112 protein-coding genes, 1 tRNA gene, 2 pseudogenes and 1 riboswitch are annotated in these 110,287 nt (G+C 67.2%); of the genes and pseudogenes, 52 read left to right on the top strand and 63 right to left on the bottom strand.

The window, feature by feature from the left end; genetic code table 11:
- The first annotated feature begins 249 nt into the window (after positions 1-249).
- Entirely contained in the window at positions 250-657 is a 408-nt protein-coding gene (locus J2739_RS04380) for a hypothetical protein (protein ID WP_309898946.1), read from the top strand.
- Between the two features lie 15 nt (positions 658-672).
- Here the strand turns inward: J2739_RS04380 and J2739_RS04375 are convergent, their stop codons facing one another.
- The 3 genes from J2739_RS04375 to phbB all read right to left on the bottom strand — a co-directional run bounded on the left by J2739_RS04375 (position 673) and on the right by phbB (position 4,612).
- Positions 673-2,367 carry a cation:proton antiporter domain-containing protein gene (locus J2739_RS04375; protein ID WP_309898944.1) on the bottom strand — a complete coding sequence of 565 codons (1,695 nt, stop codon included), beginning with the start codon at positions 2,365-2,367 and terminating at the stop codon, positions 673-675.
- 37 nt (positions 2,368-2,404) lie between these two features.
- On the bottom strand, positions 2,405-3,760 hold the full coding sequence (locus J2739_RS04370) for a dicarboxylate/amino acid:cation symporter (protein WP_309898942.1): 1,356 nt from the start codon (positions 3,758-3,760) through the stop codon (positions 2,405-2,407).
- A gap of 114 nt (positions 3,761-3,874) precedes the next feature.
- Entirely contained in the window at positions 3,875-4,612 is a 738-nt protein-coding gene (gene phbB / locus J2739_RS04365; protein WP_309898940.1) for an acetoacetyl-CoA reductase, read from the bottom strand.
- Between the two features lie 156 nt (positions 4,613-4,768).
- On the opposite strand from phbB, the gene J2739_RS04360 reads away from it, so the two are divergent.
- On the top strand, positions 4,769-5,644 hold the full coding sequence (locus J2739_RS04360) for an endonuclease/exonuclease/phosphatase family protein (RefSeq protein ID WP_309898938.1): 876 nt from the start codon (positions 4,769-4,771) through the stop codon (positions 5,642-5,644).
- A 113-nt stretch (positions 5,645-5,757) separates the two neighbouring features.
- On the opposite strand, the pseudogene J2739_RS04355 reads toward J2739_RS04360, so the two are convergent.
- The 5 genes and pseudogenes from J2739_RS04355 to J2739_RS04335 all read right to left on the bottom strand — a co-directional run.
- Positions 5,758-6,617: pseudogene (locus J2739_RS04355) on the bottom strand (HpcH/HpaI aldolase/citrate lyase family protein).
- Positions 6,614-7,984, bottom strand: a complete 1,371-nt coding sequence (locus J2739_RS04350) for an MmgE/PrpD family protein (protein WP_309898936.1) — start codon at positions 7,982-7,984, stop codon at positions 6,614-6,616. The pseudogene J2739_RS04355 and the gene J2739_RS04350 overlap by 4 nt, the downstream one beginning before the upstream one ends.
- Complete coding sequence (locus J2739_RS04345; RefSeq protein ID WP_309898934.1) at positions 7,984-9,165, bottom strand: CaiB/BaiF CoA transferase family protein; 1,182 nt, start codon at positions 9,163-9,165, stop codon at positions 7,984-7,986. Before J2739_RS04345 ends, J2739_RS04350 begins: the two co-directional genes overlap by 1 nt.
- Positions 9,166-9,175: 10 nt before the next feature.
- Positions 9,176-10,423: an acyl-CoA dehydrogenase family protein gene (locus J2739_RS04340; protein ID WP_309898932.1), complete on the bottom strand. Its 1,248-nt coding sequence runs from the start codon at positions 10,421-10,423 to the stop codon at positions 9,176-9,178.
- A 6-nt stretch (positions 10,424-10,429) separates the two neighbouring features.
- A pseudogene (locus tag J2739_RS04335) lies at positions 10,430-10,831 on the bottom strand (HTD2 family dehydratase); the annotation flags it as partial.
- Between the two features lie 286 nt (positions 10,832-11,117).
- Here J2739_RS04335 and J2739_RS04330 point away from each other — a divergent pair.
- On the top strand, positions 11,118-12,029 hold the full coding sequence (locus J2739_RS04330; RefSeq protein ID WP_309898928.1) for a LysR family transcriptional regulator: 912 nt from the start codon (positions 11,118-11,120) through the stop codon (positions 12,027-12,029).
- A 192-nt stretch (positions 12,030-12,221) separates the two neighbouring features.
- Here the strand turns inward: J2739_RS04330 and J2739_RS04325 are convergent, their stop codons facing one another.
- Positions 12,222-13,400, bottom strand: a complete 1,179-nt coding sequence (locus J2739_RS04325) for an acetyl-CoA C-acetyltransferase (protein WP_309898925.1) — start codon at positions 13,398-13,400, stop codon at positions 12,222-12,224.
- 54 nt (positions 13,401-13,454) lie between these two features.
- On the bottom strand, positions 13,455-15,179 hold the full coding sequence (gene phaC, locus J2739_RS04320) for a class I poly(R)-hydroxyalkanoic acid synthase (protein ID WP_309898924.1): 1,725 nt from the start codon (positions 15,177-15,179) through the stop codon (positions 13,455-13,457).
- A 105-nt stretch (positions 15,180-15,284) separates the two neighbouring features.
- Between phaC and J2739_RS04315 the strand changes: the two genes are divergently transcribed.
- Complete coding sequence (locus J2739_RS04315; protein ID WP_309898922.1) at positions 15,285-15,581, top strand: hypothetical protein; 297 nt, start codon at positions 15,285-15,287, stop codon at positions 15,579-15,581.
- Here J2739_RS04315 and pgeF read toward each other — a convergent pair.
- Both pgeF and maiA read right to left on the bottom strand, forming a co-directional pair.
- The gene (gene pgeF / locus J2739_RS04310; protein ID WP_309898920.1) at positions 15,513-16,262 is read right to left on the bottom strand and encodes a peptidoglycan editing factor PgeF; all 750 of its coding nucleotides are present in this window, start codon (positions 16,260-16,262) and stop codon (positions 15,513-15,515) included. The two genes, J2739_RS04315 and pgeF, sit on opposite strands and share 69 nt — an antisense overlap.
- Positions 16,263-16,270: 8 nt before the next feature.
- Positions 16,271-16,912, bottom strand: coding sequence for a maleylacetoacetate isomerase (gene maiA, locus J2739_RS04305; RefSeq protein ID WP_309899922.1), 642 nt, complete (start codon positions 16,910-16,912; stop codon positions 16,271-16,273).
- 105 nt (positions 16,913-17,017) lie between these two features.
- Between maiA and J2739_RS04300 the strand changes: the two genes are divergently transcribed.
- The 4 genes from J2739_RS04300 (at position 17,018) to J2739_RS04285 (ending at position 19,407) form a co-directional block, all read left to right on the top strand.
- A complete protein-coding gene (locus tag J2739_RS04300; protein WP_309898918.1) occupies positions 17,018-17,719 on the top strand; it encodes a fumarylacetoacetate hydrolase family protein in 702 nt (233 codons plus the stop codon).
- Between the two features lie 23 nt (positions 17,720-17,742).
- Positions 17,743-18,294, top strand: a complete 552-nt coding sequence (locus J2739_RS04295) for an NUDIX hydrolase (protein ID WP_309898916.1) — start codon at positions 17,743-17,745, stop codon at positions 18,292-18,294.
- Positions 18,291-18,761 (top strand): CreA family protein, encoded by a 471-nt coding sequence (locus J2739_RS04290; protein WP_309898914.1) that lies wholly within the window; start codon positions 18,291-18,293, stop codon positions 18,759-18,761. Before J2739_RS04295 ends, J2739_RS04290 begins: the two co-directional genes overlap by 4 nt.
- A 130-nt stretch (positions 18,762-18,891) precedes the next feature.
- The gene (locus J2739_RS04285; protein WP_309898912.1) at positions 18,892-19,407 is read left to right on the top strand and encodes a murein hydrolase activator EnvC family protein; all 516 of its coding nucleotides are present in this window, start codon (positions 18,892-18,894) and stop codon (positions 19,405-19,407) included.
- A gap of 27 nt (positions 19,408-19,434) precedes the next feature.
- Here the strand turns inward: J2739_RS04285 and J2739_RS04280 are convergent, their stop codons facing one another.
- Complete coding sequence (locus tag J2739_RS04280) at positions 19,435-19,872, bottom strand: DUF1810 domain-containing protein (RefSeq protein ID WP_309898910.1); 438 nt, start codon at positions 19,870-19,872, stop codon at positions 19,435-19,437.
- Positions 19,873-19,992: 120 nt separating this feature from the next.
- Between J2739_RS04280 and J2739_RS04275 the strand changes: the two genes are divergently transcribed.
- Positions 19,993-20,268 carry a hypothetical protein gene (locus J2739_RS04275; protein ID WP_309898908.1) on the top strand — a complete coding sequence of 92 codons (276 nt, stop codon included), beginning with the start codon at positions 19,993-19,995 and terminating at the stop codon, positions 20,266-20,268.
- A 13-nt stretch (positions 20,269-20,281) separates the two neighbouring features.
- Here the strand turns inward: J2739_RS04275 and J2739_RS04270 are convergent, their stop codons facing one another.
- Entirely contained in the window at positions 20,282-21,145 is an 864-nt protein-coding gene (locus J2739_RS04270; RefSeq protein ID WP_309898906.1) for an intradiol ring-cleavage dioxygenase, read from the bottom strand.
- A 139-nt stretch (positions 21,146-21,284) separates the two neighbouring features.
- Between J2739_RS04270 and J2739_RS04265 the strand changes: the two genes are divergently transcribed.
- Positions 21,285-22,358: a maleylacetate reductase gene (locus J2739_RS04265; RefSeq protein ID WP_309898904.1), complete on the top strand. Its 1,074-nt coding sequence runs from the start codon at positions 21,285-21,287 to the stop codon at positions 22,356-22,358.
- On the opposite strand, the gene J2739_RS04260 is transcribed toward J2739_RS04265, so the two are convergent.
- The 4 genes from J2739_RS04260 to J2739_RS04245 form a co-directional block, all read right to left on the bottom strand.
- Positions 22,334-23,305 (bottom strand): LysR family transcriptional regulator, encoded by a 972-nt coding sequence (locus J2739_RS04260; RefSeq protein ID WP_309898903.1) that lies wholly within the window; start codon positions 23,303-23,305, stop codon positions 22,334-22,336. The genes J2739_RS04265 and J2739_RS04260 overlap by 25 nt on opposite strands.
- A gap of 122 nt (positions 23,306-23,427) precedes the next feature.
- Complete coding sequence (locus tag J2739_RS04255; RefSeq protein ID WP_309898902.1) at positions 23,428-23,769, bottom strand: NIPSNAP family protein; 342 nt, start codon at positions 23,767-23,769, stop codon at positions 23,428-23,430.
- Entirely contained in the window at positions 23,753-25,522 is a 1,770-nt protein-coding gene (locus tag J2739_RS04250; protein ID WP_405053822.1) for an FAD-dependent oxidoreductase, read from the bottom strand. The genes J2739_RS04255 and J2739_RS04250 overlap by 17 nt, the downstream gene beginning before the upstream one ends.
- Positions 25,519-26,478 carry a flavin reductase gene (locus J2739_RS04245; protein ID WP_309898900.1) on the bottom strand — a complete coding sequence of 320 codons (960 nt, stop codon included), beginning with the start codon at positions 26,476-26,478 and terminating at the stop codon, positions 25,519-25,521. The genes J2739_RS04250 and J2739_RS04245 overlap by 4 nt, the downstream gene beginning before the upstream one ends.
- Positions 26,479-26,553: 75 nt before the next feature.
- Between J2739_RS04245 and J2739_RS04240 the strand changes: the two genes are divergently transcribed.
- From J2739_RS04240 to J2739_RS04225, 4 genes are read left to right on the top strand one after another with little or no spacing between them, the layout of a single operon-like run.
- Entirely contained in the window at positions 26,554-27,747 is a 1,194-nt protein-coding gene (locus J2739_RS04240) for a thiolase family protein (protein WP_309898899.1), read from the top strand.
- Complete coding sequence (locus J2739_RS04235) at positions 27,744-28,166, top strand: Zn-ribbon domain-containing OB-fold protein (protein WP_309898898.1); 423 nt, start codon at positions 27,744-27,746, stop codon at positions 28,164-28,166. The genes J2739_RS04240 and J2739_RS04235 overlap by 4 nt, the downstream gene beginning before the upstream one ends.
- 16 nt (positions 28,167-28,182) lie before the next feature.
- Positions 28,183-28,509 carry an NIPSNAP family protein gene (locus tag J2739_RS04230; RefSeq protein ID WP_309898896.1) on the top strand — a complete coding sequence of 109 codons (327 nt, stop codon included), beginning with the start codon at positions 28,183-28,185 and terminating at the stop codon, positions 28,507-28,509.
- A 27-nt stretch (positions 28,510-28,536) separates the two neighbouring features.
- On the top strand, positions 28,537-29,295 hold the full coding sequence (locus J2739_RS04225; protein ID WP_309898893.1) for a FadR/GntR family transcriptional regulator: 759 nt from the start codon (positions 28,537-28,539) through the stop codon (positions 29,293-29,295).
- Position 29,296: 1 nt separating this feature from the next.
- On the opposite strand, the gene J2739_RS04220 is transcribed toward J2739_RS04225, so the two are convergent.
- The 4 genes from J2739_RS04220 to J2739_RS04205 form a co-directional block, all read right to left on the bottom strand.
- Positions 29,297-30,772, bottom strand: coding sequence for an FAD-dependent oxidoreductase (locus J2739_RS04220; RefSeq protein ID WP_309898891.1), 1,476 nt, complete (start codon positions 30,770-30,772; stop codon positions 29,297-29,299).
- A 120-nt stretch (positions 30,773-30,892) separates the two neighbouring features.
- Positions 30,893-31,294, bottom strand: a complete 402-nt coding sequence (locus J2739_RS04215) for a cupin domain-containing protein (protein ID WP_309898889.1) — start codon at positions 31,292-31,294, stop codon at positions 30,893-30,895.
- Between the two features lie 6 nt (positions 31,295-31,300).
- Complete coding sequence (locus J2739_RS04210; RefSeq protein WP_309898886.1) at positions 31,301-32,533, bottom strand: amidohydrolase family protein; 1,233 nt, start codon at positions 32,531-32,533, stop codon at positions 31,301-31,303.
- A 126-nt stretch (positions 32,534-32,659) separates the two neighbouring features.
- Positions 32,660-33,400 carry a FadR/GntR family transcriptional regulator gene (locus tag J2739_RS04205; RefSeq protein WP_309898884.1) on the bottom strand — a complete coding sequence of 247 codons (741 nt, stop codon included), beginning with the start codon at positions 33,398-33,400 and terminating at the stop codon, positions 32,660-32,662.
- A 105-nt stretch (positions 33,401-33,505) separates the two neighbouring features.
- Between J2739_RS04205 and J2739_RS04200 the strand changes: the two genes are divergently transcribed.
- The 3 genes from J2739_RS04200 to J2739_RS04190 are packed head-to-tail and all read left to right on the top strand — an operon-like array spanning position 33,506 to position 36,634.
- Entirely contained in the window at positions 33,506-34,345 is an 840-nt protein-coding gene (locus J2739_RS04200) for a hypothetical protein (protein ID WP_309898882.1), read from the top strand.
- Between the two features lie 25 nt (positions 34,346-34,370).
- Positions 34,371-35,468 (top strand): CaiB/BaiF CoA transferase family protein, encoded by a 1,098-nt coding sequence (locus tag J2739_RS04195; protein WP_309898880.1) that lies wholly within the window; start codon positions 34,371-34,373, stop codon positions 35,466-35,468.
- Entirely contained in the window at positions 35,459-36,634 is a 1,176-nt protein-coding gene (locus J2739_RS04190; RefSeq protein ID WP_309899917.1) for an MFS transporter, read from the top strand. The genes J2739_RS04195 and J2739_RS04190 overlap by 10 nt, the downstream gene beginning before the upstream one ends.
- Before the next feature lie 51 nt (positions 36,635-36,685).
- Here the strand turns inward: J2739_RS04190 and J2739_RS04185 are convergent, their stop codons facing one another.
- From J2739_RS04185 to J2739_RS04150, 8 genes are read right to left on the bottom strand one after another with little or no spacing between them, the layout of a single operon-like run.
- On the bottom strand, positions 36,686-37,135 hold the full coding sequence (locus tag J2739_RS04185; RefSeq protein ID WP_309898878.1) for a Zn-ribbon domain-containing OB-fold protein: 450 nt from the start codon (positions 37,133-37,135) through the stop codon (positions 36,686-36,688).
- Positions 37,132-38,313: a thiolase C-terminal domain-containing protein gene (locus J2739_RS04180; RefSeq protein ID WP_309898876.1), complete on the bottom strand. Its 1,182-nt coding sequence runs from the start codon at positions 38,311-38,313 to the stop codon at positions 37,132-37,134. The genes J2739_RS04185 and J2739_RS04180 overlap by 4 nt, the downstream gene beginning before the upstream one ends.
- Positions 38,314-38,337: 24 nt before the next feature.
- Positions 38,338-39,309: a Bug family tripartite tricarboxylate transporter substrate binding protein gene (locus J2739_RS04175; RefSeq protein ID WP_309898874.1), complete on the bottom strand. Its 972-nt coding sequence runs from the start codon at positions 39,307-39,309 to the stop codon at positions 38,338-38,340.
- Positions 39,306-39,896, bottom strand: a complete 591-nt coding sequence (locus J2739_RS04170) for a nuclear transport factor 2 family protein (protein ID WP_309898871.1) — start codon at positions 39,894-39,896, stop codon at positions 39,306-39,308. The genes J2739_RS04175 and J2739_RS04170 overlap by 4 nt, the downstream gene beginning before the upstream one ends.
- Before the next feature lie 2 nt (positions 39,897-39,898).
- Complete coding sequence (locus J2739_RS04165; RefSeq protein WP_309898869.1) at positions 39,899-40,873, bottom strand: Bug family tripartite tricarboxylate transporter substrate binding protein; 975 nt, start codon at positions 40,871-40,873, stop codon at positions 39,899-39,901.
- 48 nt (positions 40,874-40,921) lie between these two features.
- Positions 40,922-41,314, bottom strand: a complete 393-nt coding sequence (locus tag J2739_RS04160) for a Zn-ribbon domain-containing OB-fold protein (protein ID WP_309898867.1) — start codon at positions 41,312-41,314, stop codon at positions 40,922-40,924.
- Positions 41,311-42,492, bottom strand: a complete 1,182-nt coding sequence (locus J2739_RS04155) for a thiolase family protein (RefSeq protein WP_309898864.1) — start codon at positions 42,490-42,492, stop codon at positions 41,311-41,313. Before J2739_RS04155 ends, J2739_RS04160 begins: the two co-directional genes overlap by 4 nt.
- A gap of 4 nt (positions 42,493-42,496) precedes the next feature.
- On the bottom strand, positions 42,497-43,180 hold the full coding sequence (locus J2739_RS04150) for a nitroreductase (protein ID WP_309898862.1): 684 nt from the start codon (positions 43,178-43,180) through the stop codon (positions 42,497-42,499).
- A gap of 133 nt (positions 43,181-43,313) precedes the next feature.
- On the opposite strand from J2739_RS04150, the gene J2739_RS04145 reads away from it, so the two are divergent.
- Positions 43,314-44,300, top strand: a complete 987-nt coding sequence (locus tag J2739_RS04145) for a Bug family tripartite tricarboxylate transporter substrate binding protein (protein WP_309898860.1) — start codon at positions 43,314-43,316, stop codon at positions 44,298-44,300.
- Positions 44,301-44,318: 18 nt separating this feature from the next.
- Here the strand turns inward: J2739_RS04145 and J2739_RS04140 are convergent, their stop codons facing one another.
- The 4 genes from J2739_RS04140 to J2739_RS04125 all read right to left on the bottom strand — a co-directional run bounded on the left by J2739_RS04140 (position 44,319) and on the right by J2739_RS04125 (position 47,817).
- A complete protein-coding gene (locus tag J2739_RS04140; RefSeq protein ID WP_309898858.1) occupies positions 44,319-44,882 on the bottom strand; it encodes a DUF2889 domain-containing protein in 564 nt (187 codons plus the stop codon).
- Positions 44,879-46,189, bottom strand: a complete 1,311-nt coding sequence (locus tag J2739_RS04135; RefSeq protein WP_309898856.1) for a CaiB/BaiF CoA transferase family protein — start codon at positions 46,187-46,189, stop codon at positions 44,879-44,881. The genes J2739_RS04140 and J2739_RS04135 overlap by 4 nt, the downstream gene beginning before the upstream one ends.
- A 180-nt stretch (positions 46,190-46,369) precedes the next feature.
- Positions 46,370-47,518, bottom strand: a complete 1,149-nt coding sequence (locus tag J2739_RS04130) for a CaiB/BaiF CoA transferase family protein (protein ID WP_309898854.1) — start codon at positions 47,516-47,518, stop codon at positions 46,370-46,372.
- Positions 47,518-47,817, bottom strand: coding sequence for a hypothetical protein (locus J2739_RS04125; RefSeq protein WP_309898851.1), 300 nt, complete (start codon positions 47,815-47,817; stop codon positions 47,518-47,520). The genes J2739_RS04130 and J2739_RS04125 overlap by 1 nt, the downstream gene beginning before the upstream one ends.
- A 94-nt stretch (positions 47,818-47,911) precedes the next feature.
- On the opposite strand from J2739_RS04125, the gene J2739_RS04120 reads away from it, so the two are divergent.
- The gene (locus J2739_RS04120) at positions 47,912-48,880 is read left to right on the top strand and encodes a Bug family tripartite tricarboxylate transporter substrate binding protein (RefSeq protein ID WP_309898849.1); all 969 of its coding nucleotides are present in this window, start codon (positions 47,912-47,914) and stop codon (positions 48,878-48,880) included.
- Here J2739_RS04120 and J2739_RS04115 read toward each other — a convergent pair.
- Positions 48,867-50,615: an FAD-dependent oxidoreductase gene (locus J2739_RS04115; RefSeq protein ID WP_309898847.1), complete on the bottom strand. Its 1,749-nt coding sequence runs from the start codon at positions 50,613-50,615 to the stop codon at positions 48,867-48,869. The genes J2739_RS04120 and J2739_RS04115 overlap by 14 nt on opposite strands.
- Positions 50,612-51,283, bottom strand: coding sequence for an EthD domain-containing protein (locus J2739_RS04110; RefSeq protein WP_309898845.1), 672 nt, complete (start codon positions 51,281-51,283; stop codon positions 50,612-50,614). Before J2739_RS04110 ends, J2739_RS04115 begins: the two co-directional genes overlap by 4 nt.
- Positions 51,284-51,347: 64 nt before the next feature.
- Here J2739_RS04110 and J2739_RS04105 point away from each other — a divergent pair, with 64 nt between their 5' ends.
- On the top strand, positions 51,348-52,331 hold the full coding sequence (locus J2739_RS04105) for an NADPH:quinone oxidoreductase family protein (RefSeq protein ID WP_309898842.1): 984 nt from the start codon (positions 51,348-51,350) through the stop codon (positions 52,329-52,331).
- Positions 52,332-52,334: 3 nt separating this feature from the next.
- Here the strand turns inward: J2739_RS04105 and J2739_RS04100 are convergent, their stop codons facing one another.
- Positions 52,335-53,084: a FadR/GntR family transcriptional regulator gene (locus tag J2739_RS04100; RefSeq protein ID WP_309898840.1), complete on the bottom strand. Its 750-nt coding sequence runs from the start codon at positions 53,082-53,084 to the stop codon at positions 52,335-52,337.
- Between the two features lie 66 nt (positions 53,085-53,150).
- Here J2739_RS04100 and J2739_RS04095 point away from each other — a divergent pair, with 66 nt between their 5' ends.
- From J2739_RS04095 to J2739_RS04070, 6 genes are read left to right on the top strand one after another with little or no spacing between them, the layout of a single operon-like run.
- Positions 53,151-54,311: an acyl-CoA dehydrogenase family protein gene (locus J2739_RS04095; RefSeq protein WP_309898838.1), complete on the top strand. Its 1,161-nt coding sequence runs from the start codon at positions 53,151-53,153 to the stop codon at positions 54,309-54,311.
- 9 nt (positions 54,312-54,320) lie between these two features.
- Positions 54,321-55,457 (top strand): acyl-CoA dehydrogenase family protein, encoded by a 1,137-nt coding sequence (locus J2739_RS04090; protein WP_309898836.1) that lies wholly within the window; start codon positions 54,321-54,323, stop codon positions 55,455-55,457.
- 11 nt (positions 55,458-55,468) lie between these two features.
- The gene (locus J2739_RS04085) at positions 55,469-57,001 is read left to right on the top strand and encodes an acyl-CoA synthetase (protein WP_309898834.1); all 1,533 of its coding nucleotides are present in this window, start codon (positions 55,469-55,471) and stop codon (positions 56,999-57,001) included.
- Positions 57,002-57,011: 10 nt separating this feature from the next.
- Positions 57,012-57,890, top strand: coding sequence for a crotonase/enoyl-CoA hydratase family protein (locus tag J2739_RS04080; protein WP_309898832.1), 879 nt, complete (start codon positions 57,012-57,014; stop codon positions 57,888-57,890).
- Between the two features lie 28 nt (positions 57,891-57,918).
- Positions 57,919-58,902 (top strand): Bug family tripartite tricarboxylate transporter substrate binding protein, encoded by a 984-nt coding sequence (locus J2739_RS04075; RefSeq protein WP_309898831.1) that lies wholly within the window; start codon positions 57,919-57,921, stop codon positions 58,900-58,902.
- 7 nt (positions 58,903-58,909) lie between these two features.
- Positions 58,910-59,884: an NAD(P)H-dependent flavin oxidoreductase gene (locus J2739_RS04070; protein WP_309898829.1), complete on the top strand. Its 975-nt coding sequence runs from the start codon at positions 58,910-58,912 to the stop codon at positions 59,882-59,884.
- 116 nt (positions 59,885-60,000) lie between these two features.
- Here the strand turns inward: J2739_RS04070 and J2739_RS04065 are convergent, their stop codons facing one another.
- Genes J2739_RS04065 through J2739_RS04055 form a run of 3 tightly spaced genes read right to left on the bottom strand, consistent with a single transcriptional unit; the run spans position 60,001 to position 62,450 of the window.
- Entirely contained in the window at positions 60,001-60,873 is an 873-nt protein-coding gene (locus tag J2739_RS04065; protein ID WP_309898826.1) for a MaoC/PaaZ C-terminal domain-containing protein, read from the bottom strand.
- 4 nt (positions 60,874-60,877) lie between these two features.
- Entirely contained in the window at positions 60,878-61,675 is a 798-nt protein-coding gene (locus J2739_RS04060; protein ID WP_309898824.1) for an enoyl-CoA hydratase/isomerase family protein, read from the bottom strand.
- A 1-nt stretch (position 61,676) separates the two neighbouring features.
- Positions 61,677-62,450 (bottom strand): SDR family NAD(P)-dependent oxidoreductase, encoded by a 774-nt coding sequence (locus J2739_RS04055; RefSeq protein WP_309898822.1) that lies wholly within the window; start codon positions 62,448-62,450, stop codon positions 61,677-61,679.
- 77 nt (positions 62,451-62,527) lie between these two features.
- Between J2739_RS04055 and J2739_RS04050 the strand changes: the two genes are divergently transcribed.
- From J2739_RS04050 to J2739_RS04040, 3 genes are read left to right on the top strand one after another with little or no spacing between them, the layout of a single operon-like run.
- Positions 62,528-63,697 (top strand): thiolase domain-containing protein, encoded by a 1,170-nt coding sequence (locus tag J2739_RS04050; protein WP_309898819.1) that lies wholly within the window; start codon positions 62,528-62,530, stop codon positions 63,695-63,697.
- A gap of 3 nt (positions 63,698-63,700) precedes the next feature.
- Positions 63,701-64,099, top strand: a complete 399-nt coding sequence (locus J2739_RS04045) for a Zn-ribbon domain-containing OB-fold protein (protein WP_309898816.1) — start codon at positions 63,701-63,703, stop codon at positions 64,097-64,099.
- An 11-nt stretch (positions 64,100-64,110) separates the two neighbouring features.
- On the top strand, positions 64,111-64,908 hold the full coding sequence (locus J2739_RS04040; RefSeq protein WP_309898813.1) for an enoyl-CoA hydratase/isomerase family protein: 798 nt from the start codon (positions 64,111-64,113) through the stop codon (positions 64,906-64,908).
- Between the two features lie 5 nt (positions 64,909-64,913).
- Here J2739_RS04040 and J2739_RS04035 read toward each other — a convergent pair whose 3' ends face one another.
- Genes J2739_RS04035 through J2739_RS04025 form a run of 3 tightly spaced genes read right to left on the bottom strand, consistent with a single transcriptional unit; the run spans position 64,914 to position 67,807 of the window.
- Positions 64,914-65,750, bottom strand: coding sequence for a sugar phosphate isomerase/epimerase family protein (locus J2739_RS04035; protein WP_309898811.1), 837 nt, complete (start codon positions 65,748-65,750; stop codon positions 64,914-64,916).
- Positions 65,747-66,802, bottom strand: a complete 1,056-nt coding sequence (locus tag J2739_RS04030) for an SDR family oxidoreductase (RefSeq protein ID WP_309898809.1) — start codon at positions 66,800-66,802, stop codon at positions 65,747-65,749. Before J2739_RS04030 ends, J2739_RS04035 begins: the two co-directional genes overlap by 4 nt.
- A gap of 9 nt (positions 66,803-66,811) precedes the next feature.
- Complete coding sequence (locus tag J2739_RS04025; RefSeq protein ID WP_309898807.1) at positions 66,812-67,807, bottom strand: Bug family tripartite tricarboxylate transporter substrate binding protein; 996 nt, start codon at positions 67,805-67,807, stop codon at positions 66,812-66,814.
- Between the two features lie 170 nt (positions 67,808-67,977).
- Here J2739_RS04025 and J2739_RS04020 point away from each other — a divergent pair, with 170 nt between their 5' ends.
- Entirely contained in the window at positions 67,978-69,294 is a 1,317-nt protein-coding gene (locus tag J2739_RS04020) for a Rieske 2Fe-2S domain-containing protein (protein WP_309898805.1), read from the top strand.
- Complete coding sequence (locus J2739_RS04015) at positions 69,291-70,241, top strand: PDR/VanB family oxidoreductase (protein ID WP_309898803.1); 951 nt, start codon at positions 69,291-69,293, stop codon at positions 70,239-70,241. Before J2739_RS04020 ends, J2739_RS04015 begins: the two co-directional genes overlap by 4 nt.
- 179 nt (positions 70,242-70,420) lie before the next feature.
- On the opposite strand, the gene J2739_RS04010 is transcribed toward J2739_RS04015, so the two are convergent.
- The 10 genes from J2739_RS04010 to J2739_RS03965 form a co-directional block, all read right to left on the bottom strand.
- A tRNA-Pro gene (locus J2739_RS04010) sits at positions 70,421-70,497 on the bottom strand.
- Between the two features lie 26 nt (positions 70,498-70,523).
- Complete coding sequence (locus J2739_RS04005; protein WP_309898801.1) at positions 70,524-70,988, bottom strand: MerR family transcriptional regulator; 465 nt, start codon at positions 70,986-70,988, stop codon at positions 70,524-70,526.
- A 64-nt stretch (positions 70,989-71,052) separates the two neighbouring features.
- Complete coding sequence (locus J2739_RS04000) at positions 71,053-71,424, bottom strand: integration host factor subunit alpha (RefSeq protein ID WP_309898799.1); 372 nt, start codon at positions 71,422-71,424, stop codon at positions 71,053-71,055.
- Positions 71,421-73,859, bottom strand: coding sequence for a phenylalanine--tRNA ligase subunit beta (gene pheT, locus J2739_RS03995; protein ID WP_309898797.1), 2,439 nt, complete (start codon positions 73,857-73,859; stop codon positions 71,421-71,423). Before pheT ends, J2739_RS04000 begins: the two co-directional genes overlap by 4 nt.
- A gap of 25 nt (positions 73,860-73,884) precedes the next feature.
- Entirely contained in the window at positions 73,885-74,961 is a 1,077-nt protein-coding gene (gene pheS, locus J2739_RS03990; protein WP_309898795.1) for a phenylalanine--tRNA ligase subunit alpha, read from the bottom strand.
- Between the two features lie 130 nt (positions 74,962-75,091).
- Complete coding sequence (gene rplT, locus J2739_RS03985; RefSeq protein WP_028253492.1) at positions 75,092-75,451, bottom strand: 50S ribosomal protein L20; 360 nt, start codon at positions 75,449-75,451, stop codon at positions 75,092-75,094.
- A 24-nt stretch (positions 75,452-75,475) separates the two neighbouring features.
- Complete coding sequence (rpmI, locus tag J2739_RS03980) at positions 75,476-75,679, bottom strand: 50S ribosomal protein L35 (protein ID WP_028253491.1); 204 nt, start codon at positions 75,677-75,679, stop codon at positions 75,476-75,478.
- 151 nt (positions 75,680-75,830) lie between these two features.
- Positions 75,831-76,445, bottom strand: coding sequence for a translation initiation factor IF-3 (gene infC, locus J2739_RS03975; protein WP_309899916.1), 615 nt, complete (start codon positions 76,443-76,445; stop codon positions 75,831-75,833).
- 99 nt (positions 76,446-76,544) lie between these two features.
- A complete protein-coding gene (gene thrS, locus J2739_RS03970; RefSeq protein ID WP_309898793.1) occupies positions 76,545-78,452 on the bottom strand; it encodes a threonine--tRNA ligase in 1,908 nt (635 codons plus the stop codon).
- 219 nt (positions 78,453-78,671) lie between these two features.
- Positions 78,672-78,983 carry a putative quinol monooxygenase gene (locus tag J2739_RS03965; RefSeq protein ID WP_309899914.1) on the bottom strand — a complete coding sequence of 104 codons (312 nt, stop codon included), beginning with the start codon at positions 78,981-78,983 and terminating at the stop codon, positions 78,672-78,674.
- A gap of 115 nt (positions 78,984-79,098) precedes the next feature.
- Between J2739_RS03965 and J2739_RS03960 the strand changes: the two genes are divergently transcribed.
- A complete protein-coding gene (locus tag J2739_RS03960) occupies positions 79,099-80,061 on the top strand; it encodes a GlxA family transcriptional regulator (protein WP_309898791.1) in 963 nt (320 codons plus the stop codon).
- A 59-nt stretch (positions 80,062-80,120) separates the two neighbouring features.
- Here J2739_RS03960 and aceA read toward each other — a convergent pair whose 3' ends face one another.
- Positions 80,121-81,440 (bottom strand): isocitrate lyase, encoded by a 1,320-nt coding sequence (gene aceA / locus J2739_RS03955; protein WP_309898789.1) that lies wholly within the window; start codon positions 81,438-81,440, stop codon positions 80,121-80,123.
- Positions 81,441-81,662: 222 nt separating this feature from the next.
- A complete protein-coding gene (locus J2739_RS03950; RefSeq protein ID WP_309898786.1) occupies positions 81,663-82,070 on the bottom strand; it encodes a gamma-glutamylcyclotransferase family protein in 408 nt (135 codons plus the stop codon).
- Between the two features lie 96 nt (positions 82,071-82,166).
- On the opposite strand from J2739_RS03950, the gene J2739_RS03945 reads away from it, so the two are divergent.
- Both J2739_RS03945 and J2739_RS03940 read left to right on the top strand, forming a co-directional pair.
- Complete coding sequence (locus tag J2739_RS03945) at positions 82,167-83,033, top strand: DMT family transporter (protein WP_309899911.1); 867 nt, start codon at positions 82,167-82,169, stop codon at positions 83,031-83,033.
- Between the two features lie 192 nt (positions 83,034-83,225).
- Positions 83,226-83,648, top strand: a complete 423-nt coding sequence (locus J2739_RS03940; protein WP_309898784.1) for an SWIB/MDM2 domain-containing protein — start codon at positions 83,226-83,228, stop codon at positions 83,646-83,648.
- A gap of 72 nt (positions 83,649-83,720) precedes the next feature.
- Here J2739_RS03940 and J2739_RS03935 read toward each other — a convergent pair whose 3' ends face one another.
- Entirely contained in the window at positions 83,721-85,445 is a 1,725-nt protein-coding gene (locus J2739_RS03935) for a thiamine pyrophosphate-binding protein (protein WP_309898781.1), read from the bottom strand.
- Between the two features lie 96 nt (positions 85,446-85,541).
- Here J2739_RS03935 and J2739_RS03930 point away from each other — a divergent pair, with 96 nt between their 5' ends.
- From J2739_RS03930 to J2739_RS03875, 12 genes are all read left to right on the top strand, one after another.
- Positions 85,542-86,189: a TetR/AcrR family transcriptional regulator gene (locus tag J2739_RS03930; RefSeq protein ID WP_309898779.1), complete on the top strand. Its 648-nt coding sequence runs from the start codon at positions 85,542-85,544 to the stop codon at positions 86,187-86,189.
- 117 nt (positions 86,190-86,306) lie between these two features.
- Entirely contained in the window at positions 86,307-87,281 is a 975-nt protein-coding gene (locus J2739_RS03925) for a tripartite tricarboxylate transporter substrate binding protein (protein WP_405053821.1), read from the top strand.
- A 52-nt stretch (positions 87,282-87,333) separates the two neighbouring features.
- On the top strand, positions 87,334-88,497 hold the full coding sequence (locus J2739_RS03920; protein ID WP_309898777.1) for a Gfo/Idh/MocA family protein: 1,164 nt from the start codon (positions 87,334-87,336) through the stop codon (positions 88,495-88,497).
- Between the two features lie 8 nt (positions 88,498-88,505).
- Positions 88,506-89,693: a dihydrodipicolinate synthase family protein gene (locus tag J2739_RS03915; protein WP_309898774.1), complete on the top strand. Its 1,188-nt coding sequence runs from the start codon at positions 88,506-88,508 to the stop codon at positions 89,691-89,693.
- Between the two features lie 25 nt (positions 89,694-89,718).
- Complete coding sequence (locus J2739_RS03910) at positions 89,719-90,741, top strand: NAD-dependent epimerase/dehydratase family protein (protein ID WP_309898772.1); 1,023 nt, start codon at positions 89,719-89,721, stop codon at positions 90,739-90,741.
- Entirely contained in the window at positions 90,741-91,808 is a 1,068-nt protein-coding gene (locus J2739_RS03905) for a dihydrodipicolinate synthase family protein (protein WP_309898771.1), read from the top strand. The genes J2739_RS03910 and J2739_RS03905 overlap by 1 nt, the downstream gene beginning before the upstream one ends.
- Positions 91,809-91,862: 54 nt before the next feature.
- The gene (locus J2739_RS03900; protein WP_309898768.1) at positions 91,863-92,879 is read left to right on the top strand and encodes a Bug family tripartite tricarboxylate transporter substrate binding protein; all 1,017 of its coding nucleotides are present in this window, start codon (positions 91,863-91,865) and stop codon (positions 92,877-92,879) included.
- On the top strand, positions 92,876-93,448 hold the full coding sequence (locus J2739_RS03895) for a tripartite tricarboxylate transporter TctB family protein (RefSeq protein WP_309898766.1): 573 nt from the start codon (positions 92,876-92,878) through the stop codon (positions 93,446-93,448). Before J2739_RS03900 ends, J2739_RS03895 begins: the two co-directional genes overlap by 4 nt.
- A gap of 9 nt (positions 93,449-93,457) precedes the next feature.
- A complete protein-coding gene (locus J2739_RS03890) occupies positions 93,458-94,990 on the top strand; it encodes a tripartite tricarboxylate transporter permease (protein ID WP_309898764.1) in 1,533 nt (510 codons plus the stop codon).
- Complete coding sequence (locus J2739_RS03885) at positions 94,987-95,835, top strand: sugar phosphate isomerase/epimerase family protein (RefSeq protein ID WP_309898761.1); 849 nt, start codon at positions 94,987-94,989, stop codon at positions 95,833-95,835. Before J2739_RS03890 ends, J2739_RS03885 begins: the two co-directional genes overlap by 4 nt.
- Entirely contained in the window at positions 95,828-97,243 is a 1,416-nt protein-coding gene (locus tag J2739_RS03880) for an enolase C-terminal domain-like protein (protein ID WP_309898759.1), read from the top strand. Before J2739_RS03885 ends, J2739_RS03880 begins: the two co-directional genes overlap by 8 nt.
- Positions 97,244-97,278: 35 nt before the next feature.
- Positions 97,279-98,157 carry a sugar phosphate isomerase/epimerase family protein gene (locus J2739_RS03875; protein ID WP_309898757.1) on the top strand — a complete coding sequence of 293 codons (879 nt, stop codon included), beginning with the start codon at positions 97,279-97,281 and terminating at the stop codon, positions 98,155-98,157.
- Positions 98,158-98,246: 89 nt separating this feature from the next.
- Here the strand turns inward: J2739_RS03875 and J2739_RS03870 are convergent, their stop codons facing one another.
- Both J2739_RS03870 and J2739_RS03865 read right to left on the bottom strand, forming a co-directional pair.
- Positions 98,247-98,597, bottom strand: a complete 351-nt coding sequence (locus tag J2739_RS03870) for an ArsR/SmtB family transcription factor (RefSeq protein WP_309898755.1) — start codon at positions 98,595-98,597, stop codon at positions 98,247-98,249.
- Positions 98,581-99,042 (bottom strand): SRPBCC family protein, encoded by a 462-nt coding sequence (locus tag J2739_RS03865; protein WP_309898752.1) that lies wholly within the window; start codon positions 99,040-99,042, stop codon positions 98,581-98,583. Before J2739_RS03865 ends, J2739_RS03870 begins: the two co-directional genes overlap by 17 nt.
- A 175-nt stretch (positions 99,043-99,217) precedes the next feature.
- Positions 99,218-99,374, top strand: a riboswitch (FMN riboswitch).
- Between the two features lie 88 nt (positions 99,375-99,462).
- On the opposite strand from J2739_RS03865, the gene J2739_RS03860 reads away from it, so the two are divergent.
- Together J2739_RS03860 and J2739_RS03855 are read left to right on the top strand one after the other, a co-directional pair.
- Positions 99,463-99,975 (top strand): 6,7-dimethyl-8-ribityllumazine synthase, encoded by a 513-nt coding sequence (locus tag J2739_RS03860; RefSeq protein ID WP_309898750.1) that lies wholly within the window; start codon positions 99,463-99,465, stop codon positions 99,973-99,975.
- Positions 99,976-100,136: 161 nt separating this feature from the next.
- Entirely contained in the window at positions 100,137-100,595 is a 459-nt protein-coding gene (locus J2739_RS03855; RefSeq protein ID WP_309898748.1) for a hypothetical protein, read from the top strand.
- Between the two features lie 7 nt (positions 100,596-100,602).
- On the opposite strand, the gene J2739_RS03850 is transcribed toward J2739_RS03855, so the two are convergent.
- Positions 100,603-101,361 (bottom strand): sulfite exporter TauE/SafE family protein, encoded by a 759-nt coding sequence (locus tag J2739_RS03850; RefSeq protein WP_309898746.1) that lies wholly within the window; start codon positions 101,359-101,361, stop codon positions 100,603-100,605.
- 91 nt (positions 101,362-101,452) lie between these two features.
- Positions 101,453-102,697, bottom strand: a complete 1,245-nt coding sequence (locus J2739_RS03845) for an MFS transporter (protein WP_309898744.1) — start codon at positions 102,695-102,697, stop codon at positions 101,453-101,455.
- 89 nt (positions 102,698-102,786) lie between these two features.
- Between J2739_RS03845 and J2739_RS03840 the strand changes: the two genes are divergently transcribed.
- Together J2739_RS03840 and J2739_RS03835 are read left to right on the top strand one after the other, a co-directional pair.
- On the top strand, positions 102,787-103,656 hold the full coding sequence (locus J2739_RS03840; RefSeq protein WP_309898742.1) for an AraC family transcriptional regulator: 870 nt from the start codon (positions 102,787-102,789) through the stop codon (positions 103,654-103,656).
- An 84-nt stretch (positions 103,657-103,740) separates the two neighbouring features.
- Complete coding sequence (locus J2739_RS03835) at positions 103,741-105,468, top strand: SulP family inorganic anion transporter (protein WP_309898740.1); 1,728 nt, start codon at positions 103,741-103,743, stop codon at positions 105,466-105,468.
- Here the strand turns inward: J2739_RS03835 and arfB are convergent.
- Positions 105,437-105,850, bottom strand: coding sequence for an alternative ribosome rescue aminoacyl-tRNA hydrolase ArfB (gene arfB / locus J2739_RS03830; RefSeq protein ID WP_309898738.1), 414 nt, complete (start codon positions 105,848-105,850; stop codon positions 105,437-105,439). The genes J2739_RS03835 and arfB overlap by 32 nt on opposite strands.
- An 89-nt stretch (positions 105,851-105,939) precedes the next feature.
- Here arfB and amrB point away from each other — a divergent pair, with 89 nt between their 5' ends.
- Both amrB and amrS read left to right on the top strand, forming a co-directional pair.
- Positions 105,940-106,743, top strand: a complete 804-nt coding sequence (gene amrB / locus J2739_RS03825; protein WP_309898736.1) for an AmmeMemoRadiSam system protein B — start codon at positions 105,940-105,942, stop codon at positions 106,741-106,743.
- A complete protein-coding gene (gene amrS, locus J2739_RS03820; RefSeq protein ID WP_309898734.1) occupies positions 106,740-107,813 on the top strand; it encodes an AmmeMemoRadiSam system radical SAM enzyme in 1,074 nt (357 codons plus the stop codon). The genes amrB and amrS overlap by 4 nt, the downstream gene beginning before the upstream one ends.
- A gap of 3 nt (positions 107,814-107,816) precedes the next feature.
- On the opposite strand, the gene J2739_RS03815 is transcribed toward amrS, so the two are convergent.
- The gene (locus J2739_RS03815; RefSeq protein WP_309898732.1) at positions 107,817-109,595 is read right to left on the bottom strand and encodes an alkaline phosphatase D family protein; all 1,779 of its coding nucleotides are present in this window, start codon (positions 109,593-109,595) and stop codon (positions 107,817-107,819) included.
- Positions 109,596-109,783: 188 nt separating this feature from the next.
- Positions 109,784-110,119, bottom strand: coding sequence for a hypothetical protein (locus J2739_RS03810; protein ID WP_309898730.1), 336 nt, complete (start codon positions 110,117-110,119; stop codon positions 109,784-109,786).
- Positions 110,120-110,287 lie beyond the last annotated feature (168 nt).

The following is a 110,287-nucleotide window of genomic DNA, read 5'->3' as shown; positions in this document are numbered from 1 at the left end:
TGCGACATGGGTTTGGGAAAGATTTTCCAGGTGGTTGTTTCGGATCCTAGGGATCGCGCCTCACCTGGACCAGTCACAATTTCACGCTTTGCGGCAAATGTGACCAAAAGTAGCTAAGCGGCAAGGCCCTCAATAGTCGAAGGCAATCGAATGTGTTCGATTGACACCCACGGGCTTCTCCTACAACAGGCAGATCCAGCGAAGCCTAAGCTGGTTTCTCCAGCAAGAACTGTGATTGAGGAGGCACCCATGAAGCATTTCGTCCTCGACCCTCACATGTGCGCAGCCTTCGGCGGCGCCTTCTACCCCACCGGGCATTCGATGGTGATGTTTCCGAAAGCCGAGGACGCGAGCCGCGTCGGGCATCAGTTGATCGACAAGGGGTTCAGCGGCGATGAGATCTACTTGATCCCACCCAAGACCCTGTTGGACCAGATCTCGCCCACCGTCCGCGACGACGCCGATACCCCGCTGCCTTCCGCCGGCACTGACGGCGCGACTGTGCGGGTCTATACCAAGCTGGCGCAGGAGGGGCACACCGGCTTGCTCGTCAAGACGGAGAACCGGGCCGCGGCCGAGCGCCTGATGGAAGTGGTGCGCACGGTGCCCTACTCGGTGGCCGAGCGGTATTGCCGCCTGGTCATCGAAGACCTCTGACCTCGGGTCAGGCGCTCAGGCCGGCGCAGCGGCGCGGCTGAGCGCGGCGCGTGCCATCGATTGCGCCAGCTCCTGCTCGCCCAGGAACACGGTGGCCGCAGTCTCTTGCTCGAGCAGGCGCGCCTCATCCTCGTTGTGGCTGCGGATCACGGTCTGGATCGCGGGATTGAGGATCCGCGCCGCCTCGATCATCTGGCGCACGTTGATCGCATCGGCGGTGGCAACCACCAGCACGCGTGCCCGCGCGATATGCGCCTGGACCAGCACCGCCGGATCGGCCGCATCGCCCCACACCGCAGCCATGCCTCCGGCCCGCAGCTCCTCGACCAACGCGCGGTTCTGCTCCGCTACCACGAACGGGAGGTCATTGGCCATCAGCTCCGCGGCAATGCGCCGGCCGACGCGGCCATAGCCCACCAGCACCACCTGGCGCGAGAGGAATTTCTCATCCGTGCTCATGGGCAGTTCGGCCAGCGGGTCCTCGCGCTGGGCCAGGCCGCGGGCGAGGCGCGAATGCGCGTGCAGCCACCTTTGCAGGGGCCCGATCAGACTGAACCACAACGGGTTGGTGGCGATGGAGATCAACGCCCCTGCCAGCAGCAGGCTCTGGGCCTCCTCCGGCAGCAGCCCGAGCGAAACCCCCAGCGCCGCCAGGATGAAGGAGAACTCGCCGATCTGCGCCAGGCTCGCGCTCACCGTCAGCGCCGTGCCCAGGGGGTAGCGAAGCAGCAGCACCAGCACGCAGGCGGCGACCGACTTGCCCACCACGATGACCAGTACCACGGCCAGCACCTGCAGCGGCCGCTCGACGAGCACCGCGGGGTTGAACAGCATGCCGACGGACACGAAGAACAGCACTGCGAAGGCGTCGCGCAGGGGCAGCGATTCCTGCGCTGCGCGATGGCTGAACTCGGACTCGCGCATCACCATGCCGGCAAAGAACGCGCCGAGCGCGAATGACACGCCGAACAGCGCCGCAGATGCGAAGGCGATGCTCACTGCCGCGGCCACCACGCACAGGGTGAACAGCTCGCGAGAACCGGTACGCGTGACCTGCCACAGCAGCCACGGGAAGACGCGCCGCCCGACCACCAGCATCAGGACCACGAAGCCGCCGACCTGCAGCAGCGTGAGACCCAACGGCTGCCAGACGGGTGCCGCATCCGCGCGCGGCGCGATGCCGCCGAGCGCCGCGGCCAGCGGCGGCAACAGCACGAGCACCAGCACCATCGCAAGATCTTCCACGACCAGCCAGCCCACGGCAATGCGGCCGGTAAAGGAATCGACCAGGCCCGAGCTTTCGAGCGCCCGCAGCAACACCACTGTGCTCGCCACCGACAGTGCCAGCCCGAAGACCAGCGCGCCGCCGGGACTCCAGCCCCACCAGGTCGCCAGCGCCGCGCCGAGAAGCGTGGCCACGACGATCTGCACCAGGGCGCCGGGCAATGCAATCTTGCGCACTGCGAGCAGGTCCTCGAACGAGAAATGCAGTCCGACGCCGAACATCAGCAGCATCACGCCGATCTCGGCCAGCTGCGCGGCGATGCTCGCGTCGGCCACGAAGCCCGGTGTGAATGGGCCGATGATCACGCCCGCGAGCAGGTAGCCCACCAGCGCCGGCAGGCGCAGCCGCACCGCCAGGAAGCCCAGCACCAGAGCCAGGCCCAGGCCGGCCGCAACGGTGTTGATCAGGGAAACGCTGTGGGGCATCGCCTTGCATTGTGCAAGAGCGAGTCCCCCGGTCGGCTCAATGCCCCGCCATCTTCTCGGTGCGCGCGTTGACCAGCTCCTCGGGTTCCTGCGCCTCGACCCAGGTCTCGTTGTTCAAGCCGGCCGCAAGCCGCGCCTCGTCCAGCTCGCCGGTCCATTTGGCGACGACGATCGTGGCCACGCCGTTACCGACCAGGTTGGTGAGCGCCCTCGCCTCCGACATGAAGCGGTCGATGCCCAGGATCAGCGCCAGCCCCGCCACCGGCACATGCCCCACCGCCGATAGCGTGGCGGCCAGCACGATGAAGCCGCTGCCCGTGATGCCGGCTGCGCCCTTCGAGGTCAGCAGCAACACGGCCAGCAGCGTGATCTCCTGCGTCAGCGTCATCGGCGTGTTCGTCGCCTGGGCGATGAACACGGCCGCCATCGTGAGATAGATGGAAGTGCCATCGAGGTTGAAGGAATAGCCGGTAGGGATCACCAGGCCGACACAGGTCTTCTTCGCGCCGAGGTTCTCCATCTTTTCCATCATGCGCGGGAGCACCGATTCCGACGAGGAGGTGCCCAGCACGATCAGCAGTTCCTCCTTGATGTACTTGATGAACTTCCAGATGCTGAAGCCGTGGAAGCGCGCGATCAGGCCCAGCACCACGAAGATGAACAGCAGGCACGTGAGATAGAACGTGCCCATCAGCTTCCCCAGCGAAAACAGCGAGCCGACGCCGTACTTGCCGATGGTGAAGGCCATCGCGCCGAAGGCGCCGATCGGCGCCAGCTTCATGATGTAGCCGACGATGGTGAAGAGCACGTGCGAGCCCTTCTCGATCACGTCGAACACCAAGGTGCCGCGCCCGCCGAACCTGTGCAGCGCGAAGCCGAACAGCACCGCGATCAGCAGCACCTGCAGGATCTCGCCCTTGGCGAAGGCGTCGACCACCGTGCTCGGGATGATGTTGATCAGGAAATCGACCGTGCCCTGCATCTTCCCCGGCCCGGTGTAGGCCGCGATCGCCTTGGTGTCCAGCGTGGCCGGGTCCACGTTCATGCCGCTGCCGGGCTTGAGCACGTTGACCAGCACCAGCCCGACCAGCAGTGCGATGCTGCTCACGATCTCGAAGTACAGCAGCGCCAGCCCGCCGGTCTTGCCGACCTTCTTCATGTCCTCCATGCCGGCGATGCCGACCACCACCGTGCAGAAGATGATCGGCGCGATGATCATCTTGATCAGCTTGATGAAGCCGTCGCCCAGCGGCTTCATCGATTCTCCGACCGAGGGATAGAAGTGCCCGAGGATGACGCCGATGATCACGGCGCAGATCACCTGCGCGTAGAGCGAACGGTAGATCGGAGGCTTGGTCGCCGATGCGGGTGCGGGAGCGGCTGCGATGGCCATGGAGGTCTCCTTGAGTTTGCGTGTTGTGGAGAGAGAGTTCCAGGCGCCACTGTAGTCCCGCCGCAAAGAAAAAAGACCCGCCTGAGCGGGTCTTTTCGGCGAGCGTCGGAGGCCTCAGTGCATGTGCAGGCCGCCGTTGACCGAGAAATCCGCTCCCGTGGAGTAGCCGCCCTCGTCGGTCGCAAGCCAGGCGATGATCGAGGCGATCTCGCTGGGCTCGCCCAGCCGCTTGACGGGGATGGTGCTCACGATCTTGTCCAGCACTTCCTGCCGGATGGCGCGGACCATGTCGGTGCCGATGTAGCCCGGGCTCACGGTGTTCACCGTCACGCCCTTGGCGGCCAGCTCCTGCGCCAGCGCCATCGTGAAGCCGTGCATGCCGGCCTTGGCGGCCGAGTAATTGGTCTGGCCGGCCTGGCCCTTGGCGCCGTTGACCGAGCTGATGTTGATGATGCGGCCCCAGCCCTTCTCGACCATGTCGCCGACCACCTGCTTGGTGACGTTGAACATGCTGTTGAGGTTGGTCTCGATCACCGCACTCCAGTCCTCGGGGGTCATCTTGAGGAACATCCTGTCCCGCGTGATGCCTGCGTTGTTGACCAGGACGTCGATGCTGCCGTGCTCGGCCTTGGCCTTGGTGAAGGCTTCCACCGTGGACTCCCAGTCGCCGACGTTGCCGACAGAGGCGTGGAAGTCGTAGCCCAGCGCCTTCTGCTCCGCCAACCACTTGGCGTGGTCCCGCGTGGGGCCACAACCGGCGATCACCGTGAAGCCGTCCTTGTGAAGACGCTGGCAGATGGCCGTACCGATGCCTCCCATGCCGCCGGTGACGTATGCAACTTTTTTACTCATGATCTTTCCCTCGATGTTGACGCGCCTGAACAGGCGCGATTCACTGTAGCGAAGTTTCTCACGGCTCCCGGATCAGGAAAACACTGACCCCTCAATGCAACGGGGTGTCACAGGCCGGGCATATACCGAGTTCGAGATCAAGGATCGCAGGCAGCTATGAAACTCGTCACCTGGAACACGCAATGGTGTCGCGGCCTCGATGGCGAGGTGAGTACCCGACGTATCGTCGAAGGCGCGCGCTCCATGGCCGACTTCGATGTGCTGTGCCTGCAGGAGATCGCGTCCGGCTACGATCGAATGCCGGGCGCGCCCGGCGACCAGCCGGCCGAGTTGCGGGCGTTGCTGCCGGGATTTCGGCTCTTCTTCGGTGCGGCGGTCGAGGAATTCGACCGCGAGGGCCGCCGCCAGCGCTTCGGCAACCTGATCGCCACCCGCCTGCCGGTGTCGCTGGTCCGGCACCATCCCCTGCCCTGGCCGCCTGAACCGACCGTGAGCACCATGCCGCGCATGTGCACGGCCGTGACCTTGACCAGCCCCGAGCTGGGCACCGTACGCGTGATGACCACGCACCTCGAGTACTACTCGTCGGTGCAGCGCAGGGCGCAGGCGCAGGCCCTGCGCGCCCTGCACATCGAGGCCTGCGCCCAGGCGGCCGCGCCCCCGGCCGCAGCGTTCGACGACTCGCCGTTCCAGCCGAAGCACCACACGCAGCAGGCGATCCTCTGCGGCGACTTCAACATGGAGGCCAGCGACCCGGCCCATGCAGAGATCCAGCAGCCCTTCACCGCTCCATCGCTGCCGGCCGGCGGCGCGCCCGACCAGCGCCTGCAGGATGCATGGCCGCTTGCGCATCCCGAGCGGCCCCACGACCCCACCTTCAGGCTCTTCGACAAGACCTACGGCAACAACCCCGCCGCATTCGACTTCGTGTTCATCAGCGACACCCTCGCGCCGCGTGTGCGGCGCATGGAGGTCGACCTGCAGACGCGCGCCTCGGACCACCAGCCCGTGCTGATCGAACTGGGCGACTGAACAAGCGGTGTGCGGCCTCGCGCACTACTCTGGCCGCACTTCGGCCGCAGGAGAGCCGCTTCGGCGTGGTCGTCGCAATGGCCGTCGACTGGCTCAATGGAGGATGGAAGACATCAGCCGCGCCCCTGGCCGTCGTGCGCGAGCAGCCGCTGTGCGAGCCGCAGCACCGGCGCATCGACCATGCGTCCGTCCATGTTGATCGCGCCGCCGCCGGCCGCACGCATGGCGGCGTCGACACGCCGCGCCCACGCCAGTTGCTCGGCGCTCGGGGCGAAGGCGGCCTGCACGGGCGAGACCTGATCGGGATGGATGCAGAGCTTGGCGCCGAAACCGCCGCGCCGGGCACGCGCCGCATCGGCGGCCAGGCGGTCCAGGTCGCGCCAGTCCGGCGTCACGCCATCGACCGGCGCGGCAATGCTCGCGCGGCGCGAGGCCAGCACCAGCGACAGCCGCACCGGGATCAGCTCGGGCTCGTCAGCCTCGCAGGCCAGGCCCAGGTCGCTCTGGAAATCGAGATGCCCGAAGGCCAGGCGCAGGACCTGCGGGGCGGCGGCAAGTTCGTCGAGCGCGGCCAGACCTGCAGCCGATTCGATCAGCGGAACCAGCGCGGCCTGCGGTCCGGCAGCCGCTGCGAGCAGCGAGAGCTGCTTCGCCCGCTCGGCCTCGGCAGCATCACGCCCGCCAGCTGCTGCCGCCCCAGGCGCTCGATGAGCGCCACATCTTCGCCGTGCCACGGCGTGCCCTCGGGGTTCACACGCACGAGCAAGCGGCTGCGTTCCGCCGCGCCCAGCGCCGCATGCGCCTGGGCCAGGGCGTCGCGCGCCGCCGCCTTGCGCTCGGGCGCCACGGCGTCCTCCAGGTCGACGATCACCGCGCCCGCCCCAGAACCGAGGGCGCGCGCGTAGCGCTCGGGCCGATCGGCCGGTACGAACAGGAAGGTTCGTGCCGAGGCCAGCACATCCGGTGCGCTCATGGCCCCGGCCCCAGCAGCATGCCGACGGCCGGGACACGCGCAACATGCCACAGCCGCTCCAGGGCCGCCTGCATCTCGGCCTCGCTCGCACCGCCGCTGAAGGCGGCCAGGCGCAAGGCCTTGGCGCCGATTTCCTCGCGGCTCAGCGTGTTGCCCGGGTCACCCTTGGGCTCATCGACGCGGCCCTGCAGCACGCGGCCGTCGCGGGTGCGCACGGTGACCTTGCCGATCCAGCGCTTCGGGTAGGCGGCATCCACCTCCGCATCCAGTTCCATCCGCACGCGGTCGCGCAGGGCCTGCGTTTCCGCATCGCTGAAATGCGCTTCGAACTCGGCGAGGCCCGCCTGGCCGAATCGCGCCGCCAGCGCCAGCACCGTGCCCATCGAGAACTTCGACTGGTGCACCGTGGCGGGATCGACCACCGGCCCCAGCACGTCGATGGCGCCCTGGTGCACATGCGTGGTCACCTGTTCCAGGTCCTCCGCGCGCAGTCCGTGCGCGCGCACCACCTGCAGCAGCGCATCGGCGGCCGGATGCGTGTGGCGGCAGGAGGCATGGAACTTGAACGACGTTTCCGCCAGCGCCCAGCGCGTGCCCAGGCCGTCCACCAGGCGTCGGGGATCGGCGTCGTGCGACATGGCCGCGGCCATACCCTGTGGTCCCTCGAGGATCTGCTGCGCCCCGGTGAAGCCATCGCGCGCCAGCGTTGCGGCCATGAGCCCGGCAGCAGCGGCATGGGCCGTATGCAGTTGCTTCGAATCGGCCGCCGTGCGCAGGAACTCCCACAGGCCCGCCGCCTGCGTGCCGGCCGAGCCGAACGCATGCTGCATGCGTGCCGCATCGAGCCCCAGCAGATGGCCCGCCGTGGCCGCCGCCGCGAGCGTGCCGGCCGTGCCGGTGGTGTGGAACACCTTGTAGTGCGAGCGCCCGAGGAATTCGCCCACGCGGATGCCGACTTCGTAGCCCGCGGCCGCCGCCGCCAGCAGACGCTCCCCGCTCGAACCCAGGGCCTGCGCCAGGGCGAGCGCCACCGGGAACACCACCGTCGCGGGATGGAAGACAGAGCCGTTGTGCACATCGTCCTGCTCGGCCACGTGGGACGCCGCGGCGTTGACCAGCGCGGCGAAGTACGGGCTGCTGCGCGTGCGGCCCACCAGCTCTTCGCTGGGCCCGGTCGCGGGCCCCATTTCGCGCGCGAAGGCGGCGATGGTTTCGACCGGACGCGCGCCATGCCCGGCGATCGCGGAGCCGAACCAGTCGACCAGCAGGTCCTCGGCACGGCGCACCACCGGCGCCGGGAGATCGCCGAAGCGAAGGCCGGCCGCAAAGCGCGCGAGCGTCTCCGTGGGCGAGCGAAGGGTAGTCATCAGATCGCCTCCGTTGCGCGAAGCGCGTCGATGTCGGCCTCATTGCGCCCCAGCGAGCGCAGGATCGACACGGTGTGCGCGCCCAGCGCCGGAATCGGATCCATGCGGTACTCGAAGGCGCTCTGCCGCCCAGGCGGCAGCAGGGCGGGAATCGAACCGGCCGGCGACTCGACTTCGCGCCAGCACCCACGCGCCTTCAGCTGCGGATGTGCCCAAAGCCCTGCCATGTCGTTCATGCGCGCGTTGGCGATCTGCGCGGCATCGAGGCGCTCCTGAACCTGCGGCGTGTCGAGCGCGGCGAAGACCTCGAGGATCAGTGCCTGCAGCGCCCCACGGTTGGCGTTTCGCCTGGCATTCCCGTCGAAGCGCGGATCGCTCGCGAGTTGCGGCTGCTCCAGTACGCGTTCGCAGAACAGCTTCCATTCGCGCTCGTTCTGCAGGCCCAGCATCACCGTGCCGCCGTCGCCCGCAATGAAGGGGCCGTAAGGATAGATGGTCGCATGCGAGGCGGCGCTGCGCGGCGGGGGCGGCGCGCCGTTGTAGGCGTAGTACATCGGGTAGCCCATCCACTCGGCCAGCGACTCCAGCATCGACACGTCGACGTGCGAGCCCTTGCCGGTCTTGCTCCGTTGCAGCAGGGCCGCGAGGATGCCGGTATAGGCGTACATGCCGGCCGCGATGTCGGCCATCGAGTTGCCCGACTTGCAGGGCGCCTCCGGGGTGCCGGTGACCGACAGAAAGCCGGCCTCGCTCTGGATCAGCAGGTCGTAGGCCTTCTTGTCGCGGTACGGGCCGTCCTCGCCGTAGCCCGAGATGTCGCACACGATCAGCGCCGGATGCTTCGCCATCAGCGCCTCCGCCGCGAGCCCCATGCGCGCAGCGGCGCCGGGCGCGAGGTTCTGCACCAGCACGTCCGCCCCGGCGACGAGCTCATGCAGCACGGCTTGTGCCGCCGGCCGCTTGAGGTCCAGCGTGAGGCTCTCCTTCGATCGATTGACCCACACGAAATGCGAGGCCTCGCCGGCCACGCGTGCGTCGTAGGCACGCGCGAAGTCGCCGCCGCCGGGGCGTTCGACCTTGATCACGCGGGCGCCGAGGTCGGCCAGCTGACGGGTACAGAAAGGAGCGGCGATCGCATGCTCCAGCGAAACGACGGTGATGCCGTCGAGCGGTCGTGTCATGGCACAGCCTTCAAAAAGAACGCGGCAGGCCCAGCAGGTGCTCGGCCACGTAGGAGTAGATGAGGTTGGTCGAGATCGGCGCCACCTGGTAGAGCCGCGTCTCGCGGAATTTGCGCTCGACGTCGTACTCGCAGGCGAAGCCGAAGCCGCCGTGGGTCTGCAGGCAGTTGTTGGCCGCTTCCCACGAGGCCTTGGCTGCCAGGTACTTGGCCATGTTGGCCTCGGCACCGCAGGGCTGGCCCGCGTCGAAGAGCGCGCAGGCCTTGAAACGCATGAGGTTGGCGGCCTCGGTCTCGATGTAGTCCGCGGCGATCGGGAATTGAATGCCCTGGTTCTGCCCGATCGCGCGTCCGAAGACCTGCCGCTCGCTTGCATAGCGGCGCGCGCGATCGATGAACCACCAGGCATCGCCGATGCACTCGGCCGCGATCAGCGTGCGCTCGGCGTTCAGGCCGTCGAGGATGTACTTGAAGCCCTTGCCCTCCTCGCCGATGAGGTTCTCGGCCGGAATCTCCAGGTTGTCGAAGAAGACCTCGTTGGTCTCGTGATTGACCATGTTGAGGATGGGCCGCACGACCATGGCCCCGGCGCTCGGTACCGACGTGTCCTCCCGGCCGCCCGGCGGAGCCTTCGCGTCCTGGGGCTGCCCGACAGCGGTCCCCTTGCCGATGGCCTGCTTCAGGTCGACGATGAAGATCGACATGCCCTCGGACTTCTTCTTCACCTCTGCCAGCGGCGTGGTGCGCGCCAGCAGGATCATCAGATCCGAGTGCTGGATGCGAGAGATCCAGACCTTCTGCCCATTGACGACGTAGCGGTCCCCCTTTCTCACCGCGGTGGTCTTGAGCTGCGTCGTGTCCGTGCCGGTGGTGGGCTCCGTCACGGCCATGGTCTGCAGGCGCAGCTCGCCGGTCGCGATCTTCGGCAGGTAGTGGCGCTTCTGCGCTTCGCTGCCGTGCCGCAGCAGGGTCCCCATGTTGTACATCTGGCCATGGCAGGAGCCGGCGTTGCCGCCCGAGAGGTTGATCTCTTCCATGATCACCGAGGCTTCGGTCAGGCCCAGGCCGGAGCCGCCGTAGTCGGCCGGGATCAGCGCGGCCAGCCAACCCGCGTCGGTCAGCGCGTTCACGAAGGCCTCGGGGTAACCGCGCTCGTGGTCGACCTTCTGCCAGTAGGCGGAGTCGAAGCGGCCGCACAGGCCGCGCAGCGCTTCGCGCATTTCCTGGTGCGTGTCGGGAGTGGGAATCTGGGTCTTCATGGTGGTTCAGGCAAGGGTGGCGCTGGCCTGCATCGCAAGCCAGCCATCGGAATCTTCGGCCCAAAGGTTGAAATGCCTGTCGGGCCCGGGCCGGCCGCGAATGCGCAAGCGCGTGCCGTCGAAGACGGGCCGCAGCGCCCGGAACCCGAAGCCCGCGAGCGAAGCGCCGGGCTTCTCGCGCCGCAGCAGGTCGACCAGCAGCGTGGCGATCAAGGGCCCGTGCACGATGAGCCCCGGATAGCCCTCGACCTCGGTCACATAGCGACGGTCGTAGGGGATGCGGTGGCCGTTGAAGGTCAGCGCCGAGTAGCGGAACAGCAGCACGTCGTCGGGCGTGAGCTCACGGCCGAAGGCCGCGTCCTTCGGCGCCGGCACAGGTGCCGCCGGGTCCTCTCCGGGCACCGGCGCGGGATCGTCGCGGTCCAGCATGGCGGCAAGCGCGCGCACCGGGGCGGCGATGATCTGGTCGGCCAGCGTCTCGATGCGCCCCTGCCAGGCCTGGAGCCCGGCCAGTGCCGCGGGGTCCAGGATTGGCGAAGGGTTCGTGTGTGCCGTCATGCTCGTTCAGGCCTCCAATGCGCGTGGCGCTTTCGCCGCGCACTGCCCTGCATGGTGGGCATGGTCCGGGCAGCGCGCAATCTGCGATTTCGAAACCGGGCCTTCGGCAATTTCGAAGGCTTGTTAGCATCGATCCATGCATTTCGACCTGACCGATCTGCGCCTCTTCGTCGCGGCCGCCGAGCCGGGCAGCCTCACGCGCGCGGCCGAGCGCCAGCATCTTTCGCTGGCCGCAGCGAGCGCGCGCATCAAGGCACTCGAGGCGCAGGCCGGCCTCGCGCTGCTCGCCCGCGAGGCACGTGGCGTGCGCCTGCTGCCGCCGGGCGAGGCTTTTCTCCACCATGCCCGACTTGTGCTGCACCAGGCAGGCCAGCTCGGCGCCGAACTCGAGGAATACGGCGGTGGCGTGCGTGGCCATCTCCGGGTGTTCGCCAACACGACCGCGGTGAGCGACTTTCTGCCCGAGATCCTGCCCGGCTTCCTGGCGCGCCATCCGCGCATCAACATCGACCTTCAGGAGAAACCGAATGCACAGATTCCGCACGGCGTGCTCGATGGCCGCGCCGACATCGGCATCGTCGCCGGCCTGATCGACACGCTGGGCCTCGAGGCGATCCACTTCAGCACCGACCGGCTGGTGCTCGTGACCTCGCGCAAGCATCGCTTTGCCCGGCGCCGGCGCATCGCCTTCGCCGAGACGCTGGACGAGGACGCGGTCGGCATGCAACCCGGCAGCACGCTCCAGGCTTTCCTGGCGCAGATCACCGAGAGCCTGGGCAAGAGCCAGAAGCTGCGCATCCAGCTCGGCAGCTTCGACGCCATGTGCCGCATGATCGGCAGCGGCGTCGGCATCGGCGTGGTGCCGGAGTCGGCCGCGCGCCGCAACCTCGAGAGCATGAAGCTCGCCCTGATCGAGCTCAGCGACCCCTGGTGCGTGCGCGAGCGCTATCTGCTGGTACGCGACCGCGCCGCGCTGCCTGGCTATGCGCAGGCGCTGGTCGACACGCTATGCGCGCACTACGCCGCTCAGGGGGAGCGCGGGGGTTGAGGCGCTGAGCAAAAGGGCATCGGGACGCAGAGGACGCGAAGGCCACGCGAAAGCAGGTCAGAAGAAGATTTGGATCTTTCGCGCCTCCGCGAGACCTTTGCATCCTCCACGTCCTTCACGTCCTCGCCCGCTTTTATCGGCCAAAAAAAAGCGCCGCGTCACGACGCGGCGCTTTCACGAACAACGAAGAGCTCAGCGCTCGATCGTCAGCGCAACGCCCATGCCGCCGCCGATGCAGAGCGACGCGATGCCCTTCTTCGCGTTCTGGCGCTGCATCTCGTGCAGCAGGGTCACCAGGATGCGGCAGCCCGAGGCGCCGATCGGATGGCCAATGGCGATGGCGCCGCCGTTCACGTTGACCTTGTTGATATCCCAGCCCATCTCGCGGTTCACGGCGCAAGCCTGCGCGGCAAAGGCTTCGTTGATCTCGAGCACGTCGAGGTCCTGCGGCTTCCAGCCGGCGCGCTGCAGCGCCTTCTGCGAGGCCGGCACCGGGCCCATGCCCATGAAGGCCGGGTCGAGGCCGGTGCTGGCGTAGCTGGCAATGCGGCCCAGCGGCTTCAGGCCCAGCGCGGCCGCCTTCTTGGCGGTCATCACCAGCACGGCAGCGGCGCCGTCGTTCAGGCCCGACGCATTGCCGGCCGTCACGCCGCCGGCCTTGTCGAAGGCAGGACGCAGGCCCGCCAGGCCCTCGGCGCTGGTCTTGCGGTTGATGAACTCGTCCTGGTTGAAGACGACGGGGTCGCCCTTCCTCTGCGGGATGTTGACGGCGACGATCTCGTCCTTGAACTTGCCGGCGTCCTGCGCGGCCGCGGCCTTGGTCTGGCTGGCAAGCGCGAGCTCGTCCTGCGCGCTGCGGCTGATGTCGTACTTCTTGGCCACGTTCTCGGCCGTGATGCCCATGTGGTACTGGTTGTACACGTCCCACAGGCCGTCGACGATCATCGAGTCGACCAGCTTCCAGTCGCCCATGCGCTGGCCGTTGCGCGAGTTGGGCAGCACGTGGGGCGCGAGGCTCATGCTCTCCTGCCCGCCCGCCACCACGATCTCGCTGTCGCCCGTGGCCACGGCTTGCGCGGCCAGCATCACGGCCTTCAGCCCCGAGCCGCAGACGGCGTTGATGGTGAGCGCCGGCGTTTCCTTGGCGATGCCGCTCTTCAGCAGTGCCTGGCGCGCCGGGTTCTGGCCGCTGCCCGCCGTCAGCACCTGGCCCATGATGACTTCACCGATCTGGTCGCTGCCGATCTTGGCGCGCTCGAGCACTTCCTTGATCACGATCGAGCCGAGCTCCGTGGCCGGGATGTTGGCCAGCGATCCGCCGAACTTGCCCACGGCCGTGCGTGCGGCCGAAACGATGACGATGTCTTCCATGGTGTGTGCTCTCCGAGGCTGCGATTGAAGAAAAGAAAGTGGGAACAACGAAAGTCAGGCTCGCGCCTTGACGTAGCGGCCCGGCGCGGGTTCGATCGCCTGGTAGGCGTTCCCCTTGCCGTAAGACTTCGGGGCAGGGATCTGCTTGCCCGCGTGGGTCTTGAGCCAGTCGGACCAGTCGGTCCACCAGCTGCCGGGATGCTCGGTGGCACCGGACAGCCATTCGGCCTGAGTCTTCGGCAGCTTGCCGTCGGCACGAATCCAGTGGCTGCGCTTCTTCTTGGCCGGCGGGTTGATCACGCCGGCGATGTGGCCCGAGGCCCCCATGACGAAGCGCTTCTTGCCCTTGAGCACCTGCGTCGACGCATAGGCGCCGCCGATGGGCACGATGTGGTCCTCGCGCGAACCGTAGATGTAGACGGGTGCCTCGATACGGCCGAGGTCGATCGCCTCGCCTGCCACGGTGAGCGCGCCCGGGGTGGCCAGCTTGTTCTCGTGGTAGGTGTTGCGCAGGTACCAGCAGTACATGGGCCCGGGCAGATTGGTGGCGTCGCTGTTCCAGTAGAGCAGGTCGAAGGGCGGCGGGGTCTCGCCCTTCAGGTAGTTGCCGACCACGTAGTTCCACACCAGGTCGTTCGGTCGCAGGAAGCTGAAAGTGGAGGCCAGCTCGCTGCCCGGCAGCAGGCCGCCCTTGTTCATCTGCATCTCGCGGAATCGCACGAAGGCCTCGTCGATGAAGATGTCGAGGATGCCGGTGTCCTCGAAGTCCAGCAGCGTGGTCAGCAGCGTGACCGAGGCTGCGGGCTGTTCGCCGCGCGCCGCCAGCACCGCGAGCGCGGTGGACAGGATCGTGCCTCCGACGCAGAAGCCCAGCGTGTTGATCTGCCCGCCCTTCTTGTCCTGGCCGGTGATCTCGCGCGTGACCTGGATCGCCGTGATCGCCGCCCGCTCGATGTAGTCGTCCCAGGTGTAGTGGGCCAGCGATTCGTCGGGATTGCGCCAACTCACGACGAAAACGCGATGGCCCTGCTCCACCGCATAGCGGATCAAGGAGTTCTCGGGCTGAAGGTCGAGGATGTAGAACTTGTTGATGCACGGTGGCACCAGCAGCAGCGGACGCTCGTAGACCTTGGCCGTCAGCGGCTTGTATTCGAGCAGTTGGAACAGTTCGTTCTCGAACACCACGGCGCCTTCGGTGGTGGCCACGTTGCGGCCCACCTCGAAGGCGCTCTCGTCGGTCATGCTGAGGTGACCCTGCTGCACGTCCTTCAGCAGGTTCTGGATGCCCTTGGCGATGCTCTCGCCCTGGGTTTCGAGCGCCTTCTTCTGGGCTTCGGCGTTGAAGGCGAGGTAGTTGCTCGGCGCGGAGGCCGCCACCCATTGCTCGACCGCGAAGCGCAGCCGCGCGCGGGTCTTCTCGTCGCCCTCCACCGCCTCGGCCATTCCGAGCAGCGTGCGCGTATTGAGCAGATAGACCGCTGCCGAAAAGGCCGCCACGGGATTGCTGCCCCAGGCCTCGGCCGCGAAGCGCCGGTCGCCGCGGGCGCGTGCCGCCATGTCCTGGCGCCACAGCTCGGTGGCTTCCTCGACGTACTGGCGCTGCAGTTCCTGCAGCCTGGGGGCCGAGAAGGAGAAGCGGGGCATCTCCCAGGGCATGTCGGCCTGGGGCGTCTTGCCGAGCGCCTGGAAGGACTCGAGCGCCTTTTCCCAGCCCTGCGTCAGCGCCTGTTGGAACGGCGCGAAAGTGGCATCGGCCGCGGCCTGTTGTTCTTGTCTCATGTCGTCTCCTGATTCCTCACCTTGTCGCATCGGCTTTTGAGTATGCTGCATCCGGAAGACCTCGGCCAGCAAAAGCCGGTTATACCTTCCTGAAAACCTCGCCTAATGCATCTCGTCGTCATCGCCTGGCTGTATGTCGCCCTCATGATGGCGGTCGCCGAAGCCACCAACACCAACGGCACGGTGCTGGGTGCAGTCTTCACCTTTCTACTCTATGGCTTGGGGCCGGTGGCACTGGTGGTTTACCTCATGGGCGCACCGGGGCGCCGCAAGGCGATCCGCGCGCGCGAGGCGGCCGAGCGCGAGGATGCCATGCGGGCAGCAGCGGCCCCTTCAATCGCGCCAGATGCAGGCAGCGAAACGGCCGCTGACGCGATCCCGCCGGTGCGAGAAAAAACGTAACGGGTTGTTCACCGTGCACCAGGCGGGGCTGCCGTCGTTGCCGTGGAGCTGCGCGACGCCCGCGGCCTGCAGCCGCTGGCGCGCCAGTCCCGCGAGATCCGCCAGCCACTTGCCGGGCGGGCGACCGGGCCTGAAGCACCGGACAGCATCCGGCGCGGCTGCCTCGAAGGCTGCGCGGACTTCGTCCCCGACCTCGAAGGCTTCGGGGCCGATGCACGGTCCGAGCCAGGCCATGAGTTCCTCCGGGCCGGCCTCCGGCCCGAAGGCGCCAATGGCTTCCTCCAGCACGCCGGCAGCCAGGCCGCGCCATCCGGCATGTGCGGCGGCCACGCGGCGGCCGCGGCCATCGGTGAAGAGCACCGGCAGGCAGTCGGCGACCATGATGGTGCAGGCAATGCCGCCGCCGGTGGCCGTGCAAGCGTCGGCCGTGCCGCCATCGGGCGTATCGCCGTCCAGCGCCAGCAGGCGGGTGCCGTGCACCTGCTGCAGGAACACCGGCCGCGCGCCGATCGCATCGCGCAGCACTGCGCGATTGGCCGCCACGTTTGCCGGCGCGTCACCGACGTGATCGCCGAGGTTGAGGCTTCGATAGACGCCGCCGGAGACGCCACCCTCGCGCGTGGTGCACAGCGCATGCACGCCCCGCGGCGCGGGCCAGTCGGGCACGAGCCACGAGGGCATGATCGATCTCACGGTTCCGCGTCGGGGCAGCGCGAGGGCTGGGCGCGCTGGAAAGCGTCGAGTTGCATGCAGGCCTCGAAGGCGGCCATGGTGCGCGGCAGGCCGCTGAAGTCGCAATCGAAGCGCTGGCCGTTGAAGACCTGGGGCACCAGGCAGCAGTCGGCGAGGGTCGGCGTGTCGCCCCAGCAGTAGAGGCTGGCCGGCCGCTGCACGAGCTGGCGCTCGAAGGCCAGCATGCCCTCGCGCACCCAGTGCCGGTACCAGGTGTTCTTGGCCTCGTCGCCAAGCTTCAGCTCGCGCACCAGGTACTTGAGCACGCGCAGGTTGTTGAGGGGGTGGATTTCGCAGGCGATCGATTGCGCCAGGGCCCGAACATGGGCGCGGCCCGCGGGATCGCGCGGCAGCAACGCGGGCTCGGGATGGATTTCGTCCAGGTACTCGATGATCGCCATCGACTGCGTGAAGCGCTCGCCATCGTCATCTTCGAGCAGCGGCACCAGCATGTCGGGCGAGATGGCCGAGAAGGCGCCCGTCTTGTGTTCTCCGCGGGCGATATGCACGGGGAGGTAGTCGTAGTCCAGCCCCTTGAGGTTGAGCGCGATGCGGACCCGGAACGAAGCGGAGGAACGAAAGTAGTTGTAGAGCTTCATCATGGACCCGAGCATAGCGCCGGCGCCTCCCGCCGGGCGAAAGCCCGGCGGGGGCTTCCGCCCTCTGGCAAACTGCCGCTTTCGCTCGAAAGGACTTTCTCTGCCATGGCTTCCGAATACGTCTTCACTCCGCCGGCACCGGTGTCCCTCCCGGTGGTCGGGCAGGCGGCCCGCTTCCCCGTGCACCGCATCTACTGCGTCGGGCGCAACTACGAGGAGCATGCCAAGGAAATGGGCTTTACCGGCCGCGAGCCGCCCTTCTTCTTCATGAAGCCGGCCGATGCCGTGGTGGTGGTCGATGCCGGTGAGACCGGCACCATGGCCTATCCCACCCTGACCAAGAACCTGCACCACGAGATCGAACTGGTGGCGGCGATCGGCACCGGCGGCAAGAACATCAAGGCGGCCGATGCGATGAAGCACATCTTCGGCTACGCGGTGGGTCTGGACATGACGCGCCGCGACCTGCAAGGCGAGATGAAGAAGCAGGGCCGTCCCTGGGACATCGGCAAGAGCTTCGAGCAGAGTGCGCCGATCGGCCCGATCGTGCCGGCGGCCCAGGCCGGCGACATCGAGCACGCGGAGATCTCGCTGCAGGTGAACGGCAAGGACCGCCAGCGCAGCCACGTGAGCAAACTGATCTGGAACATGGCCGAGACCATCGAGCACCTCTCGGCCGCCTGGGAGCTGCAGCCCGGCGACCTGATCTTCACCGGCACGCCTGAAGGCGTCGCCGCAGTGGTGGCCGGCGACACGCTGGTGGGCCAGGTTGCCGGCCTGCCCACGCTCACCGTCAAGGTGGTCTGATCAACCTGCCCCGGTCCAAGCCGATGCTCCTGCGCGTCCCCATCAAGCACTGCAAGAACTGCGGCACCGCGGTGGTCTACCGCATCCCCGATGACGGCGACACGCGCGAGCGTGCCGTCTGCCCGGCCTGCCACACGGTGCACTACGAAAATCCGCTCAACGTGGTCGGGACGATCCCGGTGCTGGGCGAGCGCGTGCTGCTGTGCAAGCGGAACATCGAGCCGCGCTGGGGCAAGTGGACGCTGCCGGCCGGCTTCATGGAGCTCAACGAAACCACGGCGCAGGGCGCCGCGCGCGAGACCGACGAGGAGGCCGGCGCCGAGTACGAGATGGAAGGCCTGTTCGCCGTGATGAGCGTGGTGCGGGTGGGCCAGGTGCACCTGTTCTACCGCGCGCGCCTCTTGAGCGACCGGTTCGACCCCGGCCACGAGACCATCGAGGCCCGCCTCTTCACCGAGGAAGAGATCCCCTGGGACGAGATCGCCTTCCGCACGGTGCGGGAGGCGCTCACCCGCTACTTCGAGGACCGGCGGCGCGGCAGCTTCGATCGCGTCCACACGCTCGACATCGTATGAAGCACCTGCGCATCTCGCTCTGCTGTGCCTTGTTGCTGGCCGCCCAGGCGCAGGCCGAGCAGATCGGCGAGGTCGACACCGCCTTCAAGCTGATCGGCCCCGACCACAAGATCGTGGTCGAGGCCTACGACGACCCCAAGGTCAGCGGCGTGACCTGCTACGTCTCGCGCGCCAAGACTGGCGGCATCTCCGGCGCCATCGGCTTGGCCGAGGACAAGGCGGAGGCCTCCATCGCCTGCCGCCAGGTCGGGCCCGTGCGCGTGACGCAGCCGTTGCCCAAGCGCGAAGAGGTCTACAGCGAGCGGCTCTCGATCCTCTTCAAGCGCCTGCGCGTGGTGCGCATGGTGGACGCCTCGCGCAACACCCTGGTCTACCTGACCTACTCCGATCGGCTGGTCGAAGGCTCGCCGAAGAACAGCATCACCGCGGTGCCCATCGACCGCGCGACGCCGATCGCCGTGAAGTAGGTGAGCGCGGCGATCCTCCCGTCAACCGCAGGGCTCGGCGCCGCACCAGGGCTTTCAGCCATGAAAACCGCCGCGGTCCTACGTGCCTGCGGGAACCAGCGGCGCAGAATGCGCTCGAAAAAAAAACGCCATGCAATTCAAGACCTCCGTTCTCCGCGCCGGCCTCATGGCCGCCGCAGTCGCTGGCCTGGTGGCCTGCAGCACCACGCCCCTCCCGCCGCAGCGCGCCCTTCCCCCGGGTCCCGCCGCAACAGTCAGGCCGCCACCGCCGGCCCCCGCCCTCTTCGTCCGGCCTGCCTCGGGGCCCACGCTGTCGCGTTTCGACGGCAAGAACAACAAGGGCCTGGACATTGCGGGCAGTCCCGGCGACCCGATCCTCGCCGCAGCCGACGGCCGCGTCGTCTATGTCGGCAGCGAGCTGCGCGGGTACGGCAACATGGTGATCGTGAAGCACAACGACACCTTCCTCAGCGCCTATGCGCACGCGCAGCAGATCCTCGTGAAGGAAAAGGAGGTCGTGCGCCAGGGCCAGAAGATCGCCGAGATGGGCAGCAGCGGCGCCGACCGCGTCAAGCTGCACTTCGAGCTTCGCAAGCAGGGCGTCGCGGTCGACCCCGAGCCTTACCTCAACGGCCAGCTGCACTGAGCCGGAGCAGGGTCTCCGGCACCGGGCTCAGCCGTCATCGCTGCCGTCGATCCGGGCCAGGGTTCCGCGATCGGACCGGCCACCGAAGTACTTGTCCAGGCAGTCGCGAAAGACCGGCTCGGTCGGATCGGCCCTGTCGAACAGTGTCATGGACGACCAGAACTTGAGATCGTCGGGCGCGCCGAAGATCTGATGGATGTCGCGGCCTTCCACCGCGCGCACCAGAGCGCTGCAATCGCGCAGCCGCGGCCCCAGCAGCGGGTGGGCGAGGTAGGCGCGGGCCTCGGCCAGCGAGGCGATGGCGTAGCGCTGCGCCATGGCGCTGTGGCCCAGGCCTGCGAGCTGCGGGAACACGAACCACATCCAATGGCTGCGCTTGCGGCCTGCGCGCAGTTCGCTGCGGACCTGGTCGATCACGGGATCCTGCGCATCGATGAAGCGTTGGAGCTCGAAGGGGTCGTCCATGGTGAGGAGTCTCCTGTAGGCGCCGTCTTTCCTCGGCTCGCGAAGTATGCCGCGGCGATGCGCCCGCGTGCCGGCGTCAAATCCTCACGCAAATAAGAGAGGCTCTGACAAGAGAACACGATGAACTGCGAAGCGATCCATTGCGCCGAGACGGGAACCGTCCGGTTTGCCATCTATCCCGACGGCCTCGATGGCCCCCGCATCATGGCCCACGTGTCCGAGGCCGCATTGCGCGACCTCTGCGACAGCCCGGACCAGGATCCCGACCTGACCGGCACCTGTGAGGCCCACTTCGACTGCATCCAAGCCAAGGCCATCGAGCGCTACCGCGCGGCACCCTCCATGCCCATTCTGCTGGGGCCCGCGGACCTCAGGGAATGCGACCTGATGCACTGATGGCGGCCGCTCGTCAGGTCGCCGGGGCGAGCACGAAGTCGAAATCCAGCGTGTAGAACGGCACTTCACTCGTGCCACCGTCCGGCGTGCGGCCGGGCGGATGCTCGACCCAGTCCGCGATCAGCGAGCGGCGCACGCCGAACACGGCGTCGGAGTCCAGGTACTGGTCGCCGTTGCGGAACACGTGCGTGATCAGCCGCTCGAAGCCCGGCGCGGTGATCATGAAATGCAGGTGCGCCGGCCGCCAGGGATGGCGCCCCAGAGCGTCAAGCATGCGGCCCACCGGCCCGTCGTGCGGGATCGGATAGGCCTCGGCCCTGATCGACTTGAAATGGAAGCGTCCCTCGGCATCGGCATGCAGCGTGCCGCGGGCGCGGTGCTCATGCGCTCCCTTGTACTGCACGTCGTAAAGGCCGTCGGCATCGGCTTGCCAGACCTGCAGCTCGGCGTTGGGCACCGGGCTGCCGTCGAGCGCCAGCACGCGGCCCCGCACATAGCAGGGCTCTCCGCGGGCGCCATTGGCCACGTCGGCGCCCAGCGGGTATTCGGGCGATCCCTCGACGTGGAAAGGCCCGAAGACCGTGGACTCGGTGCATGCGCGCGGCTTCCGGTTGTTGAGCGCCGTGACCAGCATCGACAGGCCCAGCGTGTCCGACAGCAGGATGAACTCCTGGCGCCGGTCGTCGGTGATGTGGCCGACTTCGGTCAGGAAGCGGATGCCCTCGAACCACTCGGCCTCGGTGAGCCGGGTGTCGCGCGCGAAGGCGTGCAGATGCTGGACCAGGCTGGTCATGATCTCGCGCAGGCGGGCGTCGGCGGCCCCGGTGTGCCGGGCCAGCACGGCCTGCGTGATGGTGTCTTCGTCGAGGTTGCGCATGGGTCGTCTCCTGAATCTCAGCCGGTGACTATGCGATCGCCGGCCGGCCGCGCACAGGGCCTCCGGCGGAAAACTGTTTTGCACGAGTCCGAGCGGTGGAGGCTGGCGTCTCGCCGCAGCTTCGGCCTACCATCGCCCCATGAGCCGCACCTCCTTCGTCTACACCAGCCAGCCCCAGCGCGTGGTCTTCGGCGCCGGCAGTCTCTCGCATCTCGGCCGCGAGATCGAGGCGCTGGGCGCGCGCCGCGCGCTGGTGCTCTGCACGCCCGAGCAGCGCGCCCAGGCCGAGCGCGTGGCCGAGCTGCTCGGCGCCCAGGCCGCCGGGATCTTCGACCGGGCCGTGATGCATGTGCCCATCGAGACCGCGCGCGAGGCGCGTGACGTCGCGCAAAAACTCGACGCGGACTGCGCAGTGGCCATCGGCGGCGGCTCCACCACCGGCCTTGGCAAGGCCATCGCCCTCGATTCGGGCCTGCCCATCCTGGCCATTCCCACGACTTACGCCGGCAGCGAGATGACGCCGATCTACGGCCTGACCGAAGCCGGCCTCAAGAAGACCGGCAAGGACCCGCGCGTGCTGCCGCGCACCGTGATCTACGACCCCGAGCTCTCTCGCAGTCTGCCCGTGGGCCTGTCGGTCACCAGCGGCATCAACGCCATCGCGCACGCAGCCGAGGGCCTTTATGCGCAGGACAGCAATCCGGTGATGGACCTGATGGCCGAGGAAGGCATTGCCGCCATCGCACGGGCGCTGCCGGCGATCCGGCGGAACGCCGTAGACATCGAGGCGAGGTCCGATGCGCTGTACGGCGCCTGGCTGTGCGGCAGCGTGCTGGGCAGCGTCGGCATGGCGCTGCACCACAAGCTGTGCCACACGCTGGGCGGCAGCTTCAACCTGCCGCACGCGGAGGTGCACACGGTGGTGCTCCCGCATGCGATCGCCTTCAATGCCGAGGCGGCGCCGCTTGCGATGCAGCGCATTGCGCGGGCGCTGGGCGCCGAGGACGCGGCGCAGGGCTTGCAGGCTCTCGCCCGCGACAACGGCGCGCCCGTCGCCCTGAAGGACATCGGCATGCGGGAAGCCGATCTGGATCAGGCCGCCGAGCTTGCGGTGAGCAACCCGTACTGGAATCCGCGTCCCTTCGGCCCCGCCGAGCTCGGCGCGATCCGCGCGCTGCTGCAGCGCGCCTACGAGGGCGCGCCGCCGCGCTGAGCCACGCTGTCCGCCCCGCTGGCCACGGCATCGACGCTGGTCCACTTGCGCTCGTAGTCCATCCGCTCGAAATGCGCGACCAGGAAATCGATGAAGGTCCGCACCTTCGCCGACATGTGACGCCGGCTCTGGAACGCGATGTTGATGCGCAGCCGCGGCAGGTCCCAGTCGTCGAGCACCGGCACCAGCCGGCCGGCCACGATGTCGTCGTAGAGGATGTACTTGGGCTGCACCAGGATGCCGAGGCCGTCGAGCGCGGCCGCGCGCAACACCTGTCCGTCGTTGGACTCCAGCAGGCCCTTGACCTTGATCGAGCGCTGCTCCTCGCCGCGCCGGAAGGCGAGCTCGTCGGGGTTCCTGCTGTAGGTGTAGAGCAGCAGGTCATGGGAGCTCAGCTCCTCCACCGTGCGAGGTGCACCGCGCCGGTCCAGATAGCCTGGCGAGGCGGCAAGGATGCGGCGGGTCTCGGCCAGGCTCCGGATGGTGATGCCGGAATCGTTCTCGTATTCCCGGGTTCGGATCGCCACGTCGATGTTGTTGTCGATCAGGTCGAGGTAGCGGTTGGCCGCTTCCAGATGGACCGTGACTTTCGGATAGCGCTCGGTGTAGGCGCGCAGCAGCGGCGCGATGTGCTGCATCGCGAAGGACAGCGAAGCCGTCACCCGCAGCGTGCCCATCGGGTCGAGCGAGGTGGCGTTGACGGTCGCGTCGGCGTCGCGCAGGTCGGCCAGGATGGTCTTGCAGCGCGCATAGTAGCTCTCCCCCATCTCTGTCAGGGCCATGCGCCGGGTATTGCGCTGCACCAGCTGCGCGCCCAGCCGCGCCTCCAGCGAGGCCAGGTGGCGGCTGGCCGCGGCATTCGACAAGCCCACCGCCGCGGCCGCCCGCGACAGGCTGCCGAGCTCCGCGGTCTGCACGAAAAGTTCGATTTCGGTCCAGCGATCCATGTGTCTGCGTTGCCTGTTCCGGACCGGCATCTTAGGGTCTGTGTGGTCGGCTGGGTCGACCTGCCAGGGCGCCGTGCTCGACCGCCAGCCCCATTTCGTTCTTCTTTCGGCAGAAGTGCCCGTCAAAGGGAAAGCTTCAGACCGGTCATCGGCACCGCTTTGATCAGCCGTGTCTCCTGCGCAGTGATGAGGTGCTCCGACGCCTTCAGATAAGGTGGGAAGTCCGGGTGGGTGTCGCGCGCATGGCAGCGCCGCTCGTAGTCGGCCAGATCGTCGTAGCCCCACAGGTGGATGAACTGGTTGAGCGGGCCGACATGGCTCACATAGAAGCCCAGCGGCGTGCCCAGCGTCTCGACCAGGAACGGCAACGCCATTCGGTTGAAGACCTCCAGGAACTCGGGCATCTTGCGCAGGCGAATCGTGTAGATGCGCTGGTCGACCAATGGCTTAGGCGGGAATGACATCGGCTTGTCGTGCGGTAGTGACGGTGGTGTCGGTCGTGGAAGAAAGCGACGGCTCCAGCCCGGCGAGGTGGCGCCCGGTGATGTAGCCGAAGGTCATGATCGGCCCGAGCGTGATCCCGGCGCCCGGATAGTTGCCGCCCATCACGCTGGCGCGGTCGTTGCCTACTGCATACAGGCCCTCGATCGGCCGACGCTGCGCATCGAGCACGCGTCCCACGACGTCGGTGCCGATGCCGTCAAAGGTGCCCAGGTCGCCCATCACCACGCGCAGCGCGTAGTAGGGGCCCTTGCCGACCGGCGCCACGCAGGGGTTTGGCTTGTTGTCAGGATCGGCGAGATAGCGGTTGAAGGAGGTGGTGCCGCGGCCGAACTGGCGATCCTCGCCGTTCAGCGCGCCGTCGTTGTACTCGCGAACCGTCTGTTCGAGCGCGTCCGGCTCGATGCCAGCCTTCTGCGCCAGGTCGCGCAGCGTCGCGCCCTTGACCAGGTAGCCGTTGCGCACGAGTGGCGCGAGGGGCATCGGCGCCGGCTTGGCGTAGCCCATGCCGTACTTGCCGATGGTGGCCTGGTCGCAGACGAGCCACATGCCGGCGTCAGCGCCCTGCCCCGCCGCGACCATCGCAGCGCCCACGTCGTGGTACGAGTTCGATTCGTTGGTGAAGCGCTTTCCGTTCTTGAGCACGCCGATGATGCCGGGCTTGTAGCGGTCCAGCAGGTGCGGGAAGGCACCGTACTCGCCGTTGCCCAGTGGCACTTTCGAAGTCGGCATCCACGCGGCCGGCGAGCTGAACCGGATCTCCACGCGTCCGCCCACTTTCTCGGCCATGCGCGCGCCATCGCCGGTGTTCCCCCGCGGCACTGGCGAGAAATGCTCGCCGCCGGCACGCACGTGCGGATAGGCTTGGGCGATGCGTTGCCGATCGTGTGAAAAGCCGCCCCCGGCCAGCACCACGCCCTTGCGGGCGACGATCCGCTGCAGCCCCTCCGGCCCCTTGACCAGAGCACCGATGACGCGACCCTTGTCGGTGATCAGCTCCTGGGCGGGCGTGCTCGTTCGGATCGGGATCTTCAGGTCGAGCGCCGATCTCGCGAGCCGCGCCGCCAATGCATTGCCGCTCGTCACGTGAATGCCGCGCCGGTAAAGCGCCATCTCCTTCATGTGGTTCAGCAGACGCCTGACCACGTACCTGAACGACGTGAAGGACTTGGTGAAGCCGAAGAAGTGCTTGAGGTCCGCGTTGGCGGAGTTGAACATCATCCCCATGAAGGTGATGGTCGCGAGCGGCGGCCGAAGCCGAGCCATCTCGGACCCCAGCCCGCGGATGTCGTAGGGCGCTGCGAGGATGGAACGCCCGATGTCCACGCCGCCGTCGGCGTCCGGGTGGTAGTCGGGATAGAGCGTCGGAATGAAGCGCACCTCGGTCTCGCGCTCGAAGAAGTCCACCATTTCGGGGCCCTTGTCGATGAAGGCTTCGACCGCTTCAGCGTCATACCAGCGCCCGGTCTCGGCCTTCATGTAGCGGATGACGGCCTCGCGCGTGTCGGCATAGCCAGCCTTCCTGGCATGCGACGACAACGGGATCCACAGCACGCCGCCGGAAAAGGCAGTGGTGCCGCCGAACACGGGTTCTTTCTCGACGACGACGACGTCAAGGCCGTTTTTCTTCGCCGTGATGGCGGTCGACAGGCCCCCGGCACCGGACCCGATGACCAGCACGTCGCATTCGGTGGTGGGCAGTTCGTTCATGTTCATACGCTGGCCTCCTGCGCCGCTGCACCGCGGCGAAGCTGATCGAAGTAGTTGCTCATCTCGGTTTCGGCTGCATCAGGATCACGGTCCCGCATGTGCGCGAGGATCTTGCGGCGCACCGGCACCAGCTCCGGACGGGCTCGGAGCGTCGAATCGGTCTGCAGCACATGGCGCAGCAGCGTCGTCAGCGTCTCGGCCACGACCACCAGCACGTCGTTGTGCGCCGCCTTGGTGACCAGCCGAAAGAACTCGATGCTGGCCTCCGCGCGCTGCGCCGCATCGGGATAGTTCTCGATCTCGGCAATGTTGCGTTCGATGGCGTCGAAGTCTTCCCTCGCGCCGTTCTGGCAGGCCAGGCGCAGCAGCATGCAATTGATGAGCCGCCGCGCCTGATCGAGATGGAGGGAATCAAGCTTCCCGCTGGCGGCCAGTTCGCGCAGCGACTGCGCAAGCATCATGTAGGCGCCCTTGTAGAAGACGAGCGAGGCCTCCTGCCGGCCATGGTCGAACTTCGCGACCTGGCCCAGGAAGAGCACGTGGTCGCCCGCGATGTGCTCGGCGAACTTGTCGCATTCGAAGGTAGCCACGCTGCCGGCGATCACCGGCAGCCCGCGGTGACCCGGCGTCCAGGCCACGCCCTCGAACTTGTCGGCGATGGCGCCGCTGGCAAAGCGCGCCGACAGATCCTTCTGGTCCTCGGCCAGCACATTGATGGCGAAGGCGCCGCTCTGCCGGAAGGCTTCCAGGCTCTTGCTGGCCAGCCGCAGGCCCCAGGACACCAGGGGCGGATCCAGCGACACGGAGCTGAACGAGTTGCAGGTAAGTCCGATCGGATGTCCGTCGGGGCCGGTCGTGGTGATGATGGCTACGCCGGTCGGGAAGCTGCCAAGCGCGCTGCGGAAGGCCCGCACGTCGAAGGCGTTCTGCGACTCGGTGGACGCGATGTTCGGAATCGTCACGGTCGTTCCAAAAGTTGAATGGTTAGACCATTATAGATATACTGGCCTGCCATTACAACCAAGGGGACCCACCCAATGACTCGTCGAGTTGCCATCATCGGCACCAGCGCGATCCCGGTCGGCCGCCACCAGACCAAGCCGGAAGAACCGCTGCAGGTACTGGAGCAGGAGATCATGACGAAGCTGGTGGTCGAGGCGGTCGCGGATGCCGGCGTCGAGAAAAAGGACATCGGCAGCCTTGTGCTGACGCTGCCCAGGCCATACACGCTGCAGAAGTACTTTTCCACCTTCCTGGTCAGCCACCTGCGCCTTCAATGCACCGGCAGCGTGCTGGAGGTGATGGGCAACGGCATGACGGCCGCGGTCTGCTTCGATCGCGCCTGCGACGAAATCCTGCTCGGCCGCACCGAGGTCGCGCTCGCGCTGGGCATCAACATGGAGGCAGCCACGCCAGCCTCCGAGCATGCGATGAGCAGCATGCGGACCACCGGCGACGTGGACTTTCACGCCTCGGGTGGCTTCATTCCGATCAGCTGGTACGCCATGGACGCCATGCGCTACATGCACGAGTACGGCGCCACGCGCGAGCAGCTCGGCGCAGTCGCGGTCAAGAACCGATGGCATGCATCGATGAACCCGCTGGCCCAGTACCGCAAGCCGATCACCCTTCCAGAGGTGCTGGAGCAGCGCCCGATCGTGGAGCCACTGGGCCTTTACGACGTGCCGGGCCGCAGCGACGGCGCGGCTTGCCTGGTGCTTGCGTCCGAGGAAGTTGCGAGGTCCCTGGGCCGCCCCTATGCGCTGGTGCGCGGTCGCGGCTTCTGCCACGACGGCTCGCACCAGATCAACGAGGTGCCCAACGACATGACCGAGCTGATTGCCGCCAAGCAGGCGGCTGCCACCGCCTACGCGCAGGCGGGGATCGCCGCCAAGGACATCGACGTCGCGGAGTTCTACGCCCCCTGCACCATCGTCGAAGTGCTGGTGAGCGAAGCGGTCGGGTTCTTCGCGCGCGGGGAAGGCGCACCTGCCGCCGCCGACGGCCGCACCAGGCTGGGCGGGCAGTTTCCGATCTCGACCTCCGGTGGCTTGACCTCGCGCGGTCACCCGGCGTATGTCACCTCCCTCTACAACTACTGCGAGATGGCCGACCAGTTGCGCGGCCGCGCCGGCGAACGCCAGGTCGCGAATGCACGACTGGGCCTCACCACCGGCGAACTCGGCAACTACAACGCCGCCCTGGTCCATGTGATGGAGGCCCAACGATGAAGCTCGAGATGATCTCCGTGGCGCGCACGCGCGCCTACCCGCCACGCGTGTCGGCCTTCACCCAGACTTTCTGGAAGGGCCTGCGCGACGGCCGCTGGCAGAGCACCTGCTGCGCGGCCTGCGGGAAGTTCACCTTCCCGCCCAAGCCGGTGTGCCCGCATTGCTGGTCGCCGAAGATGCAATGGAAGGAACTGGGACAGCGCGGCACGCTCTATTCGTGGACCCGCATCCACGCCGCACCAAAGGTGTTCGTGGACGAAGCGCCCTACGCTGTCTGCGTGGTCGACCTCGACATCGGCCTTCGCATCGCCACCCGGCTCGTCGAGCGCGAGGGCAAGCCGTTCGAGTGCGGCATGCCGGTCGAACTCGTCGTCCTGCAGTACGAGGACGGGCCGCTGCTCGCCTCGCGTCCGGTCTGACAAAAGGAGTTGCCCCTTGTTCTACGAATTCCGCACCTATACCTGCGCGCCGGGCAAGCTGCCCGCCGTCCTCAAGCGCTTCGAGACCGCCACGCTCGCGCTGTTCGACAAGTACGGCATCCGGCGCGTGACGCCGGTGTTCACCGTGGCCGTCGGCGAAGACAACATGCAGCTCAAATATGTACTGCAGTGGGAATCGCACGAGGAACGCGACCGTGCATGGGCGGCTTTCCGTGCCGACCCCGCATGGCACAAGGCTCTGGCCGAGTCCGACAAGGACGGCGTGGCGGTTGTCAGGATCGCCAATGAACTGCTGGCAGCCGCGATTCCATTGGCCGGTTGAATGGAGCGTGGGGCTAGAATCCGCGCCGTGAGCCACGCCGACTTCCGCACGAAAGAAGCCTTCGAATCCTCCTTGGGGTTCGAGCCCATCGCGCCTTCACGCGCGTTCGAGGAGATTGCGGCGCAAATCCGCGAGCTCGTGGCCACCGGCCGGCTCAAGCCCGGCGACCGCCTTCCTGCCGAGCGGGATCTTTCCGCCAAGTTCAAGGTCAGCCGCAACACCCTGCGCGAGGCGCTGCGCGCACTCGAACTGAGCGGAATGATCGAACTGCGCAAGGGCGCCGCAGGCGGCGCCTTCGTGCTTCCGGGCAACTCGGGCGTGGTCGTCAATGGCCTGCGGGATCTCTATCACCTCGGCGCCATCAAGCCCGAGCACCTCACCGAGGCTCGCGTCTGGTTGAGCGAAATCGTGGTGCGCGTGGCCTGCGAGCGCCTGACGGAAGAGGACCTGAAGGCACTCGAAGCCAATGTCGCGCAGGCCACCAAGGCCGACAAGGCCGGCAACTTCCAGGAGCGCGCGGACTTGCATCGCGAATTCCACAACCTGCTGGCCGCGGCCACGCGCAATCCCATCATCGAGATCACGATGGAAGGCGTGATGGAGGTGATGCGCGAGTTCGTCAAGGCCATCGGACCCAGCGACAACCCCTACACCCTGCCCTCGCGACGCCGGCTGCTCAAGCACCTGCGTGCACGCGACGCCGATGCAGCGGTCGCCGAGATGAACAAGTTCCTGGAACGCCTGCAGGCGAACTACATGGAACTCTGGAACTCGCGCAAGCAGTGAGTCACGCGGCAGCATTTGCCGCTAAACGTCCAGCACGTCTCCCGGACGTCACCGCCCAGCAGATGTGATGGCCGTTGCCGGCCAGCAGCACGCCGCCCTGCCCTGCAGCGCCCGCCGCATAGAGCCGGGGTATCACGCTGTCGTTCGCGCGCAGCACCTGGTGCGAGCTGTTGACCGCCAGTCCTCCATCGGTGATGACGATGCGGGCCTCCAACGGGCCGAGCGCATGCAGCGGCGACTGCCACTTCCGATCACGCAAGCTGTTTTCGAGCGCATCGGCCGGCAGGCCCGTCGCACGGGCCAACGCCGACGGCGTGGCGCCGGTGCGATAGAGGTCCTTTCGATGCCGCCGGTAGTCGGGGAGGTAGGCGAAGGCCACGCCCGGAGCGGTCGAGACAGGGTGAGGGGGTGCCGAGAACCTGCGCGCGAGCGCGTCGTCGAACACCAGCCAGGCCTGCCCTCGCGGCTGGGCGGCAATCGCCAGACCCGGTGCCTCCTGTTCATCCACGAAACGCTCACCGTTGCGATTGACCAGCAAGGCGCCGCTGCGCAGCAGACTCGCTTCCGGTCCCAGCGAGGCGGTCATGAAGGACATGACGAAAGGCCGAAAGAGCGCAGCAGGCAACGTCGCCAGCGCCAGCGACATGAGCTTGCCGAGCAACCATGATGGCGGCAGCCGCTGCACCAGGCTCGGCGTTGCAGGCGCTCCGAAGCGCAATCCGGGGCCGAAAACCACGTCTCCGTTGACGATCCGCGCGCCGATGGCCTCGGCCAGACGATGGCCATCGCCCGTCGCCGTCAGATTGACGCCCGGGATGTGGGCGAGCTCGGGCCGGAAGCGCGCCTTCAGCGCGGTGCCGTTGCTGTAGTCGCCCGAGCAGAGGATCACGCCGCGCCGCGCAGCAATCGTGACGCGCCGACCGCCGGCAAGCGCCTCGACACCGCGCACTCCGCCGTCGTCCGCGCGAAGCAGCTCGGTCACCTCTGCACCACACAGCACTCGCGCGCCGCGGCGCTTTGCCTCCCTCGACAGGTAGTACGGATAAGCCCGCGAATTCGGCAGCACGTTGTGCATGCGCGGATGGCGGTGCGGCGGGTCCGCCGTGGGGCCATGGAAGCTCAGCCCCAAGGACATCAACCAATGCAGCGAGTCGGCTGCGTTGTCCACCAACAGACGCCGCAGGGCGCGGTTCTCCTGCGACGCGAACGGGCCCATGAAGTGATCCATGTCCTCGAAGTGTTCGTCTGGCGAATCGATGATGCCGGCGCGCTGCTGCAGGCATGAGCCCGCAGCGTTGATGGAGCCGACGGAAAGCCGGCTGCTGCCGCCCGGGATAGCGTTTTTCTCCAGTACCAGCACGCTGGCGCCGCCCGTGGCGGCCTCGATCGCGGCCGCGAGCCCGGAGGCGCCGCCGCCGACGATCACCACGTCGGCTGCATCCAGGCCACTCTCCTGCCGAAAGGAAAGCCCGCTCACACGAGCGCCACTTCCTGCATCAGGTCTACGCCCAGAGGGGCGCGCATCGCATCCTCGAAGATGAGTTTGCGGCAAGCGTCACGTCCGCTCGCCTGCTGAACAGGGCGCATCGATAGACCGTCACTTGAGTTCCTTGCCCGCATGCTCCCCCTCGAGGAAGCGGTTCGGCTTCAAGAAGAACGAGAGCACCAGCGCACCGCCGGGCGAGCGCGCCAGATGCCGGTTGCCCTTGGGGCGCCAGACGTAGTCGCCCTCACGCACCTCGCCCTCGTCGTCGACGATGCTCCCCTCGAGCACGTAGGTCTGCTCGACCTCCACGTGCTCGTGCAACGGCAGCTGCGTGCCCGGCTGCCAGCGGAACAGCGCCGTCAGCAAACCGCTGGCGTCGTCCTGCATCAGCACCTTCATCTCGATGCCGGGCGTGGGCGTGGGCTTCCAGGGCAGGCTTGCAACGTCGACATAGCGGGACGCATTCGGTGCCAGCCCCTCATGCCGCGGATGGAAGGGCGTGAAAGCCGTCATGCGCTGTCAGAACTGGTAGCCGTACTTGGCCGCCACTTCCTTGAAGCCGAACACGCGCGCGGCGTTCTCACCCAGCACCTTGCGGCGCGACACTTCGCTCAAATGGCCCATCTGCCGTTCGATGGCCGGGGCCGAATGCGGCCAGGTGCCCTCGTGGTGCGGATAGTCGTTGGCCCACATGAAGTTGTCCTGCAGGCCGTGCTCTTCCATCAGGCCCAGGCCGGCGCGGTCCTCGCCGAAAGTCGCGAAGCCGCGCGCCTTGAAGTAGTCCGAAGGCAGCATCTTCAGCTTCGGACGAACCCAGAAGTGGTGCTTCAGGTAGGCCTCGTCCATTGCGTCGAGCATCCATGGCACCCAGCCGATGCCGGCCTCGACGCTACCGAAGCGAAGCTCGGGGAAGCGCTCGGCGACACCCGATGCGCAGATGTTCACGAGCGGCTCCAGCGTCGGCGACAGCGAGTGCACGACGTAGTTCACGACCGCACCGCCATTGCCGCGGGTGGTGCGCGGGTCCTTGCCGGTGGAAACGTGGAACGTGACCGGCACGCCTGCCTCGACGAAGCGCGCCCACATCGGATCGAACTCCACCTTGTTGTAGTTGAGTTCGTTGGTCTTGGGCGGGCCGAACAACGGCTTGCACGGCAGCGTGAAATGACGGAAGCCGAGCTTCAGGCAGCGGTCGATTTCCTTGAGCGTCGCCTCGATGTTGCCGGTGGCCAGGGCCGCCGCGGGCGACAGGCGTTCGACGTGGGGGCCGAAGTTCTCCCAGGCCCAGGTGTTGTAGACCTCGCACTGCGCGTGCGCAAAGTCGGGGTCGAACGTGTACCACATGCCCAAACCCTTGCCCGGGAAGATGATTTCACCGTCGATGCCGTCGAGCTCCAGATCTTGCAGCCGCTGCTCGACGCTCGGGCCGCGCTCGGAGGCAGTGGCGCCGGCCTTCGAGCGGGCCAGGTCCTCGCCCTCGAGCTTGGCAAGGATCAGGCGATCGGGCTGCTCCGACGCCTCCATCTTCCGCCACTGCACGCCCTTCTCGTCGATCCAGACCTTCGGCAGGCGCTCGCGGTACTTGGCATCGATACGCTCGGCCCACAGGTTGCCCGGCTCGTTGGCATGCGTGTCCGCCGAGATCATCAGGTATTTGTTGGCGGCTCCGGGCTGAGGCGACTTCTCCCAGCCGGCAGAGCCGGGGGTGTTCAGGCGCCATTGGTTGGCTTCGTTGACGACGATCTCGGTCATGAGGGGTCCTCGGGTGGAATGCGTGGAAGGTTGAACCACTGAAGTTGAATGGTTTGACCATTCTAATGTGCGCGAAACCACTGTCAAGCCCCGAGGGGTTGCGCCCGCACGAAGCGGGGCCGGAGATCAGCGTGTCTTCTTGAGGGGGGCAGGGACTTCTGCGGGCACGGCGTCCATGCCCTCCTGCACGATCGTCAGGTATTCGTCCATGCCCTTGGCCGCCGCCTTCGCATCGCGCGCCCGCATGGCCTTGAGAATCCGGCGGCGCACCGGCACCAGTTCCGGACGCGCCTTGCGGCCCGTGCGATCGATCACGTAGCGGATGATGTCCGACAGCGAATCCACCAGCATCGCGAGCACTTCGTTGCGCGTCGCGCGGGCGATGAGGCCGAAGAAGCGCACGCCCTCGTCGGCGCGCTGCGGAAGGTCCTCGCTCTTCTCGATCTCCAACATGTTCTGCTCGATGGCGGCAAAGTCCTCTTCCGTCGCGCGCTCGCAAGCCAGTTCGATCACCATGCCGTTGATCAGCCGCCGCGCTTCGGCCAGGCCGGCCAGCGACACACGACCCAGAATCATCAGATCCTGCAGCGATTGGGTGAGAAGCGCCGGATTGCCGTCGCGGATGAAAGCGCCGCCCTTGACGCCCTTTTGCAGCGAGACGACGCCGGAAATCTCGAGCGTGCGCAGCGCCTCGCGCACCGCAGGACGGCTGACCTTGAACTCGACCGCCAGATCGCGTTCGGCCGGTAGCTTGTCGCCCGGCTTGAGCACGCCGGACGCCAGGCGCTTTCGGATCTGCTCGCAGATCTCCTCGAAGACGCGGCGCGTCTTCACCTCCTGGAAGGACAGCTGCGGAATGGGTTGCATGACTGGCTCGACATAGTTGTGTTGACCGAGGATAGCCCAAGGCCACCAAGGGTCGGACTGCTCAATCTCATGGACTTGTAATGGACTGACCATTACACTTCATCAATGGCCATCCTTCCCCACATTCACCACACTCCGGCGGGCCGCGTGCTGGTCTTCGATTCCGCGACCTACGTCGGAGCCTACGTGGCCCACGCGCCGGATACCAGCGGCGGCGTGGTCGTCAACGCCTCGTACAGCGGTGTGCTCTGCGCACGCATGGTGATGCGCGCGCGGCCGGAGGCCGCTATCGGGCTGGACTGTGCCATCGGCAAGGACGGCGCCGGGATCGCGGGCCTTTGGTACTACGAGGCGCTCGGCGTGCCGGCGGCCGCTGCCGATGTGATGACCGCCGAGATGGGCAACGGAGCCGACATGTACGACCACGGCATCATCAGCCGCGTGAACGATGCCGCGCAGGCGCTGGGGATCGAGCCCGGCATGAACGTACGCGACGCCGCGCGTTGCATGCTGACGGGCGAGAACAAGCCGGCGACCTTCGATTCCGCACGCCGGCTGGTCGTTCACACCGCCGACAGCGGTCGCAGCGTCGTGTGTACCGATTCCATCGCCTATGCCCTGCCGGAGGACCGCGAGCGCAACGTACTGTGCACCGCCGGCCACACCGGGCGCAGCGTCGTCGGCTACTTCCGCGACTTCCGCCCGTGGGCGTTCATCTGTTCCGACGGCGGCGGGGGCAAGAATGACAGCGGCCTGAGTGCGCTCGAGGCCGTCGAGCCCGACGGCATCGCCGGCGCCAGCGTGAGCGCGCTCACCGCGCGCATGGGGGACGGCCGCAGCACCTACTTCGACGGCGTGATCAGCGCCGCCAACCGCATCGCCCGGGGCAAGGGCGTGCGTGTCGGACAGTCCGCCCGCGAGGCCGCCTTGCTGCTCCTGGCCTGAGCTTTCGAAACCCTGGAGAAACCGCATGAATCCCGAGTCGCCTTCCGGCCCCTTGCGCGGCCTGCGCGTTGTCGAATTCGCCGGCATCGGTCCCGGCCCTTTCGCATGCATGCTGCTGTCCGACATGGGCGCGGATGTCATCACCGTCGACCGGCCCGGCAAGAAGTTGGGCGAGGCCCACAACATCACCGGTCGCGGTCGCAGCGTGGTGCTCGCCGACCTGAAGGACGCCGTCGCGCGCGAGCAGGTCTTCCAGCTGCTGGAGAAGGCCGACGTGCTGATCGAGGGCTATCGCCCCGGGGTGATGGAACGCCTCGGTTTCGGCCCCGATGCGGTGCTCGCACGCAACCCCCGCATCGTCTATGGCCGCATGACGGGTTGGGGCCAGGAGGGCCCGCTCGCGCAGGCCGCAGGTCACGACCTGAACTACATCGCCATCAGCGGCGCGCTGCATGCGATCGGGCCCAAGGACGGCGCGCCCGTGCCGCCGCTCAACCTGATCGGCGACTACGGCGGCGGCAGCCTCTACCTCATCGTCGGCGTGCTGGCGGCGCTGCGCGAGTCCAACCTTTCGGGGCGGGGCCAGGTGGTGGACGCAGCCATGACCGACGGGGCCGCCTCGCTCATGACCAATTTCGTGAGCCAGCAGATGCGCGGTGTGTTCGGCGAAACGCGCGGCAGCAACCTGCTGGACGGCGGCGCGCCCTACTACCGGGTGTATGAGACCGCAGATGGCGAGCATGTCACGCTGGGCGCGATCGAGCCGCAGTTCTTCTCGGAATTCTGCGAGCGGGTGGGCGTGCCGTCCGAGTTGCACCACGCACAGCACGACCGCGCGCAGTGGCCCAGGCTGCACGACGAGTTCGCCCGCATCTTCAAGCAGAAGACGCAGGAGGAATGGACTGCCGCACTGGAGGGCACGGACGTGTGCTTCGCCCCCGTGCTGCCACTGTCGCGTGCACAGATGCATCCGCACAACCGGGCGCGCAACACCTTCGTCGAGGTCGAAGGCGTCCGCCAGCCTGCACCCGCGCCGCGCTTCTCCCGCACGCCTTCGCAGATCCAGGGACCAGCGCCGAAACAGCCGACGCCCGCGGCTGACGTGCTCCAGCGCTGGCAATGAGCGCCACGCCCGGGGCGCCGGTCCGCCTGCTCGCGGCAGCGGCCTTCTTCAGCGCCGCTGCGCTTCGGGTGTGCGATTCGCTGCTGCCGCGCTTCGCGCTGGAGTTCCAGCGCAGCGCGGGCGAAGCGGGCCGCCTGATCGTCGCCTTTGCCGTCGCCTATGGCTTGATGCAGCTGCTGTCCGGCCCGCTCGCGGACCGCTTCGGCAAGCAGCGCTTGATGACGTTCGCACTCGCCGGCTGCGGGTTCACTTCAGCGGCCGCGGCACTCGCAGGTTCGTTCGACATGCTGCTTGCGTGGCGTGCGCTCTGGGGCATGGCGGCGGCCGGCATCGTGCCGCTTGCGATGGCGTGGATCGGGGACGCGGTCGCGTACGAGGCCCGTCAGGCCACGTTGGCTCGGCTGCTGCTCGGAACGCTGTCGGGCATGGTGATCGGCCAACTCCTGGGTGGCCTGTTTGCGGAGACGGCGCCGGGTTGGCGTGGAGCCTTTGCAGTTCTCAGCGTCGGTTACTGGGTCGTGGGTTCGCTTCTCTGGCGCGATGCCGCGCGAACAAAGACGATGCTCCCGCCCGCGGCGAACCGCGGCGGCATCGCCTTCGTGATCGCACAGCCATGGGCCCGTGTGGTGCTGGTGGCGGTGTTCGTCGAAGGCGTCTTCCTGCTCGGCTCGCTCAGCTACCTGCCGACCTATCTTCATGCCCGCGAAGGACTGGGGCTTGCCGCGGCCTCCGGGGTCGCTGCGCTTTATGCAGTGGGCGGGCTAGGCTACGCGATCTGCGCGCGCCGCGTCGTCGGCATGCTCGGCGAGATCCGGATGGCTGCGGCCGGCGGCCTGCTGATGGCCACGGCGCTTGTCGGCCTGTGGCTGCTGCCGCACTGGTCGGCCGCCGCGCCGCTATCGGTGCTCCTCGGGTTCGGCACCTACCTGTATCACAACACCTTGCAGACCCATGCCACGCAGATGGCTCCGGAGGCGCGCGGCAGCGCGGTCTCGCTGTTCTCGTTCAGCCTGTTCGCCGGCCAGTCGCTCGGCGTGGTGATCTTCGGCGGGACTGTGGACCTGAGCGCTTACGCAGCCCTCTTCCTGTTGCCCGCGGCGGCCCTCGCCATCGTGGGAGTCGCTTTTGCCGAGATGCTTCGGCGGCGGGTCAGCGTCGCCCGATAGCGAAGGCACTGCCTGCCGCGAGCAGCACCGACACGACCCAGAACACCGCGGTCATCCGGCCACGCAGCGCCATTGCATCAGCGTGTACGGCGGCTCGGCGGCCGGGTGGTGCTCGAAGACGCCCTCCACCGCTGCGCCGATGATCACGTCCTGCATCGGATCGCCGAGCAGGTTGCCCAGCATGCGAACGTTGCCGGCCTCCGGCAGTTCCACCAGCACCACGAGGTAGGGCCCCACGCCCTTCAGGCAGGGATGCACCGGGTGCCACACGCGTTCCCAACTGTAGATGCGGCCGCGCGGCGCGACCTCGACCCACGCGGGATCAAAACGATGACAGCGGTGGCAGAGCCATTCGGGGCCGAACTGCCATGTGCCGCATGCGGCGCAACGCTGCACCTGCAAGCGGTTCTCGCGCAAGCCGCTCCAATAGGGCCTCGACAGGCCATCGGCCTCGGGAACCGGAATCGGCAAGCCAGGCGGCAGGTAGGTTTCGGTGCTCACAACACGGCCTCCGATCCGAGCATCAGGTTGCTGACTGGCGTGACCATGGGCCCGCCGATGACAAGCGCCACGTCGTTGCGCGGCGCTTGTGCGGTGGAAGTGCCGCGCACCTGGCGCACCGCCTCCAGAACGAGCTCGAAGCCGTGCATATAACACTCGGCGAGGTTGCCGCCGCTGGTGTTGAGCGGCAGCTTCCCGCCCGGCGCCAGCAGGTTCTCGAGTTGCAGGAAATCGTTGGCTTCGTCCGGATGGAAGAGGCCGTGCTCGGCGAGCGCCATCAGCACCCCGCCGGTGAAGTTCTCGTAGCTCTGCACCACGCCCACATCCTTCGGCGTGACACCGGCCATCCGGTAGAGATCGGGTGCCACGGTGGCGAAGCTGGAACTCGCGTAGTTGGGCGTGTTGTGGGGCACTGCGGCGACACGCTCGTCCGATCCTGTGGCCGCACCGAGCACGTACACCGGCCTGTTGGGAAAATCCTTCGCCCGCTCCGCCGGCACCATGATCACCGCGGCTGCGCCATCGTTCTCCATGCAGCAGTCGAACAGATGGAAGGGCTCGACGATCCAGCGCGAATCGTCGTACTGCGCCTCGGTCAACGGCTTGCCGTGCATCACCGCACGTGGATTGCGCTGGGCATGCGCATAGGATGCCATCGCGATCGCGCGCAGCGCCTCCTGCTTGACCCCGTGGTCGTGCATGAAGCGACGCGCCTTCATCGCGAACTTCTGGCCGGGCGACAACACGCCGTAGGGAGCCTGCCAGGCCATATCGCCGGAAATCGTGGGTGCGGTAGGTGCCTGCCCGAAGCGCCCGAACTGCCCCTGGGCCAGTGCGCGGAACGCCACCACGCAATCGGACAGGCCGGAGGCCACAGCAGCCGCGCCGTTGGCCACCGCTGCGCAGTTGCCCCCGCCCCCGCCGCCCCACTGCATGGTGGTGGAGCGCAGTTGCCGCAGCCCCAGCGCGGCAGCCAGCCGAGAGGGATCGTTGCGATCGTTGCTGTACGAGGCGAACCCGTCGATGTCGCGCGGGTCCATGCCGGCATCCTGGCAAGCTGCGAGGATCGCCTTGAGCGCCAGCTTGAACTCGGCATCGGGCGACTGCCCGTGCCGGTAGTAGGTCGTCTCGCCGATGCCGATGACGGCGACGCGACCACGCAATGTTCGGTTGTCCATGTTCACCGCCGCTTCCCGGGCGCGTCAGTCGAGGCGGATGTCCGTCGACTGAATGAACTTCTTCCAGCGCGCACTGTCGGCCTGGATCGTCTTCTGCAGATAGGCCGCACTCGTGTCCTCGGCCGGGTCGACGCCCACGTCGCGCATTCGCTGCCGAACCGCGGGGTCCGCCAGCATCTTCGCGATCTCCGCGTTCAGGCGCTTCACCGCTTCAGGCGGCGTTCCGGCCGGGGCGCAGATGCTGTACCAGGTATCGACCACGAAGCCCTTCACGCCCTCCTCCTCCATCGTCCGCAGTTCGGGCGCAGCGCCCGGGCGGGTGCGGCCGGTGACGGCGAGCGCACGCAGCTTTCCGCTGCGCACCTGCGGCAGCACCGAGGTGTCGACGAACAGGAAGTCGATCTGGCCGCCGAGCAGGTCCGCGATGGCCGGACCGCTGCCCTTGTAAGGCACATGCACCACCGGTGCACTGGTGAGCTGGCGGAACATTTCTCCCGAAAGGTGCGGCGTCGACCCGTTGCCGGCCGAGCCGTAGTTCACCTTGCCCGGATTGGCCTTGGCGTAGGCGATCAGGTCCTTCACCGAGCGCACCGGGCTCGATGCATTGACCACCAGCACGTTCGCATTGGTAAAGATCATCGACACCGCCGCGAAGTCCCTGATGGGGTCGAAGGGCAGCTTCGAATACAGATGCGGATTGATGGCCATGGTGCTGTTGACGGCCATCAGCAGCGTATAGCCGTCCGGTTGCGCCTTCGCCACATAGGCCGCGCCGAGCGCACCGTTGGCACCGGCCTTGTAGTCGACCACGACGTTCTCGCCCAGCTTGGGGCTGAGCGACTCGCTGACGATGTTGCCGAAGGTGCTGCCCATGCCGCCTGGCGGATAGGGCACGACGAGCATGACCGGCTTTTCAGGGTACGCGGCCAGTGCGGGCCACGCGGCACCTGCTGCAAGCGCACCGACGGTGCAGCGAAGGAATTGCTTTCGGTTCATGGTCGGATCCCCAATGCCTGGCGTTCATGGAAGATGAAGTCGTCCTGGTCGCGACGGCCGGTCTGCTGCGAAGCGGGCGACGTCGGCAGGTCGGCGGGTACCGGCACGAACTGCTTCCAGTCTGCGACCAGCGTGCGTCGCGCGATCCTCCAGCGACGGTCCTCCCGCCGCTCGAAACGGTCGACATAGCGCGAGCAGGTCATGAGGTCCATGCCGCCGCCCTCGGCACCTGCCTTGCCGCCGGCGAGCTGGTCCAATGCGGCGCGCGCCTCTGCCGGGTAGCGCTGCGTGGTGCGAACGTAAGTCTCGACCAACGCGAGGTCGGGTCCCGCGAACTCGATCAGCAGGTTGCTTACCGCATGCATCGAGAAAGGGATGGCCGCGTGGCGGTTCCGGATCCAGTCGATCAACCCATCCACCGGGCCGTCGTAGGCGCCATGCATGTCGGTCGCATCGGGATGAAAGACGTCGCGGATGCCGCTGAAGTCCAGGCGGTCCACCGCGCGGCACCAGCGGTACATGCAGTCCTGGATCTGCATGCGGTCGGAGATGCGCTCGGGAGAGTAGTCGTGGAGGATGTTGCTCATCGTCATTCCGCTTCGATGCCCGCCTTGGCGATCACGCTGGTCCACAGCGCATGGTCGCGCGCCATCAGGTCGCCGAAGCTCTTGGCGTCGCCAGGGCGCGGGAACATGCCCAGCACCTTGAGCTTCTCCTGCACTGCGGGCTCGGCGATCGACTTGTTCAGCGCGCCGTTGAGCTTGGCAATCACCGCTGGAGGCGTTCCCGCCGGCGCCGACAGCCCGAAGAAGGCGTTGACCACGAAGTTGGGCAGTGTCTCGGAGATCGCGGGCACGTCGGGCAGCAGCGGGCTGCGCTTTTCGCTCGACACCGCGAGCATGCGCACGCGGCCCGCGCTCACGAAGGCGTTGATCGCGTCCGAGGGCGTGGTCAGCGCCACCTTCACCTCACCCGCGAGGACCGCGTTCACGGCCTGTGATGCGCCCTGATACGGCACGAAGACCATCTTCAGGCCAGCCGCCTGATTGAAGGACTCGGTGGCCAGATGCGCCAGCGAGCCGCGCCCGGCCGACGAGAACTCGAGCTCGCCGGGATTGGCCTTCGCGTAGTCGATGAGTTGCTTGATGTCGGTCGCCGGCACCACCGGATTGAGCAGGAACACCATCGGCGTGGTGGCGATCAGGCCGACGGGTGCAAGATCCTTCTGCGAGTCGTAGTTGGCCGTCTTCTGCAACATCGGCGTGGTCACGGTCGAGTTGCCCACCTGCAGCAGCGTGTAGCCATCGGCCTGCGAATTCTTGACGAACACGGTACCCATCGACCCGCTCGCGCCCAGGCGGTTCTCCACGATGATGGGTTGCCCAAGATGTCGCTGCAACGGTTCCTGCAGCGTGCGGATCAGCACGTCGCCCGTACCGCCCGCGGCGAAGGGCACGACGATCTTGATCGGCCGGCTCGGAAAGGTGTCCGCTTGCGCGTTGCCCAGCGCCAGCGCGGAAAGCGCGAGCGCCGACATGGCCAGCCATTGGCGTCGGAACATCATGGTTGTCTCCTGGGATCGTGTAACGAAAAATGCGGAAGCGGCGCTCGGTCAGCGTGCCGGCTTGAACACCGGGAAGGCACGCCGCGAATCGGGGTGGCTCCAGTCCACCTCCACCGCCTGGCCGATGGCCAGGTCGTCGTAGCGCGCATGGATGCGGGCGAGCATGCGCGGGCCTTCGGCCAGTCGCACCAGCGCCATCGGGTACGGCACGGCATCGGACAGATGCGGCGGCCCGACGCGGCTCAGCGTCAGGGCGAAGATCGTGCCGCGACCGCTGGCCTCGCGCCATTCCGTGCCGGACTCGCTCCAGAGGCTTTGGGGACGCGGGTAGAACTGTGCGCGACCATTACCGCGGTCGAACTGCAGCATCAGGCAGCCATCGCGCAACCCTTCGAAGAACGGGGCGCCCACGTCGGGTGGTAGATCGATCGTGGTACTCATTGGCCTCGCTCCAGAAGCATCACCGTGCTGGTGCCCCAGGTCCGGGCGTACTGGATCACGCCGATGCCCGAGAGCATCGCGTTGCCGGCGTCGCGGACCTGCCGCTCGCCGGCCTCTCCGAACATCTGGCGAAGACATTCGATGAGGTTGACGCCTCCGCCAGCCAGTCCGGGTTGACCCGCAGAGATCTGGCCACCGCCCGTGTTCAGCGGCAGCTCGCCGCGCCAGGTCATGTCGTGCGCCTTGACGAATGCGCCGCCTTCCCCCGGCCCGCAGAAGCCGGTCTGCTCCAGTTGCAGGATCAACGCGATCAGGAAGTCGTCATACCAGTGAAGCATCTTCACGTCGCCGGGCTTCCAGCCCACTGCACCGAAGGCGCGCGGCGCGACGTCGGTGAAGCCGGTGCGCAGCATGTCTTCGCAGGATTCGGTCGGGTCGAAGTTGGTGCGCTCGGCGTAGGCGACCGGGTGCACCAGTTTCTGAAAACCCATCTCTCGCGCACGGCGCGTGGACATCACCAGCACCGCGCTTGCGCCGTCGCAGCGCATCACGCAGTCGAGGATGCGCAATGGGTCGGACACGATCCTGGACTCGAGATACTCCTGCTCGGTCAAAGGGCGGCGCAGCACGTCGCAGGCGTTCTCGTTGAGCAGCGCACCCGCGCGCTGTGTCACCGCCAGCTTCGCAAGCGCTTCGTGCGGCAGGCCGTAGCGCTGGTCGTACAGATTGGACAGCAGAGCAAAGGCCGACAGCGGGCCTGCGTAGCCCGCAGGGTCGCAATACTCGGTGCGATGGCCGGACTGCACCGATCGATCGACCGTCGACACCGCGTCGGACGCAAGGCACAGCACGATGTCGCACAGGCCCGCCTGGATGGCCGCCGCCGCGCGCGCGATGTTGCCGCCCGAGGAGGCGCCTCCGATCTCCGTGGCCTGGCACCAGGTGACCGAAAGTCCCAACCCTTCGGCCAGCAGGTTGCTGTAGAACGGATTGCCGCCCTCGCTCATGGCCAGCGTGGTGGCGAAGCCGTCGATGCGCGCACGCTCGATGCCGGTCTGCGCGATCAGGCGATCGACAGCCTCGCCGGCCAGCGAGAGCGCAGTGCGTCCGCTGCGGCGCACCAGCTTGGTTTCCGCGTAGCCGACGATCGCGATGCTGCGGTCTGCGAGGGACTTCATGCCTTCACGCGTCCACGAAATGAACCGCCTGCTCGATCGCCGCGCGGGAAGTGCGATAACTGTTGGCGGGATGCGTCGTGTCCTCGTAGCCGAAGGAGATGCCGCACACCATCAGGCGCTCCTCCGGTATTCCGAGCTCCTGCTTCACCATGGCGCTCTGATGCGCCAGTGCGGCCTGCGCAATGGCGGCCAGGCCGTGGGCTTGCATCGCGAGCAGCAGCACCTGCACATAGCCCCCGACGTCGACTGCGCCGTAGACGCCAAGGCCCGGATCGCTTGTCAGGATGGCGACGTGCGGCGCGCCGAACAGGCGGAAGTTCTCGAGCGTCTGGCGCGCGTAGCCTTCCTTGTCGCCGCGCTCCACGCCGACTGCGCTGTAGAGCTGAAAGCCGCATTCGCGCCGACGCTCGAGATAGACGCCGCGGTATTCCTGCGGAAAGGGAAAGTCGGTGCCGCCGCCCTCGCCCGCGCGCTCTGCCGCAAGGAGCTTCGCACGCAGGCGCTCGGTCGCCTGGCCCGAAGTCACGCTGACCTGCCAGGCCTGCGAGTTGCACCACGAGGCGGCACGCTGCGCGGTACGCAGGACGGATTCGATGGTGGCGCGCTCCACCGGCTTCTCCAGGAAGGCGCGACAGCTGTGGCGCTGCGCGAGCAGCGAATCCAGAACCTGGGCCGGAGTGATGTTCATCGTGGAAGCGATTATTGGTTGCATATTTGAATGGTAGGACCAATATAATGATTTTTTTGAGCGGAGTCAAACCGGCCCGACTGCACGACGTTAGCCGCGCATCCATTCCCCCCATCCAACGAAGGAGACATCCATGACCGAGTGCCGCATCCGGCGCCGCACACTGCTTGCCGCCGGCGCCGCCGCCATCGCCGCCGCCGCCCGGCCAGTCCGGGCGGAGGAGCCGTTCCCCTCTCGGCCCATCAAGATCCTCGTGGGTGCGGGCGCCGGTGGAACCACCGACATCACCGCCCGCCTGGTGGGCGAAAAGATGGGCAAGCTGCTCGGCCAGCCCGTGGTGATCGACAACAAGCCGGGCGCCTCCGGCACGGTCTCGGTGGCACAAACGGTGCGCGCACCTGCCGACGGCCATACGCTGGTGTGGGTCGGCAACAGCGTGATGGCGATATCGCCCTATCTCTACAAGAACCCGGGCTACGACGTGAAGACGCTGATCCCGGTGGGTCAGGCCACGACCTCCGGCTTCATCCTGGTCGCCTCGCCGACGCTCGGCGTCGACAACGTGAAGGAACTCGTCGCTTACGGCAAGGCGCATCCGGGGCAGTTGAGCTTCGGCTCGAACGGCGTCAACGGCAGCCTGCACCTCTTGGCCGAACTGCTCAAGAGCGAAGCGGGATTCGAGGCGCTGCACGTGCCCTACAAAGGCGGTGCGGAATCGGCAAGCGCCATTCTGGGCGGCAACATTCAGTTCCTGTTCGATGCGTTGTCTTCCAACATCCCGCTGGTGCGCTCGGGCAAGCTCAAGGCGCTGGCGGTGACCGGCCCGCAGCGCGAAAAGGAACTGCCCGAAGTACCGACCATGGCCGAGCAAGGCTATCCCGGCATGACGACCGAGGTGTTCTTCGGCCTCGTGGCAGCGCCCGGAACGCCGCATGCGGTGGTGATGAAGCTCAACGAGGCGATGGGCAAGGCACTGGCGGACCCCGCCGTCCGCGAAGCGCTGCAACGCTCTGGCAATGAGCCGAAGTTCAGCACGCCGCAGCAGTTCCGCGCGTTGGTCGACAAGGAAGGAGCGCGCTTCGCAGCCTTGCTGCAAGCGAAGGGCATCCAGCCGGAATGAGCCGGTGCCGGGCGCCGTTCAGGCGCCGCGCTGGCCCCAGCGGATGATCGCTGGCTCACCGCCGCGGCGCAGGCCGTGGCAGCTGCCCAGCAGGCGATCGGCGGAACTCGGGTCGTCGATCGGCTCGCCGCGCCGGGCACGGCGGCGTTCGAGAGCAGGGTTGATCGCCTGGAAGGCAGTCGTGGCCATGGGGCCGAGCAGTTCGGTCAGGTGCGTGCAGCCCTGCTCGCCGGAGAACGTCGCCTTCACCGCCTTGGTAAAGCCGCCCTTGATCTGCAGCCCCACCAGTTGCTTGTAGGCGGCATTGATGCCGCTGCAATCCGCATAGGGCGCCTGGTGCGAGCAGGCTTCTGCCGCCACGATGGTGAAGCGATCGTCCAGCGTGATGCGCAGAGACATCAGGTGCACCGGATCGCCAGCCTTGCGCGGCGCATTGCCTCGAGAGCCGTCCAGGTCGAACGCCCGCACGTCCGACAGGCGTCCTTCGATGTCGAACAGTCCGTCCTCGCGCTCCCACCCCGTGCATTCGACCCGGCGCGTGTGCAGCAGCGCGCGCGCTGCCGCGGCCGAAAGTTGCTTCATCCCGCTGTCGCCTCCGCGGCAGCAGGCGCGGGCCGTCGTACCACGGGAGCCGGCTCCAGGGCGCCACTGGCCTGCAGGGCTGCGATGCGCGCGCCGTCGTAGCCGAGCACCTCCGCGAGCACCTCGTTGGTGTGCTGGCCCACCGCGGGCGCTGCCTGCGGGTCCGCCAGAGGCGTGCCCGAGTAGAGGATCGGCAGGCGCACGTTGGGAATCCAGCCCAGGGTCGGATGCTCGACGCGCGTCACGAGGCCGCGCTCCTTCGCTTCCGGTGAGCGCAGCGCATCACCAACGCTGCGCACCTCCCCGCAAGGAATCTGGCCGGCCCGCATGCGCGGCTGCCAGTACGACCAGGGATGCTGCACGAACAGCTCCTCCAGCAGCTTGAAGATCTCGTCGCGCCTGCCCATGCGGCCGTTGCGATCGGAGTAGACGGGGTCGTTCGCCAGGTCGGGCCGCTCCAGCACCTGCGCAGCAAGGCGATGGAAGATCTTGTCGTTGCCGCAGTTGATGTAGAAGGGCTTGTCCTGGCTCATGAACACGCCTGAAGGGCAAGTGTCGGGGCTGGTGTTGCCATGGCGCTGCGGATGGGCCCCCGTGTAGAGGTGCTGCATGGCGGCATAGCCCGTCATCAGCACCGCGTTGTCGAACAACGCGATCTCGATCTGCTGTCCTTGCCCGGTGCGAGCGCGAGCCAGCAGGGCGCCGAGGATCGCATTGCAGGCCATCATCGCCGTGCTGATGTCCACCACGGGCGACAGGGTGCGCACACCCTGCCGATCGGGATAGCCGTTCATCGAGATGAAGCCGCTTTCAGCCTGCGCGATCGGATCGAAACCCAGCCGGTCGCTGAAGGCGCCCTCGCGCCCATAGGCGGATACCGAGCAATAGACGATCTGCGGATTGATCTTCTTCACGCTCTCGTAGTCGAGACCGAAGCGTTCCATCACGCCTGTGGAGAAGTTCTCGCACACGACGTCGGCCTGCGCGATCAGTTCCTTCACGACGGCCACCCCCGCCGGGCTCTTGAGATTGAGCGCCACGCTGCGCTTGTTGCGGTTGCCCCATGCGTAGGGCGCGCCCTGCGCGGGCGCCTCGGCAGGCACCGGCGGGTAGTGGCGGAATTCATCCCCGCGCCCGGGTGTCTCCACCTTGATCACGTCCGCGCCCATGTCGCCGAGGATCATGGTGGCGAAGGGGCCGGCAAGGAAGTGGCTGAAGTCGATGACGCGGATGCCCTCCAGCGCCACGGGCGCATCGGCGGGACGTGGCGTGTGAACCGGAAAGTCGTTTTCGAGGCGTTCGAACATGGAAGGCGGCCTTAAAGTATCATTGGTAAGACCATTATACTTACGCAATTCTCAAGGCGTCAACGCCTATCGCTGCGCCTGACCCGGCTGCGCATCGACCCCGTCGATGCGTCGCAGCCGCCGGCTTTGAAAGGCCAGCGTCAAGCGACGCACGATTGGCTCGATGCAGACTGGGACGCTTCAGGAAATCACGCCGCGCGCGACCAGCGCATCGACCTCTTCCCCTGGCAGCCCCCAGCCCTGCAGCGCAGCCCGTGCATCCACGCCTGGCGCGACCCCGGCCTCCGGCCTGGCGCTCGGCGTGCGCGAGAAACGCGGGGCGGGTGCAGGTTGCACGTGGCCGTCGATCTCGATGAAGGTGCGACGCGCCACATTGTGCGGATGCGCCGCGGCCTCGCGCAGATCCAGCACGGGCGCAAAGCAGACCTCGGCCGATTCGAGGAGTCCACTCCACTCGTCGCGTGTGCGCGTGCGAAAGACCGCGGCCAACCGCTCGCGCAGCTCGGACCAGCTCGCAGGATTCGCGCGGTCCGGCACCGGCTCGCGATCCAGACCGGTGATGCGCAGCAGTTCCGCATAGAACTTCGGCTCGGCCGAGCCGACGGAAACGTACTTGCCATCCTTCGTTTCATACACGCCGTAGTGCGGCGCCGCGCCACCCAGCGTCGAGCGCCCCCGGCCCGGCCACTTGCCGCCCGCCATGTAGCCGTAGAAGTAGGTCATCAGCGAAGCGGCGCCGTCGACCATGGCGGCGTCGACGACCTGCCCCTGACCCGATCGCGCGGCTTCGATCAGCCCGCAGGCGAGGCCGAAGGCGAGATACATGCCACCACCGCCGAAGTCGCCCACGAGGTTCAGGGGCAAGACGGGCGGGCCATCGGCCAGGCCGATCGCGTCAAGCACGCCGGCCAGCGCGATGTAGTTGATGTCGTGGCCTGGCGCCTGCGCGAGTGGCCCCTCCTGACCCCAACCGGTCATGCGGCCGTAGACGAGGCGCGGATTGATCGCGAGGCATTCGTCCGGCCCCAGTCCCAATCGCTCCATCACGCCGGGACGAAAGCCCTCGATCAGTGCGTCCGCGCTTCCGATGAGTCGCCGCGCGAAGGCCGCGCCATCCGCGCTCTTGAGATCCAGCGCGATCGAACGCCGGTTGCGGTCGGTGAACCAGTACTGCTGCGGAATCGGACGCGCAGCCGGATCGGGACGGTCGATGCGCAGCACTTCGGCGCCCATGTCGGCGAGCATCATCGCGGCGAAGGGGCCGGGCGCGAGGCCTGCCATTTCAACGACCCGCAGCCCCGCCAGCGGGCCCCGGCGCTCGGCCGCCATCAATGCGCTCCGGTGGCGCCGGCAGGCACGATGGTGTCCATTTGCTGCGATGCGCGCGTGCGCACGCTGCCCGGCACCTCGCGCACGAAAGTGCCGGTGCCGTCCACGCAATAGCCGCCGCCGGGCAGTTCGTCCAGCAGTCCGCCGGTCGCGGTGAGCAGCAGGTCCCATAGCTCGATCCAGGCGCCGTCGCGCTCTTCCTCCCACACGTAGCGGGTGACACAGTAGGTGCGGCCGCGGGCGTCCTCGACGTCGAACTGGCGCTCGGCCACGGTGCGAGTGGCGGGAGTTGTATTCATCGGCTCGATGATACGCCGCTCATGGTCTTTTGGTAAGACCTATAGACATTTGGGCCAATTCCAATGATCATCCGGCCACAAAGGAGACTCTGTCATGCATCGCCGTACCCTCATCGCGGGCGCCCTGCTCGCCGCCATGGCCGCAAGCGCCCCCGCACTGGCCCAGGACCGCTGGCCCGATCGTCCCATCAAGTTCATCGTGCCCGCCGCCGCGGGCGGCACCAACGACGTGCTCGGCCGCTACATCCAGGAACCGCTGCAGAAGATTCTCGGCCAGCCGGTGGTGATGGAATACAAGGCCGGCGCCGGCGGCGCGATCGCCTCGCAGTATGTCTCGCAGCAGCCGGCCGACGGCTACACCTTCCTCCTGCATGGCAGCGGCCTCGTGACCGTGCCGCTCGTGCAGCGCAAGCCGAGTTACGACGCGGTGAAGGATTTCGTTCCGGTCACGCTGCTGGGCACCTCGCCGATGGTGCTGATGACGAATCCGTCGATGCCGGACACGCTCGCCCAGTTCGTGCAGCAGGCCCGTGCCAACCCCGGCTCTCTCGAATGGGGCGCCTCGGCGCTCGGCGGCGTCGGCCAGCTGGCGATGGAAGCCTTCCACGAGGCGGCAGGCATTCGCAAGATGGTGATGGTGCCCTACCCCGGCGCCGGACCCTCCGCGCAGGCGCTGCTCGCAGGACAGACCAAGTACATGCTCTCGACGCCGTCGTCCGTGACGTCCGGCTTCGTCAAGGACGGCAAGATGCGCATCCTGGGTGTCTCGACCGCCCAACGCAGTCCTCTGCTGCCCGACGTGCCGAGCATCTCGGAAGTCGTGCCGGGCTACGACACCCAGACCTGGTTCGGCCTTGTGGCCCGCACCGGCACGCCGCCGCAGGTGATCTCCAGGATGGCCGACGCGATCGCCAAGGTGCTCGCGCAGCCGGACATCCAGGAGAAGTTCCGCGCGGTCTACGTGGTCCCGAAGGGCGGCACGAAGGCGCTGGGCGACATCATCGCGTCCGACCACACCCTGTGGGCCAAGGTGGTGAAGGACAACAACATCACGATGGACTGAGCACCGCGGATTCGCCCTGCGCCGCGGTCGGTGCGCAGGCGCGTCCCGCCATGAACTCGGCGGCGATGAAGCCGAAGGTCATCGCCGGCCCGAGCGTGATGCCGCCCCCCGGATAGCCACCGCCCATCACGCTGGCGTTGTCGTTGCCCGCGGCGAACAGGCCCTCGATCGGCCGGCCCTGACCGTCGAGCACCCGCGCATGCGCGTCGGTGCGGATGCCGGCGAAAGTGCCCAGGTCGCCCATCACGATCTTCACCGCATAGAACGGCCCCTGCGCCACGGGAGCGACGCAGGGGTTGGGCTGGTGCGTGCGGTCGCCGAGAAAGCGGTTGTAGACCCGCCAGCCGCGGCGGAACTGCAGGTCCTTGCCATCGACGGCACCGGCGTTGTAGGTGTCCACCGTTTGCTGCAATTGCGCCGCATCGATGCCCGCCTTCGCCGCCAGTTCGGCCAACGTGGCACCGCGCAGGAGATAGCTGGAGCGCAGGTGCGGCCCCAGTGGCAGCGGGAAGGGCTTTGCAAAGCCGAGCCCATAGCGGCGGACCGTGCGGTGATCCGCGATCAGCCACGCCTCGACCTCGGCCTTTTCCGCGCAGGCCTTCTGCATCTGCACGCCGACATCGTGATAGGAGTCGGATTCGTTCACGAAGCGCTGGCCGCGACGATTGACTGCAATCACGCCTGGCTTGTAGCGATCGATGAGATGCGGAAACACGCCCGTGATGCCATCCCTGTACGACACCCTCGAGACGGGGATCCATGCACCGGCGTTCGGCAGCTCGCGCGCGACCCGTCCTCCGACCGATTCCGCAAGCCGCAATCCATCGCCTGTGTTGCCCGGTGGCGCCGGGGAATGGTGTTCGCGGCCCGTGGGCGCATGCGGGAACAACTCGGCACGGCGCGCCACGTCTTGCGGAAAGCCGCCGGCGGCGAGCACGACGCCACGACGCGCGCGCACCGGCACCTGCTGTCCGTCGCGGCGGCCCACCATCACGCCGCTGACGCGCTCGCCGTCGCGCAACAGGCCGACCACGGGCGACTGCAGCCACAGCGGAATACCCAGTGCAAAGGCACTCTTCGCCAGCCGTGCCGCGAGCGCATTGCCGTTGGTGAGCCGCATCGCGCGGCCATGCACCAGCATCTCCTTCGCGTGCGTGAGCAGGCGCCGGGCCACGTAGGCGGCAGAGCGCAGCGAACGGGTCACGTTGAAGAAATGCGAGATCTCCGCACTGGAGTTGAACATCATCCCCACGAACGTGATCTCGCGCAGCGGGGGGCGCAGCTGACGGATGCGATCGCCCAGCTCCCGGCCATCCATCGGCGCCGCCATGATCGAACGGCCGGCCGTCCGGCCGCCCGGGCTCTCGGCGTGATAGTCCGGGTACTCGGGCAGCGGGATGAGTTGCACGTCGGTCTGGCGCGTGAAGAAGTCCACCATGCGCGGACCGCCCGTGAGAAAGGCTTCGACACGCGCCGCGTCGTAGTGCGCGCCGCACTCGTGGCGCAGGTAGGTGCGCGCGTCCTCCATCGAATCCGGCTGCGGCCTGAACGTGGAGATCGGATTGTTCGGAATCCACAGCACGCCGCCGGATCGCGCGGTGGTGCCGCCGTAGCAGGACTCCTTTTCGACGACCAGCACCTCCAGCCCGAGCTTCCTCGCGGCGACGGCTGCGGCCAAGCCGCCGGCGCCGCTGCCGACGACCACCACATCCACCTCGTCGAGATGCTCGCTCATGATGCGCGGCTTCCTTGCACGAGCAGCGTGACGATGCCCGCGAGCAGCGCACGCCCGTCATCCCGCAGCGGCAGACGCGCGTCGGCGGCGTAGGCCTCCAGCATCGCGCTTTCGTCGGCAAAGCAGAGCTCGGCGATGCCGTCGACGCGCAGGCTTTCGTACTCTGCTGGCTGGCCATCGGCGCCAAGGCGCGCCGTCACCAGGTTCTGGACATAGCCATCGACCCGCGGCAGTTGCTTCACGAGATCGGCGTGCCGTCCGAACCACGCGTCGCGGAAGGCCGCCGGACTGGCCGCCGCGCGGCGCAGCAGCATCCAGCGGCGAAAGCCGCCTTCGGCAGCACCCTTCGCCGGCGCAATCGGCACATTGGAGAAGGCATCGAAGGCATACAGGCGCTCGCCCGCCTCTTCGACTGCTGCGGTGAAAGCGCGCCATGGCGCTCCAGCCTGCGCCTGCGCCTGCACGGCCGCATCGGTGAAGCTGAATTCGACGATGGTGTGGATGCGCTCGGGCTCCGGGACGATGGGCCGACGCGCCAGGTCATCGGTCACCGAGTCGGTCGGGATGTGCCGCAGCACGCGATAGACATGCGCCTGCGCGTTTGGCAGGCGGGGCAACGCGGCGCGGACGGCGGCATCGCCGGCGAGGCAAAGAATGTGGGTCGACATGACTGGCGATCTGCTTTTGGTCGTAGCATTGTATGGTTCTACCATTCAAGCCACAATGCCGACCATGAAAGCCATCGTCTGCCGCAACTTCGGGCCCGTCGACCAACTCGACTACGCCGAAATTCCCGCCCGGCCCCTGCTGCCGCACGATGTGCGCGTGCGCGTCCATGCCGCTGGCGTGAACTTTCCCGATTCGCTGAAGGTCGAGGGCCTGCACCAGATCAAGCCGCCGCTGCCGTGGGTGCCCGGCAGCGAGACTGCCGGCGTGGTCGAGGCGGTCGGCGCCGACGTGCGCTCCGTCGAGGTCGGCGACCGGGTGATGGGCGTATCCGACGCGCGCGGCGGCGGCTTCGCCGAGCAGATCGTGCTCGATGCGGCACGCGTGTTCGCGCTGCCTCCGGCCATGACCTTCGAGGAGGCGGCTGCGACGCCGGTGGTCTACGGCACCACGCTCTACGCACTGAAGCAGCGCGGGCGCCTCGCACCCGGCGAATGGCTGCTGGTGCTGGGTGCGGCCGGTGGTGTGGGCCTCGCCACCGTGCAGCTCGGCAAAGCCATGGGCGCGCGTGTGATCGCTGCCGCCAGCACGCCGGAAAAACGGGCCCTGTGCCTCGAGCATGGCGCCGAACACACCATCGACTACACGCGGCCCGATTGGCGCGAAGAGGTCAAGGCGCTGACCGGCGGACGCGGCGTGGACGTGGCCTACGACCCCGTGGGCGGCGATGCCTTCGACGAGGCCGTGCGCTGCATGGCCTTCGACGGACGCTACCTCGTGATCGGTTTTACTTCCGGCCGCATCCCCGACATCAAGGTGAACTACCCGCTGGTGAAGGGCTTCGACATCCTCGGCGTGCGCTACGACGTGTGGCGCGACGGGAGCTGGCCCGAGGCGCGCGCCAATCTGCAGCAGGTGCTGGACTACTACGCGCAGGGCCGCGTGCGCCCGCTCGTCTCGGGCACCTACCCGTTGGGTCGCGCCGTCGAGGCCATGCGCAGAATCACGTCGCGCGGCACCACCGGCAAGGTGGTGCTGGTCACCAGCTGATGGTCACTTGCCGGATCGCGTCGGGCGGCGCTTGTGCTTCTTGTCGCGCTCGCTGATCAGGTACTCCGTGACTCGTCGCAGGTGCTCTGCCATGGCGTCGGAGGCCGCCTGCGCATTGCGCTCTCGCATGAGGTCGAGCACGCGCTGCCGCACGACCATGATGTCCTTGTTGGGCCGAGGGTCCACGGTCGCGAGCATCGCTCGGTACACCTCCGAAAGCGCATCCACCATCATCAGCACCAGCGGGTTGTGCGTGGCTTGCGCGATGAGCCGGTAGAACTCGATCACCGACTGCGGATTGCGCGATGCACGCCCCAGGCGGAACAGATCCGCATGCAGATCGATGTCGCGCTGGATCGCGTCGAACTCCTCGTTGGTCGCGCGCGGGCACGCGAGGCGGATCGCCACGCAGATGATCTCGGTGCGCGCCTCCATCACGTTTTCCAGGGAAGCCTGCGCGAGCGAGACCATGTCCTGCACCGTCTGCGCAAGTCCGCCACTGCCCCCGTTCCTGATGAAGAAGCCGCCCTGGATGCCCTTTCGCGCCTCCACGACGCCCGAGACCTCCAGGCTGCGCAGCGCGTCGCGAGCCGCTGCGCGACCGATGCCGAAGCGCTCGGCCAGTTCGCGCTCGCCGGGCAGCTGGTCGCCGGGCTTCAGCTCGCCGCTCATCAACTGTTCTCGAACGCGGTCGCACACGGCCTCGAAGCCACGGCGCGTGCGCACGGGTTGGAAGAGCGATTCGTTGGTCATGGAAGATCCTTTTTGAGGGTTCCGCAGTATTGCATATTCATTGGTTGAACCATAAGATGATTGGCCATGGACCTCGACCTCACCCTCGAACAGCGTGCCTTCCGTGACGAGGTGCGCACCTTCATCCGCGAGAAGCTGCCTGCAGAGATCCGCGAACGTCTGCGCGCCGGCCATCCGCCGCGCAAGCAGGACACGGTGACCTGGCAGCGCATCCTCCATGAGCGTGGCTGGGCCGCGCCCCACTGGCCCAGGCGCTTTGGCGGCGCCGACCTCGGGCCGATGGAGCGCCTGATCCTGCTCGATGAAACCTATCGCGCCCCTGCCCCGCTGCCGCAGGTGTTCAACGTCGGCATGCTAGGCCCGGTGCTGATGAAATTCGGCACCCCGGCGCAGTGCGACGACTTCCTGCCGCGACTGGCCAATCTCGACATCTGGTTCTGCCAGGGCTTCTCGGAGCCCGGCTCCGGCTCCGACCTCGCGTCTCTGCGCACGGCCGCGCGGCGCGAGGGCGACCATTACATCGTCAACGGCCAGAAGATCTGGACCACCACCGCGCATCTGGCCGACTGGGTGTTCGCCCTGGTACGCACCGATCCGGAAGCTCGCAAGCAGGAAGGCATCTCGTTCCTGCTGATCGACCTGCGCACGCCGGGCATTACCATCCGGCCGATCCGCTCCATCGACGGCGAGCATCACCTCAACGAAGTCTTCTTCGACGAGGTGCGCGTCCCCGCGTCCAACCTCGTGGGCCAGGAGAACAAGGGCTGGGACTGCGCGAAGTTTCTGCTGTCGAACGAACGCACCGGCATCGCCAACGTCGGCCTGTGCCGCGAACGGCTCGACTACGCACTTGAACTCGCCGGGCGCCACACGCAGGCGGGTCGCCCGCTGCTCGACGATCCGAAGCTGCGCGCCGACATCGCAGTGCTCGAAGCCGAGACCCGCGCGCTGGAGATCACCAACTGGCGCTTTCTGCTCACTGGCAGCGAACAGCAGCGCCTGCCGGCCTTCGCCTCGGTCCTCAAGCTCAAGGGCACCGAACTGCAGCAGGAGATCAATGCCCTGCTGGCGCGCATCGCCGGGCCGGGCGGGCTGGAGCGTCGCCCGGCGGACGACGTTGCACACGGCCCGATCACCCCGCGCTATTTCTATTCCCGCGCGGCGTCCATCTATGGCGGCACGACCGAAGTGCAGAAGGACATCCTGGCCAAGGCCATCGTCGGATAAGGCACACCCATGAATTTCGAACTGAACGAAGAACAGGCGGCACTCGCCGAGAGCCTTTCCCGCCTGCTGGCTGATCGCTATGGATTCGAGAAGCGCCGCGCGCTCACGGCATCGGGTGGGGCGCATGACGAGCAGACGTGGGCCGGGTTGGCCGAGCTGGGCCTCACAGCGCTGCCGGTGCCGGAGGCACTCGGCGGCTTCGGCGGCGGCGCGCGCGACCTGCTGCCCGTGATGCAGGCCTTCGGCCGCTCGCTGTCGATGGAGCCGTTCCTGGCCAGCGCCGTGCTCGCGGGCACTGCCGTGCGCATCGGAGCGAACGAGGCGATGCAGACGCGCCTGCTGCCCGGCATGGCGAGCGGCGAGATCGTCCTGTCGTGGGCGCATGACGAACCTGCAGGCCGGCACGCGCCTCTGTGGGTGGAGACGCGTGCGGAACGCAAGGATGGCGGATGGCGGCTCGACGGCATCAAGACGAATGTGCTGGCCGGAGGCCTTGCTCGGTACTTCGTCGTCAGCGCGCGCATCGCGGGCGCGCCGGCCGAAGCGAACGGCTGCGCACTGTTCCTCGTCGAAGCGAAGGACCCGGGCGTCGCGCTGCGCGAGTTCCGTCTCGTCGATGACACCATGGCTGGCGAGCTGGTGCTCAAGCAGGCCGGTGCGCAGCCATTGGCCGACCCCGACGACGCGATGCGCGTGAAGCGTGCCATCGAAGGCACGGTGGCCGCGGGCATCGCCGCCGTGTGCGCCGACATGAGCGGCGCCGCGCAGGCCGCATTCGATCTCGCGATGGACTACCTGCGCACGCGCAAGCAGTTCGGCCGCCTCATTGGCGACAACCAGGCGCTGCGCCATCGCGCCGCCGAGATGCTGGTCAGCCTCGAGATGGCGCGCAGCATGGCCATGGCGGCCGCGGTCGCGGCGGACGACGCCAGCGCGGAAGACAGCGCCCTCGAACTTCATCGGGCCAAGCTCTCCGTCGCCCGCAACGCGCGCAACGTGGCACACGGTGCGATCCAGCTGCACGGCGGCATCGGCATGACCGAGGAATACGCCGTGGGGCATTACCTGCGGCGCATCCACGTGCTCGACCAGTTGTTCGGCGATGCCGACGCCCACGCTGCGCGCCTCGCGGCAGCCTTCCATTGAGACCTACACCGATGAGCATCACTCCCATGATCTACCTCGACGGCCGCGGCATCACGCGCGACGAGGTGCTGCGCGTGGCGCAGCAGGCCGCCGCCGGCTTCGAGCAACTCGGCGTGAGCGAGGGCGACACCGTCGCCCTGTTGCTGCGCAATGATTTCGCCTTCTTCGAAGTGCAGCAGGCCGCCGCCGCGGTCGGCGCCTATGGCGTGCCGCTCAACTGGCATGGCCGCACGGAAGAGGTGATCTACGTGCTGGAGGACGCGAAGCCGAAGGTGCTGGTCGCGCATGCCGACCTGCTCGCGCCGATCCGCGCGCTGGTGCCCGCGGGCATCCGCGTCTTCGTGGTGCCCACGCCGGCGGAGATCCAGGAGCGTTACGGTGTCTCGGCGGAGCTGGCGCAGCCGGCGAAGGGCGATACGGTGTGGCGCGAATGGGCCGAGCGCTTCGAGCCGCTGCAGGCACCGCCCCGCCGCGCCCGCGCGACCATGATCTACACCTCCGGCACCACCGGCCATCCCAAAGGCGTGAAGCGCCAGCCCGCCACGCCCGAGGAAAGCAAGGCTTACGTCGAGCTTTTCGCCAGCGTCTATGGGCTCGGGCCCGGTGTGCGCGCACTGGTGAGCGGCCCGCTCTACCATGCTTCGCCCAACGCCTACGGCCGGCAGGCGCTGATGGCGGCCGACGTGCTGGTGCTGCAGTCCAAGTTCGATCCGGAGGAGACGCTCGCTCTCATCGAGAAGCACCGCATCGACAACGCCGTGATGGTGCCCACGATGTTCGTGCGCATGCTCAAGCTGCCGCCCGAGGTGCGCAACCGGTATGACGTGCGCTCGTTGCGATGGGTCACGCACACCGGCGCACCGTGCCCGCGCGAGGTGAAGAAGGAGCTGATGGACTGGTGGGGCCCGGTGGTCTACGAAACCTACGGCGGCACCGAGGTCGGCACCGCCACGCTCGCGACGCCGCAAGACTGGCTGGAGCATCCCGGTTGCGTGGGCATGCCCACGCCGGGCACGCGCATGGCCTTCTACGACGAGGAGGGGAATCGCCTGCCCGAAGGCGAGATCGGCGAAATCTTCGCCCGCGTGCCCGCCTACGCCGACTTCACCTACCTCAATCACGAGGAGAAGCGAAAGAACGTGGAGCGCGATGGCCTCATCAGCCTGGGCGACGTGGGCTATATCAAGGAGGGGCGCCTGTATCTCTGCGATCGCCGCTCGGACATGGTGATATTTGGCGGAACCAACATCTACCCGGCCGAGATCGAGATGGTGCTGACGCAGTGCCCGGGCGTGAAAGACTGCGCCGTGTTCGGCATTCCGGACGACGACTTCGGCGAATCGCTGGCTGCTGCCGTCGAACGCATGCCGGGCTCGCAGGTCACACCGGAGGAGATTCGCGCCTATCTGCTCGAACGCCTCGCGAAGTTCAAGGTGCCCAAGCGGATCGACTTCCACGATTCGCTTCCGCGCGAAGACAGCGGCAAGATCTTCAAGCGGCGCTTGCGCGACCCGTTCTGGCAGAACGCGGGGCGCAGGATCTGAGGACGGATCGATGGGCAAGTGGCTGCAATCCAGCGAGCACCTCGTGTTCGAGGTCCTCGAGCGCGTCGCGCGCATCACCCTCAACCGCCCGGACCGGCGCAACGCGCTGTCGTGGGAGATGCTCACCGAGTTGCGCGCCGCGCTGTTGGAGGCGGACGACCTGCGATCGGTGAGTGTGATCGTGCTCGAAGGCGCAGGTCCCGATTTCTGCGCGGGCTACGACATGAAGTCGGCCTATGCGCGCTACGCCTCCGAAGGCGATGCGGCCCTCGACTATCGCAGCGGTAGCGGTTCTTTCGATGACGACGTGTGGAAGCTGGAGCGCTTCCAGGAGCTGCTGCGCACCGCTTTCGTGGTGCACAAGCCGGTCATTGCCAAGGTGCACGGCCATTGCGTGGCCGGCGGGACGGACCTCGCGCTCTACTGCGACATGGTGATCGCGGCCGACGACGCACGCATCGGCTTTCCTGCGACGCGTGCGATGGGCTCGCCGCCCAATCACATGTGGATCTACAACGTCGGCCCGCAGTGGGCCAAGCGCCTGCTGTTGACCGGCGACATGGTGAGCGGCGTCGACGCGGCCCGCATCGGCCTTGTGGTGGCGAGTGCGCCTGCCGCGCGGCTGGAGGAAGAGGTGGCAACGCTCGCGAATCGCCTCGCGACGGTGGACCCCGAGCTGCTCGCGACCCAGAAGCGCATCGTCAACCTCGCGCTCGAACTGGCAGGGGCCGGCACCCTGCCCCGCCTCGCGGCCGAGATGGACGCACGCGCCCATCTCTCTCGCGCCAAGAAGGAGTTCGACGCCGATGTCGCCGAACTCGGCTTCAAGGCAGCGGTACGCAGGCGCGACGAGCCTTTCGGCGATGGCGTTGCCCGGCCGAGCTGGTGAATTTCCAAAGTTCTACAAGGAGACAAGCATGCAGAAGCATTTCACGCGCGCAAGACGCACGGTTCTTGCCGCCGTCCTGACACTCGGTGCGGTGTTGCCCGCGGCGGCGCAGAACGCGCCCTTTCCCCACAAGCCGATCCGCATCGTGATCCCCACGGCGCCGGGCGGCAACATGGACGCGCTGGCGCGGCTGTATGCGGCCAAGCTCACCGAGGCGTGGGGCCAGCAGGTCATCGTCGAGCCGAAGCCGGGCGCCAACACGATTCTTGCGACCTCGTACGTCGCCAAGTCGCCGGCCGATGGCTATACCGCGCTCTTCACCATCAGCGGCTTCATTCAGAACCTCGTGCTGCAGTCCAACCCGCAGTACAAGATGAGCGACCTCGCGCCCGTGTCGCTGGTGGCGAGCTTTCCGATCGCGCTCGCGGCCAATGCGGCGCTGCCCGCCAACGACTTGCCCGGCGTCATCCGCCTCGCGAAGCAGGATCCGGAGAAATACACCTTCGGCAGTTATGGCGTGGGCTCCGGTGCGCACCTGATCGGCGAGGGACTCAACAAGGCGGCGGGCATCCGCATCAAGCACGCCGCGTACAAGGGCGAGGCGGCGTCCTTCACCGACGTGGCGAGCGGCGAGATTGCACTGGCCTATGGCTCGGTCGGCTTCTACGCCAACCAGATCACCTCCGGCAAGGTCAAGCTGATCGCGGTGGCCTCACCCAAGCGCCTGAAGACCTTTCCGGACCTGCCGACCTTCGCCGAGTACGGTTATCCCGACATCAACCTGCCCGGCTGGGGTGCGATGTTCCTGCCCGCCGGCACACCTGCGCCGATCGTGGAGAAGTACGTGCAGGAGGTCCGCCGGATCACCGCGATGCCGGACGTGCAGGCAAAGATCTACCAGCTCGGCTACGAGCCGGTGGCCAACACCAACACCGAGTTCGCGCAGTTCCTGCAGGAGGACCTGAAGCGCTGGACCAAGATCGCGCGCGAGAACGACATCCGACTGGACTGAGGCATACATGAAGAACCGCATCACCGAGCTGCTGGGCATCCGCTACCCGATCATCCAGGGCGGCATGCAATGGGTCGGCCGCGCAGAGCTGGCTGCAGCCGTCTCCAACGCGGGCGGACTGGGCACGCTGGGCGCGCTCACCCAGCCCACGCCCGAAGACCTCGGCCGCGAGATCGAGCGCTGCCGCACGCTGACCGACAAGCCGTTCGGCGTGAACGTCACCATGCTGCCGACGGTGAATCCACCCCCCTACGAACGCATCTTCGATGTCATCGTGCAGAGCGGCATCCGCATCGTGGAGACGGCCGGCAATGTGCCCGCAGCGGTGTTCGATCGTCTGCGTGCCGCTGGCATCGTGATCGTGCATAAGTGCACCTCGGTGCGCCACGCGCTGGCAGCCGAGAAGCGGGGCGTGCACATCGTGAGCATCGACGGCTTCGAATGCGCAGGCCATCCGGGGGAGGAGGACGTGCCCGGCCTGGTGTTGATTCCGGCCGCGGTGGCCGCGCTCGGCGTTCCGGTGATCGCCTCCGGCGGCATCGCCGATGGACGCGGCATGGCAGCGGCTCTGTCGCTCGGCGCGGAGGGCGTGAACATGGGCACGCGTTTCGTCGCGACGCGAGAAGCGCCTGTACACGAGAACGTGAAGCAGGCGTTGGTCAAGGCGCGCGAGAACGAGACGCGGCTGATCATGCGCACCCTGCGCAACAGCTCGCGCGTGCTGCTCAACCCGGTGTCCGAGGAAGTGCTCGAACTGGAGCATCGCCCGGGCGGCGCGGCCTTCGAGGTGCTGCGGCCCTTGGTCAACGGGCAGCGCGGTCGTGCGGCGCTGGAGAGCGGCGACATCACGAACGGCGTGATCTGGGCTGGCATGGTGGCGGGACTGATCGACGACATCCCCTCGTGCGGTGAGCTGATCGAGCGCATGGTCACGCAATGCCGTGCGCGGCTCGCTGCCGCCACGGCCCTGACCGCGGCGTGAATGCCGAGTCGACATGCCAGGGTGGGCCGCCGCCTTCGTACCCGCCGCTATCCCCACGCCGATCGTCCATCTAGGTCGCGCAGAAGTTCGGCACGCTCGCCGCAACGGCGCGGCCATCAGGTGCCCAGCACAGCGCGGCCGTTGGCAAGCACCTGCACGCCGCGCTCCTTCACGCTGGCACGGAACGCAACTTCTTCCGAGCCCAGGCGCCAGCAATCGAGCACCAGCGTTTCGCCGGGATAGACCGGTGAAGTCAGCCGCGCACGGATGGACTTCATCCGCGACGCGTCGTACTCGCAGAACCTGCCGAGAATGCCTCGGCACGCATTGCCATAAGTGGCGAGGCCGTGCAGGATCGGACGTGGAAAGCCCGCCTTGGCGGCCACCGCCGGGTCGATGTGCAAAGGGTTGATGTCGCCGGACAGGCGGTACAGCAAGGCGGCGTCCGCACGGGTGGGCATCTCGATCGTCACCTCTGGCGCGGCGTCTGGTGTGGCGGGCGCAGCGGGTGCAGGCTCGTCCCCACCGCCGTTCTTCGAGAAGCCGCCATCGCCACGCAGGAAGAGCACCATCTCCGAGGTCGCGATCGGCCGGCCGCTCGCCTCGTCGGTGAGGGTCTTCTCCACATGCATCGTCGCGCCCTTCCCCTCGCCTTTGTCGGTGATGCGCGTGACGCGACTTTCGCCGATCAACGTGCCTGACGCCGGCAATGGCGAATGAACAGTGACGCCCTGCTCGCCGTGCACCAGCTTCAGGTAGTCGATGCCGAGTTCCTTGCGATCGCGCATCCAGAAGCCGGGCGAGGCCAGAACCGCGGCCATCGTCGGCACGGCCCGCAGTTCCTGCTCATAGACGAAGCGCAGTTCTTCCAGCACCAGCGGATCGGCCGCGAAGCCCACGCCGAGGGCGTAGAGGATCGTGTCGCGCTCGGTGTAGGTGTGGCGCACCGGATCGGAACGCCAGGCCTTGGTCTTTTCGTAGTCGATCATGCTTTCAATCCTTGTTCGGCCAGCGGAACTGCGCCGGCTCCTTGGCAGCGAAGCGTCGGATCGCTTCGCGGAAGTACGCGCTGGACAAGGCAATTGCTTGCGAGGAGGCTTCCATGTCCAGCATGGTCTCCAGATCGCTCTGCAGCGTCGCGGACAACGCACGCTTGGAGAGGCTGAAGGCCGTCGGCGATGCATTCGCAAGACTGCGGGCCAGTTCCATCGCACGCGGCATCAAAGCCTCCGGCGCGAGCGCTTCCAGCGCGAGGTTCATGCGCAGCGCCTCCTCGGCACCGAATTCGCGTGCCGAGTAGATGAGTTCCTTGGCGCGCTGCATTCCCACCACCCGGGGCAACTGGTACCAGGCGCCCACATCGGGCACGAGCCCGATGCGATGGAACACCATCGCAAGCCGCGCGCGCGTGCTCACCAGCACGATGTCCGCATAAAGCGCCATGCTGAGACCCGCACCGAATGCGACCCCGTCGACGGCGGCAATCAGCGGCTTGTCCAGTGCCGCCAAGGCGCGCGCCAATTCGGCATAGCGGGCCATACCGGAGCGGCGCTGCTCGACCGTTCGCGAGCCGCCATCGGCCATGCCCTTGACGTCGCCGCCTGCGCAGAAATCGCCGCCCGCCCCCGTCAGCACGACGGCGTGGATGTCATCGTCTGTGCGCAGCGAGCGCAACGCAGCAACGAGCGCGTCGGTGGTCGGGATGTCGATCGCGTTCTTTGCCGACGGCCGGTTCAGCGTGAGGACGGCCACCCCGTCCGCGCGCTCCAGGAGGACGCTGTCGCCCGTCATGTCAGAGGCTGATGTGGAAGCCGCCGTTCACGCCCAGGTGCTGGCCCGTGATGTAGCTCGACCCGTCCGACAGCAGGTAGCACACGCTCTTCACCACTTCGCCGGGCGTGGCCCAGCGTCCCAATGGAATCTGGGCGAGCATCTGGTCGCGGAACTTCTCGCCGCGCACCACTTCGGTCATCGGCGTCTCCACCACACCGAAGCAGATCGAGTTGGTGCGGATGCTGTAACGGCCCCACTCGCGTGCGGCCGTCATCGTCATGCCCAGCATGCCGGCCTTGGCCGCCGCATAGTTGATCTGCCCGATCGAGCCCTTGCGGCCGGCATCGGACGAGATGTTGACGATCGAGCCGCCCGTCTTGTCTCCCCCCTTGGCCCGCTCGACCATGTGGCGACCCGTGGCGCGCATCCAGTAGAAGGAGCCGGTGAGGTGAACGTCGATCACCTCCTGCCATTGCTGGTCGGTCATCTTGTCGATCATGGCGGGGCGGATGATGCCGGCGTTGTTCACCAGGCCATGCACCGCGCCGAACTTCGCGACCGCATCGGCGACCGCGCGATCGGCAACGGCCGGGTCCGCCACGCTCCCCTGAACGGCGAGCACGCGCGCCTGCGGCAGCGGCGAGACCGCGGCATCGAGCGTCTGGCCGTTGAGGTCGACGGCCACCACATTGGCGCCCAGTTCGATGGCCAGTTCCACAATGCCTTTGCCGATGCCCTGGCCGGCCCCGGTGACGACGATGGTGCGCCCTTGCAGGCTGACGATGGGATCCACTTTCGCTGCTCCTTGTTAGCTTGTTCGATGGTTGAACCAATGATATCCTACTCGCGAACAGTGGCTGGAGCAAACACATGACCATCAAACGCAAGGCCTGCATCGCAGGCGCCTACGAACACCCGACCCGCAAGGCCCCGAACAAGACAGTCGCGCAGTTGCACGCCGAATGCGCGCGCGGCGCGCTGGCGGATGCCGGACTCACGCTGCAGGACGTCGACGGCTACTTCTGCGCAGGCGATGCGCCCGGCCTCGGTGCCAACAACATGGCCGACTACCTGGGCTTGACCAAGCTGCGCCACGTCGACACCACCGACACCGGCGGATCGGCCTACCTGATCCACGTATCGCACGCAGCGCAGGCCATCGCCGCCGGCAAGTGCGACGTCGCGCTGGTGACCCTCGCAGGCCGCCCGCGCAGCGAAGGATCGAGCGGCGTTGCGCCCCGACTCGTCACGGCCAACACGCCGGACGTGCCCTGGGAGATGCCCTACAGCCCCGTCACCGTCAACATGTACGCGCTGGCCGCCGCCCGCCACATGCACGAATACGGCACCACCAGCGAGCAACTGGCGTGGATCAAGGTGGCGGCCGCCGCCCACGCGCAGCACAACCCGCACGCGATGCTGCGCGAGCCGGTGACGGTGGAGGAAGTGCTGGCCTCGCCGATGATTTCCGATCCGCTGCACAAGCTTGATTGCTGCGTGGTGAGTGACGGCGGCGGCGCGCTGGTGGTGGTGCGGCCCGAGATCGCGGCACGTCTGAAGCGCCCGGTGATCAACATCCTCGGCGCGGGCGAAACCATCAAGGGCCAGCTCGGCGGCCAGGTCGACCTGACCTGGTCCGGCGCAGCGATCTCCGGCCCGATCGCGTTCGAGGAGGCGGGTGTCAGCCCGGCCGACATCCAGTACGCATCGATCTACGACAGCTTCACCATCACCGTGCTGATGCAACTGGAAGACCTCGGCTTCTGCAAGAAGGGCGAAGGCGGCCGATTCGTGGCCGACGGGAACCTGATCTCGGGCGTCGGCAAGCTGCCTTTCAACACCGACGGCGGCGGACTTTGCAACAACCATCCGGCCAACCGCGGCGGCATCACGAAGGTGATCGAAGCAGTGCGCCAGTTGCGCGGAGAAGCGCACCCGAAGGTCCAGGTTCCCGACTGCACCCTCGCTCTGGCGCAAGGCGCCGGCGGGCTGCTCGGCTCGCGCCACGGCAGCGCCACCCTGATCATGGAAAGGCAATAAGCGATGACAACCCCCCATACCGACCGCCCGCTGGCCGCCGTGCATGTCGACGCTGCGACCGAGCATTTCTGGACACAAGCCAAGGAAGGCCTGCTGTGCACCCGGCGCTGCACCAGTTGCGGCAAGGTCCATTGGTATCCGCGCGCCCTCTGCCCCTTCTGCATGGGCGACACCGAGTGGTGCAGCCTCTCGGGCCTGGGCACGATCTACAGCGTGAGTGTCACCCGCCGCGCCGGCCCCATCCCCTACGCGATCGCCTATGTCACGCTCGATGAAGGCATCACGATGCTGACCAACATCGTCGACTGCGATCTCGACGATCTGAAGATCGGGCAGCGCGTCGAGGTGACGTTCAAGCCTGCAGAAGGCGGCGCGACAGTCCCGATGTTCAAGCCGGCCTGAGCACAGCAGCGATGGAGACGCTCGATTTCTCGGTGGAGAACGCGGTCGGCTGGATTCGGCTCACGCGTCCGGAGATCCACAACCCGCTCGATGTGCCCTTGCGAACCGATCTCATGTCCGTGCTGGAGCAGGTGCGCAACGACCCTGCCGTGCGCGCACTCGTCCTGACCGGCGGTGCCGGTGCCTTCTGCGCCGGCGGCAACCTCCGTGCCCTGCAGGAGCATGCGCATGCGGGACCCGCCTACTGGCAACGGCGCATCAACGCCGGGCTTCGGCTCACCGACGATCTGCTGAACGTGGGCTGCCCCGTGATCGCCGCGATCGACGGTCCGGCCATCGGTGCCGGCTTCGCGCTGGCGCTCTGCGCGGACATGATCATCGCCAGCCCTCGCGCGAAGTTCGCCATGGCGCATTTGAGGCTCGGACTGGTGCCGGATCTCGGCGCTCTCTATCTCCTGCCGCGTGTCGTGGGGCTGCAGCGTGCGAAGGAGCTTGTGTTCTCCACCCGCGATGTCGGCGTCGAAGAAGCCCGGGAGCTCGGCATCGTGATGGAAGTGCATGCAAGCGAAGTGCTCGAAGCGCGTGCACGCGAGATGGCCGAACGCATGGCCCAGGCGGCACCGACCGCGGTTGCGCTGTCCAAGGCGATGTTGAATGCCTCGCTCGACAGCGACCGGCAAAGCGCCTTTTCGCTGGAAGCGGCGAGTCAGGCCGCCGCTTTCGCGGCGCCGGAACCGGCGGCGCAGGTCGAGGCCATTCTCGGGAAGCGGCATCCCGCCTTTGGCGGCCTCAAGTCCGCGCGGGAGTGACGTCCTCAGCCGAAGTGCGATGCGAAGAAGGCCGCGGCCTTCTCTGCTGCACGTTTCGCGCGCTCGCCTCCCGGCAATGCGGCGTCGCCGACCACGGGGGTTTCCAGTTCGATTTCGGCGTCCGGCGGCAAGGCTGCCACCAGTCCCTTCAGGTCGAGTCCGCCATCGCCCAGGTACAGGCGGCCCGACATCGCCTCGTCGAACAGCGTCGTCGTTGGCGCACGCACGGCCGGAGCGTCGCATAGTTGCGTGAGGTAGATGGATCGAGGGTCGAGAGCCCGCACGTCCGACGCACCCGCGCCTGAACGCGCCAGATGGAGGGAGTCGATCAGCAAACCCACGTTCCTCGCGTCGCTTTCGGCAATCACGCGTCGCGTGTCATCGATCGTCTTGAGCGTGCTCATCGGCATGAACTCGAGCGCAATGCGGACCCCGACGTCGGCAGCGGCGCGCGCGTAATCCCGCAGCAGCCCCGCCACGCGCCCCAGCTTGGGCTCGAAACATCCCTGCGAGATCAGTGGCGCGCCGAGGCGGCGTGCGGCTTCGACGTTGGCCAGCAGGTGCGACAGGCTCGTCTTGTCCGAGACGTAGTAGCCGGAGATGCTGGAGATGCGGATCGACAGCGCCTCTGCCCGAGCGCGTATCTGTTCCAGCCCATCGCCCTCGGCGTTTGGCCGCGACCATGAATCGCCAGGATTGCGAGCACTGATGCGCAGGCCTGCTGCGCCGAAGCCCGCTTGGGCCGCCGCAGAGAGCACGTCCAACGGCGCCGCACTGGCACCGAGCGAAAGAAAACCGAGCGTGAGCCCGCGGACTTCGCGGCGGCGAGGGTTGCCGCTCACGACGGAAGTACCTCACTGGTCTGCAGTTCGCGCAGACGCTGCACCAGCGTCGCATCGGTGTCGATGCAGTCGTGGAACCCGGCACGTCGGATCTTCGCCGTCGCCAGCACGATGTCGTGCGATTGCCGCAGCATGTAGTCCATCCATCGCCAATCGACGATCCTGGCGATGTCGATCGACCGCAATGCATGGCGGCGCGCGATACGGTCCCACACCGGCTGCTGGGCCGGCATCATGTCGGCGAGCGGGAGGGTCTTCGGTTCGGCGCAGGACATGCCGAGCGCTCCGGCGATGACCGGCCAGGTCTGACGCCAGCGTGCGGGGTCGCCATTGGTGACGTTGAAAGCCTCGTCCTCTGCGGCCGGCGCGTCCGCGGCCCATGCGGCTGCCGCGCCAATCTGGCGGGCATCCGCAATCTGATGCAGCGCCTCGAAGGCATCCACGCTGCCGGGAAAGCGCAGCGGCATGCCCAGTTCCTTGCATACTGCTGCGTAGAGGCCGATGCCCAGCACCAGATTCATGGGGTTGCCCACCGCGTAGCCGGAGACGAACGGTGGGATCAAGTTGGCCCAACGCCAGTGCGCACCGCGACTCGCTTCGCGCAACCAGTCCTCCTGGTCGTAGTAGAAGTTCGGCGGCAGTTGTCGCGGATCGCTCTCGCGGCAGGGCGTCGGACTCGCGCTCCACTGGATGCCGTAGAACTTGGCGCCTGTGACCAGCACCACCTTGCGCAATGCCGGCGAGGCCTGCTGCGCCGCCTCGATCACATTGCGCAGCATCGCCAGGTTGGGTGCGACCTCATCCGCGCGGCTCAGTGCCGGCTGGAAGGCTGCATGGAACACATGCGTGATGCCAGTGTGCGGCGCGACCGCGCGCGCGCAGGCCTCGGCATCCATCAGGTCCACCGCCAAGCCCTCGGTGCCAGGCAAAGCGCCGCCACCAGAACGGCTTGCGCAAAGCACTCGCCAGCCTTCGCCAGCAAGGCGCTCGGCGATGCCGCGCCCCACGATGCCGCTCGCGCCCGCGATCAGCGCAGTCTTCTTCTGTTGCATGCGAAAGCCTCAGCTGCTGAGCGTGATGCCCAGGCGCTTGATGAGATCGCCCCACGTCCGGCTGTCACTCAGCGTCAGCTTGCGGAATGCTTCGCCATGCACCTGCGAAGGCACGCCTCCGGTCCGGCGCACGGCCTCCTGGAAAGCCGGATCGGCCTGCATGTCCGCCACTGCCTTCAAAAGCTTCGACGTCACCGGCGCGGGCATGTTGGCCGGCCCCACCATGCCGAAGAGCTGGTCGGGGATCCGCACAGGCAATCCGGACTCCTGGAGGTTGGGCACGTCGGGCAAGGCCGGATCGCGGCCCTCACCCGTTACTGCCAGCGCCTTGATGCGACCGGCCTGGATCAGCGGCAGTGACGTGGCAAGCGATGCGATCGTGTACTGCACGTCGCCGGCCATCATGGCCGCGTCGGTCTCGTTGCCCGTCTTGAAAGGCACATGCACTGCCTTGATGCCCACGGCTGCGTTGAACTGCTCCACCGCGAGGTGGATGCTGTTGCCCACGCCGCTCGATCCGAAGTTGAGCGTGCCGGGCTTGGACTTGGCCAGCGCAATGAAGTCCTGCAGCGTGTCCGTGCCCAGCTTGGGCGACACCGTCAACACCTGGCGAGAGGTCTGGATGAGGCCCAGGTAGGTGAAAGACTTCTCGATGTCGTAGCCCGGATTCTTGATGAGATGCGGCGCGGAGGTCAGCGAGGTCGTCGTGCCCATGCCGATCGTGTAGCCGTCGGGATGCGCGCGGGCCACAGCCGCCATGCCGATGGTTCCCGAGCCACCGATCTTCTGCTCCACGATCATGGTCTGTCCGAGACGCCGGCCGAGGTCGGCCGCGATCAGGCGCGCCAGGATGTCGACGGCACCGCCGAAAGGCGTGATCAGCGTGATGGTCCTTTCGGGCCAGGTCCCCTGCGCAAGAAGACGGCCAGGGCAAGCTGCAAGGAAGGCGGCACCCGCGGCGATCTGGATCAGCGCGGTGCGGCGGCTAGGGCGCGGAGTGGGCACGACAAGACTCCTGGAGTATCGATTCCGTAAAAGTATAATGGACAGACCAATAGGTCATTCTCCGGTAATACCCCGAAGCGCAAAGACCTTCCCGGTCTTCCATTTCACCGCAGCCGATATTAGAATGGTTAAACCAATAGGCCAATGATCCACATTCCCGGAGCCTTCCCATGCTCTCTCCTGAAGACAACGAAACGCTCGTCCGCATCGGCCCAGGCACCGCCATGGGCAGCCTGATGCGCCTTTTTTGGATTCCCTTTCTTCCCACCAGCGATCTGCCGGCAGGCGGCATGCCGCAACGGGTGCGTCTGCTCGGCGAAGACCTCATCGCGTTCCGCGACAGCGAAGGCCGGCTCGGGCTCGTGGACCACGCCTGCCCGCACCGCGGGGCGCCGCTGGTCTTCGGCCGCAATGAGGACTGCGGCCTGCGCTGCGTTTACCACGGCTGGAAGTTCGGCACTGACGGCCATGTGCAGGATCTGCCGGCCGAGTTGCCCGAGAGCCGCCTGAAGGACAAGGTCCGTCTCAAGGCCTACGTCTGCCGCGAACGGAATGGCATTGCCTGGGCCTACATGGGCACGCAGCAGGACGACCCGCCGCCGCTGCCTGAAATGGAATGGAACCTGGTGCCCGCCGAACGCGTGCACGTGAGCTTCCGGGTTCAGGAATGCAACTGGCTGCAGGCGGTGGAAGGCGAGATCGACTCGGCCCACGCACCGATCCTGCACGGCCGCATCGATGCGCAGGGCGCAATCAGCGACTGGATCGCCAAGCGCGACCTGCGCCCGACCTTCCAATGCCAGCGCCAGCCCTTCGGCATGAGCATCGCTTCGCGCCGCAAGCTCGACGAAGAAACCAGCTACTGGCGGGTGAACCAGTTCCTCCTGCCATTCTGGACGCTGGTGCCGCCGCAATCCCAATACCCCGAGCTGTCCGGTCATGCGTGGGTGCCGATCGACGACTCCAACACGCTGTGCATCATGTTCTCGTATCACCCGTCGGAGAAGCTCTACGACAAGTCGCGGGCGCTGTTCGAGAACGGCCACGCGGGCCGCGAGACGGGCCATGCCAGCAAGGACGCCTTCGCGCCGCGACCCGCCACCGAGCCGTTCTCCAAATATTGGACCAAGTACACCCGTCAGAACGGCTATCTCTTCAACTACGACGCGCAAACCAAGACGTGGTTCTCCGGCTTGCCCGGCCTGTGGGTCCAGGATGCAGCGTGCCAGTCGGGCGTCGCCGCCATCTACGACCGCAGCAAGGAACACCTCGGCATCAGCGACACCGGCGTGGCGATGACGCGGCGCCTGCTGCTGGACACGGTGCGCAACCTGCAGAGCAGCGGCACCGAGCCGCAAGGCGTTGGCGAGCCCTCGACATTCATGGTGCGCGCGGCCTCCCTCACGTTGCCCACGGGCGTGCAGTGGCAGGATCACGCCGAGCACATGACCGCACGCCTGGACGCCGGCTTCGGCTACACGCCGTGAACGGACCCCAGTTGCTGCTGCGCCAGCTTCGCCGTGAGGCGGAAGGCATCGTCTCGTTCGAGTTCGTTTCGGCGGACGGTGCACCGCTGCCGCTCTTCACGGCCGGCGCGCACATCGATCTGCAGCTGCCCGAGGGGCTGCTGCGCAGCTACTCGCTGGTGAACGATCCGGGTGAACATCACCGCTACGTGGTCACCGTCGATCGCGCGGCCAACAGTCGCGGCGGCTCCGCCTGGATGCACAGCACTCCGCGGCCCGGAGATCGGCTCGCGAGCAGCCTGCCGGTCAACAACTTTCCGCTGTACGAGGAAGCGCCGCTTTCGATCTTCATCGCAGGCGGGATCGGCATCACGCCCTTCATGTCGATGGCCGCGCGCCTGAACACGCTGCGTCGGGCCTGGCGCGTGCATTACGCGGTTCGCTCCCGGCAACGCGCAGCCTACGTGCAGGAACTGGCCTCGCTGGATCGCACCGGAGACGCCGTCAACATGCATTGCACCGGCGAAGACATGGAACGACCGGACATCGCCGCCATCGTGCGCGAGGCACCAGCGGGATCGCATCTGTACTGCTGCGGGCCGAATGGCATGCTGGATGCGTTTGCGGGCGCCTGCAGTGGGCTGCCGCCGCAGCGCATCCACCTGGAGCGCTTCAGCGCCAGTCAGGAGGCCGCCACTGCCGGGGGCTATGAGGTGCAGCTCGCCCGCACCGGCCAGACGCTGAGCGTGGAACCGGGAAGGACGCTGCTGGATGCGCTGCTCGATGCCGGCATACCTGTCCAATATTCCTGCTCGCAAGGCATTTGCGGCACCTGCTGCACGCCCGTGCTGGAAGGAACGCCCGACCACCGCGACGACTATCTCACGCACGAGGAGAAGGCGGCCAATCGCGCCATGATGGTCTGCTGTTCCGGCAGCCTCACGCAGCGGCTGGTGCTCGATATCTGACGCAGTTCGTTAGGGCGTTGGAAAAGCATGGGCGCCAGTTGAAGCGCCGTGCGCTATGGCTCCGCCTTCGAACTGGCAGTCGCCAGATTTCGGTGTGTGCCTCCGGACCCGATTCGCCCAGTTCCCCCAATGAAAAAGGGCGTCCGGTGGATGAAACCGGACGCCCTTGGACGTTTTATTGGTCGGTGTGAAAGGATTCGAACCTTCGACCCCTTGCACCCCATGCAAGTGCGCTACCAGGCTGCGCCACACACCGAAGCTTGCGATTATAGCCTGCGGTTTTCAGTGGCTCAGAGTCAGCAGCTCGCGGATTTCATACAGCTCGCGCTTCAGGCGCAGCAGCTGCGACAGATCGAAACTCGGGGAGGCGCTGGCGGGGGCCTCGAGGTCTTCCTGGAGCGCGGCGTCGAACTCCTCCTGGTCGATCTCCACCGCTTCCATGCCTTCGAGCGGCACCTCGCCGGCCTTGCGGCGGTCGCGCTCCGACTGCACCATCTCCTGCAGCTTGTTGCGCGCCCCGCTGATGGTGAAGCCCTGGTCGTAGAGCAGGTCGCGGATGCGGCGGATCATCAGGACCTCGTGGTGCTGGTAATAGCGGCGGTTCCCGCGCCGCTTCATCGGGCGCAGCTGGGTGAACTCCTGCTCCCAGTAGCGCAGCACATGCGGCTTCACACCGCACAGCTCACCCACTTCACCAATGGTGAAGTAGCGTTTGACGGGAATGGGCGGCAGGAGCGTTTTTTCCATTGAAATCAAGGTCGTGCGAGAGGAACCTTAGAGATTACTCCACGCTGGGCACCTGGGCCAAGAACTATTCGGTGCCGAGGCTCCACTCGACTCCCGGCGGCGCTTCGTCGCCGGCGCTGCCCTGGATTTGCTCCTTCAGCTTGGCGCTTGCATGGAAGGTCGCGACGCGGCGCTCGCCGATCGGAATGGCCTCGCCCGTGCGCGGATTGCGGCCGGGACGCGGCGCCTTCACGCGGATCTGGAAGTTGCCGAAGCCGGAGAGCTTCACGTCGGTGCCCTCGATCAGGCTGCGGGCAATCAGGTCGAAGAAAGCCTCGACCATGTCCTTGGATTCGCGCTTGTTGAGGCCGATCTGCTCGAACAGGAGATCGGCCAGGTGCGCCTTGGTCAGTGCCGGCGTTTCGAGGGCTTCGAGCGTGAAATCCATGAGCTTCATACCCGCAGATGCGCGCCGAGCCGCGCGCTCAGTTGTTCGAGGATGGCGGCCACTGCGGCCTCGACCTGCTCATCGGTCAATGTGGCGGCGTCGCTGTTGAAGCGCAGGCGCACCGCCATGCTCTTCTCGCCGCGCGCCAGGCCGCCGGGGCCCACGGGCGCGTCGCGGTCCACCGTCGGGCGATAGATGTCGAACAGCACGGCATCTCGCAAGAGCGCCGGATCGGCGGCCGCGCGGATGGTTCGCATGAGCGCGTCGTGCGTGACGCCTTCCGCCACCACCACGGCGATGTCGCGCTCTACCGCCTGATGCTTGGGCACCGGCTGGGCCACGGGCACCGCACGCGCAGTGACGGCATCGAGTTCGAGTTCGAACAGCACTGGCGCCTGCGCGAACTCCCACTTCTGGCGCCAGCGCGGATGGAGCTCGCCGATCACGCCCACCGGTCGACCGTCGAGCAGCACGCGCGCGGCGCGGCCCGGGTGCAGCGCCGGGTGCTCGGTGGCCTCGAAGCTCACCACGCGCGGTGACAGCAGGGCTTCGACGTCGCCCTTGATGTCGAAGAAGTCGGCGCGCTGCGGCTTGCCGTCCCAGCGCTCGGCCTCGGCGTCGCCCCAGGCCAGGCCCGCCACGCGCATCGGCTGGTGCACGCCCTTGACGGTGCTGCCGGTGGTGGCCACCGTGGCGTCGCGCAGAAAGACGCGACCCAGCTCGAACACGCGCACGCGCGGCGCGCGGCGGTCGAGGTTGAACTTCAGGACATGCAGCAGCGAGCCGATCAGCGACGAGCGCATCACGCTCATCTGGCTGGCAATCGGATTCAGGAGCTTGATCGGGTCGGCATTGCCCGCGAGCTCGTGCTCCCAGTGCGCCTCGACGAAGCTGAAGTTGATGGTTTCCTGGTAGCCCAGCGCAGCGAGCCGATGCCGCACGGCGAAATTGCTGCGCTGCCCCTCGGGCGGCACGCGGGCGGTGATCGGCGCCAGCGGCGCCACGGTGGGCAGGTTGTTGTAGCCGACGAGGCGCGCAACCTCCTCGATCAGGTCTTCCTCGATCTGCAGGTCGAAGCGGTGCGGCGGGGGCGTGACCACCAGCACGCCCTCGCCCTCCTCGATCGGAAAGCCAAGCCTGCGCAGGGCGTCGCGGCACTGAGCCTGGGTCAGCGGCATGCCGATGACGCGCGCGGCCCGTGCAATTCGCAACGTGACGGACTTCGCTTCGGGCTGGCGCAGGGTCTGGTCGTCGATCGGGCCGGCTTGCCCGCCGCAGATCTCGATGATCAGTTGGGTGATGCGATCGATGATCTGAACCGTGCGGCTCGGGTCCACGCCGCGTTCGAAGCGGTGGCCAGCGTCGGTCGAGAAGTTGAAGCGGCGCGCGCGGCCCTGGATGGACTCGGGCCACCAGAAGGCGGCCTCGACATAGATGTTGCGCGTTTCATCGGAAACGGCGGTCGCATCGCCGCCCATGATGCCGGCCAGCGACTCGACCTGGCTGCGCTCGTCGGCGATCACGCCAACCTTCTCGTCCAACGTCACGGTGTTGCCGTTGAGCAGCTTGAGCTGCTCGCCCGCCCTGCCCCAGCGCACGACGAGGCCGTCCTGGATCTTGTCGAGATCGAAGATATGGCTGGGCTGTCCATACTCGAACATCACGTAGTTCGAGATATCGACCAATGGCGACACGCTGCGCTGGCCACAGCGGGCCAGGCGGTCGACCATCCAGTCGGGCGTGCGGCCCTTGGTGTCGACGCCGCGGATGATGCGGCCGGAGAAGCGGCCGCACAGGTCCGGGGCTTCGACCTTGACCGGGAGCTTGTCCGCAAGCGCGGCAGCCACCGGCGGGATCGACGGCGTCTTGAGTGGCGTCCCGGTCAATGCGGCGAGCTCGCGCGCGATGCCGTAGACGGAAAGGCCGTGCGCGAGGTTCGGCGTGAGCTTGAGCGTGAGCAGGATGTCATCGAGCTTGAGCAGCTCGCGCACGTCGGCGCCGACCGGCGCGTCTGCCGGCAGCTCGAACAGACCGCCGTGGTCGTCGCTGAGCTTGAGCTCACGCGCCGAGCACAGCATGCCCTCGCTCTCGACGCCGCGCAGCTTGCCGAGCTTGATCTGGAAGGGCTGGCCGTCCTCACCCGGCGGGAGCTCGGCGCCGACCAGCGCCAGCGGCACCTTGATGCCGGCGCGTGCATTGGGGGCGCCGCACACGATGTTCAGCAGCCCGCCAAGGCCCGCATCGACCTGGCACACGCGGAGACGGTCGGCATTGGGATGCTGCGCAGCCTCCTTGATCTCGCCCACCACGACCCGGGTGAAGGGCGGCGCGGCGAGCCGGCGCTCCTCGACCTCGAGACCGCCCATGGTGAGCGTCTCGGCCAAGGCCTCGCTGTCGATGGGCGGGTTGCAGAACTCGCGCAACCAGGACTCGGGGAATTGCATCTCGCGTTCTCGTTCTGTCTGTCTGTTACTGGAATTGGCTCAGGAAACGCAGGTCGCCGTCGAAGAACAGGCGCAGGTCGTTCACGCCATAGCGCAGCATGGTGAGCCGGTCCGGCCCCATGCCGAAAGCGAAGCCGATGTAGCGCTCGGGGTCCAGGCCCATGTTTCGCACCACCTGCGGGTGCACCTGGCCGGAACCCGAGACCTCGAGCCAGCGGCCAGCCAGCGGGCCGGTCTGGAACTGAATGTCGATCTCGGCGCTCGGCTCCGTGAAGGGGAAGAAGCTGGGACGGAAGCGCAGAACGAGGTCGTCGGTTTCGAAGAAGGTGCGGCAAAAGTCGGTGAAGATGACCTTCAAATCCTTGAAGCTCACGTTCTCGCCCAGCCACAGGCCTTCGCACTGGTGGAACATCGGCGAATGCGTGGCGTCGCTGTCGACGCGGTAGGTGCGACCCGGCGCGATCACGCGAATCTCCGGTGCCTTGATGGTGCCGGTGGGGTCGGCCGCCGCGGCCGCGAACTCGGCCGCGTACTTCTTGATGTGCTGCTGTGCGTAGCGCACCTGCATGGGGCTCGTGTGCGGACGCAGGTTGTAAGGGATGCCGTCCTCGCCGTTGATGTCCACATAGAAGGTGTCCTGCATCGAGCGCGCAGGATGGTTCGGCGGATTGTTGAGCGAGGTGAAGCTGTGCCAGTCGCTCTCGACCTCGGGGCCATCGGCGACGTCGAAGCCCATGCTCGAGAAGATCGCCTCGATCCGCTCCATGGTGCGGCTCACGGGGTGCAGCCCACCGCCCGTGCGCCGACGACCGGGCAGGGTCACATCGAGCGCCTCGGCACGCAGCTGGATGGCGAGCTCCTCATCGGCGAGCTGCTGGCGCCGCTCGTTCAGCGCTGCTTCGATGGCCTGCTTGGCCACGTTGATCGCCGCGCCGCGCGACTTCTTCTCGTCGACGGACAGCGCGGCCATGCCCTTCATCAGTTCGGTGATGCGGCCAGCCTTGCCGAGAAACTGCGCCTTGGCGTTTTCAAGCTCGGCCGGTGCCTTGGATTCGGCGAAGGCGGCGCGTGCGGTGTCGACCAGGGAGTCCAACTCGTTCATGGGAAATCTTGAGCGTGAGAAAGAAAGAGGCCGGAGATGCGAAGAAAAAAGGGCTGGAGCCCTTTCAAGCGCCAGCCCTTGTGCCGTGGGCGCAGGCCGCCGCCCGAGGAGCGGCAACCTGCTTGCGGGATCAAGCAGCCAGCTTGGCCTTGACCTGCTCCACGATGCCGGCAAAAGCGGCCTTGTCGTGCACAGCGATATCGGCCAAGACCTTGCGGTCGATCTCGATACCGGCCTTGCGGATGCCGTTGGCGAACTGGCTGTAAGTCAGGCCCAGTTCGCGCGAAGCGGCATTGATACGGGCGATCCACAGTTGGCGGAACACGCGCTTCTTGGTGCGGCGGTCACGGTAGGCGTATTGGCCTGCCTTCATCACCGCCTGCTTGGCGATGCGGAAGACATTGCCGCGGCGACCGCGGAAACCCTTGGCGAGTGCGAGAACCTTCTTGTGGCGGGCGCGGGCCGTGACACCACGTTTGACGCGAGGCATGTGTGTACTCCTTGTTCGTCGTGATTAGATGCCGCTGCCGGGCAACATGGCGGCCATCGAGACCATGTTGGTCTCATGCACTGCCGTTGCACCCCGCAGGTGGCGCTTGTTCTTGGTGGTCTTCTTGGTCAGGATGTGACGCTTGAAGGCTTGACCGCGCTTGACGGTGCCACCGGGACGAACGCGGAAACGCTTTTTCGCGCTGCTCTTGGTCTTCATTTTGGGCATGTGAATGCTCCTATCGTTTGTGCTCGTGAGGCGCCGGGGAGATTCCCACGGACTTGTCGGCCCCGAGACACTTCTTCATCCCACCACTGCCTGCGCCCGAGAGCGCAAGCCGCGGCGAAATCTTTTCAAAACCCTGCTACCGCAGCCGCGGTCAGGCCGCTGCGGGTGCCGTCGTCGGCTCCGTGGCCGGCTTGGCCGCACCGCCGCCGCCCTTCTTGCGGCCCGGCGCGATCATCATGATCATCTGCCGGCCTTCGAGCTTCGGAAACTGCTCGACCACGATGCTGTCGCCGAGCTCGTCGCGGATGCGCTGCAACAGCGCCAGCCCGAGTTCCTGGTGCGTGATTTCGCGGCCGCGGAAGCGCAGCGTGATCTTGCACTTGTCACCCTCATCAAGAAAACGCCGGATGTTGCGCATCTTGATGTTGTAGTCGCCTTCGTCGGTCCCGGGCCGGAACTTGATTTCCTTGACCTCGATGACCTTTTGCTTCGACTTCGCCTCGGCGGCCTTCTTCTGCTCGTGGTACTTGAACTTGCCGTACTCGATCAAGCGACAGACCGGCGGATTGGCCGCCGCGACCACTTCCACCAGATCCACGTCTTGCTCACCGGCCAGCCGCAAGGCCTCGGCAAGACTCACGACACCCAATTGCTCGTTCTCGGGCCCGATCAGGCGGACTTCCGGGGCCATGATTTCCCGGTTAAGGCGGTGTTGGCGTTCCTCGCGGTGGCGGCGGTCGCGAAATGCAGTAGCGATGGTCAGGATCCTTCAATCAATTTGCTACAAAAATTGTAGCGAACACCTTCGAGTTCACGCCCACAAGCAGCCTGATTGGTTTAAATCAGCCTTTGAATCGGTTCTGATTCAAAGCTTGTGTTGGATGTCGTCGGCGATCTTTTTCGAGAACGCCTCCACCGACATGGCACCGAGATCAAGATTGCCCCGGGCGCGCACTGCGACGGCACCTGCTTCCTTTTCCTTCTCGCCGACGACGAGGATGTAGGGAAGCTTTTGCAACGAATGCTTCCGTATTTTATACGTAATCTTCTCGTTGTGCAGGTCGAGTAAAACTCTAAGCCCTTGATTTTGCAGCGTTTTCGCAACCTGGGATGCGTAATCGGCCTGTCCCTCGCTGATATTGAGCACCGCCACATGCACCGGCGCGAGCCAGGCAGGCAGCGCGCCCGCGTGATGTTCGATCAGCATGCCGATGAAACGCTCGAGGCTGCCCACGATCGCCCGGTGCAACATGACCGGATGGGCCCGGCCGCTCGACTCCGTGACGTACTCGGCGCCCAGGCGCTCGGCCATGTTGAAGTCCACCTGCATCGTGCCGCACTGCCAATGACGGCCGATGGCGTCGCGCAGCGTGTACTCGATCTTGGGACCATAGAAGGCGCCTTCCCCAGGCGAGATGACGAACTCCACGCCTGAGCGACGCAGTGCCTCCATCAATGCCTGCTCGGCCTTGTCCCAGAGTTCGTCGGAGCCGATGCGGTTGTCGGGCCGCGTTGCAACCTTGTAGAGGATGTCCTTGAAGCCGAAATCGGCATAGACCTTGAGCAGTTGACCCGTGTAAGCCACGCATTCCTCGAGGATGTGGTCTTCCGTGCAGAAGATGTGCCCGTCGTCCTGCGTGAAGCCGCGCACGCGCATGATGCCGTGCAATCCCCCCGAGGGCTCGTTGCGGTGACACTGGCCGAACTCGCCATAGCGAATCGGCAGGTCTCGGTAGCTGCGCAGGTCGCTCTTGAAGATCAGCACATGGCCCGGGCAGTTCATCGGCTTGAGCGCGTAGTCGCGCTTCTCGGATTCCGTCGTGAACATGTTCTCGCGGTAGTTCTGCCAGTGGCCCGTCTTCTCCCACAGGCTCTTGTCGAGGATCTGCGGTCCCTTGACCTCCTGATAGCCCGTGTCGCGGTACACCTTTCGCATATATTGCTCGACCTGCTGCCAGATGGCCCAGCCTTTCGGATGCCAGAACACCACGCCCGGCGCCACTTCATCGATATGGAACAGGTCCAGTTCCTTGCCGAGCCGGCGGTGATCGCGCTTTTCGGCCTCCTCGATGCGGCGGATGTAGTCGTCGAGTTGCTTCTTGTCGGCCCAGGCCGTGCCGTAGATGCGCTGCAGCTGTTCGTTGCGAGCATCGCCGCGCCAGTAGGCGCCGGCCAGCTTCGTGAGCTTGAACACCTTGAGGAAGCGCGTGTTCGGCACGTGCGGCCCGCGGCACATGTCGACGTACTCCTGGTGGTAGTACAGCCCCATCGCCCTCTCATCGGGCATGTCTTCGACGAGCCGCAGCTTGTAATCTTCGCCCCGGGACTTGAAGACCTCGACCACCTCTTCGCGCGGCGTCATCTTCTTGATCACGTCGTAGTCCTGGGCGATCAGCGCTCGCATCCGCGCTTCGATCGCTTCCATGTCCTCGGGCGTGAAGGGCCGCTCGTAGGAGATGTCGTAGTAAAAGCCCTCCTCGATCACCGGCCCGATCACCATCTTGGCCGTCGGGTAGAGCTGCTTGACCGCGTGGCCGACCAGGTGGGCCGTGGAGTGGCGAATGATTTCCAGGCCTTCGTCGTCCTTGGGCGTGATGATCTGCAGCCGGGCGTCCTGCTCGATGAGGTCGCTTGCATCGACCAGCCTGCCGTCGACCTTGCCGGCGACCGTCATCTTCGCCAGGCCGGGGCCGATAGACTTGGCAACATCGGCAACCGAAACCGGGCCTGGGAACTCGCGGCGCGAGTTGTCGGGAAGCGTGATCTGGATCATTGAAAAACCTCGGCGAGAAAACAAAAAAGCGCGGTCATCGGACCGCGCTTGGGCTTGGGTGAGGGCGCTGGGATCTTCCAGCATGCGCGGCCTACCGGCCTTCTCCTTCAAGAAGAAGGCCGCTCGTTCCTTGCGGGGTAGTTCGCGGTGTCATAACCAGGATGCCTTTCTCGCCCTTGTTGCTGCTCTGACGGAAGCTTGCGATTCTAGCCGTTGAGCTCAAGAGGCGGGCGCGTCGTTCTTGAGGCCCAGCACCTCGACGGGCTCGATGGCCGGCGGCTTGACGAACAATTCGGGCGCCTTGGCCATGAGCGCCTGCGCGATAGGGCCGCTCAGATGCGCCTGCCGGCCGGCTTCGTCCTCGAAAGCATCGAAGACACCGAAGGTGGTCGGCGTCAGGCGCAGCGCGAACCAGATTGGCGTCGTTTTCTCCTCGCGGGCCATCGCGAGGCCCGCCTCGAGGAACTGCTGCACCTCGGTTTCCTTGCCCGGTCTGGCTTCGAGGCGGGCGAACAGTGCGTACTTGATCATGACGGTCTCCAGTGAACCAGGTTGCGCGGGATTGCGCACCCAGGGGCTTCGACTCTAGGCACCCCCCGGGAATCGACCTATTGGCATTCTTGACATCTTTGCTATGGTTGTTGCCATGAAGGTCAACCTGCTCGCGCTCGACGGCGTGTTCGACACAGGCTTGGCCACGGTGCAGGACGTCTTCAGCACGGCCAACGAGCTCGCGGGCATGGCGGGCGCCGACATCGCGCCCTTCGAGCTCCGGGTCACGGGGATGCGAAAGAGGGTTCACACGTCACAGCGCCTGCGCGTGCCGGTGGTCTCTGCGCCCGATGCGGGCCGCCCCGACTGGATCGTCGTGCCGGCGCTCGGCGAGAAGATGCCCGAGGGACTGCAGGCCGCGCTGCAACGGCGCGACGTCGCCGAGGCCGCCGCCGCCCTGCGCGCCCAGGCCGGCCAGGGCGTGCGCATCGCGGCGGCCTGCGTCGGCACCTTCGTGCTGGCCGAATCGGGCCTGCTCGACCAGCGCCAGGCCACAACCACGTGGTGGCTGGCCTCGCTGTTCCGCCAGCGCTACCCGGCCGTGAGGCTCGATGAATCGCGCATGCTGGTGAGTTCGGGCCCCTTCGTCACCGCGGGCGCGGCGCTGAGCCACATCGACATGGCGCTGCTGCTGGTACGCCAAGCCAGCCCGGATCTCGCAGCCACGGTCGCCAAGTACCTGATCGTCGACTCGCGCCCATCGCAGTCCGCCTACGTCATCACCGACCACCTCACTCACTCGGATCCCACCGTCCAGCGCTTTGAACGTTGGGCCCGCGGCCGGTTGGCCGATGGCTTCTCACTCGACGAGGCCGCGGTGGCGGCCGGCACCAGCAAGCGCACCCTCGCGCGACGAATGCAAAGGGTGCTGGGCAAGACGCCGTTGTCCTACTTCCAGGATCTGCGCGTGGAGCGCGCCGTTCATCTGCTTAAGACCAGCGACAAGAGCCTGGAGCAGATCGCGAGCCTGGTCGGCTATGCCGAAGGCGTCACGCTGCGCGCCCTGCTGCGGCAACGACTGGGCCGCGGGGTGCGCGAGTTGCGCATGGTCGACTGAGGCGAAAAAAATCCCCGCGGATCGCTCGCGCGGGGACCAAACTCAGTGACAGCGGGATATCAGTGGAATTGCTCTTCCTCGGTAGAGCCGGTGAGTGCCGTGACACTCGACTTGCCGCCTTGGATCACGGTGGTCACCTCGTCGAAGTAGCCGGTGCCGACTTCCTGCTGGTGCGACACGAAGGTGTAGCCACGGTCGCGCGCCGCGAACTCGGGCTCCTGCACCTTCTCGACATAGGCCGACATGCCGCGTTGCACGTAGTCCTGTGCCAGGTCGAACATGTTGAACCACATCGAGTGAATGCCGGCCAGCGTGATGAACTGGTACTTGTAGCCCATGGCGCCGAGCTCCTTCTGGAACTTCGCGATGGTGGCGTCATCGAGGTTCTTCTTCCAGTTGAAGGAAGGCGAGCAGTTATAGGCCAGCATCTTCCCCGGATGGACCTTGTGCACGGCGTCGGCGAACTTGCGCGCGAACTCGAGGTCGGGCGTGCCGGTCTCGCACCAAACCAGGTCGGCGTAGTGTGCGTAGGCGATGGCGCGCGAGATGGCCTGGTCGATGCCCTTTTTCGTCTTGTAGAAGCCTTCGGCGGTGCGCTCGCCGGTAAGGAAGGGCTTGTCGTTCTCGTCGTAGTCGCTGGTCAGCAGGTCGGCCGCTTCGGCATCGGTTCGAGCGATCACCAAGGTCGGCGTGCCACAGACATCGGCCGCCATGCGTGCGGCGATCAGCTTCTGCACTGCCTCGGTGGTCGGCACCAGCACCTTGCCGCCCATGTGGCCGCACTTCTTGACCGAGGCAAGCTGGTCCTCGAAGTGCACGCCGCCGGCACCCGCCTTGATCATCGCCTTCATCAGTTCAAAGCCGTTGAGCACGCCGCCGAAGCCCGCTTCGGCATCGGCCACGATCGGCGCGAAGTAGTCGACGTAGCCTTTGTCGCCGGGGTTCGTGCCCTTGGACCACTGGATCTCGTCGGCGCGGCGGAAGGTGTTGTTGATGCGCTCGACCACCGTCGGCACGGAATCCACCGGATAGAGCGACTGATCAGGGTACATGGCGGCGTAGCTGTTGTTGTCCGCGGCAACCTGCCAGCCGGACAAGTAGATCGCCTTGATGCCTGCCTTGACCTGCTGCATGGCCTGGCCGCCGGTGAGCGCGCCGAGGCAGTTGACGTAAGGCTCGTTGTTCACCAGGTCCCAGAGCTTCTCGGCGCCGCGACGTGCAATCGTGTACTCGATCGGGAAGGAGCCCCGCAGGCGCACCACGTCGGCGGCGCTGTAGCCGCGCTTGATGCCCTTCCAGCGCGGGTCGGTCGCCCATTCTTTTTCGAGGGCGGCGATCTGCTGTTCGCGGCTCAATTGTTCGGTGATGGTTTGAGGCATGGTGTCACTCCAAGGGTTGATTGAGAGGTCGGCGCTGCGGCCTTGGGAAACAACTGTACGCCTCTCTTCTTGTCTTATGTCTTATACAAGACATATTTTTCAATCAATAAAATCAACAACTTGCAGAGTAATTTCTCAATGCAAAACTATCTTTCTCATATTGAGAAAATTTATTGCGATGCAGCATGTGCAGATTTCGCAATGCGAAGCGCACTTTCTGGTTCATGAAAAGGGCGGCGCGCGATCGAACCAGTCTCCCGATGCGATCACGGAGCAGCCCGCGACGCGTTCCGGGTGGACCTCGTAGACGACGCAGATGATTTCCTTTGCGCCGACACGCACCGCCTTCTCTCGCTTGATGTACTCCCCGCCGTCATCGTCCCGTACCTCCTCGAGCCGGTCGAGCTGGGCCTCGAGCATGGGCGTGACGGCATAGACCTCCCCGACCAGCAGACCGCTGCCGCCGAGGAGCGCGCCCGGATAGCTGCCCAGGTCGTACATGGTGCCGTGGATGCGTGCGTGGGCCACGAAGCGCGGCGCCGGAAAGAAGTGCGCGATGTCGTTGCGCCCGCCGCGGCGCAGGGTCCCGTAAACGAACACGTGGCGGGTCTCCGGGAGGGAATGGGGCATCATCATCGAATCGATCCTCGCAACGCACCTAGTCTATTGAACCCAGCCCTTCACGCACCCGGCCGCTTCGTCGCTTACGGCTGCCTGGCGCTCAGCATGTCCCTGGTCGGCAGCTACGTGGCGCTCTCCAAGCCCCTGGTGCTCGCATTTCCCGTGTTCCTGCTCGCATGGCTGCGCTTCGGCATCGCGGCGCTGGCGATGCCCCACTGGCTTCGTCGACCGTCCGACGAGCCGGCGATGACGACCCGCACGCGCGGTCTGGTCTTTCTCGAGTCCTTCCTCGGCAACTTCCTGTTCTCAATCTGCATGCTGTTCGGCGTGAGCATGACCAGCGCCGTGTCGGCGGGCGTGATCATGGCTTCCATCCCCGCGGTCGTGGCCATCGGCAGCCGTGTCTTTCTGCGCGAGAGCATCACGCTGCGGACCGCGCTCGCCATCGCCTGCGCGGTCGGCGGCATCGGCCTGGTCGCGCTCGCGCCGGCCCAACCTTCGGCGCACCCTGGCGCTGCCGCCGGCATTTCCTTGTCCTGGCTCGGCGACCTGCTGGTGTTCTGCGCCGTGCTCTGCGAGGCGGCTTACGCGGTCATCGGCAAGTCGCTCACGGGCAAGCTAGGACCCAAGCGCATCTCCTCGCTGATCAACCTCTGGGGCCTGGTGCTCTCGACGCCGCTGGGGCTGTGGTTCGCCCTGCGCTTCGACTTCGGCAATGTTGCGCTGGGCCTCTGGGCCCTGCTCGTGGTCTATGCGTTGGCCGCCAGCGTCTGGACGGTGTGGCTTTGGATGACGGGCTTGAAGGGCGTCCCGGCCTCGCAGGCGGGCGTGTTCACGGTGATGCTGCCGGTGAGCGCGGCCATGGTCGGCGTGCTGGTCCTGGGCGAGCGTCTTTCGCTGCTGCAAGTCTGCGCCTTCGCGCTCGCGCTGCTCGGCGTGGTGCTCGCGACCTGGCCTTCGCGCCGCGTCTGAAGCACTGCAGCGCCTTCGAAGGCACTCCAGAGTGCGAAGGACCTCCTTCTCTCCTCTGAAAAAACAACAGCTCCCAATGAAAAAGTCCCTTTTTCCCTTGGAAACGCGTTTCTTCTCCTTTAGCATCCGCAATGCCAGTGGAGACAGCGTTTTCATTGGTGAAGAGTGACCAATCCAAAAAGGAAATCAACCATGGCAACTGCAAAGAAGGCTCCGGCCAAGAAAGCGCCTGCAAAGAAGGCTGCTCCCGCGAAGAAGGCCGCACCGGCCAAGAAGGCTGCTGCTCCGGCGAAGAAGGCGGCGGCACCCGCCAAGAAGGCCGCTCCCGCGAAGAAGGCTGCTGCAAAGAAGGCTCCCGCCAAGAAGCGCACGCCCAATGCCGCGTTCATGAAGGCCCTGACCCCCAGCCCGGCGCTCGCCGCCGTCGTGGGCTCGACGCCTCTGCCGCGCACCGCCGTCGTGAGCAAGCTGTGGGACTACATCAAGAAGAACAACCTGCAGGACAAGGCCAACAAGCGCAACATCAACGCCGACGCCAAGCTGAAGGAAATCTTCGGCAAGCCGCAAGTGTCGATGTTCGAGCTTGCTTCGCTGATCGGCAAGCACGTCAAGTAAGCCCGGAGCGCCTCAGGCGCTTCATTGAAAAAGCCGGCGCAAGCCGGCTTTTTTCTTTGGCTGGACGGCGATTCAATGGCCGCCGCGTGCCTGCGCGGCCTTCGTGATGGTCGATAGCGTGCCGCGCGTCGTGATCACCTCGGCGTCGAGCGGGATCTCGATCAGCGTGCCAGTCTCGGCCGCCAGTGCGCGCAGCAGCGCGGCCTCGAACTGCGCGGTCTCGGTCACGCGCTCGGCCGTGTAGCCGTACGCGCGGGCCAGCGCGCAGAAGTCCGGATTGGCCAGGGCCGTGCCGCTCACATTGGCCGGGTATTCGCGCTCCTGGTGCATGCGGATGGTGCCGAACATCCCATTGTTGAGCAGCACGATGATGCTCTTGCCGCCGTGCTGCGTGGCGGTGGCGAGCTCCTGCCCGTTCATCAGGAAGTCCCCGTCCCCGGCGATGGTGAAGGCGATCCGGCCAGTTGCGATATTCGCCGCGATGCCCGCCGGCACCCCGTAGCCCATGGCGCCGCTGGTCGGCGCGAGCTGCGTCTTGTGTCCCTTCGCCAAGCCGTGGTAGCGGAAGTAGCGATGCACCCAGCTCGCAAAGTTGCCCGCGCCGTTGGTGATGGCCGCGTCCTCGGGCAGATGCTGCTGCAGTGTGCGCACCACCGCGGCCATGTCGACCGCGCCGCGCGGCGATGCGGGCGGCAGCCCGGCGAGTGCCTGCGGCTCGAGGTTGGCGATGTAGTCGGCATGCAGTTGCGCCGTCCAAGACTCCCACGCCACTTCCGAGGGCGGGCTCAGCACCTCCAGGCTGCGCGCCGCGGCGCTCATGCCGGCATTGATGGCGAGGTCGGCCTGGTAGACGCGGTTGAGCTCCTCCGCGCTCGCGTGGATGTGGACCAGCGTCTGCGCGGATCGGGGCGCCTCGAGCAGCGTGTAGCCGCCGGTGGTCATCTCGCCCAGCCGCGGCCCGATCGCCAGCACCAGGTCGCTGTGCCGCACATGCTCCGCCAGCTTCGGATTGATCGCGATGCCCACGTCGCCGGCGTAGAGCGGGTGGTGGTTGTCGAAGGTGTCCTGGAAGCGGAAGGCGTTCGCGACCGGCAGCTTCCAGTTCTCGGCGAAGCGCTGCAGCGCCTGCGCCGCCTGCACGGTCCAGCCGCCGCCGCCGGCGATCACGAGCGGGCGCTGCGCCTTGAGGAGCAACTCGCGCAGCGCGCGCAGCGCCCCCGGATCGCTCCAGGGCTGCACCGCCTCCACGCGGGCCAAGGGTCGAGCGGAGGTCATGCTGCGCAGCATGTCCTCGGGCAGCACGAGCACCACGGGGCCGGGCCGGCCGTTCATGGCGGTTGCGAAGGCGCGCGCGATGTATTCGGGAACGCGATCCGCATCGTCGATGCGCTCCACCCGCTTGGCAAAGCCCTTGGTGCTGGGGCCGAAGAAGCTGCCGTAGTCGACCTCCTGGAAAGCCTCGCGATCGCGGAAGTCGCTCCCGACATCGCCGACGAACAACACCATGGGCGTGGAGTCTTGAAAGGCGTTGTGCACACCGATGGAGGCGTTGGTCGCCCCGGGCCCGCGCGTCACGAAGCAGATGCCGGGCCGGCCCGTCAGCTTGCCGTGTGCCTCGGCCATGAAGGCCGCTCCACCCTCCTGACGATTGACCACGAATCGGATGCGCTCCGAGTACGCATGAAAGCCGTCGAGCACGGCCAAAAAGCTTTCCCCCGGAACACCGAAGGCCAGCTCCACGCCCTGCTCGATCAGGCATTCGACGATCAGGTGGCCTGCGGTTTGCGACGAACTCATGGACGGATGCCTCTGCTGCAATATCGAAAGAAGCGGCGATTATCCGCACACCCTGCGAATGCTTGCTTTAATTCCCTAACTGGTTAAATTCCGCCCATGAAGACGCCGCCGACCGCGCCCCCGGAGCCCCGCTCTCGCGATGCCGACCGCTCGCAGCTCGCGATCCTCGACTCGGCCCGCGACGAGTTCGCGCAGCGCGGCCTGGCGGGCGCGCGCATGGACAGCATCGCCGCGCGCGCCGGCCTCAACAAGCGGCTGATCTACTACTACTTCGGCAGCAAGGACGACCTGTTCCTCGCCGTCCTCGAGCGCACCTACGCCGATATCCGGGAGGCCGAGCAGCGGCTGCACCTGGACGAAGTCGAACCCGTGGAGGCGATCCGCCGCCTGGTCTCCTTCACCTGGCATTACTACCTCGATCACCCCGAGTTCATCACCCTGCTCAACAGCGAAAACCTGCACCGCGCCGCGCATCTCAAGCGCTCCGAGCGCATCCAGGAGATGAATTCGCCGCTGGTCCAGCTGCTCGATGGCGTGCTCGAGCGCGGCAGGCGCGAGAAGCTCTTCCGCGCCGGCGTCGACCCGGTGCAGCTCTACATCTCCATTGCCGCGCTCTGCTACTTCTACCTGTCGAACAACGACACGCTCTCGGCCATCTTCGGCCGCGACCTGCGCGCACCGAAGGCCATGGCGCAACGCTTGTCGCACATGACCGACCTCGTCCTGGGCTACGTCCTTCACTGATACGGGTATCTCCTAGGACCGGGCCGTTGCAGGCTCGCGCATGGCTTTCTAGAATCTCTAATTCACTTATTGGTGAATTGAAGTCGGGCCACAGCGCCAATCCAACCAGGAGACCCCGTGCCACTCAGCTCCCGCCGCCATGCCCTCGCCGCAGCGCTGGCCCTTTGCACCGCGCTCGGCGCAAACGCTCAGGGCGCCTACCCGAACAAGCCGATCCGCGTCATCGTGCCCTTCGCCGCCGGCAGCACCACCGACATCATGGCCCGTGCCATCGCCGACAAGATGAGCGCCAGCATGGGCCAGACGCTGGTGATCGACAACCGGGGCGGCGCCAGCGGCACCATCGGACAGCAGGCAGTGGCGACCGCGGCGCCCGACGGCTACACGGTCATGATCCATTCGTCCTCGCACACGGTCAGCCCCTCGACCTTCGCCAAGCTCCCCTTCGACACGGTGAGCGACTTCGCCGGCGTCACGCCCATCTCCTCGCTGCCCAACGCGCTGGTGATCTCGCCATCGAAGAACATCAAGACGCTGAAGGACCTGCTCGCGACGGCCAAGGCCAAACCGGGCAGCATCAACTTCGCCTCCGCGGGCCAGGGCAGCGCCACGCACCTGAATGCCGAAAAATTCAAGCTGGCCGCCAACATCGACGCGACCAACATCCCCTTCAAGGGCTCGGCCGAGGCCGTGACCGAGGTGCTGGCTGGCCGCGTGGACTACTACTTCTCGCCCATCGCGCCGGTGATCGGCCAGATCAAGGAGGGGCAGCTGCTGGCGCTGGCCGTGGGCTCGCCCAAGCGCGCCGCCGCCCTGCCCGATGTGCCCACGACCGCCGAGGCCGGCGTGCCCGGCTCTGAATTCAACTTCTGGATCGGGATGATGGCACCTGCCAAGACACCGCGCGACATCGTCAACCGCCTGCACGACGAGGTGGCGAAGGCGCTCGCCAGCCCCGAGGTCAAGGAGCGATTCCTCAAGCTGGGCGCCGACGCCTGGACGCTCAAGCCCGAGCAGTTCGACGCGTACATCAAGGAGGAAATCGCCAGCAATGCCAAGCTGGTGAAGGCCGCCGGCCTGTCTCCCCAATGACCCACCGACCATTTCCCCAGGCCCTTTCTTTCCCCCGGCACACCTTCTGAACATGGCGACCCAACGACTCGGACTCATCATGCACGGCGTCACCGGACGCATGGGCATGAACCAGCATCTCATCCGCTCCATCTGCGCCATCCGCGCGCAAGGCGGTGTCACTCTTTCCAACGGCGACCGCGTCATGCCCGACCCGATCCTCATCGGCCGCAACCCCGGGAAGATCGAGGCCCTGGCGAAGGCCCACGGCCTCGAGCGCTGGGGCACCGATCTCGAACGCGCGCTGGAGAACACGGACGACACCCTCTTCTTCGACGCGGGCACCACGCAGATGCGCCCCACGCTCCTGGCCAAGGCGATTCGTGCAGGCAAGCATGTCTACTGCGAGAAGCCGATCGCCACCAACCTCAACGAGGCGGTGGAGATCGCCCGCCTGGCCCAGGGCTCGGGCCTCAAGCACGGCGCAGTCCAGGACAAGCTGTTCCTGCCCGGCCTGCGCAAGCTGGACATGCTGCGCCGCGCGGGCTTCTTCGGGCGCATGCTGTCGGTGCGCCTGGAGTTCGGCTACTGGGTGTTCGAGGGCGACCTGCAGCCGATCCAGCGCCCTTCGTGGAACTACCGCAAGGAAGACGGCGGCGGGATGATCCTGGACATGATGTGCCACTGGCGCTATGTGCTGGACAACCTGTTCGGCGAAGTGCAATCGGTGTCGTGCATCGGCGCGACGCACATCCCCCGGCGCTGGGACGAGAACGGACAGCCCTATGAAGCCACCGCGGACGATGCGGCCTACGCCACCTGCGAATTGCGCGGCCATGGCGGAGAGGCCGTGATCGCGCAGCTGAACATGAGCTGGGCCACGCGGGTGCGGCGCGACGACCTGGTGACCTTCCATGTGGACGGCACGGACGGCTCGGCGGTGGCGGGCCTGTCGTCGTGCCGGGCGCAGTCGCGAGTGGCCACGCCGCGGCCGGTGTGGAACCCGGACGAGAAGCAGACGATGAACTTCTTCGATCAGTGGCAGGAGATCCCGGACTCGCAGGCCTACGACAACGGCTTCAAGATCCAGTGGGAGCATTTCATCCGCCATGTGGTCGAGAACGCGCCGTACAAGTGGACGCTGCCCGAGGGCGCCAAGGGGGTGCAGCTGGTGGAGGCGGCGCTTGCCTCCTGGCAGGAACGGCGCTGGATCGATGTGCCGGCGCTGAACCTCTGAGGCGATCGATGACTCTGTCTCTGACGCTTCCGACCCCCACGGGCACGCTGGCGCCCTACACGCTGCGCGGCACGGCGCCGGTCAAGCCACCGCCGGGTGTCAAGTTCACCCGCATCGCCTATTCGGCCGCGCACGTGGTGGCCGATCCGCTGGCAGCGATCGATCCGTGGCTGCAGTGCGCGATCGACTGGGACGGGACGCTCGCCTACCGGCGCCACCTGTGGTCGCTGGGTCTGGGGGTGGCCGAGGCGATGGACACCGCACAGCGCGGCATGGGGCTGGACTGGCCGACCTCGCTGACGCTGATCCGGCGCACGCTCGATGCCGCGAAGGACGTGCCGGGCGCGCTGGTGGCCTCGGGCTGCGGCACGGACCAGCTGAGCCTGATCGACGCGAAGGGTGTGGACGACGTGATCCGCGCCTACGAAGTGCAGATGGAAGCGATCGAGGCGCTGGGCGGCAGGCTGATCGTGATGGCGAGCCGGGCGCTGGCGCACGTGGCCAGGGGGCCCGCGGACTACGAGCGCGTGTACGACCGCATCCTTTCACAGGCCAGGCAGCCGGTGGTGCTGCATTGGCTGGGCGACATGTTCGATCCGGCGCTCGCGGGCTACTGGGGCGCGAAGAACATCGACACGGCGATGGACACGGCGCTCGGCATCATCGCGGCGCATGCGCACAAGGTGGACGGCATCAAGATCTCGCTGCTCGACAAGGACAAGGAAATCGCGATGCGACGGCGCCTGCCGCCGGGCGTGCGCATGTACACCGGCGACGACTTCAACTACGCGGAGCTGATCGCGGGCGATGGATTCGGCAGCGAGCCGACGCACGGAAAGAGCGACGCGCTGCTCGGGATCTTCGATGCGATCGCGCCGGCGGCGAGCGCGGCGCTCGGCGAGCTCGCGCAGGGCGACACCGGCAAGTTCCACGCGATCCTCGGGCCGACGGTGGCGCTGTCGCGGCACATCTTCGCGGCCCCCACGCGCTTCTACAAGACGGGCGTGGTGTTCATGGCCTGGCTCAACGGGCATCAGAAGCACTTCACGATGGTGGGCGGGCAGCACAGCACGCGATCGCTGCAGCACCTGGCCGAGCTGTTCCGCCTGGCCGATGCGGCCAACCTGCTCGAGCAGCCGGAGCGCGCCGTGGGGCGCATGAAGACGCTGCTGGCGCTGCACGGCGTCGAGGCCTGACCCACCACACCAGGGGAATCGCACCATGCCTTTGCCCGATCGCATCGACGGCCTCGAACAGCTCGAGGAACTCCTGTCCCGTCCTTCCGATGCGCTCGTGCAGACGCTGGCTCGGATCGAAGGCGACATCCTCGTCCTGGGGGTGGGCGGCAAGATGGGTCCAACCCTGGCGCGAATGGCCCGGCGCGCCAGCCCCGGCCGGCAGGTGATCGGCGTGGCGCGCTTCTCAGAGCCGGGCTTGCGCGAGCGCCTGCAAGCGCAGGGCGTCCATTGCATCGAAGCCGACCTGCTTTCGCGCGAGGCGCTCGCTGCCCTGCCCGAGGCGCCCAACGTGGTCTTCATGGCCGGGCGCAAGTTCGGCTCGTCCGGCAGCGAATGGCTGACCTGGGCCATGAACGCCCATGTGCCGGCGCTGGTGGCGGAGCGCTTCCGCCGCTCGCGCATCGTGGCCTTCTCGACGGCCTGCGTCTACCCCTTTGCCGACGTGCGCGGGCCCGGCGCGCGCGAAGACGTGCCACCCACGCCGCCGCCCGGCGAATACGCGAATTCCTGCGTGGCACGCGAGCGCCTGTTCGAGCATTTCTCGCACCTGCACGGCACGCCGGGCCGGCTGATCCGCCTGTCTTACGCGATCGACATGCGCTACGGCGTGCTGCACGACCTGGCCCAAAAACTGATGGCGCGCCAGCCCATCGACCTCGCGATGGGCCATGCCAACATCATCTGGCAGGGCGAGGCCAACGACTGGGCACTGCGCTCCCTTGCGCACTGCGACACGCCGACCTCACCGCTCAACCTCAGCGGCCCGGCCATCGCCATTCGCGACGCAGCGCAGGGGCTGGCGCAGCGCCTCGGCGTCGAACCGGTCTTCACGGGCCGCGAGGCCGACACGGCCTGGCTGGTCGACTGCACCCGTGCCTTCGACATCTTCGGACCGCCGCAGGTCACGCTGCCGCGCATGCTGGACTGGACCGCCGACTGGGTCCGGCGCGGCATGACGAGCCTGAACAAGCCCACGCATTTCGAAGCCCGCGACGGCAAGTACTGATGCACCACACGCAGATCCCACCCGCCTCCCTCGCCCTGCTCCGGCGCGGGACGGCGATCCCCGCGCACCTGCTGGCCCTCGATCCCCATCGCAGGCTGGACGAGCGCCGCCAGCGGGCGCTGAGCCGCTACTACCTCGATGCGGGTGCAGGCGGCCTGGCCGTGGGCGTGCATTCGACGCAGTTCGCGATCCGCGAGCAAGGCCTCTACAAGCCGGTGCTCGAACTCGCGATGGACGAGGCCCTGAACTGGGACCCGCTGGACGGCGGGCGCCCGCTCTTCATGATCGCCGGGCTCGCCGGCTCGACCGCGCAGGCCTGCACCGAAGCAGCGACAGCCCAGGCCCTGGGCTACCACGCCGGCCTGCTGAGCCTGGCGGCGATGAAGGGTGCGAGCGAGGACGCGCTGATCGCGCACTGCCGCAGCGTCGCGGACGTGATGCCGCTGGTCGGCTTCTACCTGCAGCCCGCGGTGGGCGGCATCCCGCTGCCGGCGAGCTTCTGGCGCCGCTTCGCCGCCATCGACAACGTGGTCGCCATCAAGATGGCGCCCTTCAGCCGCTACGGCACGCTGGACGTGGTGCGCGGCGTGGTCGAGGCCGGCGCCGAGGGTCGCGTGACGCTCTACACCGGCAATGACGACCACATCGTGCTGGACCTGCTCGCGCCCTTCGTCTTCACGCGCGAAGGCCTGCCGGTCACGGTGCGCATCAAGGGCGGGTTGCTGGGCCACTGGAGCGTCGGCACGCGGCGCGCGGTGCAGCTGCTGTCGCGATTGCACGAGGCGGTGGCGGCCGACCAGGTGTCCGCGGAGCTCCTGGCCATCGATGCCCGGGTGACCGATTGCAATGCCGCCCTCTTCGACGTCGCCCATGACTTCCGCGGCTGCATCGCCGGCTGCCACGAGGTGTTGCGGCGCCAGGGCTTGCTGGCCGGCACCTGGTGCCTGGACCCTCTGGAAGGCCTGAGCCCAGGCCAGGCGGCCGAATTGACGCGCGTGCACGACGCCTACCCCGAACTCCATGACGACGACTTCGTCGCGGCACACCTGCAACGCTGGCTCGGCTAGCCTGCACCTTCACGCATCCCGTTTCCCCAGTCCGACACATCACCAGGAGACACCATGCAGAAGCAGAAGCGCCACTTGATCCGAAGCATCGCCCTCGCTGCGGCCTTCACCGCGCTGGGTGCGTCCGCCTTGGCCGAGGAATGGAAGCCCTCGCGGCCGGTGACCATCATCGTGCCCTGGGCCGCCGGCGGCTCCACCGACCAAGTGACGCGCGTGACGGCAGCGGAGATCGAGAAGACGCTCGGCCAGAAGGTGGTGATCGTCAACCAGCCCGGCGCCTCGGGCTCGATCGGCACCAAGAGCGCGCTCGACGCCCCTAAGGACGGCTATACCTGGACTGCCGGCGCGGCGCAGGACCTGGGCTCCTACGAGACCCTGGGCATGCTCAAGACCAGGATCGCCGACTGGCACCTGTTTCTCAACGTCGCCAACGTGCAGGTCATCGGCGTCAACGCGGCCGCGCCTTACAAGAGCGCCAAGGATCTGCTGGATGCGATGAAGGCCAAGCCCGGCCAGATCAGCGTGGCCACGGCCGGCGTGACCTCGGCCGGCCACAACGCGATGGAGCTGATCGCCAAGAGCACCGGCGTCAAGTACCGGCACGTGACCTACGACGGCGGCAACCCGGCCGTGGTGGCCACGGTGGCCGGCGAGACCGAAGTCACGACCCAGCTGGCGGTGGAGCAGGCCGACATGATCCGCGGCAAGCGCATCCGCCCGCTGGCCACGGTGAGCGACAAGGCGCTGGACCTCGAAGGCTACGGAACCATCGAGCCGCTGTCCAAGACGATCGAGGGCTTCAAGGCACCGGCCAACTACTTCGGCATCTTCATCCCCAAGGGCGTGCCCGACGAGGTGGTGAAGACGATGGAGAAGATCTGGGTCGACAACATCGCCAAGAGCGAAGTGCTGAAGAAGTACGCCACCAGCCGCGGCGCCCTGTTCGCGCCGCTGTACGGCGCCGAGGCGCAGACCGCGGTCATGCCGGCCATCCAGGCCAATGCCTGGCTGCTGTTCGACAGCGGCAAGGCCAAGGTCTCGCCGGAAACGCTGGGCATCGCGCGGCCGTGACGACCCCCACCGATGCCGAACGCGCCGCGGCGGAGGCCGAGGCCGAGGCCGCCGCACACGCGCGCAAGGTCTCGCCGCGCGCGGACCTCTGGCAGTCGCTGGGGTGGATCGTGCTCGGCATCGCGACCACCATCGGCGCCCTGCGCATGGACCGGCTCGAGAAGCAGGACATCAACCCGTACACGGTCCCCGGCCTGCTGCCGGGCCTGCTGGGAGCGGCGATCGTGTTCTTCGGCGGCCTGATGCTTTTTCGCTCCTGGCGCCGGCTCGCCAAGACGCCCCACCTGCCGCACCCGCGCACCGAGGCCGACCGCGCCGAGGCCCGCCGCATGTGGACCGTGCTGGCACTGTGCATCGGCTTCGCGGCGGGTCTGGTGGGCCATGGCCTGCCCTTCTGGGCGGCGGCGGCGGTTTTCGTCACGGTCACCATCGGCTTGCTGCAGTTCGCGGAGCGCAGCGCGAAGAACCAGCGGGTGCGGGGCCTGGCTTTCGCGCTGGCGGTCGGCCTCGGCGCCGGCATCGTCATCACGCTCGTGTTCCAGGAGTTCTTCCTGGTGCGCCTGCCTTAGGGAGGAGCCATGCTCGAAGGTCTTCAGATGCTGGGGCACTCCTACCTCAGCTTCCTGAACTTCTGGTCCATCGTCTACGGGCTCGGCGGCGCGCTGCTGGGCATCCTGGTGGGCTGCATGCCGGGGCTGTCCGCCACGCTGTGCATCGCGCTGCTGACCACGCTCACCATCAAGATGGCGCCCAACGACGCCATCCTGATCCTGATCTGCGCCTACGTCGGCACGCTCTATGGCGGCAGCCGCAGCGCGATCCTGCTCAACATCCCGGGCACCGCGGCCAATGCGGCTTCGTGTGCCGACGGCTACGCGCTGGCGCGCAAGGGCGAGGCCGGCCGCGCCATCGGCATCGCCACCTCGGGCGCCTTCACCGGCACGCTGTTCGGCGTGCTGTGCCTGGCGATGTTCACGCCGGCACTGGCCGAGATCGCGCTGTCCTTCGGCGCCTTCGAGTTCTTCTGGCTCGCGCTCTTCGGCGTCGCCATGTCGGGCAGCATCGTGGGCGAAGACCCGATCAAGGGTTGGCTCATGGGCTGCCTGGGCCTGCTGGTGGCGCAGATCGGGCAAGAGGGCCTCTATGCCTACGACCGCTTCACCTTCGGCTGGGACGAGCTCTCGGGCGGCATCGCGCTGATCCCGGCGCTGATCGGCGCCTTCGGCTTCGCCGAGGTGCTGACCTCGCTGGCCGATCCGATCGAACGCAAGATCGTGGAAATGAAAGACTCGGTACTGCCACGCTTCCGCGAGGTGTTCCAGTACTGGCGCACCGTGCTCCGCTCGGGCGTGATCGGCGTCGTGACCGGCATCCTGCCCGGCATCGGCGAGGACTCGGGCGCATGGATGTCCTACGCCGCCGCGAAGACGGTGAGTCCCGAGCGCGAGCAGTTCGGCAAGGGCTCCATCGACGGGCTGATGGCCGCCGAGACCGGCGACATGTCGGCCATTCCCGGCGGCATCATCCCGGCGCTGGCGCTCGGCATTCCGGGCTCGGCGCCTGCTGCCGTGCTGATGGCGGCGATGATCATCCACGGCATCCAGCCCGGCCCCATGCTGATGATCAAGACGCCGCAGTTCGTCTATGACGTGGTGGCGATGACCACGCTGGCTACCATCAGCATCCTGATCTTCGGCCTGTTCCTGGTGCGTCCGCTGCTCCACGTGCTGCGGGTGCGGCGCACGGTGCTCATGCCGGTGATCTTCGTGCTGTGCACGGTGGGCGCCTTCGCGATCGCCTCGCGGCTGTTCGACGTCTACTGCATGCTGGCGATCGGCATCGGCGCCTTCTTCCTGCGCCGCCGCGGCTACGAGATGGCGCCCTTCGTGCTGGGCCTGGTGCTGGGCGAACTGCTGGACAAGAGCCTGCGCCGTGGGCTGGTGCTGTCCGACGGCAGCATCGCGCCCTTCTTCACGCGCCCGATCTGCGCGGCGCTGGCCGCGGTCACCATCCTGACGATGCTGATGTACATCCCGGCGGTGAACGTCCGCATCCGCCGGGCCTGGGGCGAGGCCAAGCGCCTCGTGTTCCGCCGCAGGGCCGGGCCATGAAGATCGCGCTCTGCAACGAGGTGCTGAAGGAACTGCCCTTCGCCGAGCAATGCCGCTTGGCTTCCGCGCTGGGCTATGACGGGTTGGAGGTCGCGCCTTTCACGCTGGCCGCCGACCCCATGGCCATCGGCGATGTGCAGGCGCGCGAATTCGGCCGCATGGCACTCGACCACGGCCTCGAGATCAGCGGACTGCACTGGCTGCTGGTGGCACCGGCCGGCCTCTCGATCGTGAGCGCCGACGCGGCCCTGCGCCAGCGCAGCGTGTCGGTGATGCAGCGCCTGGTCGAGCTCTGTGCGCTGATGGGGGGGCGCTACCTGGTGCATGGCTCGCCGAAGCAGCGCTCGGTGCCCGCAGGCGAGACCCGCGCCGCCGCGCTGGAGCGCGCGCGCGAATGCCTGGCCGCCGCGGCGCGCGCTGCGCAGCAATGCGGCGTCGTCTATTGCATCGAGCCGCTGTCCACCGCCGAGACCGACCTCATCAACACGGTGGCCGAAGCGGTCGAGCTGGTGCAGGCCATCGGCTCGCCGGCCTTCAGGACCATGATCGACTGCAGCGCGGCGGGGCAAATGGAACGCGAGGACGTGCCGGCGCTGATGCGCCGCTGGATGCCCACCGGGCAGATCGCCCACGTGCAGCTCAACGACCCGAACCGCCGCGGCCCCGGCCAGGGCGCGATGCGCTTCGCACCCATCCTTGGGGCACTGCGCGACATGCAGGCGGCGGGGCACTACCACGGCATCGTTTCGGTCGAGCCCTTCGACTATTGCCCCGACGGCATGGGGTCTGCGGCGCGCGCCATCGGCTACCTGCGGGGTCTCGAAGAGGCTGCAAGCCATGGCTGAGGCCCCGCGCTTCGCGATCCACGAAATAGCCCTGTTCGAGCGCCCGGTCGTCCTGCGCCTGCCCTTCCGCTTCGGCGTGGTGACGCTGACCGAGTGCCCGCAAGCCTTCGCGCGCGTACGCATCGAGCTCGGCGACGGCCGCAGCGCCTGGGGCGCGGCGGCCGAGCTGATGGCGCCCAAGTGGTTCGACAAGAACCTCGCGCTCAGCAACGAGGACAACTTCGATCAGCTCCGCCGCGTGTGCGCCCTGGCGCGCGACGCCTATCTGGGCGATGCCACGGCCGCCAGCGCCTTCGGCCATTTCGCGCGTCACCACGATGCGCACCGGCTGGAAGCTGCACGGCTGGGCTTCAATCCGCTGCTGGCGAGTTATGGCCCGGCGCTGATCGACCGGGCGGTGCTCGACGCGCTGTGCCGGGCGCTGCAGATGTCCTTCTACGCGGCGATCCGGGGCAATGCGGCCGGCATCGGGGCGACGCAGCCGTCGTTCGCGGGCATCGACATGGACGCTTTCCTGGCCCGCCTCCAGCCTGCGCCCCACATCGAGGCGCGGCACACGGTGGGCCTGGTGGACGCCATCACCGCTGCCGATCTGAAGGATCCGGTGGCCGACGGCCTGCCCGAAACGCTGGAAGAGGTGGTGCGGGTCTACGGCCATCGCTATTTCAAGCTCAAGGTCGGGGGTGACATCGCGGCGGACCTGGCGCGCCTGCACGCGATCGCGGCCGTGCTGGACCGCGCGGACACGCCCTACTTCGTCTCGCTCGACGGCAACGAGCAGTACGCGGACGCCACGGGCGTTGCCGAGCTGATGGCGAGGCTGCGGGAGGCGCCCGCGCTGGTGCGCCTGTATGACGCCATCCTCTTTGTCGAACAGCCGATCGCGCGCAGGTTGGCATTGGACGTGGACCTGCGCGCCGCGAACATCGGCAAGCCGGTGATCGTCGACGAGTCCGACGGGGAGCTCGACTCTTTCGTACTGGCGCGCGCGCGCGGCTACGCCGGCATCTCCTCGAAGACCTGCAAGGGCTTCTACAAGTCGCTGCTCAACGCCGCGCGATGCGCTGCCTGGAATGCCGGGCAGACGCAGACGCGCTACTTCATGTCGGCCGAGGACCTGACCACGCAGGCCGGCCTTTCCGTGCAGCAGGACCTGGCACTCGTCAACCTGCTGGGCATCACCCATGTGGAGCGCAACGGCCATCACTACGTGAATGGCATGGCCGCGCTACCGGCCGAGGAGCAACAGGCCTTCCTCGAAGCGCACGGCGATCTCTACGAGCGCTCGCACGGCGCGGTGCGCCTGCGCATCCGGGACGGCCGCATCCGGCTGGGCTCGCTGGATTGCGCCGGCTTCGCGAGCGCGGCGATGCCGGACTTCGACGCCATGGCAACGATGGCCGGCTGAGCGCTTTCGTCTTTCCCTCCTCGCTTTTCTTGCCCATGCGCGATTTCTCCAAAGACCACGAGTGGCTCTCCCTCAACACCGCCACCATCCGCAAGCAGCTCGGCGCCGAAGTGCCGCTCGACCGCATCATCGACCAGTGCGCCGCACTCGGCATCCGCGCGATCAGCCCCTGGCGCGACCAGGTCCATGCCATCGGCATCGAGCGCATCGCGAAGCAGCTGCGCGCCCATGGCATCGGCCTCTCGGGCTACTGCCGGGGCGGCTTCTTCCCGGCGCCCGATGCTGCCGGCCTGAGGGCCGCGCTCGAGGACAACCGCCGCGCCATCGACGAAGCGAAGACGCTCGACGCGCCCTGCCTGGTGCTGGTGGTGGGCGGCCTTCCCGGCGCGCTCGAAGGCCGGGCCCAGTACAAGGACATCGCCCGCGCGCGCGGCGAGGTTCGCGACGGCATCGCAGCCTCGCTGGAGTACGCGCGCGAGGCCGGCATGCCGCTCGCGATCGAGCCCCTGCATCCGATGCAGGCGGCCGACCGTGCCTGCATCAACACGCTCGAGCAGGCGCTGGACTTGTGCGACGCACTCGACCCGCAGTGCTCGGGCATGCTCGGCGTCGCGCTCGACATCTACCACGTGTGGTGGGACCCGAAGCTGCAGCAGCAGATTGCGCGCGCAGGCCGGGAGCGCCTGCTGGCCTACCACGTGTGCGACTGGCTCACGCCGACGCGCGACCTGCTGAGCGACCGCGGCATGATGGGCGACGGCGTGGTCGAACTGCGCAAGGTGCGCGGGTGGGTCGAGGCCGCGGGCTTCGCCGGCTTCAGCGAGGTCGAGATCTTCTCCGCCCTGGACTGGTGGCAGCGGCCGGGCGAGCAGACGCTGGCCACCTGCATCGAGCGCCATCGCAGCGTCGTCTGACGCCCGAGCCTTGGCCGTGCTGCAATTCGCCGCATGGCCCATCGGATGCACGACGAACCTGCGCCGCTGTGTCGACGCAAAAGTGGTGCTCAGCCCTCGACGGCCAGCTTGAGCTTCATGAGCGCGTGATCCCACTGCTGCGCGATCGCCTCGAGCGAGCGCCGGCCCTCTTCCAGCTTCGCCGGGTCGAACTCCCACAAGCGTTCGCGTCCGATCTTCACATCGCGCACCAGTCCAGCATCGGCCAGCACCTGCAGGTGCTTGGTGACGGCCTGGCGCGTGATGTCGGTGCCGGCCGTGAGCTGCGCGATCGACAGCGTTCCGCCAGCGCACAGCACGGCGACCAGCCTCAGTCGGGTTTCGTCGCCCAGGGCCGCGAAGATCGATGCGGACTTGCGCAGCGCCGCCCTCTTCAACGGCGCGCTAGGGCTCGGCGACATGCTTTCGGATGTTCTTCATCTGCTCGTCCCAGCCGCCGCTGTTCATGCGGAAGGCCTCCAGGCGACGCTCGGGCGGAATCTGATCGAAGCCGGATTCGACCAGGGTCAGCAAAGTGCCGCCCTCGACCTCCGCCAGCTCGAAGACCACCAGCGTGGTTGGCTCCTTCGAGTAGTCGACCGCGGGGTCGATGGCCGCCGGATGCCAGCGCATGGACAGCAGGCGCTCCGGCTCCATGCGCTCGATCATGACGTCGAACAGGAGGTGCTCGTAGCCCGGATGGGTGATGTGCCCCTGCGCGCGCTGGCCGGCCACGAAGGTCTCGCCCTCCAGCGCCACGCCGAACCAGCGGCCGAATTCCTCGGCGTTCGACAGCGCGCGCCAGACCCGCGCGCGTGGGGCCTCGAGCAGGATCTTCCTCTCGATACGGTCCGTGGATGCGTTCATATGCAACCTCCTGGATGCATGTTAGGACCGGGCGCCGAGAAGTGCAACCTCTTCATTGCATGATCGCATCGGCAGCCCAAAGCCCCGCGCACGGCGAGGGCTGCCGCCCTCGCGACAGCGCGCGCACGGGCGCGCTCCTAGAATCGGCGGGCCGCCGTGCGTCAGCGCGGGGGCAAAGCGTTCTCAGGGCGGGGTGAAATTCCCCACCGGCGGTGATGGCGACTTGTTCGCACGAGCCCGCGAGCGCCTGCGGCGCGCCATGCGCCGCAGGGTCAGCAGACCTGGTGAGATCCCGGGGCCGACGGTCACAGTCCGGATGAAAGAGAGCGCGGTCCCTTGGCCCGGCGGGCGCATTCGCATGCGCCTGCTTGCCTCGGGTTCGTGCGCCCTGATTCAGGCAACCCTTCGTCAAGGCAAACCATGAGTCAGATCAACGACCTTCCCCTCTCCGCCGTCGGCGCGCCCAATGTCTCGCGCGGCCAGCGCATTGCCTTCGTGCAGGCGCAGTGGCATTCCGACATCGTCCACCAGGCGCGCGACGCCTTTCTCGAAGAGATGGAGCGCCAGGGCGTGCCGCGCGCCGACATCGACATCTTCGACGTGCCCGGCGCCTTCGAGATCCCGCTGCATGCCAAGCGGCTCGCGCGTTCGGGTCGCTATTCAGGCATCGTCGGCTGCGCGCTGGTGGTGGATGGCGGCATCTATCGCCATGAGTTCGTCGCCTCCACCGTGGTGAACTCGCTGATGCAGGTGCAGCTGGAGACCGACGTGCCCGTGTTTTCGGCAGTGCTCACGCCGCATCACTTCCACGAGCACGTGGAGCACCGCAAGTACTTCCACCGCCACTTCGCCGTCAAGGGCACCGAGGTGGCCGAGGCTTGCGTGAAGACGCTCGAGGCGCTGAAGCGCGTCGAAAACCTGATCGCAGCCTGACGCCGAACACGGGTCCCACCGCGGTGGTCCCTCGGCGACGGAGTGCCGAGTCTCCGAGCGGACCACCCCAAGGGTTTGCGCTGACGAATTGCGGGTCAACCCCTGTTCCCGAGCAGCGTAAGAATTACGTAAGATTCGCGCGACCCTTTATCAGGATCCCAATGCTCGACATTGACTTGCCAGCGCCTGCTGCCGCGGTTCGCAGCGTTCTAGCCAACCGCGGGATCGTCCCGGCACTGGCTTTGCTCAATGACCGAACGCCGTATCGATTCACCGCCATCTACAAGTTGAACGGCGAGGTGATGCATGCGGCGCACGCCTTCGACCGCACCGCCGAGTACCGCACCTGGCTCAAGGTGGTGCCGCTCGACAGGAGCTTCTGCCAGTACGCGATCGAGCATGGCGAGTTCGTGACCCGCCATGCGTCGGAGGACCAGCGCCTCCCTCGTCGCCCCTACGCCGGCTTCGTCGAGTCGTACTACGGCCAGCTGCTCACGCGCAATGGCGGAATGCCCTACGGGACCTTCATTCACTTCGATCTGGAGCCCCGCAGCATCGAGGCGGCAGAGATCGATTTCCTGCGCGAAGTGATCCCGACCTTCCTGGACTACCTGGACTGAACAGGTCCTAGCCTGCCCGCGCCAGCAACCCGGGCACCGACGACGCGAGCAGCGCGATGCCCGACAGCGTCAGGAGTCCCAGCACGATCTTGCGGAAGCCCGCCTCGCTGATGCCGATGTAGAGGCGCGCGCCGAGCAGGACCGGCACCAGCACCGCGAGCGCGACGATGCCCAGGAGCGGCAGCATCGGCAAACGGACCAGGCCGGTGCCCAGGTAGGCCGAGAAGGTCACCAGCAGCATCGAGAGATTGAAGTTCTGGATCACCGAACGCTGCACGTCCTTCTCCAGGCCGCGCAGCGTGCACCAGAGCGTGGGAATGGCGCCGGTGAAGCCGCCCAGGCCGCCGCAGACGCCGCCGATCAGGCCGGCCGCGCCATCGGCCGTGCGTCCGCCCGCGCGTACGCGCGGCAGATTGCGCGCCATCAACATCGCCGGACACCAGATCACCAGCAGTCCGCCGAGGCAGGCCTTGAAGAGCGGCACGTCCAGGCGCGGCAGCAGCCAGACGCCCATTGGCACGCCCGCCAGGCCGCCGAATACGAAGGGCAGCAGCAGCGCCCGGTCGAAGCCGCGGCGCACCGTGACGGCGGCGATCACCTGGCCGGTCAGCGCGCCGAAGGTGGCGAGCACCGCCGCCAGCCTGGGCTCTACCGTCCAGGCCCAGAAGGACATCGCGACCAGGCCGAAGGCGAAGCCCGACAGGCCCTGCACGAAGCCGGCCACGATCGCGCCGAGCGCGACGATCAGGTAGAGCGACGAATCCAAAGCGTAGGCCGCACGCCACCCGGCAGCCCCAAGGCGGCCGGGACCCCCTCGGAGGGGAGCGAGCAACGGAAATGCCGGGCGCGGCGGCGCATCAGGCGGATGCAGGCACGAGCGCTTCGCGCCGCACGCGCCGCACATTGAAGGCGCTGGCGATCAGCACCGCCTGCACCACCGCGAGCCCGATGATCACACTCATGTACTGCTGATGGTCCATCAGCCGGCCGAAGATCAGCGGCGCCACCGCCTGGCCGATGTCCAGCCCGGCATAGACCACCCCGTAGACGCGGCCGGTGGCGTTGGCCGGCGTCGAGCGCTTGACCAGCAGGTCGCGCGAAGGCCCGGCAATGCCCGAGGCGAAGCCCATCGCGCCGAACAGGGCCGGCACCAGCACGGGCGGGAAGGTCGCCAGCGCCAGGACCAGCGCCACCACCGCCGCCGCGCCGAAGGCGAAGCCCACGATGCGCTCGCAGCGCGAAGGGTCTGAGGCCAGGAAACCGCCGACCACCATGCCCCCCGCGCTGGCGACCATGTAGGTCGTGAGGCAGATCGCAATCAGCGCCACCGGCACGGCATGAAGGTGCCCGGCCGCGGCCGGCGCGAAGGTCTGCACGACGCTCAGCGCCATGGCATAGAAGAAGAAGAATCCGAAGCACATCCACACCGCCGGGATCTTGAGGAAGGCGAGCTCGCCGCCTGCCGCCGCATCCGCACCCGTGGCCTTGTGAACCGCTTTCAGGTCCAGCGCCAGCACGGCTCGGTTGAGCCACAGCACCGCGAGAACGAACAGGGCCAGCGCGCCGGCCGAGGCCAGCGCCACGCGCCACGAGAAGGCGATGGCCAGCGGCACTACGAACGCCGGTGCCAATGCCCAACCCAGGCTGCCGGTGATGCCGTGCACGCTGTAGGCATGGCCCAGGCGCGTGGGCGCGACCTTGCGGTTGAAGAGCGTGTAGTCCACGGGATGGAACACGCCGTTGCCGATGCCGGCCACCACGGCGCAGGCCAGCAGCATCCAGTAGCTCTGCGCCAGCGCGTAGCCGATCGCCGCCAGCGCCAGCAGGCCCAACCCCACGAAGAGCACCGGTCGCGGTCCGAGCCGGTCGACGACGAAACCGGAGGCGGCCTGCACCATGCACGAGACGACGAAGAACACGGTCAGCACTGCACCGAGCTCGGTGTAGCTGACGTCGAAGGCATCCTTCAGCCAGGGGAACAGCGGCGGCAGCACCAGCTGGGCGAAATGGCTGATGGCATGCGCCAGGCCGACCAGTCCGATCAGCTTGGCATCGGAGCGCAGGGTGTTGTTCGAGGCGGGGGAGGCGTTGGGCGAAGACATGAATTGCAACAAGAAGCCGGGGCAGGGACTGATCGTATTCCCGGAGCACGCGGCAGAATGGCGATACAGAGACAACATTTGTCGAAATCATGCCGTCCACCACCTTCGCACCCGTCACGCCCACCCGGCGCGACGCGCAGCCGGAAGGCGCGGCCCCGACCCAGGTCGTCGGTCCGCTCACGCCGCACCTCTATGCACCCGACGCGCTGCGGCCGCTGCGGGCCAAGGAGCATTTCCTCAAGGCCGACAGCTTCGTCGAACTGCACACCCATCCGTGGCCGCAGCTCACCTTCTCGACCCGCGGCGTCATCCGCCTGAGCACGGAAGACGGCAGCTACATCGTGCCGCCCTCGCGCGCCCTCTGGGTCCCGGCCGACATGGCACACAGCATCACGCTGATCGAGGACGCGGAGCTGCGCACGGTCTACCTGCACAGCTGGCTCGGCCCAGGGTGGGAGAAGTGCGAGGTGCTGGAGATCAGCCCCCTGCTGCGCGCCCTGATGCTGGCGCTGGACACGACGCCCGACGGACTGCCGCCGGCCGATCCGCATGCCGCGCAGCGCGAGCGCTGGATCGCGCCGCTGCTGGTCGACGAACTGGAGCGCGCGACGCAGATCCGCATCGACGTTCCGCTGCCCGCCGACAAGCGCCTGCGCCAGCTCTGCGAGACGCTGCTGCGCAATCCCGCCGGCCGCGCCACGCTGGCCGAGCGCGCGGAGGCCATCGGCGCCAGCGAACGTACCGTGGCGCGCCTGTTCCGCGACCAGCTGGGCACCAGCTGGCAGCAGTGGCGGCAACAGGCCGTGCTGGCCCATGCGCTGCCGCTGCTGGCGCGCGGCATGGCCGTGAGCCAGGTGGCGTCGGCCAGCGGCTACGCGACCGACAGCGCCTTCTGCGCGATGTTCAAGGCGGCGACGGGGCAGTCTCCAACGGCTTTCCAGCACAAGAGGAAAGGCTAGCGGGCGAGCGGCGCCGAGGCCCGACCCTTCGGCGCTTTCGTATCATCGGCGGGTGCACCCCGATCCATTCCCAGCGGTGAAGGCATGGCCCTGAACCGCGACCAGCTCGTACGCTGGCTCCCTTTTCTCGGCTGGCCGCGCCCCAGCCGCGCCCTTCTCACCGGCGAAGCCATGGCCGGCATCACGGTGGCCCTGATGGTGATCCCGCAGGGGGTCGCCTACGCGGCGCTTGCCGGCATGCCGCTGGTGACGGGCATCTACGCCTCGCTGCTGCCGGCGCTCATCGGCGTCCTGTTCAGCGCATCGACACGGCTCTCGGTCGGGCCGACCGCTCTGTCCAGCCTGCTGGTGGCGGCCTCGCTCGGCCCGCTCGCGATTCCCGGCAGCGCCGAGTGGGTCGCCCTGGCGGCGTGGCTGTGCTTCATGTCCGGCGCCATCCAGCTGCTGCTCGGGCTGGGCGGCTTCGGCTGGGTGCTGCGGCTGGTCAACTCGCCGGTGCTGATGGGCTTCACTCAGGCCGCTTCGGTGCTGATCATCCTGTCGCAGTTGCCGGCGCTCTTCGGCTTCACCGGCCGGACCATCGGCCAGATGTGGCACGGCCCGCCACCGGATTTCCTGGCGATCGCCTTCGGGCTCGGAAGCATGGCGGCGCTCTGGATCGCCAAGGAGCGCTTGCCGCGTTTTCCGGCCGCAATGGTGGTGGTGGGCGCCTGCGCCGCCATCAGCGCCGCCATCGGCTACGCGTTGCGCGGCGGCGCCGTGGTCGGCACCCTGCCCTCGGGCCTGCCCGCGCTGTACTGGCCCGGGACGCAGCCGCTGGGCACCTTCGGCGCGCTGCTGCTGCCGGCCCTGATGATCACGCTGGTGAGCTTTCTCGAAACGGCCTCGAGCGCCAAGGTCGACAACGCGCGCGCCGGCAAGCTCTGGAATGAAAACCAGGACCTGATCGGGCAAGGCCTGGCCAAGATCGCCTCCGGCTTTTCGGGCGCCTTCCCCACCAGTTCCTCCTTCTCGCGCTCGGCCATCAATCTCTACGCGGGCGCCCAGACCGGCTGGGCCACGGTGTTCTGCGTGCTGCTGATCGGCGCCGCGCTGCTGTGGGCGATGCCGCTGCTCTACCACGTGCCGCAGGCGGTGCTGGCCTCCATCGTCGTCATCGCGATGCTGGGGCTGGTGCGCCCCGGCCAGTTCGTCTCGCTCTGGCGCATCTCGCGCGTGGAGGCGGTCACGGCGCTGGTGACCTTCGTTCTCACCATCGCCACCTCGCCCTCGATCTACTGGGGCGTGCTCGCCGGCCTGCTGATGAGCCTCAGCCATTACATGTACCGGCACCTGCATCCGCGCATCATCGAAGTGGGGCTGCATCCGGACGGCAGCCTGCGCGACCGCCATCTCTGGAACTTGCCGCAACTCGCGCCGCAGCTGCATGCGATGCGCATGGACGCCGAGCTCGACTTCGCGACTGCCAGCACGCTGGAGCGCGCCATCACCATCACGCTCGCGATGCGGCCGGAGCTCACCGACATCTGCCTGTTCGCACAGCCGATCAACCGCATCGACGTGACCGGCGCCGAGGTCTTCGGTGCGATCCGCCGGCTGCTGGAATCGAAGGGCGTGCGCCTGCACCTGAGCGGCCTCAAGCTGCCGGCGCAGCAAGTGCTCGAACGGGCCGGGCTGTTGGCGCCGGGCCCCTTGCTGTTCATCTACCGCACCGACGCCGACGCGCTGGCAGCATTGGGCGGCATGCCCGGGATGACGACCGCCGAGGTGGAGGCTGCGCTCAGCCCTGCACCGGCCCGCGCTGACGCTTGATCTCCGCGCGCTGGCTCTTGCCCTCGAGCCGGCGCTGCCGGGCGCCGTAGCTCGGCTTGGTGGGCCGGCGCACCCGCGGCGGCAAGGCGACGCCGTCGACCAGCTCCTGCAGCCGCGCCAGTGCGTCGGCACGGTTCATGTCCTGGCTGCGGTGGCGCTGCGCCTTCAGCACCAGCACGCCTTCCTGGGTGATGCGGCTGTCGCGCAGCGCGAGCAGGCGCTCCTTCACCGCCTCGGGCAGCGAGCTCGCGCGGATGTCGTAGCGCAGGTGCACGGCGCTCGACACCTTGTTGACGTTCTGCCCGCCGGCCCCCTGCGCACGCATGGCGCTGAACTCGACCTCCGAGGAATCGATGGGAACGAGTGGGCGCGGCGCGGGCATGCGCCATTCTGACGCGGCAGGAAGAGCGCCGCCCGCCGATTGACGCTCGCCCGGGGCAAGTCCATATTGACTGCAGGAGGTTCGACGCCATGCCTTCCGTTCGTCCCGCGGCGGTCGCGGGGATCTTCTACCCGGAGAATGCATTGCCGTTGCGGCGGCAGATCGGCGAATGCCTTCTTGCGGCTCGTGCCACCGCCGAGGCGGGGCGCCCACCCAAGCTGCTGATCGTTCCGCACGCAGGCTACGTGTATTCCGGTGCCGTCGCGGCGCATGCCTTCGCCCTGCTCGCTCCCTGGCGCGAGCGGATCCGCCGCGTCGTGCTGCTCGGCCCGGCGCATCGCTCGGCCGTGCGCGCCCTGGCGGCGCCGACGGTCGCAGCCTTCGACACGCCGCTCGGCCGCGTCGCGCTGGATCTGCCCGCGTTGGCCGCGCTGCAGGACCTGCCGCATGTCGCGCAGGACGACCGGCCACACGCTTTCGAGCATTCGCTGGAAGTGCAGCTGCCCTTCCTGCAGACGGTGCTCGACACCTTCGAGGCGGTGCCGCTGCTTGTCGGCGATGCCCGCCCCGCGGAGGTCGCGCAGGTCCTGGCGCGCCTGTGGGGCGGTGACGAGACGCTGATCGTCATCAGCTCCGACCTGTCGCACTACCTGCCCCATGCGCAGGCGCAAGTGCGCGATCGCGCCACCGTGGAACGCATCCTCGCCTTCGATGGCACGCTGGATCCCGAGGAGGCCTGCGGCGCCTCGGCGATCAACGGCGCGCTGCAGGCCGCCCAGGCACACCGCCTGTTGCCGCGCCTGCTCGACCTGCGCAACTCCGGCGATACCGCGGGCGACCGCCGCCGCGTGGTCGGCTACGCCGCGATCGCATTCGAGGCGAACACATCATGACCACGAACGCTCCAGCGCGCTGGTGGCATCGGCTGGACGACGGCCGCATCCAGTGCGACCTGTGTCCGCGCGACTGCCGCCTGCACGAGGGCCAGCGCGGGATGTGCTTCGTTCGCCAGCGCCTCGGCGATGAGATGGTGCTCGCGACCTACGGCCGAAGCTCGGGCTTTTGCATGGACCCGATCGAGAAGAAGCCGCTGAATCATTTCCACCCGGGCTCCGCCGTGCTGTCCTTCGGCACGGCAGGCTGCAACCTCGCGTGCAAGTTCTGCCAGAACTGGGACATCTCCAAGAGCCGAGAGATGGACCGGCTGATGGACCAAGCCTCGCCGCAGCGCATCGCCGAATTGGCGCGCGAGCGCGGCGCCCTGAGCGTGGCCTTCACCTACAACGACCCGGTGATCTTCGCGGAGTATGCGATGGACGCCGCCGATGCCTGCCATGCGTTGGGCATCTTCAGCGTCGCCGTGACAGCGGGCTACATGCATGCCGCGCCGCGGCGCGAGTTCTATGCGAGGATGGACGCCGCCAACGTCGACCTCAAGGGGTTCACCGAGGACTTTTATTTCCGGCAGACCGGCGGTCACCTGGCACCGGTGCTCGATACGCTGCAGTACCTGCGCCACGAGACCTCCTGCTGGTTCGAGATCACGACGCTGCTGATTCCCGGCCACAACGACGGCGACGCGGAGATCGAGGCGATGACCCGCTGGATCTTCGACGCGCTCGGGCCGGACGTGCCGCTGCACTTCACGGCCTTCCACCCCGACTACAAGATGATGGACGTGCCTCCCACGCCGCCCGCCACGCTGAAGCGCGCCCGCACCATCGCGCTCGCCAACGGACTGCACCACGTCTACACCGGCAACGTGCACGACCTGGAGGGCGGCACGACTTTCTGCCCCCACTGCCGCGCAGCGCTCGTGCGGCGGGACTGGTACCTCGTGATGGATTGCGCGCTGGATGCGCGCGGCAAATGTCCGCATTGCGGCACGCGGATTGCAGGCCATTTCGGGAGCTTCGAGCGCGGCTTCGGCCGCCGCCGAATTCCGGTGCGTGCAGCCGCCTGAACCCTACACCGGCAGAACATCCAGGTTGTTCGCGCCCGGCAAGGCATGCAGGCTCATCGCAACGCGCGCGGTGTACGTGCGGCTGAGCACGGTGCTGACCTCGATCCAGTCGGCGCGCGCTTCGGCAGGGGTCAGCGTGAGCACCAGGTAGCCGCGCTTGGTCGTCTCGGCATAGCGCAGGTCTTTCACCATCTTCGGGAATGCATCCGTGAGGAGGGGACCGGAGATCAGCGGCAGAAGAATTTCAAGCCCCGGCGAGCTGATCGAGGACGCCGCAAACTCGACGCCCACACGCTGCCCGGCGGCATCGGTCAGGTTGCTGGCCCACGAATTGTGCGTATCGCCGGCCAGAGAGACGAGGTTCTTCCCCATCGAGCGGGCTGCGGCCAGCACGGTCTCGCGCGCAGCGGGGTAGCCGTCCCATGCATCGAGGTTGTAGGGCACGCGACGTTGGGCGAGCAAGGCACGCTGGCTGTCGCTGCGCAAGGATTCCGGCGTCGACTGCGCGAGCAGGAACTCGCTGATGGTCTCCACCGTGAACGCGCTCGCAACGCTCAACGGAATCTCCATGCGCGCCATCAACACCTGCTGCCCGAGCACCTGCCAGGTCGCCCCCGAGGCGGCCATGCGCGCGGACAGCCAATCCGATTGCTCGGCGCCCAGGAGCTGGCGCCCCGCGCCGGCGGCCGCACCCTCCAGATACGCGTCGAGATCGACCTGCTCGTCGCGCCCGATGAGCCGCGTATCGAGCATGTGCAGCGACGCCAGGTTGCCGAAGTCGAAGGACCGGTAGATCTTCAATGGGTTGGCAGGGTCGGGCATGCGCACGGGCAGCCATTCGCGATAGGCCTGCACGGCGGCCGCGCGCCGTGCCGCGAAGCTGCCTTCGGTAGCGGGGTCGTGGTTGGCCGCGCCACCGGACCAGGCGTTGTCGGCGATATCGTGGTCGTCCCACACCGCGATCATCGGCATCCTCGCGTGCAGCGCCCGCAGGTCGGCATCGGTCTTGTATTGCGCGTGGCGGCGGCGATAGTCGTCGAGCGTCAGCGTCTCGTGCGTGGGCTGCGATTCGCGATCGATCGCGATCGCGAGCTGCGATGCAAAGCCCAGCGGGCCGTATTCATAGATGTAGTCGCCCACGTGAAGCACCGCGTCGATGTCCGTGCGCTTGGCGAGCTCCGCGCAGACGTTGAAGTAGCCGGCCGGAAAGTTCGAGCACGAGACCACGCCGAGCCGGACTTGCGACACGCTGCCGGTCGGCAGGGTCTTCGTGCGTCCTGTGGGCGAAGGCTCGGAGCCGACGTAGAAGCGGTAGTAATAGGCGCTGGCCGGTTGCAACCCGGTAGCGTCCACCTTGACGGTGTAGTCCTGCTCTGCGCCGGTGCTCGCCGTGCCGCGCGCGACGATGGCGCCGAAGTTCGCATCGCTCGCGACTTCCCAGCTCAGGTTCAGGGTGCCCGGGCTGGCGACCGTGACGCGGGTCCACAGGATCACGCGATCGGCGAGCGGATCGCCGCTGGCGACGCCATGCGCGAACAGGGGCGTCGCGCCGCCAGGTGTGCCGCCTGCGCTGCCACCATCTCCGCCAATGCCGCCACCGAAGCCGCCCCCGCCGCCACCTCCACCCCCGCAGCCCGACACGCTGACGCCGCTGCCGACGAACATGGCATAGAGGATGGCGCTTCGAATGAAAGATCGGCGCGAAGGCTCGGGCGCGAGATCGGAAGGGTGTTCCAGGTCCGCAGGGGATGCGGACGATTCTGTGCCGTGGCTTTCGCGCATGCTCGCTCCTTGCCCGACACGCCAGCCACACTGCGCGGCTTCTCCGTCGCGTCGGAGGGTGGCGAGATTGGAGGGCGGTCCTCGAGGAGGAGCTGTCAGCCGAGCTCAACCGTCCAGGTCGGCCAACAGCTTACATCGCGTCACAGCGGTTGCGCTCCGACACGACCGCAGCGCGCTGGAGCCGAGCGCTACCCGCCGCGCGAGAGGGGGCGCGCCTGCACATCCGTCACGGGGTCGCCGCGCTCCCGCAGGCGCATCGGACCCCTGGCCTGTTCGCCAAGTGCCCGCGCCGCCGCGACATCGGCTGCCGTCGGCGCGGCCGGATGTGAAGCGGCGCGAAAGCGGTCGAAGCCATGGCGCGGGTCGAAGCGCATCACCCAAGGCCGCACCGGCTGGCCGGTGAGCCGTGCCCAGCCGTAGCGCACGCCCCAGACCAGCGCCAGCAGCACCACCGCGACGGCGACGCTGGCCGCGAAGACCAGACCGATCAGGAACAGAACAAGGCGCAGGAGGAAGTTCGTCATCGTCGGATTAGGCCACCGCCTCGATTCGAGGTTCCGCGGCCTTGCGGAACTCGAACTGCCCCGGGGTGCGGATCGGGTCGGTCGTGACGACGATCCGGTCCTTCGGTCCGAAGCTGCCGTCGAGCAGCAGCTTGGACAGCGGGTTCTCGATGCGATGCTGGATCGCGC

The organism is Variovorax soli, assembly GCF_031454625.1.
In the GTDB taxonomy this organism is placed as follows: Bacteria; Pseudomonadota; Gammaproteobacteria; order Burkholderiales; family Burkholderiaceae_C; genus Variovorax; species Variovorax soli_A.
This window is presented reverse-complemented; position numbering and strand designations above follow the sequence as displayed.

Excerpts from the sequence above, each read along its gene's own strand:
- pgeF (WP_309898920.1), bottom strand. The coding sequence starts at position 16,262 with ATGCCCTCGTGGCTCGTGCCCGACTGGCCCGCGCCGCGGGGCGTGCAT.
- J2739_RS04085 (WP_309898834.1), top strand. The coding sequence starts at position 55,469 with ATGAGCATCACTCCCATGATCTACCTCGACGGCCGCGGCATCACGCGC.
- J2739_RS04265 (WP_309898904.1), top strand. The coding sequence starts at position 21,285 with ATGAGCCGCACCTCCTTCGTCTACACCAGCCAGCCCCAGCGCGTGGTC.
- J2739_RS04005 (WP_309898801.1), bottom strand. The coding sequence starts at position 70,988 with ATGGAAAAAACGCTCCTGCCGCCCATTCCCGTCAAACGCTACTTCACC.
- J2739_RS04285 (WP_309898912.1), top strand. The coding sequence starts at position 18,892 with ATGCAATTCAAGACCTCCGTTCTCCGCGCCGGCCTCATGGCCGCCGCA.
- maiA (WP_309899922.1), bottom strand. The coding sequence starts at position 16,912 with ATGAAGCTCTACAACTACTTTCGTTCCTCCGCTTCGTTCCGGGTCCGC.
- J2739_RS04125 (WP_309898851.1), bottom strand. The coding sequence starts at position 47,817 with ATGAATACAACTCCCGCCACTCGCACCGTGGCCGAGCGCCAGTTCGAC.
- rpmI (WP_028253491.1), bottom strand. The coding sequence starts at position 75,679 with ATGCCCAAAATGAAGACCAAGAGCAGCGCGAAAAAGCGTTTCCGCGTT.
- J2739_RS03960 (WP_309898791.1), top strand. The coding sequence starts at position 79,099 with ATGAAGGTCAACCTGCTCGCGCTCGACGGCGTGTTCGACACAGGCTTG.
- J2739_RS03865 (WP_309898752.1), bottom strand. The coding sequence starts at position 99,042 with ATGAACGCATCCACGGACCGTATCGAGAGGAAGATCCTGCTCGAGGCC.
- J2739_RS03810 (WP_309898730.1), bottom strand. The coding sequence starts at position 110,119 with ATGACGAACTTCCTCCTGCGCCTTGTTCTGTTCCTGATCGGTCTGGTC.
- J2739_RS03930 (WP_309898779.1), top strand. The coding sequence starts at position 85,542 with ATGAAGACGCCGCCGACCGCGCCCCCGGAGCCCCGCTCTCGCGATGCC.
- J2739_RS04105 (WP_309898842.1), top strand. The coding sequence starts at position 51,348 with ATGAAAGCCATCGTCTGCCGCAACTTCGGGCCCGTCGACCAACTCGAC.
- pheT (WP_309898797.1), bottom strand. The coding sequence starts at position 73,859 with ATGCAATTCCCCGAGTCCTGGTTGCGCGAGTTCTGCAACCCGCCCATC.
- thrS (WP_309898793.1), bottom strand. The coding sequence starts at position 78,452 with ATGATCCAGATCACGCTTCCCGACAACTCGCGCCGCGAGTTCCCAGGC.
- J2739_RS04240 (WP_309898899.1), top strand. The coding sequence starts at position 26,554 with ATGACTCGTCGAGTTGCCATCATCGGCACCAGCGCGATCCCGGTCGGC.
- J2739_RS04130 (WP_309898854.1), bottom strand. The coding sequence starts at position 47,518 with ATGGCGGCCGAGCGCCGGGGCCCGCTGGCGGGGCTGCGGGTCGTTGAA.
- J2739_RS03860 (WP_309898750.1), top strand. The coding sequence starts at position 99,463 with ATGAGTCAGATCAACGACCTTCCCCTCTCCGCCGTCGGCGCGCCCAAT.
- J2739_RS03965 (WP_309899914.1), bottom strand. The coding sequence starts at position 78,983 with ATGATCAAGTACGCACTGTTCGCCCGCCTCGAAGCCAGACCGGGCAAG.
- aceA (WP_309898789.1), bottom strand. The coding sequence starts at position 81,440 with ATGCCTCAAACCATCACCGAACAATTGAGCCGCGAACAGCAGATCGCC.
- J2739_RS03875 (WP_309898757.1), top strand. The coding sequence starts at position 97,279 with ATGCGCGATTTCTCCAAAGACCACGAGTGGCTCTCCCTCAACACCGCC.
- J2739_RS04080 (WP_309898832.1), top strand. The coding sequence starts at position 57,012 with ATGGGCAAGTGGCTGCAATCCAGCGAGCACCTCGTGTTCGAGGTCCTC.
- J2739_RS04275 (WP_309898908.1), top strand. The coding sequence starts at position 19,993 with ATGAACTGCGAAGCGATCCATTGCGCCGAGACGGGAACCGTCCGGTTT.
- amrS (WP_309898734.1), top strand. The coding sequence starts at position 106,740 with ATGACCACGAACGCTCCAGCGCGCTGGTGGCATCGGCTGGACGACGGC.
- amrB (WP_309898736.1), top strand. The coding sequence starts at position 105,940 with ATGCCTTCCGTTCGTCCCGCGGCGGTCGCGGGGATCTTCTACCCGGAG.
- J2739_RS04380 (WP_309898946.1), top strand. The coding sequence starts at position 250 with ATGAAGCATTTCGTCCTCGACCCTCACATGTGCGCAGCCTTCGGCGGC.
- J2739_RS04330 (WP_309898928.1), top strand. The coding sequence starts at position 11,118 with ATGCATTTCGACCTGACCGATCTGCGCCTCTTCGTCGCGGCCGCCGAG.
- J2739_RS03815 (WP_309898732.1), bottom strand. The coding sequence starts at position 109,595 with ATGCGCGAAAGCCACGGCACAGAATCGTCCGCATCCCCTGCGGACCTG.
- J2739_RS04170 (WP_309898871.1), bottom strand. The coding sequence starts at position 39,896 with ATGAGCAACATCCTCCACGACTACTCTCCCGAGCGCATCTCCGACCGC.
- J2739_RS04160 (WP_309898867.1), bottom strand. The coding sequence starts at position 41,314 with ATGAGTACCACGATCGATCTACCACCCGACGTGGGCGCCCCGTTCTTC.
- J2739_RS04260 (WP_309898903.1), bottom strand. The coding sequence starts at position 23,305 with ATGGATCGCTGGACCGAAATCGAACTTTTCGTGCAGACCGCGGAGCTC.
- J2739_RS04315 (WP_309898922.1), top strand. The coding sequence starts at position 15,285 with ATGCATCTCGTCGTCATCGCCTGGCTGTATGTCGCCCTCATGATGGCG.
- J2739_RS03835 (WP_309898740.1), top strand. The coding sequence starts at position 103,741 with ATGGCCCTGAACCGCGACCAGCTCGTACGCTGGCTCCCTTTTCTCGGC.
- J2739_RS04350 (WP_309898936.1), bottom strand. The coding sequence starts at position 7,984 with ATGACTACCCTTCGCTCGCCCACGGAGACGCTCGCGCGCTTTGCGGCC.
- J2739_RS03870 (WP_309898755.1), bottom strand. The coding sequence starts at position 98,597 with ATGTCGCCGAGCCCTAGCGCGCCGTTGAAGAGGGCGGCGCTGCGCAAG.
- J2739_RS04235 (WP_309898898.1), top strand. The coding sequence starts at position 27,744 with ATGAAGCTCGAGATGATCTCCGTGGCGCGCACGCGCGCCTACCCGCCA.
- pheS (WP_309898795.1), bottom strand. The coding sequence starts at position 74,961 with ATGAACGAGTTGGACTCCCTGGTCGACACCGCACGCGCCGCCTTCGCC.
- J2739_RS04375 (WP_309898944.1), bottom strand. The coding sequence starts at position 2,367 with ATGCCCCACAGCGTTTCCCTGATCAACACCGTTGCGGCCGGCCTGGGC.
- J2739_RS04020 (WP_309898805.1), top strand. The coding sequence starts at position 67,978 with ATGCTCTCTCCTGAAGACAACGAAACGCTCGTCCGCATCGGCCCAGGC.
- rplT (WP_028253492.1), bottom strand. The coding sequence starts at position 75,451 with ATGCCTCGCGTCAAACGTGGTGTCACGGCCCGCGCCCGCCACAAGAAG.
- J2739_RS04145 (WP_309898860.1), top strand. The coding sequence starts at position 43,314 with ATGACCGAGTGCCGCATCCGGCGCCGCACACTGCTTGCCGCCGGCGCC.
- J2739_RS03945 (WP_309899911.1), top strand. The coding sequence starts at position 82,167 with ATGTCCCTGGTCGGCAGCTACGTGGCGCTCTCCAAGCCCCTGGTGCTC.
- J2739_RS04180 (WP_309898876.1), bottom strand. The coding sequence starts at position 38,313 with ATGGACAACCGAACATTGCGTGGTCGCGTCGCCGTCATCGGCATCGGC.
- J2739_RS04300 (WP_309898918.1), top strand. The coding sequence starts at position 17,018 with ATGGCTTCCGAATACGTCTTCACTCCGCCGGCACCGGTGTCCCTCCCG.
- J2739_RS04280 (WP_309898910.1), bottom strand. The coding sequence starts at position 19,872 with ATGGACGACCCCTTCGAGCTCCAACGCTTCATCGATGCGCAGGATCCC.
- J2739_RS03840 (WP_309898742.1), top strand. The coding sequence starts at position 102,787 with ATGCCGTCCACCACCTTCGCACCCGTCACGCCCACCCGGCGCGACGCG.
- J2739_RS04175 (WP_309898874.1), bottom strand. The coding sequence starts at position 39,309 with ATGAACCGAAAGCAATTCCTTCGCTGCACCGTCGGTGCGCTTGCAGCA.
- J2739_RS04000 (WP_309898799.1), bottom strand. The coding sequence starts at position 71,424 with ATGAAGCTCATGGATTTCACGCTCGAAGCCCTCGAAACGCCGGCACTG.
- J2739_RS04110 (WP_309898845.1), bottom strand. The coding sequence starts at position 51,283 with ATGTCGACCCACATTCTTTGCCTCGCCGGCGATGCCGCCGTCCGCGCC.
- J2739_RS03915 (WP_309898774.1), top strand. The coding sequence starts at position 88,506 with ATGACTCTGTCTCTGACGCTTCCGACCCCCACGGGCACGCTGGCGCCC.
- J2739_RS03885 (WP_309898761.1), top strand. The coding sequence starts at position 94,987 with ATGAAGATCGCGCTCTGCAACGAGGTGCTGAAGGAACTGCCCTTCGCC.
- J2739_RS04060 (WP_309898824.1), bottom strand. The coding sequence starts at position 61,675 with ATGACGGGCGACAGCGTCCTCCTGGAGCGCGCGGACGGGGTGGCCGTC.
- phbB (WP_309898940.1), bottom strand. The coding sequence starts at position 4,612 with ATGAGTAAAAAAGTTGCATACGTCACCGGCGGCATGGGAGGCATCGGT.
- J2739_RS04050 (WP_309898819.1), top strand. The coding sequence starts at position 62,528 with ATGACCATCAAACGCAAGGCCTGCATCGCAGGCGCCTACGAACACCCG.
- J2739_RS04115 (WP_309898847.1), bottom strand. The coding sequence starts at position 50,615 with ATGAGCGAGCATCTCGACGAGGTGGATGTGGTGGTCGTCGGCAGCGGC.
- J2739_RS04030 (WP_309898809.1), bottom strand. The coding sequence starts at position 66,802 with ATGCAACAGAAGAAGACTGCGCTGATCGCGGGCGCGAGCGGCATCGTG.
- J2739_RS04360 (WP_309898938.1), top strand. The coding sequence starts at position 4,769 with ATGAAACTCGTCACCTGGAACACGCAATGGTGTCGCGGCCTCGATGGC.
- J2739_RS04290 (WP_309898914.1), top strand. The coding sequence starts at position 18,291 with ATGAAGCACCTGCGCATCTCGCTCTGCTGTGCCTTGTTGCTGGCCGCC.
- J2739_RS04095 (WP_309898838.1), top strand. The coding sequence starts at position 53,151 with ATGGACCTCGACCTCACCCTCGAACAGCGTGCCTTCCGTGACGAGGTG.
- J2739_RS04325 (WP_309898925.1), bottom strand. The coding sequence starts at position 13,400 with ATGGAAGACATCGTCATCGTTTCGGCCGCACGCACGGCCGTGGGCAAG.
- J2739_RS03935 (WP_309898781.1), bottom strand. The coding sequence starts at position 85,445 with ATGAGTTCGTCGCAAACCGCAGGCCACCTGATCGTCGAATGCCTGATC.
- J2739_RS03880 (WP_309898759.1), top strand. The coding sequence starts at position 95,828 with ATGGCTGAGGCCCCGCGCTTCGCGATCCACGAAATAGCCCTGTTCGAG.
- J2739_RS04150 (WP_309898862.1), bottom strand. The coding sequence starts at position 43,180 with ATGAACATCACTCCGGCCCAGGTTCTGGATTCGCTGCTCGCGCAGCGC.
- J2739_RS04120 (WP_309898849.1), top strand. The coding sequence starts at position 47,912 with ATGCATCGCCGTACCCTCATCGCGGGCGCCCTGCTCGCCGCCATGGCC.
- J2739_RS04200 (WP_309898882.1), top strand. The coding sequence starts at position 33,506 with ATGGCCATCCTTCCCCACATTCACCACACTCCGGCGGGCCGCGTGCTG.
- J2739_RS04205 (WP_309898884.1), bottom strand. The coding sequence starts at position 33,400 with ATGCAACCCATTCCGCAGCTGTCCTTCCAGGAGGTGAAGACGCGCCGC.
- J2739_RS03950 (WP_309898786.1), bottom strand. The coding sequence starts at position 82,070 with ATGCCCCATTCCCTCCCGGAGACCCGCCACGTGTTCGTTTACGGGACC.
- phaC (WP_309898924.1), bottom strand. The coding sequence starts at position 15,179 with ATGAGACAAGAACAACAGGCCGCGGCCGATGCCACTTTCGCGCCGTTC.
- J2739_RS04140 (WP_309898858.1), bottom strand. The coding sequence starts at position 44,882 with ATGAAGCAACTTTCGGCCGCGGCAGCGCGCGCGCTGCTGCACACGCGC.
- J2739_RS03890 (WP_309898764.1), top strand. The coding sequence starts at position 93,458 with ATGCTCGAAGGTCTTCAGATGCTGGGGCACTCCTACCTCAGCTTCCTG.
- J2739_RS04250 (WP_405053822.1), bottom strand. The coding sequence starts at position 25,522 with ATGAACATGAACGAACTGCCCACCACCGAATGCGACGTGCTGGTCATC.
- J2739_RS04370 (WP_309898942.1), bottom strand. The coding sequence starts at position 3,760 with ATGGCCATCGCAGCCGCTCCCGCACCCGCATCGGCGACCAAGCCTCCG.
- J2739_RS04040 (WP_309898813.1), top strand. The coding sequence starts at position 64,111 with ATGGAGACGCTCGATTTCTCGGTGGAGAACGCGGTCGGCTGGATTCGG.
- J2739_RS04165 (WP_309898869.1), bottom strand. The coding sequence starts at position 40,873 with ATGATGTTCCGACGCCAATGGCTGGCCATGTCGGCGCTCGCGCTTTCC.
- J2739_RS04345 (WP_309898934.1), bottom strand. The coding sequence starts at position 9,165 with ATGACACGACCGCTCGACGGCATCACCGTCGTTTCGCTGGAGCATGCG.
- J2739_RS04155 (WP_309898864.1), bottom strand. The coding sequence starts at position 42,492 with ATGAAGTCCCTCGCAGACCGCAGCATCGCGATCGTCGGCTACGCGGAA.
- J2739_RS03920 (WP_309898777.1), top strand. The coding sequence starts at position 87,334 with ATGGCGACCCAACGACTCGGACTCATCATGCACGGCGTCACCGGACGC.
- J2739_RS04210 (WP_309898886.1), bottom strand. The coding sequence starts at position 32,533 with ATGACCGAGATCGTCGTCAACGAAGCCAACCAATGGCGCCTGAACACC.
- J2739_RS03845 (WP_309898744.1), bottom strand. The coding sequence starts at position 102,697 with ATGTCTTCGCCCAACGCCTCCCCCGCCTCGAACAACACCCTGCGCTCC.
- J2739_RS04075 (WP_309898831.1), top strand. The coding sequence starts at position 57,919 with ATGCAGAAGCATTTCACGCGCGCAAGACGCACGGTTCTTGCCGCCGTC.
- J2739_RS04215 (WP_309898889.1), bottom strand. The coding sequence starts at position 31,294 with ATGACGGCTTTCACGCCCTTCCATCCGCGGCATGAGGGGCTGGCACCG.
- J2739_RS03900 (WP_309898768.1), top strand. The coding sequence starts at position 91,863 with ATGCAGAAGCAGAAGCGCCACTTGATCCGAAGCATCGCCCTCGCTGCG.
- J2739_RS04100 (WP_309898840.1), bottom strand. The coding sequence starts at position 53,084 with ATGACCAACGAATCGCTCTTCCAACCCGTGCGCACGCGCCGTGGCTTC.
- J2739_RS04255 (WP_309898902.1), bottom strand. The coding sequence starts at position 23,769 with ATGTCATTCCCGCCTAAGCCATTGGTCGACCAGCGCATCTACACGATT.
- J2739_RS04045 (WP_309898816.1), top strand. The coding sequence starts at position 63,701 with ATGACAACCCCCCATACCGACCGCCCGCTGGCCGCCGTGCATGTCGAC.
- J2739_RS04135 (WP_309898856.1), bottom strand. The coding sequence starts at position 46,189 with ATGTTCGAACGCCTCGAAAACGACTTTCCGGTTCACACGCCACGTCCC.
- J2739_RS04270 (WP_309898906.1), bottom strand. The coding sequence starts at position 21,145 with ATGCGCAACCTCGACGAAGACACCATCACGCAGGCCGTGCTGGCCCGG.
- J2739_RS03905 (WP_309898771.1), top strand. The coding sequence starts at position 90,741 with ATGCACCACACGCAGATCCCACCCGCCTCCCTCGCCCTGCTCCGGCGC.
- arfB (WP_309898738.1), bottom strand. The coding sequence starts at position 105,850 with ATGCCCGCGCCGCGCCCACTCGTTCCCATCGATTCCTCGGAGGTCGAG.
- J2739_RS04195 (WP_309898880.1), top strand. The coding sequence starts at position 34,371 with ATGAATCCCGAGTCGCCTTCCGGCCCCTTGCGCGGCCTGCGCGTTGTC.
- J2739_RS03910 (WP_309898772.1), top strand. The coding sequence starts at position 89,719 with ATGCCTTTGCCCGATCGCATCGACGGCCTCGAACAGCTCGAGGAACTC.
- J2739_RS04295 (WP_309898916.1), top strand. The coding sequence starts at position 17,743 with ATGCTCCTGCGCGTCCCCATCAAGCACTGCAAGAACTGCGGCACCGCG.
- J2739_RS03940 (WP_309898784.1), top strand. The coding sequence starts at position 83,226 with ATGGCAACTGCAAAGAAGGCTCCGGCCAAGAAAGCGCCTGCAAAGAAG.
- J2739_RS04065 (WP_309898826.1), bottom strand. The coding sequence starts at position 60,873 with ATGATCGACTACGAAAAGACCAAGGCCTGGCGTTCCGATCCGGTGCGC.
- J2739_RS03855 (WP_309898748.1), top strand. The coding sequence starts at position 100,137 with ATGCTCGACATTGACTTGCCAGCGCCTGCTGCCGCGGTTCGCAGCGTT.
- J2739_RS04090 (WP_309898836.1), top strand. The coding sequence starts at position 54,321 with ATGAATTTCGAACTGAACGAAGAACAGGCGGCACTCGCCGAGAGCCTT.
- J2739_RS04340 (WP_309898932.1), bottom strand. The coding sequence starts at position 10,423 with ATGAAGACCCAGATTCCCACTCCCGACACGCACCAGGAAATGCGCGAA.
- J2739_RS04070 (WP_309898829.1), top strand. The coding sequence starts at position 58,910 with ATGAAGAACCGCATCACCGAGCTGCTGGGCATCCGCTACCCGATCATC.